This window comes from Rummeliibacillus sp. GQ308 (genome assembly GCF_059759115.1).
This window is the reverse complement of record NZ_JCAXDQ010000001.1, coordinates 1,902,507-2,017,849: the sequence shown is the minus strand read 5'-3', so window position 1 is coordinate 2,017,849 and position 115,343 is coordinate 1,902,507. Positions and strand designations below refer to the sequence as shown.

Annotated in this window: 113 protein-coding genes, 1 tRNA gene and 3 other annotated features (2 of these 117 cut by a window edge); of the genes, 100 read left to right on the top strand and 14 right to left on the bottom strand. The window is 38.3% G+C overall.

Annotated features, from left to right (window positions below):
* From hmpA to argF, 7 genes are all read left to right on the top strand, one after another.
* A protein-coding gene (hmpA, locus tag AC6CHJ_RS10055; protein WP_498288318.1) for an NO-inducible flavohemoprotein crosses the window boundary here: on the top strand, window positions 1-769 show its 3' portion. Its footprint begins 419 nt before the window's first position; only the last 769 of its 1,188 coding nucleotides appear in the window; its start codon lies off the left edge, out of view; its stop codon occupies window positions 767-769.
* Between the two features lie 166 nt (window positions 770-935).
* Window positions 936-1,175: a hypothetical protein gene (locus AC6CHJ_RS10050; protein WP_498288317.1), complete on the top strand. Its 240-nt coding sequence runs from the start codon at window positions 936-938 to the stop codon at window positions 1,173-1,175.
* A gap of 413 nt (window positions 1,176-1,588) precedes the next feature.
* On the top strand, window positions 1,589-3,229 hold the full coding sequence (locus tag AC6CHJ_RS10045) for a DUF5776 domain-containing protein (RefSeq protein WP_498288315.1): 1,641 nt from the start codon (window positions 1,589-1,591) through the stop codon (window positions 3,227-3,229).
* 80 nt (window positions 3,230-3,309) lie between these two features.
* Window positions 3,310-3,576, top strand: a complete 267-nt coding sequence (locus AC6CHJ_RS10040) for a DUF1294 domain-containing protein (protein WP_244946679.1) — start codon at window positions 3,310-3,312, stop codon at window positions 3,574-3,576.
* Between the two features lie 54 nt (window positions 3,577-3,630).
* The gene (gene dut / locus AC6CHJ_RS10035) at window positions 3,631-4,074 is read left to right on the top strand and encodes a dUTP diphosphatase (RefSeq protein ID WP_147195929.1); all 444 of its coding nucleotides are present in this window, start codon (window positions 3,631-3,633) and stop codon (window positions 4,072-4,074) included.
* Between the two features lie 68 nt (window positions 4,075-4,142).
* Window positions 4,143-5,231, top strand: coding sequence for a M42 family metallopeptidase (locus AC6CHJ_RS10030; protein ID WP_498288313.1), 1,089 nt, complete (start codon window positions 4,143-4,145; stop codon window positions 5,229-5,231).
* Window positions 5,232-5,367: 136 nt separating this feature from the next.
* Window positions 5,368-6,336, top strand: coding sequence for an ornithine carbamoyltransferase (gene argF / locus AC6CHJ_RS10025; RefSeq protein ID WP_498288311.1), 969 nt, complete (start codon window positions 5,368-5,370; stop codon window positions 6,334-6,336).
* Window positions 6,337-6,409: 73 nt separating this feature from the next.
* Here the strand turns inward: argF and sspI are convergent, their stop codons facing one another.
* On the bottom strand, window positions 6,410-6,616 hold the full coding sequence (gene sspI, locus AC6CHJ_RS10020; protein ID WP_066788746.1) for a small acid-soluble spore protein SspI: 207 nt from the start codon (window positions 6,614-6,616) through the stop codon (window positions 6,410-6,412).
* A gap of 116 nt (window positions 6,617-6,732) precedes the next feature.
* On the opposite strand from sspI, the gene AC6CHJ_RS10015 reads away from it, so the two are divergent.
* From AC6CHJ_RS10015 to AC6CHJ_RS09980, 8 genes are all read left to right on the top strand, one after another.
* Window positions 6,733-7,494, top strand: coding sequence for a TrmH family RNA methyltransferase (locus AC6CHJ_RS10015; protein ID WP_498288310.1), 762 nt, complete (start codon window positions 6,733-6,735; stop codon window positions 7,492-7,494).
* Window positions 7,495-7,596: 102 nt separating this feature from the next.
* Window positions 7,597-7,840, top strand: a binding site (T-box leader).
* A 46-nt stretch (window positions 7,841-7,886) separates the two neighbouring features.
* Window positions 7,887-8,924: a phenylalanine--tRNA ligase subunit alpha gene (pheS, locus tag AC6CHJ_RS10010; protein ID WP_498288546.1), complete on the top strand. Its 1,038-nt coding sequence runs from the start codon at window positions 7,887-7,889 to the stop codon at window positions 8,922-8,924.
* A gap of 17 nt (window positions 8,925-8,941) precedes the next feature.
* Window positions 8,942-11,347 carry a phenylalanine--tRNA ligase subunit beta gene (pheT, locus tag AC6CHJ_RS10005; protein ID WP_498288308.1) on the top strand — a complete coding sequence of 802 codons (2,406 nt, stop codon included), beginning with the start codon at window positions 8,942-8,944 and terminating at the stop codon, window positions 11,345-11,347.
* Between the two features lie 510 nt (window positions 11,348-11,857).
* Window positions 11,858-12,886, top strand: a complete 1,029-nt coding sequence (locus AC6CHJ_RS10000; protein ID WP_498288307.1) for an ABC transporter ATP-binding protein — start codon at window positions 11,858-11,860, stop codon at window positions 12,884-12,886.
* Entirely contained in the window at window positions 12,867-13,814 is a 948-nt protein-coding gene (locus AC6CHJ_RS09995; protein WP_498288305.1) for an ATP-binding cassette domain-containing protein, read from the top strand. Before AC6CHJ_RS10000 ends, AC6CHJ_RS09995 begins: the two co-directional genes overlap by 20 nt.
* A gap of 1 nt (window position 13,815) precedes the next feature.
* Window positions 13,816-14,778 carry an oligopeptide ABC transporter permease gene (gene opp4B, locus AC6CHJ_RS09990; protein WP_066788732.1) on the top strand — a complete coding sequence of 321 codons (963 nt, stop codon included), beginning with the start codon at window positions 13,816-13,818 and terminating at the stop codon, window positions 14,776-14,778.
* 28 nt (window positions 14,779-14,806) lie between these two features.
* Entirely contained in the window at window positions 14,807-15,715 is a 909-nt protein-coding gene (locus tag AC6CHJ_RS09985; protein ID WP_498288303.1) for an ABC transporter permease, read from the top strand.
* 13 nt (window positions 15,716-15,728) lie between these two features.
* Window positions 15,729-17,543, top strand: coding sequence for an oligopeptide ABC transporter substrate-binding protein (locus AC6CHJ_RS09980; protein ID WP_498288301.1), 1,815 nt, complete (start codon window positions 15,729-15,731; stop codon window positions 17,541-17,543).
* A gap of 377 nt (window positions 17,544-17,920) precedes the next feature.
* Here the strand turns inward: AC6CHJ_RS09980 and rnhC are convergent, their stop codons facing one another.
* The gene (rnhC, locus tag AC6CHJ_RS09975; RefSeq protein ID WP_498288299.1) at window positions 17,921-18,865 is read right to left on the bottom strand and encodes a ribonuclease HIII; all 945 of its coding nucleotides are present in this window, start codon (window positions 18,863-18,865) and stop codon (window positions 17,921-17,923) included.
* A gap of 88 nt (window positions 18,866-18,953) precedes the next feature.
* On the opposite strand from rnhC, the gene zapA reads away from it, so the two are divergent.
* The 12 genes from zapA to uvrC all read left to right on the top strand — a co-directional run bounded on the left by zapA (window position 18,954) and on the right by uvrC (window position 32,011).
* Window positions 18,954-19,226: a cell division protein ZapA gene (zapA, locus tag AC6CHJ_RS09970; RefSeq protein WP_066788715.1), complete on the top strand. Its 273-nt coding sequence runs from the start codon at window positions 18,954-18,956 to the stop codon at window positions 19,224-19,226.
* Entirely contained in the window at window positions 19,219-19,758 is a 540-nt protein-coding gene (locus tag AC6CHJ_RS09965) for a CvpA family protein (protein ID WP_066788709.1), read from the top strand. Before zapA ends, AC6CHJ_RS09965 begins: the two co-directional genes overlap by 8 nt.
* Window positions 19,759-19,886: 128 nt before the next feature.
* Window positions 19,887-21,590, top strand: coding sequence for a DNA polymerase/3'-5' exonuclease PolX (polX, locus tag AC6CHJ_RS09960; RefSeq protein WP_498288297.1), 1,704 nt, complete (start codon window positions 19,887-19,889; stop codon window positions 21,588-21,590).
* A 14-nt stretch (window positions 21,591-21,604) separates the two neighbouring features.
* Window positions 21,605-23,971 carry an endonuclease MutS2 gene (locus tag AC6CHJ_RS09955; protein ID WP_147195913.1) on the top strand — a complete coding sequence of 789 codons (2,367 nt, stop codon included), beginning with the start codon at window positions 21,605-21,607 and terminating at the stop codon, window positions 23,969-23,971.
* A gap of 16 nt (window positions 23,972-23,987) precedes the next feature.
* Window positions 23,988-24,401, top strand: coding sequence for a DUF350 domain-containing protein (locus AC6CHJ_RS09950; protein ID WP_066788703.1), 414 nt, complete (start codon window positions 23,988-23,990; stop codon window positions 24,399-24,401).
* Window positions 24,402-24,673: 272 nt separating this feature from the next.
* The gene (locus AC6CHJ_RS09945; protein WP_147195911.1) at window positions 24,674-26,356 is read left to right on the top strand and encodes an AMP-binding protein; all 1,683 of its coding nucleotides are present in this window, start codon (window positions 24,674-24,676) and stop codon (window positions 26,354-26,356) included.
* 91 nt (window positions 26,357-26,447) lie between these two features.
* A complete protein-coding gene (gene fadR, locus AC6CHJ_RS09940; protein ID WP_066788700.1) occupies window positions 26,448-27,032 on the top strand; it encodes a fatty acid metabolism transcriptional regulator FadR in 585 nt (194 codons plus the stop codon).
* A gap of 60 nt (window positions 27,033-27,092) precedes the next feature.
* Window positions 27,093-27,866, top strand: coding sequence for an enoyl-CoA hydratase (locus AC6CHJ_RS09935; protein WP_249774552.1), 774 nt, complete (start codon window positions 27,093-27,095; stop codon window positions 27,864-27,866).
* A gap of 21 nt (window positions 27,867-27,887) precedes the next feature.
* Window positions 27,888-28,661, top strand: coding sequence for an electron transfer flavoprotein subunit beta/FixA family protein (locus AC6CHJ_RS09930; RefSeq protein ID WP_066788698.1), 774 nt, complete (start codon window positions 27,888-27,890; stop codon window positions 28,659-28,661).
* Between the two features lie 30 nt (window positions 28,662-28,691).
* A complete protein-coding gene (locus AC6CHJ_RS09925) occupies window positions 28,692-29,669 on the top strand; it encodes an electron transfer flavoprotein subunit alpha/FixB family protein (RefSeq protein WP_066788695.1) in 978 nt (325 codons plus the stop codon).
* Between the two features lie 160 nt (window positions 29,670-29,829).
* The gene (gene trxA, locus AC6CHJ_RS09920) at window positions 29,830-30,144 is read left to right on the top strand and encodes a thioredoxin (RefSeq protein WP_066788693.1); all 315 of its coding nucleotides are present in this window, start codon (window positions 29,830-29,832) and stop codon (window positions 30,142-30,144) included.
* A gap of 67 nt (window positions 30,145-30,211) precedes the next feature.
* Window positions 30,212-32,011, top strand: coding sequence for an excinuclease ABC subunit UvrC (uvrC, locus tag AC6CHJ_RS09915; protein ID WP_249774550.1), 1,800 nt, complete (start codon window positions 30,212-30,214; stop codon window positions 32,009-32,011).
* A gap of 55 nt (window positions 32,012-32,066) precedes the next feature.
* On the opposite strand, the gene AC6CHJ_RS09910 is transcribed toward uvrC, so the two are convergent.
* Complete coding sequence (locus AC6CHJ_RS09910) at window positions 32,067-32,489, bottom strand: DUF2507 domain-containing protein (RefSeq protein WP_066788683.1); 423 nt, start codon at window positions 32,487-32,489, stop codon at window positions 32,067-32,069.
* Between the two features lie 274 nt (window positions 32,490-32,763).
* Between AC6CHJ_RS09910 and AC6CHJ_RS09905 the strand changes: the two genes are divergently transcribed.
* The 10 genes from AC6CHJ_RS09905 (at window position 32,764) to AC6CHJ_RS09860 (ending at window position 39,574) form a co-directional block, all read left to right on the top strand.
* Window positions 32,764-33,372, top strand: coding sequence for a succinate dehydrogenase cytochrome b558 subunit (locus AC6CHJ_RS09905; protein ID WP_066788680.1), 609 nt, complete (start codon window positions 32,764-32,766; stop codon window positions 33,370-33,372).
* Between the two features lie 61 nt (window positions 33,373-33,433).
* A complete protein-coding gene (gene sdhA / locus AC6CHJ_RS09900) occupies window positions 33,434-35,185 on the top strand; it encodes a succinate dehydrogenase flavoprotein subunit (RefSeq protein ID WP_066788678.1) in 1,752 nt (583 codons plus the stop codon).
* Between the two features lie 2 nt (window positions 35,186-35,187).
* A complete protein-coding gene (gene sdhB, locus AC6CHJ_RS09895; protein WP_066788675.1) occupies window positions 35,188-35,961 on the top strand; it encodes a succinate dehydrogenase iron-sulfur subunit in 774 nt (257 codons plus the stop codon).
* Between the two features lie 188 nt (window positions 35,962-36,149).
* Window positions 36,150-36,590, top strand: a complete 441-nt coding sequence (locus tag AC6CHJ_RS09890) for an acyl-CoA thioesterase (protein ID WP_147195901.1) — start codon at window positions 36,150-36,152, stop codon at window positions 36,588-36,590.
* A gap of 84 nt (window positions 36,591-36,674) precedes the next feature.
* Window positions 36,675-36,893, top strand: coding sequence for a helix-turn-helix domain-containing protein (locus AC6CHJ_RS09885; protein WP_147195899.1), 219 nt, complete (start codon window positions 36,675-36,677; stop codon window positions 36,891-36,893).
* Between the two features lie 75 nt (window positions 36,894-36,968).
* Window positions 36,969-37,436, top strand: coding sequence for a MarR family winged helix-turn-helix transcriptional regulator (locus AC6CHJ_RS09880; protein WP_066788665.1), 468 nt, complete (start codon window positions 36,969-36,971; stop codon window positions 37,434-37,436).
* Between the two features lies 1 nt (window position 37,437).
* Window positions 37,438-38,232 (top strand): glutamate racemase, encoded by a 795-nt coding sequence (gene racE, locus AC6CHJ_RS09875; protein WP_392992981.1) that lies wholly within the window; start codon window positions 37,438-37,440, stop codon window positions 38,230-38,232.
* Between the two features lie 81 nt (window positions 38,233-38,313).
* A complete protein-coding gene (locus tag AC6CHJ_RS09870; RefSeq protein ID WP_150284757.1) occupies window positions 38,314-38,907 on the top strand; it encodes an XTP/dITP diphosphatase in 594 nt (197 codons plus the stop codon).
* Window positions 38,908-38,922: 15 nt separating this feature from the next.
* Window positions 38,923-39,423: a metallophosphoesterase gene (locus AC6CHJ_RS09865; protein ID WP_498288294.1), complete on the top strand. Its 501-nt coding sequence runs from the start codon at window positions 38,923-38,925 to the stop codon at window positions 39,421-39,423.
* A 77-nt stretch (window positions 39,424-39,500) separates the two neighbouring features.
* Window positions 39,501-39,574, top strand: a tRNA-Arg gene (locus AC6CHJ_RS09860).
* 595 nt (window positions 39,575-40,169) lie between these two features.
* Here AC6CHJ_RS09860 and AC6CHJ_RS09855 read toward each other — a convergent pair.
* On the bottom strand, window positions 40,170-40,328 hold the full coding sequence (locus AC6CHJ_RS09855; protein WP_498288292.1) for a hypothetical protein: 159 nt from the start codon (window positions 40,326-40,328) through the stop codon (window positions 40,170-40,172).
* Window positions 40,329-40,884: 556 nt separating this feature from the next.
* Here AC6CHJ_RS09855 and AC6CHJ_RS09850 point away from each other — a divergent pair.
* The 4 genes from AC6CHJ_RS09850 (at window position 40,885) to AC6CHJ_RS09835 (ending at window position 45,229) form a co-directional block, all read left to right on the top strand.
* The gene (locus AC6CHJ_RS09850) at window positions 40,885-41,871 is read left to right on the top strand and encodes a LacI family DNA-binding transcriptional regulator (protein WP_498288291.1); all 987 of its coding nucleotides are present in this window, start codon (window positions 40,885-40,887) and stop codon (window positions 41,869-41,871) included.
* Window positions 41,872-42,112: 241 nt separating this feature from the next.
* The gene (gene hisD / locus AC6CHJ_RS09845; protein WP_498288290.1) at window positions 42,113-43,396 is read left to right on the top strand and encodes a histidinol dehydrogenase; all 1,284 of its coding nucleotides are present in this window, start codon (window positions 42,113-42,115) and stop codon (window positions 43,394-43,396) included.
* A gap of 62 nt (window positions 43,397-43,458) precedes the next feature.
* The gene (locus AC6CHJ_RS09840) at window positions 43,459-44,781 is read left to right on the top strand and encodes a GntP family permease (protein WP_498288289.1); all 1,323 of its coding nucleotides are present in this window, start codon (window positions 43,459-43,461) and stop codon (window positions 44,779-44,781) included.
* 145 nt (window positions 44,782-44,926) lie between these two features.
* Window positions 44,927-45,229 carry a hypothetical protein gene (locus AC6CHJ_RS09835; protein WP_498288287.1) on the top strand — a complete coding sequence of 101 codons (303 nt, stop codon included), beginning with the start codon at window positions 44,927-44,929 and terminating at the stop codon, window positions 45,227-45,229.
* Window positions 45,230-45,304: 75 nt separating this feature from the next.
* Here AC6CHJ_RS09835 and AC6CHJ_RS09830 read toward each other — a convergent pair whose 3' ends face one another.
* Window positions 45,305-45,445 carry a hypothetical protein gene (locus AC6CHJ_RS09830; protein ID WP_190323435.1) on the bottom strand — a complete coding sequence of 47 codons (141 nt, stop codon included), beginning with the start codon at window positions 45,443-45,445 and terminating at the stop codon, window positions 45,305-45,307.
* Window positions 45,446-45,775: 330 nt separating this feature from the next.
* On the opposite strand from AC6CHJ_RS09830, the gene AC6CHJ_RS09825 reads away from it, so the two are divergent.
* Together AC6CHJ_RS09825 and AC6CHJ_RS09820 are read left to right on the top strand one after the other, a co-directional pair.
* Entirely contained in the window at window positions 45,776-46,594 is an 819-nt protein-coding gene (locus AC6CHJ_RS09825) for an MBL fold metallo-hydrolase (protein ID WP_498288285.1), read from the top strand.
* Window positions 46,595-46,626: 32 nt separating this feature from the next.
* Window positions 46,627-47,229 carry a nucleotidyltransferase family protein gene (locus AC6CHJ_RS09820; protein ID WP_498288283.1) on the top strand — a complete coding sequence of 201 codons (603 nt, stop codon included), beginning with the start codon at window positions 46,627-46,629 and terminating at the stop codon, window positions 47,227-47,229.
* 66 nt (window positions 47,230-47,295) lie between these two features.
* Here the strand turns inward: AC6CHJ_RS09820 and AC6CHJ_RS09815 are convergent, their stop codons facing one another.
* Entirely contained in the window at window positions 47,296-48,117 is an 822-nt protein-coding gene (locus AC6CHJ_RS09815) for a purine-nucleoside phosphorylase (RefSeq protein WP_498288282.1), read from the bottom strand.
* 345 nt (window positions 48,118-48,462) lie between these two features.
* Between AC6CHJ_RS09815 and AC6CHJ_RS09810 the strand changes: the two genes are divergently transcribed.
* From AC6CHJ_RS09810 to AC6CHJ_RS09750, 13 genes are all read left to right on the top strand, one after another.
* A complete protein-coding gene (locus AC6CHJ_RS09810; protein ID WP_370454662.1) occupies window positions 48,463-49,824 on the top strand; it encodes an amino acid permease in 1,362 nt (453 codons plus the stop codon).
* Between the two features lie 251 nt (window positions 49,825-50,075).
* Window positions 50,076-51,071, top strand: a complete 996-nt coding sequence (locus tag AC6CHJ_RS09805) for a tetratricopeptide repeat protein (protein WP_498288280.1) — start codon at window positions 50,076-50,078, stop codon at window positions 51,069-51,071.
* A 105-nt stretch (window positions 51,072-51,176) separates the two neighbouring features.
* The gene (gene tig, locus AC6CHJ_RS09800; protein WP_066788625.1) at window positions 51,177-52,469 is read left to right on the top strand and encodes a trigger factor; all 1,293 of its coding nucleotides are present in this window, start codon (window positions 51,177-51,179) and stop codon (window positions 52,467-52,469) included.
* 322 nt (window positions 52,470-52,791) lie between these two features.
* Window positions 52,792-54,057: an ATP-dependent protease ATP-binding subunit ClpX gene (gene clpX, locus AC6CHJ_RS09795; protein ID WP_066788621.1), complete on the top strand. Its 1,266-nt coding sequence runs from the start codon at window positions 52,792-52,794 to the stop codon at window positions 54,055-54,057.
* Window positions 54,058-54,229: 172 nt separating this feature from the next.
* Window positions 54,230-56,557 carry an endopeptidase La gene (lon, locus tag AC6CHJ_RS09790; protein WP_498288278.1) on the top strand — a complete coding sequence of 776 codons (2,328 nt, stop codon included), beginning with the start codon at window positions 54,230-54,232 and terminating at the stop codon, window positions 56,555-56,557.
* Window positions 56,554-57,135 (top strand): ribosome biogenesis GTP-binding protein YihA/YsxC, encoded by a 582-nt coding sequence (yihA, locus tag AC6CHJ_RS09785; RefSeq protein WP_066788617.1) that lies wholly within the window; start codon window positions 56,554-56,556, stop codon window positions 57,133-57,135. The genes lon and yihA overlap by 4 nt, the downstream gene beginning before the upstream one ends.
* 353 nt (window positions 57,136-57,488) lie before the next feature.
* Window positions 57,489-58,853: a glutamyl-tRNA reductase gene (hemA, locus tag AC6CHJ_RS09780; RefSeq protein WP_150284724.1), complete on the top strand. Its 1,365-nt coding sequence runs from the start codon at window positions 57,489-57,491 to the stop codon at window positions 58,851-58,853.
* 91 nt (window positions 58,854-58,944) lie between these two features.
* The gene (gene ccsA, locus AC6CHJ_RS09775) at window positions 58,945-59,775 is read left to right on the top strand and encodes a cytochrome c biogenesis protein CcsA (protein ID WP_066788609.1); all 831 of its coding nucleotides are present in this window, start codon (window positions 58,945-58,947) and stop codon (window positions 59,773-59,775) included.
* Between the two features lie 18 nt (window positions 59,776-59,793).
* Window positions 59,794-60,726 (top strand): hydroxymethylbilane synthase, encoded by a 933-nt coding sequence (gene hemC / locus AC6CHJ_RS09770; RefSeq protein WP_147195858.1) that lies wholly within the window; start codon window positions 59,794-59,796, stop codon window positions 60,724-60,726.
* A complete protein-coding gene (locus AC6CHJ_RS09765) occupies window positions 60,716-61,480 on the top strand; it encodes a uroporphyrinogen-III synthase (protein ID WP_498288276.1) in 765 nt (254 codons plus the stop codon). Before hemC ends, AC6CHJ_RS09765 begins: the two co-directional genes overlap by 11 nt.
* A complete protein-coding gene (gene hemB / locus AC6CHJ_RS09760) occupies window positions 61,477-62,460 on the top strand; it encodes a porphobilinogen synthase (protein WP_066788596.1) in 984 nt (327 codons plus the stop codon). The genes AC6CHJ_RS09765 and hemB overlap by 4 nt, the downstream gene beginning before the upstream one ends.
* Window positions 62,460-63,752, top strand: a complete 1,293-nt coding sequence (gene hemL / locus AC6CHJ_RS09755) for a glutamate-1-semialdehyde 2,1-aminomutase (protein ID WP_498288274.1) — start codon at window positions 62,460-62,462, stop codon at window positions 63,750-63,752. The genes hemB and hemL overlap by 1 nt, the downstream gene beginning before the upstream one ends.
* Before the next feature lie 135 nt (window positions 63,753-63,887).
* Window positions 63,888-64,535: a hypothetical protein gene (locus AC6CHJ_RS09750; RefSeq protein WP_498288272.1), complete on the top strand. Its 648-nt coding sequence runs from the start codon at window positions 63,888-63,890 to the stop codon at window positions 64,533-64,535.
* Here AC6CHJ_RS09750 and AC6CHJ_RS09745 read toward each other — a convergent pair.
* Window positions 64,515-64,706 (bottom strand): YszA family small membrane protein, encoded by a 192-nt coding sequence (locus AC6CHJ_RS09745; protein ID WP_147195848.1) that lies wholly within the window; start codon window positions 64,704-64,706, stop codon window positions 64,515-64,517. The two genes, AC6CHJ_RS09750 and AC6CHJ_RS09745, sit on opposite strands and share 21 nt — an antisense overlap.
* Window positions 64,707-64,855: 149 nt before the next feature.
* Window positions 64,856-65,069: a binding site (T-box leader), on the top strand.
* A gap of 48 nt (window positions 65,070-65,117) precedes the next feature.
* On the opposite strand from AC6CHJ_RS09745, the gene AC6CHJ_RS09740 reads away from it, so the two are divergent.
* Window positions 65,118-67,766: a valine--tRNA ligase gene (locus AC6CHJ_RS09740; protein WP_498288270.1), complete on the top strand. Its 2,649-nt coding sequence runs from the start codon at window positions 65,118-65,120 to the stop codon at window positions 67,764-67,766.
* Between the two features lie 69 nt (window positions 67,767-67,835).
* Here the strand turns inward: AC6CHJ_RS09740 and AC6CHJ_RS09735 are convergent, their stop codons facing one another.
* Complete coding sequence (locus AC6CHJ_RS09735; RefSeq protein ID WP_498288268.1) at window positions 67,836-68,630, bottom strand: ATP-grasp domain-containing protein; 795 nt, start codon at window positions 68,628-68,630, stop codon at window positions 67,836-67,838.
* A 4-nt stretch (window positions 68,631-68,634) separates the two neighbouring features.
* On the bottom strand, window positions 68,635-69,501 hold the full coding sequence (locus AC6CHJ_RS09730) for an ATP-grasp domain-containing protein (protein WP_150284958.1): 867 nt from the start codon (window positions 69,499-69,501) through the stop codon (window positions 68,635-68,637).
* Window positions 69,502-69,586: 85 nt separating this feature from the next.
* Here AC6CHJ_RS09730 and AC6CHJ_RS09725 point away from each other — a divergent pair, with 85 nt between their 5' ends.
* On the top strand, window positions 69,587-70,831 hold the full coding sequence (locus AC6CHJ_RS09725) for a bifunctional folylpolyglutamate synthase/dihydrofolate synthase (protein ID WP_498288266.1): 1,245 nt from the start codon (window positions 69,587-69,589) through the stop codon (window positions 70,829-70,831).
* 84 nt (window positions 70,832-70,915) lie between these two features.
* Window positions 70,916-72,622, top strand: coding sequence for a sensor domain-containing diguanylate cyclase (locus AC6CHJ_RS09720; protein WP_498288264.1), 1,707 nt, complete (start codon window positions 70,916-70,918; stop codon window positions 72,620-72,622).
* 64 nt (window positions 72,623-72,686) lie between these two features.
* Here AC6CHJ_RS09720 and AC6CHJ_RS09715 read toward each other — a convergent pair whose 3' ends face one another.
* The 3 genes from AC6CHJ_RS09715 to AC6CHJ_RS09705 are packed head-to-tail and all read right to left on the bottom strand — an operon-like array spanning window position 72,687 to window position 75,090.
* Entirely contained in the window at window positions 72,687-74,138 is a 1,452-nt protein-coding gene (locus tag AC6CHJ_RS09715; RefSeq protein WP_498288262.1) for a pilus assembly PilX N-terminal domain-containing protein, read from the bottom strand.
* 3 nt (window positions 74,139-74,141) lie between these two features.
* Window positions 74,142-74,603: a PulJ/GspJ family protein gene (locus tag AC6CHJ_RS09710; protein ID WP_392993057.1), complete on the bottom strand. Its 462-nt coding sequence runs from the start codon at window positions 74,601-74,603 to the stop codon at window positions 74,142-74,144.
* Window position 74,604: 1 nt separating this feature from the next.
* Window positions 74,605-75,090: a type IV pilus modification PilV family protein gene (locus AC6CHJ_RS09705; protein ID WP_392993059.1), complete on the bottom strand. Its 486-nt coding sequence runs from the start codon at window positions 75,088-75,090 to the stop codon at window positions 74,605-74,607.
* Window positions 75,091-75,508: 418 nt separating this feature from the next.
* Between AC6CHJ_RS09705 and AC6CHJ_RS09700 the strand changes: the two genes are divergently transcribed.
* From AC6CHJ_RS09700 to pheA, 26 genes are all read left to right on the top strand, one after another.
* Window positions 75,509-76,909: a VanW family protein gene (locus AC6CHJ_RS09700; RefSeq protein ID WP_498288260.1), complete on the top strand. Its 1,401-nt coding sequence runs from the start codon at window positions 75,509-75,511 to the stop codon at window positions 76,907-76,909.
* Window positions 76,910-76,920: 11 nt separating this feature from the next.
* Window positions 76,921-78,585, top strand: a complete 1,665-nt coding sequence (locus tag AC6CHJ_RS09695) for a GspE/PulE family protein (protein ID WP_392993063.1) — start codon at window positions 76,921-76,923, stop codon at window positions 78,583-78,585.
* A gap of 11 nt (window positions 78,586-78,596) precedes the next feature.
* Complete coding sequence (locus AC6CHJ_RS09690; RefSeq protein WP_392993066.1) at window positions 78,597-79,640, top strand: type IV pilus twitching motility protein PilT; 1,044 nt, start codon at window positions 78,597-78,599, stop codon at window positions 79,638-79,640.
* A complete protein-coding gene (locus tag AC6CHJ_RS09685; protein ID WP_392993068.1) occupies window positions 79,637-80,845 on the top strand; it encodes a type II secretion system F family protein in 1,209 nt (402 codons plus the stop codon). Before AC6CHJ_RS09690 ends, AC6CHJ_RS09685 begins: the two co-directional genes overlap by 4 nt.
* A 124-nt stretch (window positions 80,846-80,969) precedes the next feature.
* The gene (locus AC6CHJ_RS09680; protein WP_455677407.1) at window positions 80,970-81,422 is read left to right on the top strand and encodes a prepilin-type N-terminal cleavage/methylation domain-containing protein; all 453 of its coding nucleotides are present in this window, start codon (window positions 80,970-80,972) and stop codon (window positions 81,420-81,422) included.
* 150 nt (window positions 81,423-81,572) lie between these two features.
* Window positions 81,573-82,553 (top strand): type IV pilus biogenesis protein PilM, encoded by a 981-nt coding sequence (gene pilM, locus AC6CHJ_RS09675; RefSeq protein WP_498288258.1) that lies wholly within the window; start codon window positions 81,573-81,575, stop codon window positions 82,551-82,553.
* Entirely contained in the window at window positions 82,550-83,137 is a 588-nt protein-coding gene (locus AC6CHJ_RS09670) for a hypothetical protein (RefSeq protein ID WP_498288256.1), read from the top strand. Before pilM ends, AC6CHJ_RS09670 begins: the two co-directional genes overlap by 4 nt.
* On the top strand, window positions 83,134-83,991 hold the full coding sequence (locus tag AC6CHJ_RS09665; RefSeq protein WP_498288254.1) for a hypothetical protein: 858 nt from the start codon (window positions 83,134-83,136) through the stop codon (window positions 83,989-83,991). Before AC6CHJ_RS09670 ends, AC6CHJ_RS09665 begins: the two co-directional genes overlap by 4 nt.
* Window positions 83,992-84,003: 12 nt before the next feature.
* Window positions 84,004-84,759 (top strand): prepilin peptidase, encoded by a 756-nt coding sequence (locus AC6CHJ_RS09660; protein WP_498288252.1) that lies wholly within the window; start codon window positions 84,004-84,006, stop codon window positions 84,757-84,759.
* 84 nt (window positions 84,760-84,843) lie between these two features.
* The gene (locus tag AC6CHJ_RS09655; protein WP_249774511.1) at window positions 84,844-85,473 is read left to right on the top strand and encodes a hypothetical protein; all 630 of its coding nucleotides are present in this window, start codon (window positions 84,844-84,846) and stop codon (window positions 85,471-85,473) included.
* A 94-nt stretch (window positions 85,474-85,567) separates the two neighbouring features.
* Window positions 85,568-86,179, top strand: a complete 612-nt coding sequence (locus tag AC6CHJ_RS09650; protein ID WP_249774510.1) for a Maf family protein — start codon at window positions 85,568-85,570, stop codon at window positions 86,177-86,179.
* Window positions 86,169-86,867 carry a RadC family protein gene (gene radC / locus AC6CHJ_RS09645; RefSeq protein WP_304621415.1) on the top strand — a complete coding sequence of 233 codons (699 nt, stop codon included), beginning with the start codon at window positions 86,169-86,171 and terminating at the stop codon, window positions 86,865-86,867. The genes AC6CHJ_RS09650 and radC overlap by 11 nt, the downstream gene beginning before the upstream one ends.
* Before the next feature lie 95 nt (window positions 86,868-86,962).
* Window positions 86,963-87,979 carry a rod shape-determining protein gene (locus AC6CHJ_RS09640; protein WP_147195809.1) on the top strand — a complete coding sequence of 339 codons (1,017 nt, stop codon included), beginning with the start codon at window positions 86,963-86,965 and terminating at the stop codon, window positions 87,977-87,979.
* Between the two features lie 14 nt (window positions 87,980-87,993).
* The gene (mreC, locus tag AC6CHJ_RS09635; RefSeq protein ID WP_147195807.1) at window positions 87,994-88,896 is read left to right on the top strand and encodes a rod shape-determining protein MreC; all 903 of its coding nucleotides are present in this window, start codon (window positions 87,994-87,996) and stop codon (window positions 88,894-88,896) included.
* Window positions 88,896-89,423, top strand: coding sequence for a rod shape-determining protein MreD (gene mreD, locus AC6CHJ_RS09630; RefSeq protein ID WP_066788529.1), 528 nt, complete (start codon window positions 88,896-88,898; stop codon window positions 89,421-89,423). Before mreC ends, mreD begins: the two co-directional genes overlap by 1 nt.
* A gap of 23 nt (window positions 89,424-89,446) precedes the next feature.
* Window positions 89,447-90,118: a septum site-determining protein MinC gene (gene minC, locus AC6CHJ_RS09625; protein ID WP_066788527.1), complete on the top strand. Its 672-nt coding sequence runs from the start codon at window positions 89,447-89,449 to the stop codon at window positions 90,116-90,118.
* 1 nt (window position 90,119) lies between these two features.
* Window positions 90,120-90,917 (top strand): septum site-determining protein MinD, encoded by a 798-nt coding sequence (minD, locus tag AC6CHJ_RS09620; RefSeq protein ID WP_066788525.1) that lies wholly within the window; start codon window positions 90,120-90,122, stop codon window positions 90,915-90,917.
* A gap of 186 nt (window positions 90,918-91,103) precedes the next feature.
* Window positions 91,104-91,625, top strand: a complete 522-nt coding sequence (locus AC6CHJ_RS09615; RefSeq protein WP_066788522.1) for a peptidoglycan DD-metalloendopeptidase family protein — start codon at window positions 91,104-91,106, stop codon at window positions 91,623-91,625.
* Window positions 91,625-92,245 (top strand): M50 family metallopeptidase, encoded by a 621-nt coding sequence (locus tag AC6CHJ_RS09610; RefSeq protein ID WP_498288250.1) that lies wholly within the window; start codon window positions 91,625-91,627, stop codon window positions 92,243-92,245. Before AC6CHJ_RS09615 ends, AC6CHJ_RS09610 begins: the two co-directional genes overlap by 1 nt.
* A 35-nt stretch (window positions 92,246-92,280) precedes the next feature.
* Window positions 92,281-92,355 (top strand) — a sequence feature (ribosomal protein L21 leader region).
* Between the two features lie 13 nt (window positions 92,356-92,368).
* Entirely contained in the window at window positions 92,369-92,677 is a 309-nt protein-coding gene (rplU, locus tag AC6CHJ_RS09605) for a 50S ribosomal protein L21 (RefSeq protein ID WP_066788515.1), read from the top strand.
* 15 nt (window positions 92,678-92,692) lie between these two features.
* Window positions 92,693-93,034: a ribosomal-processing cysteine protease Prp gene (locus AC6CHJ_RS09600; RefSeq protein ID WP_066788512.1), complete on the top strand. Its 342-nt coding sequence runs from the start codon at window positions 92,693-92,695 to the stop codon at window positions 93,032-93,034.
* Window positions 93,035-93,046: 12 nt separating this feature from the next.
* A complete protein-coding gene (gene rpmA / locus AC6CHJ_RS09595; RefSeq protein WP_066788509.1) occupies window positions 93,047-93,343 on the top strand; it encodes a 50S ribosomal protein L27 in 297 nt (98 codons plus the stop codon).
* 198 nt (window positions 93,344-93,541) lie between these two features.
* Complete coding sequence (locus AC6CHJ_RS09590) at window positions 93,542-94,078, top strand: Spo0B domain-containing protein (protein ID WP_249774509.1); 537 nt, start codon at window positions 93,542-93,544, stop codon at window positions 94,076-94,078.
* The gene (gene obgE / locus AC6CHJ_RS09585) at window positions 94,078-95,367 is read left to right on the top strand and encodes a GTPase ObgE (RefSeq protein ID WP_392993095.1); all 1,290 of its coding nucleotides are present in this window, start codon (window positions 94,078-94,080) and stop codon (window positions 95,365-95,367) included. Before AC6CHJ_RS09590 ends, obgE begins: the two co-directional genes overlap by 1 nt.
* 18 nt (window positions 95,368-95,385) lie before the next feature.
* Window positions 95,386-95,841: a transcriptional regulator ThrR gene (gene thrR / locus AC6CHJ_RS09580; RefSeq protein WP_066788500.1), complete on the top strand. Its 456-nt coding sequence runs from the start codon at window positions 95,386-95,388 to the stop codon at window positions 95,839-95,841.
* Window positions 95,842-95,852: 11 nt separating this feature from the next.
* Window positions 95,853-96,710: a prephenate dehydratase gene (gene pheA, locus AC6CHJ_RS09575; RefSeq protein WP_392993098.1), complete on the top strand. Its 858-nt coding sequence runs from the start codon at window positions 95,853-95,855 to the stop codon at window positions 96,708-96,710.
* A 41-nt stretch (window positions 96,711-96,751) separates the two neighbouring features.
* On the opposite strand, the gene AC6CHJ_RS09570 is transcribed toward pheA, so the two are convergent.
* Entirely contained in the window at window positions 96,752-97,285 is a 534-nt protein-coding gene (locus AC6CHJ_RS09570) for a transcription repressor NadR (RefSeq protein WP_392993101.1), read from the bottom strand.
* A 204-nt stretch (window positions 97,286-97,489) separates the two neighbouring features.
* Between AC6CHJ_RS09570 and AC6CHJ_RS09565 the strand changes: the two genes are divergently transcribed.
* The 10 genes from AC6CHJ_RS09565 (at window position 97,490) to AC6CHJ_RS09520 (ending at window position 106,379) form a co-directional block, all read left to right on the top strand.
* On the top strand, window positions 97,490-98,644 hold the full coding sequence (locus AC6CHJ_RS09565; protein WP_392993103.1) for a pyridoxal-phosphate-dependent aminotransferase family protein: 1,155 nt from the start codon (window positions 97,490-97,492) through the stop codon (window positions 98,642-98,644).
* Between the two features lie 213 nt (window positions 98,645-98,857).
* The gene (locus AC6CHJ_RS09560; RefSeq protein WP_498288247.1) at window positions 98,858-100,171 is read left to right on the top strand and encodes a LysM peptidoglycan-binding domain-containing protein; all 1,314 of its coding nucleotides are present in this window, start codon (window positions 98,858-98,860) and stop codon (window positions 100,169-100,171) included.
* Window positions 100,172-101,032: a phosphotransferase gene (locus AC6CHJ_RS09555; protein WP_392993108.1), complete on the top strand. Its 861-nt coding sequence runs from the start codon at window positions 100,172-100,174 to the stop codon at window positions 101,030-101,032. It abuts the gene before it with no gap.
* A gap of 125 nt (window positions 101,033-101,157) precedes the next feature.
* Window positions 101,158-101,778: a Holliday junction branch migration protein RuvA gene (gene ruvA / locus AC6CHJ_RS09550; protein WP_066788483.1), complete on the top strand. Its 621-nt coding sequence runs from the start codon at window positions 101,158-101,160 to the stop codon at window positions 101,776-101,778.
* Window positions 101,779-101,797: 19 nt separating this feature from the next.
* Entirely contained in the window at window positions 101,798-102,802 is a 1,005-nt protein-coding gene (ruvB, locus tag AC6CHJ_RS09545) for a Holliday junction branch migration DNA helicase RuvB (RefSeq protein ID WP_147195788.1), read from the top strand.
* 19 nt (window positions 102,803-102,821) lie between these two features.
* The gene (gene queA / locus AC6CHJ_RS09540; protein WP_150284695.1) at window positions 102,822-103,871 is read left to right on the top strand and encodes a tRNA preQ1(34) S-adenosylmethionine ribosyltransferase-isomerase QueA; all 1,050 of its coding nucleotides are present in this window, start codon (window positions 102,822-102,824) and stop codon (window positions 103,869-103,871) included.
* Between the two features lie 3 nt (window positions 103,872-103,874).
* Complete coding sequence (gene tgt, locus AC6CHJ_RS09535; protein WP_147195784.1) at window positions 103,875-105,017, top strand: tRNA guanosine(34) transglycosylase Tgt; 1,143 nt, start codon at window positions 103,875-103,877, stop codon at window positions 105,015-105,017.
* 44 nt (window positions 105,018-105,061) lie between these two features.
* Window positions 105,062-105,334, top strand: a complete 273-nt coding sequence (gene yajC, locus AC6CHJ_RS09530; RefSeq protein ID WP_066788467.1) for a preprotein translocase subunit YajC — start codon at window positions 105,062-105,064, stop codon at window positions 105,332-105,334.
* 136 nt (window positions 105,335-105,470) lie between these two features.
* Window positions 105,471-105,701: a hypothetical protein gene (locus AC6CHJ_RS09525; RefSeq protein ID WP_147195782.1), complete on the top strand. Its 231-nt coding sequence runs from the start codon at window positions 105,471-105,473 to the stop codon at window positions 105,699-105,701.
* Window positions 105,702-105,746: 45 nt separating this feature from the next.
* Window positions 105,747-106,379 (top strand): DUF421 domain-containing protein, encoded by a 633-nt coding sequence (locus AC6CHJ_RS09520; protein WP_066788463.1) that lies wholly within the window; start codon window positions 105,747-105,749, stop codon window positions 106,377-106,379.
* On the opposite strand, the gene AC6CHJ_RS09515 is transcribed toward AC6CHJ_RS09520, so the two are convergent.
* Window positions 106,374-107,891: a putative polysaccharide biosynthesis protein gene (locus tag AC6CHJ_RS09515; RefSeq protein WP_147195780.1), complete on the bottom strand. Its 1,518-nt coding sequence runs from the start codon at window positions 107,889-107,891 to the stop codon at window positions 106,374-106,376. The genes AC6CHJ_RS09520 and AC6CHJ_RS09515 overlap by 6 nt on opposite strands.
* Before the next feature lie 83 nt (window positions 107,892-107,974).
* On the opposite strand from AC6CHJ_RS09515, the gene AC6CHJ_RS09510 reads away from it, so the two are divergent.
* The 5 genes from AC6CHJ_RS09510 to AC6CHJ_RS09490 all read left to right on the top strand — a co-directional run.
* Window positions 107,975-108,274, top strand: a complete 300-nt coding sequence (locus AC6CHJ_RS09510; protein ID WP_066788457.1) for a post-transcriptional regulator — start codon at window positions 107,975-107,977, stop codon at window positions 108,272-108,274.
* 539 nt (window positions 108,275-108,813) lie between these two features.
* A complete protein-coding gene (secDF, locus tag AC6CHJ_RS09505; RefSeq protein ID WP_498288244.1) occupies window positions 108,814-111,081 on the top strand; it encodes a protein translocase subunit SecDF in 2,268 nt (755 codons plus the stop codon).
* Between the two features lie 132 nt (window positions 111,082-111,213).
* Window positions 111,214-112,629 (top strand): S8 family serine peptidase, encoded by a 1,416-nt coding sequence (locus AC6CHJ_RS09500; RefSeq protein ID WP_498288242.1) that lies wholly within the window; start codon window positions 111,214-111,216, stop codon window positions 112,627-112,629.
* A gap of 120 nt (window positions 112,630-112,749) precedes the next feature.
* Window positions 112,750-115,107 carry a single-stranded-DNA-specific exonuclease RecJ gene (gene recJ, locus AC6CHJ_RS09495; RefSeq protein WP_498288240.1) on the top strand — a complete coding sequence of 786 codons (2,358 nt, stop codon included), beginning with the start codon at window positions 112,750-112,752 and terminating at the stop codon, window positions 115,105-115,107.
* Window positions 115,098-115,343, top strand: partial view of an adenine phosphoribosyltransferase gene (locus AC6CHJ_RS09490; RefSeq protein ID WP_066788449.1) — the beginning only. Its footprint extends 267 nt past the window's final position; 246 of the gene's 513 nt are visible here — the first part of the coding sequence; it begins with the start codon at window positions 115,098-115,100; its stop codon lies off the right edge, out of view. The genes recJ and AC6CHJ_RS09490 overlap by 10 nt, the downstream gene beginning before the upstream one ends.

Here is a 115,343-nt window from a genome sequence, read left to right as displayed (position 1 = left end):
GTACCAAGAAGCTGAAAAACAACAAGGTGGTTGGAGATTCTTTAAAGAATTCGAAATCGCTGATAAAGTAGTAGAGAATGAAGAAATTACATCATTCTACCTAAAACCAATAGATGGTAAAGTATTGCCAGAATATCAACCAGGTCAATATATCACAGTCCAAGTAACAATTCCTGGTGATGAATTTACTCACAATCGTCAATATAGCTTATCTAGAGCTGCAAATAACGAAGCATTCCGTATCTCAGTAAAACGTGAAGACATTAATGACCCAGAAGGTAAAGTGTCTCTATACTTACACAACCAAGCTAAAGTAGGAGACCGCATTCAAGTAAGCGCACCAGCTGGCGACTTCCAATTAGATTTAGCTTCTAAAGCGCCAGTAACATTTATCGCAGGCGGCGTGGGTATTACACCGCTAATGGCAATGTTCGACACATTAGCAGCACTTGACGCAAACAGAACAACAACATTGATTCATAGCGCTCGTACTTCTAAGTTGCATGTATTTGATAACGAGATCCAAGAAAATATTGCGAAAATGTCAAATGCAAGTTATATCGCATTAAATACAGATGAAGTAGGCTATATCACAAAAGAATTCTTACAAAAAAATGTGAGTCTTGAAAATGATGTATATGTGTGTGGTCCAGCTGTATTTATGGAAGCTATTATCAACCAGTTGTATGCATTAGGCTTCAAGGAATCACAAATTCACTTTGAATTCTTCGGACCTGCACAACAATTGAACGTTGCTGTTAAGGCATAATTAAATGCTATTCAATCAAGGGCTGATGCTTCGGTCCTTGATTTTTTAGTTTGAACAGTAAAGCTACTAACTGTTAAACAAACAAGTATTCCCCTGTTGGGTTTGATGATATAATGGAAGAAGATCATTTAAGGTCTGAAAATTAGCTTTATTAAGGAGAGTTAAGATGGATAAACAAGGTCAAGAAATGTTTTTGCGCTTTATTTTACAACGAGTTCAAGAGGGTAAAGAAGAGGAAGCAAGAGAAATTCTTTTAGAAAATATCAAAAAGCAAGATGAGGGAACGTTTTCACAAGAAGATATTCAAGAATTCATACCGAAAATGATTGCTCTATTAAAACCTGAAAAACTAGAAGAAGTTAAAGCTGCGGTAAAACAATTTTCAGGGAGCTTTGGCAAAAAATAAACTATAGCTATCTTAATAACGCCATGTAAAAGGCAAGATTTCGTTCTACGATATCTCGCTTTTTTATATTAAGAAATCATTCCTAATTTAAAATGAACGAAATATCGAACGATAGCATCATACATATGTAACACAACAACTACTAGATGAGATGTCCTATAATTGCAAAGTACTATTGTAAAAAAATATTGTAAACAAACATCCAGGTTAAATTTATCTAAAAAAAATACTATTACTAGTTCAAATTGTATTCTTATTTTACAAGATAAGCATAATTTTTATATTTAAATGAGACGTAATTGTAAGTTTTGTAACAATATTGATAAAAATATTACCTGTTAATTCTACTAAAATTTTGCTATCCTTAGTAAGGTCAATATTTAGTAATATTACTAATACTAGGAGGAATAGGAATGAGGAGTCTTAAAAATATAGTTATGCTAATGGCAGTAGCTATATTTTGTTTAGTAGGTACAAATGTCGCATTAGCTAAAGAACCTGTCATCGCAGATATATCGAAATGGCAAGGAAATATTAATTGGAGTCAAGCAAGTAAGGATTTGGATTTTGTCATTATCCGTACTCAAGACGGTAGTTTAGAAGATTCATATCATAAGAGCTATGAAAAGTCAGCACAAGAACACGGAATACCATTCGGCGTATATGGTTATGCGCGTTACACAAATAAAGCGCAAGCTGAAGAAGAAGCCGTTAATTTTTATACAAGAGCTAGCAAGCAAACAAAATTCTATGTAGTTGATGTAGAAGCTACTGATAGTGGTTTCACAAGAAGCGATATTGTCGCAAATACAACAGCTTTCATAAACAAACTAAAAGCTATTAGCAATAAACCTGTAGGTCTTTATACAGGTGACGCTTACTATAAACAATATGGATTGCAAAACGTAAAAAACAGAGATTTTCTATGGATTGCACGCTACGGTAACAATGATGATGTAGCTGAGAATTGGGAAAAGCCAACAGTGGAAGATTATGATCTTTGGCAGTATACTAGCCAAGGGAATGTTTTAGGTATTGCTGGAAATGTAGATTTGAATAAGCTAAAAGATGGTAAGACGCTAGAAACTTTCTTCAAACCTGATATCACTTTAGCAGGAACTTCAAGCTATTATCGTACAAACCCTAAAAAAATTGTAGTGAAAAAAAGCTCTGCAACCCTTTATAACAGTGTGAACTTTTCTTCATCTACAAAAGTTAAAACAGTAAAAGCAAACACAATTCTATCTACTAAAGCTGTAAAATATACGAAGGGTGGAACACCTCGCCTTCAAACAACAGATGGCAAGTATATTACTGCAAATCGAAAATATGTGTCAAAAGTAGTTTCAAATATTAGTGATTTTTATACAACTCCACCGGCAAAAATTGTTGTTTCTAAAGCTAGTGGCGCTAGTACTTATAGTACCACAAACTTTACTTCTTTAAACAAGTTGAGAACATTACCTAAAAATTCATTGCTTGATATTACAGGTGTTGAATATACAGCAGGCGGCACACCAAGATTAAGAACAGCTAATGATACGTATATTACAGCGAACAAACAGTATGTTAAAAAGGTTATATCTTCAATTGACAATTACTATACAGAAGCACCAGAAAAAGTAGTTATCCAAAAAGATAATGTAACAAACTATAATAGCACGACATTTAACAGTGACACAAAAACAGGTAGCTATGATAAAGGTGATGTTGTAAACATTACAGATGTTGAATATACAGCAGGCGGCACACCTAGATTAAAAACTAGCAAAGGCACATATATCACTGCAAATAAAGCATATGTGATAAAAACAATCTCAACAGTTGACAATTATTTCACTAAAGCACCTGAGAAAGTGATTGTAACAAAAGCCTCTGCAAGTTTATACAACAGTACAGTTTTCTCATCAGCTACAACTGTTAAAACTATCAAAAAAGGCACGGTCCTTGATATTGCCGGAATCGCATTTGATAAAAATGGTACACCACGATTGAAAACTACTTCAGGCCAATACTTAACAGCCAATAAATCGTATGTACAGGAAACAAAATAATTGATTCCAAAACACGCCATTCAGCAAAAGATTGAATGGCGTTTTTATTTTTATAAATATCACATAAGGAGAACTCTATTTTGAAATCTACCTATTATATAATCTATTTTATTATTATCTCATTCATTGGTTTTGTCACAATGGGGGTGGATAAAAGAAAGGCAATTTATAAACGATGGCGTATCCCTGAAAAAAGGTTATGGTTTATTGCCTTGATAGGTGGTGCTGTTGGAACATGGCTAGGCATGATGGTGTTTCATCACAAATCTAGAAGAATTCATTTTGTTATCGGTTTTACAGTGTTAGCAATTATCGATATTAGTATAATGTTATTTCTTTTCAATTGATTTCTTTTTCGATACGATGGAGAAGAAATATTTATAAAAGGCAGGTTAAAAAAGATGGATTATTCATTAACATTAAAAATACAACGCATACATAAAGATGCCAAAATACCATATCGCGCTAATCCGGGGGACGCAGGTTTAGATTTATTTGCTGTGGAAGATACCGTGATCAAAGCGGGTGAATCTGCGTTAATCCCAACTGGTATTATCATTGAATTGCCTATGGGGACAGAAGCACAAATCCGCCCTAGAAGCGGCTTAGCATTAAAGCATTCCGTAACGGTGCTAAATAGCCCTGGTACAATCGATGAAGGATATAGAGGGGAAATCAAAATTATATTAATTAATCATGGACAAGAAGATTTCTTGGTAGAAAAACATATGCGAATCGCTCAAATGGTAATTGCACCAGTATTAGCCGTGAACCTTGAAGAGGTAAACGAAGTTTCTCAGTCAGATCGTTCCCAAAAAGGATTTGGTTCTTCAGGTAAGTTTTAATTTTATTTTGAAAATTACCATTGTTAGCATTATAATGAATAAGTATTGATACTTAGGGGGGCGAAATAGTGGTTGTATTAGATGAAACTTTAACGATGTTTAAAGAATTAACAGATGCACGCGGTATTGCGGGTAACGAAAAAGAAGCACGCGATGTTATGACAAAGTACTTGAAGCCATATGCAGATAAAGTGGAGAATGACAATCTTGGCAGCGTGATTGGAGAAAAAGTCGGTAATCCAGATGGACCGAAAATTATGCTTGCAGGGCATTTAGATGAAATCGGCTTTATGATAACGCAAATTGATGACAAGGGATTTTTGAAATTCCAAACGGTTGGCGGCTGGTGGTCGCAAGTAATGCTTGCTCAGCGTGTCCAAATCGTAACGCGTAAAGGTGAAACAATTGTGGGTGTTATCGGTTCAAAACCTCCGCATATCTTGCCGGCATCAGCACGTAAGCAACCTTATGAAATTAAAGATATGTTTATTGATATTGGAGCAACTTCTAAGGAAGAAGCGGAATCATGGGGAGTACGTCCAGGTGATATGGTAACGCCATACTTTGAATTTACTGTCATGAAAAATGAAAAGCACTTACTTGCAAAAGCATGGGATAACCGCATTGGTTGTGCGATTGCCATTGAGGTATTAAAAGGATTAAAAGATGAACAACATCCAAACATCGTCTACAGCTGTGGCGTAGTGCAAGAAGAAGTAGGACTACGTGGTGCAAAAACAGCTACACATAAAATTAACCCGGATATCGGTTTTGCAGTTGATGTTGGCATTGCAGGAGATACACCAGGAGTAACGCCAAAAGAATCAAACAGCAAAATGGGTGACGGACCACAAATCATTATTTATGATGCATCTATGGTTGCTCATAGAGGTTTAAGAGACTTGGTTGTAGATACAGCGGAAGAAAATAATATTCCTTATCAATATGAAGCAATTCCTGGTGGAGGTACAGATGCAGGTTCTATACATTTAACAGCAAATGGTGTGCCTGCTTTATCTATTGGAATTGCTACACGCTATATCCACTCGCATGCAGGAATCTTACACCGTGATGATTTTGACAACACAGTAAAATTAATCATAGAAGTCATCAAAAAGCTAGATCGTGAGACTGTGAATAACATTATTTTTGAATAGTAATTCTGAAAAGGGAAGTCAAAACTTATTGGCTTCCCTTTTTTGTATGTTTAAAATATTATAAAAATACACTTAAATTTATAATTATACATATATACAATAGACAATAACCAAATAGTTGGAAGGGGATGTACAGATGAAATTGCTGGATAAGAGTCAATTGAGAACAGACACGTCGTTGAAAGGTAAAGATTTATTGGAGTTAGGGGAGTGCACAAGTTTAGAAGTAAGCCAGCTTATAGAGCTGGCCATTAAGCTGAAAAAGATAACAAAAGAAGGCGCTTGTCCTCCGTTATTAGAAGGCAAAACGCTAGGGATGATTTTCGAAAAAAGCTCGACGCGTACCCGTGTTTCCTTTGAAGTAGCAATGAATCAGCTTGGCGGAAAAAGTATGTATATGAATGCAAACGATCTTCAACTAGGTCGTGGTGAGTCGATTTTAGATACTGGTCATGTTCTCTCAGGATATTTAGAAGGCATCATGATTCGGGCAAATTCTCATGAGAAAGTAGTTGAACTTGCAAAACATGCATCCATTCCTGTTATTAATGGACTTACAGACCTAGCTCATCCTTGCCAAGCATTAGCTGATTTGGAGACAATTTATGAAGTGAAAGGGACATTCAAAGGACTTAAACTTGCCTACATAGGCGATGGCAATAATGTTGTCCACTCATTAATGAATGCCTGCGCACATGTTGGGATGGATTTAGCTATTGCTACACCAAAAGGATATGAACCTAACCAAGATATCATGAACGAGGCCAAAAACATTGCATCAGCAAATGATAGTACCATTCTGCATACGTTTGATCCGGTTGAAGCGGCATCAAATGCTGATATCATCTATACCGATGTTTGGACTTCGATGGGGCAAGAAGATGAATGCGAAAAACGCCTGCAAGATTTTAAGGAATTCCAAATAAATGATGCACTTGTCGCACATGCTAAATCCGATTATATATTTATGCATTGTTTGCCTGCACATCGCGAAGAAGAAGTGACTTCGTCTATTATTGATAGCAGCCATTCTGTTATCTACCAGCAAGCAGAAAATCGTCTTCATGCTCAAAAAGCACTGCTTGTCTCTATATTAGCCGATTAAGCAATAATAGAAAATCTTTCTCGTATGATAGAAAAAGTAGCAGCTTCTTATGGAAGAAGTGCTACTTTTTGGTTTAAGCGAAAGCTCTTGAAAGTTCGTTCATGAAAGAATCTTGTTCTTTTTTATCAGCTTGCTGCCACCATGTTTCAAAGAATACGCCAAGACCTGGAAGTAAATGTTCTTCACCGCGTTTAATCGCATCTTCCACAATATTTTTTAATTCGTCTGGGCTGTTTCCTGTCACATTATGCTTAATGGCATCGCGTATTTGAAAATTCATTCGGCATCCCTCCTGACAATATTTTTGCCATTTACTCGATTGTTATACATACTTTTGTTAAACTGAAAGAGAGTAATGATTACGAAGTATTAACAGAGGTAAAGGCGGAAAGAATGATGAAAAGAATAGAATCTCCCCAAAATTCACTTGTGAAGTATTGGAAGAAGCTAACGACAACACGTAAAGAGCGTGATCGTTCAGGTGAATTTATAATAGAAGGTTTCCATTTGATTGAAGAAGCTTTGAAAAGTAAAGTAGATATATTAAACCTAATCATCCGAGAAGATGTTGAAATTCCTTCCCATTGGAATCTGGATCAGCTTTTTATTGTGGAAGTAACTCCGCAGGTAGCAGCAGAATTTTCGGAAACGGAACATTCCCAAGGTATCTTCGCTCATCTGAAAAAACCGAGTACGCAAGATTCAGAAAAAGCTAGCTGTACCAAATTGTTGCTAATTGATGCCGTGCAAGATCCAGGCAATGTGGGCACTATGATCCGTACTGCGGACGCTGCTGGCATTGATGCTGTAATTTTAGGCAAGGGTACAGCAGATCCTTATAATCCAAAGACTGTCCGCTCTACACAAGGCTCCATTTTTCATATCCCTGTTATCACTGGTGATTTAACAGAATGGATTGATACCTCGAAAGAGAAAGGAATTCCGGTTTATGGAACTGCTTTACAAAATGCTGTTTTATATCATGAGGTAAAAAAAGAAGGCAAATTTGCTTTAATTATGGGCAATGAAGGTGCAGGCATACATGAAGATTTGTTGGCTAAAACAGATAAAAATGTCATAATCCCTATACTGGGTCAAGCTGAATCTTTAAATGTAGCTGTTGCGACGGGTATCGTCCTGTATTATTTCGCTACCTAAACGAATGGAAAATCCATAAATATGTGTGTGATTGTTCGCATAAAAAGAATTTCTTGATGTCATGTAGATGATTGATTATAATGAATTTGTATAAGGATTATAAAAAATGCAAAGATCGGGAAGAGTACATTTTACAAGCATTTTAGGGAGTGCATGCCTGTGACTGGAAGCATGTGCAATGCAAGTTAAATGGAAGTTCACCCCGTTAGCAGCCGCCAGGACCAGCAATATGCTGTAAAGGTGAGCCGGTGAATAACCGTTAAATCAATGAAGTGGTTGCATGGTGTCCCAACTGGCACATCTGCAATAACTAGGGTGGTATCGCGAAGTATTCCTCGTCCCTTTTTAGGGGCGGGGTTTTTTTATTTTTGGAAGGAGGAATTAATTTGGCAATGCTAGAACAATTAACTCAGCTAAAAGAAGAAGTATTAAGCAAGGTTTCGGCTGCTGAGGACATGAAACAATTAAATGAAGTGCGTGTAGCATTTCTAGGGAAAAAAGGTCCCATCACAGAGTTATCAAAAGGGATGGGGAAACTTCCTGCAGATGAACGTCCAAAAATGGGCGCTTTAGTCAATGAGGTGCATGCAGAAGTGCAGCAAGCGCTAGATGCTCGTAAAGTAGAACTAGAAGAAGTGGCAATCAATGAGCAGTTAGCGAAGGAAGCAATTGATATTACATTGCCAGGACGCCCAGTTAAAGTGGGTGGAGCTCATCCTTTAACACGTGTGATTGAAGAAATTGAAGATCTATTTATCTCTATGGGATATGAAGTGGCAGAAGGGCCAGAAGTAGAGAAAGACTACTATAACTTTGAAGCGCTCAACTTGCCAAAAGGACATCCAGCTAGAGATATGCAAGATACTTTCTATATATCTGAAGAAATCCTTCTTCGGACACATACATCACCTGTGCAAGCTCGTACAATGGAAGCGAAAAAAGGTGAATCGATTAAAATCATTTGTCCAGGGAAGGTTTTCCGACGCGATAATGATGATGCAACACATTCACACCAGTTTACTCAGATCGAAGGCCTAGTGGTTGGCGAAAATATACGGATGAGCGATTTAAAAGGTACATTAGATCTTTTCGCGAAGAAAATGTTTGGTGACGACCGTGAGATTCGTTTGCGTCCAAGTTTCTTCCCGTTCACAGAGCCGTCAGTTGAGATGGATATCTCTTGCTTCAAATGCGGAGGAGAAGGCTGTAATGTCTGCAAACATACGGGCTGGATTGAAATCCTTGGAGCAGGTATGGTCCATCCTAATGTATTAACTATGGCAGGTTATGATCCGAAAAAAGTATCTGGATTTGCTTTTGGTATGGGACCGGAGCGTATTGCCATGCTGAAATACGGTGTAGATGATATACGCCATTTCTATACAAATGATGTACGCTTTTTATCACAATTCCATCGCGTGGAAGAGTAAGGAGGAAGACGAGAGAGATGTATGTATCACTAAAATGGCTATCACAATATGTGAATCTTCAAGAGTTAAGTCCAGAAGAAATAGCAGAGAAAATTACCCGTTCAGGGATTGAAGTAGAAGGTGTCCACCATTTATCAGAGGGCTTAAAGAAACTGATGGTGGGAGAAATTAAAGAGAAAGTAAAACACCCAGATTCTGACCATTTGAATATTTGCCAAGTAGACTTCGGTGAGATTGAATTATCACAGATTGTCTGCGGGGCACCTAATGTAGAAGAAGGACAAAAAATTGTAGCAGTTCGTCCAAATGGCTATGTCGGCGGCAAGAAAATCAAAAAAGGTAAGCTTCGCGGTGAAGTGTCCAACGGCATGATTTGCTCATTGCAAGAGTTAGGGATGGACAGCAAAGTAGTACCGAAAAAATACGCAGATGGAATATTTGTATTGCCTGAAGACACGCCAGTTGGAATGGATGCAATCGAAGCGTTAAGCCTGGATGATGTCGTACTAGAATTAGGTCTTACACCAAACCGTTCTGATGCCATGAGCATGCTTGGGGTTGCTTATGAAGTGGCTGCTATCCTATCAGAAGAAATCAATCTGCCGGAGCCGACATACACAGCTTCTAATGAAAAAGCTTCTGATGTTTTAAAGGTAAGCGTTGAAGCGAAAGAACAAAATCCTATGTATACTGCAAAAGTAGTGAAGAACGTCAAAGTTGGTGAATCGCCATTATGGCTTCAAGAACGTTTAATGGCAGCAGGCGTACGTCCGTTAAATAATGTAGTGGATATTACAAACTATGTGTTAATGGAATATGGCCAACCACTTCACGCATTCGACTATGACGCACTTGGTACAGGTGAAATACTTGTTCGCTTAGCAAACGATGGTGAAAAAATTACAACACTTGATGGCCAAGAACGCGAATTAACAAAAGAGAACTTAGTCATTACAAATGGTAAAGAAGCTGTAGCAGTTGCAGGTGTTATGGGCGGTTTAGATTCTGAAGTAACCGATACTACAACAACTGTTGTTATTGAATCTGCATATTTTGAAGGTCAATCAATCCGTCAAACAGCAAAATCACTTGGATTAAGAAGTGAAGCAAGTGCTCGATATGAAAAAGGCATTGATCCAAATCGTGTCATCCCAGCAGCTGAACGTGCGGCACAATTGTTAGCAGAGCTAGCAGGTGGAGAGGTATTGGAAGGCACTGTAATGGTAGATGAATTAGAAAAAGAACCAACACGTGTCGTGGTGTCTCCTGACTTTGTGAATGCACGCTTAGGAATGAAAATTTCACTAAACGAAATGGTTTCTATTTTAAAACGTTTAAAATTCACTGTTGAAACAGCAAATGGACTTCTATTTATTGATGTGCCGACACGCCGTCAAGACGTTAAAATTGAAGAAGATGTTGTGGAAGAAATCGCTCGGTTATATGGGTACGATGAAATTCCAGCTACTCTTCCAGTTGATGAAGGAAAATCTGGCGGATTAACGCATTATCAAGCGAAAAGACGAATTGTCCACCATCTAATGCAAGGTATTGGCCTTGAGCAAGCATTAACTTATTCGTTAACATCTGATGATCTTTCACAAAAATATGCAATAGAAACGGCGCAAACTACACGTTTATTAATGCCAATGAGTGAGGAAAGAAGCACGCTGCGACAAAGTATCTTACCACATCTTATTGAGGCTGTGACGTATAATGTGTCGCGTCAACAAGATACCGTAGCATTGTATGAAATTGGTTCAGTCTTTTTAGGGCAAACGGAAGAAGGCCTGCCACATGAAGAGGAACATATCGCCATTGCTTTAACAGGCGATTGGCTTAACCATAAATGGCAAGGCGAAAACAAAAAAGTAGATTTCTTTGTACTAAAAGGAATTTTAGAAGCGATGTTTGTGAAATTGGATATTGAAGGAAGAATTTCTTTAGAAACTGCTGTTATCGATGGAATGCATCCTGGACGTACAGCAAAAGTGCTTTTAGATAACAAGTCTATCGGTTTCCTTGGACAAATGCATCCATCTGAGCAAAAAGCACAAGGCATTAAAGAAACTTATGTAGCTGAATTGAATATAGAGGCTCTTCTCCATACAATCATTGAGCCGTTAAAATATGTGCCAGTTCCACGTTTCCCATCCGTTTCACGCGACATTGCACTAGTTGTTAATTCAGCTGCAAAAGCGGGAGATTTGGAAGAGATTATTCGACGTGCAGGAGGAGATCTGTTAAAAGATATCCATGTGTTTGACTTGTACGAAGGAGATAAAATGGAGGCGGGTAAAAAATCACTTGCCTTTACATTGACGTACCAAACTCCTGAGCGTACATTAACAGACGAAGAAGTGGTAGGCGCACATGACCAAGTATTGAAAGAGCTAACTGAAGCAGGTGCAGAAATCCGCTAATTATTTAAACACAAGCAAAGTATTTCTTTGCTTGTGTTTTTTTAAAAAAGAAAATTTATCACTTTAAAGTAGAAGAGAGTATGGAAGAATTTTTAAAAAGTAGTTTTTAAAATAAAATCCCTATGCTATAATATTAAAAAAGTTATCTGACTAAATAAAAATTTTGGACTATTCAATTATAAGGGATATATGATTCTTGAATACATATTGAATTTCTGATTTTAGTTAGTTGTATTAAATAATATAGTTATATAAATCGGAGTGATGTTTGGACGAACTGAATTGAAAAGAAGTTGTTAGCATATGAATGTAATACGGGATAAATTTAACTTAAATTTAAAAAGTGTAAACGAATTGTAAAAATATATAGACAAATTAGAAATATATGATATATTAGTAAAAATAAGAAATTTAGAGTGTCGAAATATCTGAGTAGAAACCTAACGTTTTTTTAAATTAAATTATTAGAATTTTCATTCCTTACTTACTATTTAGAAAGGAGTATATATTATGAAATCGAAGAATGATATTTTAAATATAAAAAATTTACATACTAGTTTTAGAATCAAAGATCATTATTATCATGCGGTAGAAGATATATCGCTTACACTAAAGGAGAATGAAGTGTTAGCCATTGTAGGAGAATCAGGTTGCGGGAAAAGTACACTCGCTACTTCAATCGTTGGCCTTCACCCACCAGGTAATACAAAAGTGACTGGTGAAATTCTCTATAAAGGAAAAAACTTAGTAGAGTTTAAGGAAGATGAGCTTAATAAAATTAGAGGAAATGATATCGGTTTTATCTTCCAAGATCCTTTGGCAGCTTTAAATCCTTTAATGAAAATCGGTGAACAAATTGCTGAAACATTAAAATATCATACGAAGCTTGATGAAAATAAACGCAAAGAGCGTGTATTAGAATTGTTAGATCAGGTTGGTATTGTCAATCCAGCACGCGTAGCGAATCAATTTCCTCATCAGCTTTCAGGAGGAATGAGACAGCGTGTGGTAATTGCCATTGCGATTGCTTGCAAACCGAAAATTATGGTTGCGGATGAACCTACAACTGCATTAGATGTAACGATTCAAGCTCAGATTCTCGATTTGCTGAATGATTTACAAGAAGAGACAGATGCAGGGATTGTCCTCATCACGCATGACTTAGGGGTAGTCGCAGAGGTGGCAGATCGAGTAGCTGTTATGTATGCTGGCCAGATTGTTGAATTAGCAACAGTAACCGAGTTATTTAGAAATCCACTACATCCTTATACAAGGTCATTATTAAACTCGATACCGCAAGCAGACAGTGACAACGATCGTTTAGAAGTAATCCAAGGCATGGTGCCAACATTGACGAAAATGCCGCGTAAGGGTTGCCGATTTGCACCCCGTGTACCATGGATTGATGAAACAAAGCATGAAGAGAACCCAGCATTGCACGAAATTTCTAAGGATCACTTTGTAAGGTGCACTTGCTGGAAGGACTTCCATTTTGAACATCAAGAAGGAGGACTGCAACATGAGCTTCATGCAAATTAAAGATTTAAATGTACATTATCCAATTCGCGGAGGTTTTTTCAATACAGTGGTTGACCATGTATACGCGGTGGACGGTGTATCAATGGAATTTGAAAAGGGTAAAACATACGGCCTTGTTGGCGAATCTGGTTCTGGGAAATCGACAACAGGAAAGGCAATCATTGGTCTTGAAAAAATTACATCTGGTCAAATTATTTACGAGGGCCAAAATGTGACCAATCAACGTCGCAAAAGGAATAGCGCATACAATCGCGATATCCAGATGATTTTCCAAGATTCCACTTCTGCCATGAATCCGAGAAAAAGAATTCAAGAGATTTTGGCAGAGCCTATCCGGAATTTTATGAAAGTATCTCCACAAGAAGAAAAGCGCCGTATTATTGAATTGCTTGAAATTGTCGGCATGTCTGAAGAGGCCTTGCTTAAATATCCACATGAATTCTCAGGTGGTCAAAAACAACGTCTAGGCATTGCGCGAGCTGTCGCTTGCAATCCCAAAATGATAATTGCTGATGAACCGGTATCAGCACTGGACTTATCTGTACAAGCCCAAGTACTAAACTTTATGAAAGATATTCAAAATGAATTCGGGCTTAGCTACTTATTTATCTCTCATGATTTAGGTGTTGTCCGCCATATGTGCGACCATATCTCAATTATGTATAAAGGTAGATTCGTAGAAAGCGGCACGAGAAAAGAGATTTACTCTAACCCGCAACACGTCTATACAAATCGTCTACTTTCCGCTATTCCGAACATAGAACCAGAAACAAGAGACGAACGTAAAGTAAAACGCCGAGCAGTCGAAGCAGCTTATAAAGCAGATTCACATAAATATTTTGATGAAAACGGTAAAGTGTACCCATTAAAGGACCTCTCACAAACGCATAAGGTTGCCATGATGGGTGCAGAGAGAGGAGGAATGTAGTATGTGGAAAACAATTGTACGTCGCGTACTTGTCATGATTCCTCAACTATTTGTATTAAGTCTACTTATTTTTGGTTTAGCAAAATTAATGCCGGGTGATCCGTTCACTGGTATGATTACTCCGCAAACCGACCCTAATGTTATAGAAGAATTAAGAGAAAAGGCAGGGTTGAACGATCCCTGGTATGTTCAATATTATCATTGGATTGTCAATGCTTTCCACGGTGATTTTGGTGATAGTTACGCATTCAAAGATAGTGTATCAAGCTTAATTGGCGAACGTGCACTAAATACATTTTGGCTTTCATTATTTACTGTTCTCTTGGTGTATTTGATTGCAATTCCACTTGGTATTTATGCAGGACGCTTTCAAAATTCGCTTTTTGATAAAGGAACAGTCTTATACAGCTTTGTAACGTATGCGATTCCAACATTTGTGCTTGGATTGCTCATTCTTTTCTTCTTCGGGTACAAACTGGATTGGTTCCCAACAAGTGGATCAGTTGATGTGAAATATGACGCTGGCACATGGGGTTATTTCATGAGCAAGTTGTATCATCTCATCTTACCGGGCTTTACCGGAGCTATTTTAGGAACGACAAGTGTTATTCAATATCTCCGTTCAGAGGTCATTGATGCGAAAACACAAGATTATGTAAAAACAGCCCGTAGTAAAGGTGTGCCAATGAAGAAAATTTATTCAAAACATATTTTCCGAAACTCACTTTTACCGATTGCAGCATTTCTTGGCTTTACAATAACTGGTTTATTGGGTGGCTCTATCTTTATTGAAACAATTTTTGGTTATCCAGGTATGGGACAGCTCTTTATAGAATCGTTGGGACAACGTGATTACTCTGTAATTACAGCATTGGTTATGTTATTTGGTTTCCTTTCATTGTTAGGGAGTCTTTTATCGGACATTATTATGAGTATTGTTGATCCTCGAATTCGTATTGAGTAAAAAATTGTTGGAAGATAGGTGAAAAGATATGGTAAATGTACAAGACCACACAATAACTGAGGCTAAAGAAAGTATGCCTGCAACAGGTTTTCAAGTCGTATTTCGTGAGTTTTTAAAAGATAAACTAGCTACGATTTCTTTAGTATTTTTACTTATTATTATTTTCGGTGCATTTATTTGGGCACCATTTGTTGATAAAGAAGCATTAATGCAAATTAATTTAAGAACGATCTTTATGGAACCGGGCGAGGGAGGCTTCTTTCTTGGTACCGACCAAGGTGGAAGTGATGTTCTGGGACAATTGGTAATTGGGACTCGAAACTCATTATTTATCGCGTTTTCCATTACAGCTATTACAATGGTAATCGGTGTATTACTAGGACTGATAGCAGGATATTATGGTGGTTTAATCGATAATATTATCATGCGTGTTACAGACTTCGTTATCACATTGCCAATGCTAATGTTGATTATTGTTTTCGTTACAATTGTGCCAAAATACAATCAATTTACATTTGTACTTATACTGAGTGCCTTCTATTGGGTAGGTACTGCGAGGCTGATTCGGAGTAAGGTGCTTTCTGAAGCACGAAGAGACTATGTCAACGCATCAAAAACAATGGGTACGAGAGATTTTTCAATCATGCTCAAAGGGATATTGCCTAATATAAGCTCCCTTTTAATCGTTGAACTAGTCTTAAACTTAGCTGGAAATGTAGGGATTGAAACAGGTCTATCTTATTTAGGCTTTGGTTTGCCTCCAAATGTGCCGAGTTTAGGTACGCTAGTGGGGTATGCAAGTAATCCAGATGTCATTTCCAATAGATGGTGGGTATGGTTACCCGCATCATTATTAATTTTAATACTGATGCTGGCAATAAATTATGTTGGACAGGCATTCCGCCGTGCAGCAGATTCAAAACAAAGATTAGGTTAAGGGAGGAAATTAGATGAAGAAGAGAAGTAGATTGTTACTCACTGTTCTTGCAGCATTAATGCTTGTTTTAGCAGCGTGTAGCGGCAACGGTGACACGAGCAAAGACAATGGCAAGGATTCAGGTGGCAAAACACCAGAAAAAGTGGATACAAGCAAGTTCCCGCTTGCTCCTGAGAACAACGATGAAGCAATCAAAGGTGGTACATTAAAGGTTGGTTTACAATCTGATGGTCCGTTTAAAGGTATGTTCCTTTATGAATTATATGAAGATGCTTATGACGATGAAATCCTAAGATATACTTCCAATACTTTGTTCCCAACAAAAGAAGACTTTTTACTTGATGACGATGGTCTTGGAAAATTATCCGTTGATGAAAAAGCAAAAAAAGCAACGATTACAATCCAGAAGGATGTAAAATGGTCTGATGGTGAGCCATTCACTGCAGATGATGTCATTTATCCGTATTTAATTATCGGGAATAAAGATTATACTGGTGTACGTTATGATGCTAACTTCCAAAACATTGTAGGTGCAAAAGAATACCATGCTGGCAAAGCAAAAGATATCTCTGGTATCAAAAAAGTTGATGATCACACTGTTGAGATTTCATTCAACAAAATTTCTCCGGCAATCTACTCTGGTGGAGACGGACTATGGGGCTATGCAGCACCTAAGCACCAATTAAAAGATATAGCTATTAAAGATTTGCAAAAATCTGATGCTGTACGTAAAAACCCAGTTACACTAGGTGCATTTGTTATCAACAAAATCGTTAAAGGCGAATCTGTTGAGATGGTTGCGAATAAGAACTACTGGAAAGGTCAACCGAAGATTGACAAAGTAGTTATTTCTACTGTTTCTTCAGCAACTGCTGCTGAAGCACTTAAAACAGGTAAATTCGACGTGTTAGCGCCAAACTACCCTGCAAATGACTACAGTGCAATTAAGGATTTAAACAACATCACAGTATTAGGTCGTCCAGAGCTAGCATACTCTTACATTGGTTTTAAACAAGGTAAATGGGATTCTAAAAAAGGTGAAGTTGTAGTAGATGAAAACGCGAAACTTTCAGATCCTAACTTGCGTAAAGCAATCGCTTACGGCATGGACGTTGAAACAGTAGCAGATCAATATTATGAAGGCTTGCGTTCACGCGGAAACTCTTTAATTCCGCCAGTATTCTCAGCATACTATGATGATACTTTAGAAGGGTATAAATACGATCCTGAAAAAGCGAAAAAAATCTTAGATGATGCTGGCTACAAAGATAAGGATAATGACGGTTACCGCGAAGATAAAGACGGTAAACCATTAACAATCAACTTAGCAGGGATGGCTGGTTCTGATAAAGATAACAAAATCGTTCAGTACTATATTCAAAACTGGAAAGAAGTCGGCCTGAAAGTAGAATTAACAACTGGTCGTCTAATCGAATTCAACGCATTCTACGATAAAGTAAAAGCAGATGATAAAGATATCGATATGTATATGGCTGCATGGGGTACAGGTACAGATCCATCTCCAATCGGTCTTTACTCTAAAAAAGCTTCATTTAACTATGCTCGCTGGACTACACCTGAGCTAGAAAAACAATTAGAAGCAATCGATTCAAAAGAAGCATTGGATAATGATTATCGTGCAAAAGCATTCCGTAAATGGCAAGAAACAATGTATGAAGACGCTGTAACAGTACCAACTTACTTCAGAACTGAGCTAATTCCAGTAAATAAACGTGTGAAAAACTGGTCAATTGATTACTTGGATGATTATACTGATCGTTTAGCAGAAATTGAGTTAACTGCTGACGAACCAATTAAAAACCAATAATAAAAAAGAATGACCAGTCATTTAATGGCTGGTCATTCCTTTGTTTAAGACGAAGATATATTTACATTTTATATGGTTCATCCTTTAAATTTTCAATACTCGCAAAGTAGGTTGTAACTCCTGTTTTGTGAGCATTTCCTTACTATAGCCTTTTATAAATGGTTATTCAGTTATCACTTCAAAATATTGAATTCAATATTGTTCTATTTGTTGGTGAAACGTTCCATATCTATACGAAAGGTGTTTAAGAAGAATGAGATGAAGAAAGGTAAGAAAAGAATGTGGACCATAGATAAACCCAACGAATGATTATGTTTGGTCGACTTAATCATTCGCGGAGATTTATGTATGGTTTTTATTTGACTTTTGACCTTAATTTAAAGAGGACGCGATTTTGATGCAATTCGAGAGGCCTTGCCAGTATTAGCAAAATGCCATTTTGTAATATTATTCAGTGCTTCCTCACCTTGCGCGAGCAAAATTTGTGCTGCTACTTCATCAACCTTAGGTCCAGCACCTTTTGGTAAAGTAGTACCTACTAGCTTGCTCAATTTGTCCATTTCATTTAAAAAAGCACATCTAGCGAGAATAGAGGCGGCTGCTACTGCTACGTGTAGCTGTTCCGCTTTTGTGGCAAATAAAACCTGGTCTCTAACAACTTCTTTATCGCCATTTAAGTAATTATAGTAGGTATTTCTCTCTGCGAATTGGTCTATTAAAATATGATCTGGTTTATCAGGTGCTATTTTTTGAAGTAGCTTCAATAATGCTTGATTATGAAGTTTTGCCTTCATCTTTCCTTGAGACATGCCTGAAGCTTGCATGGCATTGTATTTTGGATTTCGAAGAATTAGGACGTGATGGTGCAGGCTTGCTTTTAAATCCGGCGCGATTTTTCGCATGTAGTCATCCGTCAGCATTTTGGAATCTTTTACACCAAGTTCTTTGACAAGTTGGATGCGTTCTTTTGGTACATACACAGCAGCCACAGTTATAGGTCCAAAATAGTCCCCTGTACCTGTTTCATCTGATCCTACTACCGATAAATCGGCAAAATTTGGAGGCAACAAATCACCTTTTGATGTCGTCTTCTTTACAGATGAGGCTGGATCTATGCCACCCTGGCTCCATTTTTCTGCTTCACGATCTCCGCCGTTGCCCTGAAACATTACTTTACCTGAGCGATAGACAGTAATCGCACAATCTGGCATCTTGGCTGCGAAAATAACGCCAGGGGCCTTTCGTTCGACCATATGGCGAGAGTAAGTGCTCATGACTTCTTTCTGTACTGTAGCGTTGAGGTTTAATACAATAGTAGACATTTTATCAAATTCCCTTCTTCTCTATGAATTCACAACATAGACACTTCATGGTATTATAAGAAATAGGACTAAAAAGGAGGTTTCGGCTTTGTCAGAGCAAAGTAAAAATCGAGTTTCAGTTGAAATATATGGCCATATCTATCACATGGCTGGAACAGAAACAAAAGAACATATGCGCTCTGTAGCGGATACTGTTGACCAAAAAATGCGCGAAATAAAGCAGGCAAACATCAGCCTCGACAGTGCCAAATTAGCCGTCCTCACTGCTTGCAATGCAGTCAATGATTATTTAAAATTAAAAAATCAAGTGGAATTGCTTGAAACAGAATTGAAAAAATTAAAGGATGACGTGAATGGTTGATTTAATCATAATTATATTATTGCTTGCTGGATTAATAAATGGAGCTAGAAAAGGCTTTGTGCTTCAGCTAATCCAAATGGCGGGCTTTTTGGTTGCTGTACTCGTTGCATACTTTTATTATAAACCGCTTGCGGAGAAATTGGTGCTATGGATTCCATATCCTTCCGTTAGTGAAAATAGTACATTAAAGTTTGCGGTAGAGCAATTAAACATAAGCCAAACTTTCTATCAGTTGTTAGCATTCGCCTTGATTTTCTTCGTGGTGAAATTTGCTATACAAATCATTGCATCACTGTTTGATTTCTTGCGATACATACCAGTACTTGGCGGATTGAATCGGTTATTAGGTGGTGTATTAGGCTTTATAGAAGCATATTTGCTAATCTTTATCGTGCTATATGTATTTGCATTGCTGCCACTCGACCGTATACAGAACTACATCGAAAAATCTATCTTAACAAAGTTAATCCTTGAGTACACACCGATCATATCGAAGGCATTTCAGCATATGTGGTTCGTTTATATGAAATAAAGGGTAGGAACTTTCCATGGGGAGCGCTCTTTATCCAACTGAATGTGAGTGTATCCATCGGGATAAATCAAATAAGGCTTCTCTCTGCAGCAAGGGAGAGGTCTTTTGTATATATCAGGAGGGATTATATGAATAAAAAAAATATTATCTATACATTAGAACAAATTGCGCTTTATCTTGAATTAAAAGGTGAAAATCCATTTAAAATTGCAGCATTTCGTAAAGCTGCACAAGCATTAGAGACCGATACAAGAAGTATGAGTGAGATCGATGACATAACTGCTATCAAGGGAATCGGCAAAGGAACTGCGGCTGTCATTACAGATTTGCTTGAAAATGGACGTTCCGCAGTACTGCTAGAATTGCAAAATGAAATTCCTAAAGGGTTGCCACCATTATTAAAGCTACCTGGGCTTGGTGGGAAAAAGATAGCGAAGTTATACAAAGAGCTTGGTGTTGATTCTGCGGAAAGTTTGCGGGTAGCATGTGAAGAAGGAAAAGTAGCTGCTCTTTCTGGCTTTGGTAAAAAAACGCAAGATAAAATAATGAAAGAACTAGAAAGTTTTGGCGAAAAAGCAGAAACGCATCCTATTTGGCTTTTGGATGAGCTAGTTACACAACTCAATGTATTGCTGGAGGAAATACAAGAAATTGATGAATTTTCTGTTGCAGGCAGTTTTCGTCGTGTGAAGGAACAAAGTAAAGATATTGATTTCATTATCGCTACTGAGAATCCGGCCGCTGTGAAAGAAGCGTTGCTTTCAAAGTTAAGCTATCAAGAAATCATAGCTTCTGGAGACACAAAAATCTCGGTAGAGCTACAAACTGAAGGAATACAAGTGGATTTCCGCCTTGTTTCCAATGAAGAATATGCAACAGCTCTTCATCATTTTACAGGATCCAAAGACCATAATGTTCGCATGCGCCAAATCGCCAAAGAGCATGGGGAGAAAATCAGTGAATACGGAATTGAACAGCAAGACGGGAGAGTCTTGACATTTGATTCCGAAACGGCGTTTTTCGCTCATTATAATCTTCCTTTTATTCCGCCAACAGTGCGTATGGGCGGCAAGGAATTTGACCGATTAGATCAAATACCTGATTTAATAAAGCTTAGTGATATACAAGCAGATTTGCATATGCATACAACTTGGTCAGACGGCGCTTATGCAGTTCATGAAATGGGACAAGCGTTGATTGATAAAGGCTACCAATATGGTGTGATAACAGACCATTCTCAATATTTAAAAGTGGCGAATGGTCTGACGCCAGAACGACTAAAATTGCAACGTAAAGAAATTCAACAATTCAATAGAGAACACCCTGAATTTACCCTATTAGCTGGGACGGAGATGGACATTTTGCCTGACGGGTCACTTGATTTTGATGACGAAGTAATGTCAGATCTTGATTTTGTGATAGCTTCCATCCACTCAAGCTTCAGCCAACCACAGGAAAAAATTATGGAGCGTCTTCATGCTGCGTTAAAAAATCCGCACGTCGATATGATTGCTCATCCTACAGGGCGAATCATCGGCAAAAGAGACGGTTATAACCCAGATGTGCCCCAATTGATTGCGTGGGCGAAAGAATATGGTAAAATTTTAGAGTTAAATGCTAATCCGTATCGATTGGATTTATGCATGGAGCATTTAGAAATGGCAGCTCGTGCTGGTGTACCGATTGCCATTAATACAGATGCTCATGCAATTGACCAATTACGCTTTATGGAAGTTGGCACAAAATACGCCCAAAAAGCTTGGCTGAAAAAAGAAAACATTGTTAATACATGGTCACTGAAAGACTTTATGACTTATTTACAGAAAAAATAGGAGGTGTACTTTTAGTGATAGGAACACGAGCACTAAAAACACTAGAGTTTGATAAAGTGCGGGCTCAAGTTGCGACTTACTGCACGTCATCTCTTGGAAATCATGCTATTAGCGAGCTGGCTCCAGAAACAGAGTTTGATCGTGTTAAAGCACTTTTAGATGAAATGGATGAGGGACTTTCCATTTTGCGTATCAAAGCGAACGTACCGCTTGGCGGCATTTTTGATATCCGTCCTCATGCTAAACGCGCTCAAATAGGCGGCATGCTGAGCCCTCAAGAATTAATGGAAATCTCAAGTACTATTCGTGCGAGCCGCATTTTCCGAGAATTTATTGAAGATATAGAGGAAGAGGGGGATATTCAAATCCCCCATTTTAGCCAAAAGAAAAGTGAAATTCCAATTTTGACTGGACTTCAACATGAAATCAATTCATGTATTGATGACAATGCGGCAGTCATGGATTCTGCAAGTTCTGAGCTTCGCAGCATTCGTCAACAGCTTCGTGCCCAAGAAGGCAGAGTTAGAGAAAAATTGGCAAGCTTGACGCGCGGGAGCAATGCATCAAAAATGCTGTCTGACTCGATCGTGACAATTCGAAACGATAGATTCGTTCTTCCTGTTAAGCAAGAATATCGCTCACATTATGGCGGCATTGTCCATGACCAATCTGCATCAGGGCAAACATTATATATCGAGCCAGAAGCAGTTGTTCAAGCCAATAATGAGATCCATCGCTTAAAAGCAAAAGAAAAAGTGGAAATTCAAAAAATCTTAATCCATCTTTCTGCTCTTGTACAAGAGGTAGCACATGAACTTTTCGGATTGGTTCGCCTTCTCGGCGAGATTGATGCTATCTTAGCTAAGGCAAAGTATGGACAAGCGAACAAATGTACCATGCCAGTGATGAATAATGATGGTTATATCAAATTAACAAAAGCTCGGCATCCTCTATTGCCAATCGAAAGTGCTGTTGCCAATGATATCGAATTTGGCAGTGATATAACAGCTATTGTTATAACAGGCCCAAATACAGGTGGTAAAACGGTTACATTAAAAACTGTGGGCTTATGCACATTAATGGCTCAAGCGGGTATCCCGGTCCCTGCTCTTGATGGTTCAGAGCTCGCTGTGTTTACACAATTATTTGCAGACATTGGTGATGAGCAATCAATTGAACAAAGTTTATCTACTTTTTCGAGTCATATGGTCAATATAGTTGAAATCTTAAAAGAGTTTGACGATCAATCGCTTGTACTATTTGACGAATTAGGAGCAGGAACAGATCCTCAAGAAGGAGCTGCCCTGGCTATTTCCATTTTAGATGAAGTTCATGGAAGAGGTGCTCGCGTTATGGCCACCACTCACTATCCTGAATTAAAGGCGTATGGTTACAATCGTCCTGGGGTTGTGAATGCTAGCGTCGAATTTAATGTAGAAACGCTTAGCCCAACATATAAATTGTTGATTGGTGTGCCTGGTCGTAGTAATGCCTTCGAAATTTCTACTAGGCTTGGTTTGCCTGAAAACATTATAGAGAACGCAAAAGCATATACAGGCACAGACCGCCATGAAGTGGATGCCATGATCGCCTCGTTGGAAGAAAGCCGTCGCAAAGCAGAGGCTGACGCTGAACGCTCTCACCACTTGATGGTAGAAGCGGAAGCATTGCAAAAAGATCTCGACGAAAAGCTAAGAGAGTATGAAGAAACAAAAGAAGAGCTAGTTAAAAAGGCGAAAGAAAAAGCACGCAAATTAGTAGAAGAGGCTAAAAGGGAAGCGGAAGAAGTCATCGGTGAGCTTCACAAAATGCAAATTAACGCGAATAAAGCGATTAAAGAGCATGAAATCATTGATGCCAGAAAACGCCTTGAAGAAGCAGCTCCTAAGGAAAACCGTGTCTTAAAGAAACAGCGTCAAGTAAATGCGCGCGCAGTTAATTTGCAAAAAGGTGATGAAGTAAAAGTAATTAGCTATGGCCAAAAAGGGACATTAATTGAACAGGTGTCAGACCATCAATGGATAGTCCAATTGGGTATTCTGAAGATGAAGATTGACACATCCGATTTAGAATATGTAAAACCTGAAAAAACGAAGGAATCCGTAAACGTATCTGCAGTCCGTAATCGAGATTCCAATGTCAAATTAGAACTTGACTTGCGTGGTGAGCGCTATGAAGACGCAATGATGCGCACTGAAAAATATTTAGATGATGCCATGTTGTCAAACTATCCTAGGGTATCTATCATTCATGGCAAGGGAACAGGGGCTTTACGGCAAGGGATCCAAGCTCTTTTAAAACGTCATAGAGGCGTCAAAAGCTACCGTTTTGGTGAAGCTGGCGAGGGTGGTTATGGCGTCACGGTTGTCGAATTAAAATAGCAAATGAGGGGAATTCATGCTACTGAATAGTTTTTGGCACCACCCAATGGTCCAAACTGCGGGTTACTTTAGTCTTGTTGTACTGTGCCTTGTCATCGCAATGGCCATTTTTGAACTTGTGACAAAATATAAGAATTGGCAAGAAATCAAAAACGGCAATATGGCGGTGGCATTAGCTACAGGAGGGAAAATATTGGGGGTTTGCAATATTTTCCGCTATTCCATCGAGCGGCACACATCGCTCCTTGCCATGATTGGCTGGGGAATGTTTGGTTTTGTTTTATTGATTTTCGCATATATTCTTTATGAATTTCTTACGCCTACGTTTAAAATCGACCATGAGATCGAACAGGACAATCGCTCAGTTGGCTTTATATCCTTTACCATCTCAGTAGGTTTATCATTCGTTATAGGCGCAAGCATTTCATAGTAGTTTAGGAGTCTGGAATGGAAAAATTAGCAAAAGTCTTAATGGTAGTCTGCCTATTATTTATTCTTACAGGGATTATTTATCTTTTCTTGCATTAAACGAAGTAGAACCAAGTATACAGAGCTTGGTTCTTTTTTTATAAACTATGTTCGATTTATATAATAATCTTCTATTCTCTAAAGAAAAAATGAATAATAATTGAAAGCGCTCTCGCATTAAATTATAATTAAAGTTAGAAATATTCTAATTAATAAGAATAGGGGGCATTTCGTGTGACGGAAAAGATTTGGCTAAAGAATTATCCTCCTGACATACCTGCAAGATTAGCGTATGAAGAAATTCCTTTACAAGAATATTTAACAAGAGCAGCTGAGAAATCGCCAACGAAGATTGCCATACATTTCTTAGGAAAAGAATTAACGTATCAAGAACTGTACGAATCATCCTTAAAATTTGCGAATTATTTACGAAAGATTGGCATTGAAAAAGGGGATAGGGTAGCAGTAATGCTCCCAAATTGCCCGCAAAACGTCATTTCTTATTTTGGTATTTTGTATGCAGGGGGTATTGTGGTACAGACGAATCCGCTCTATACAGAAAGAGAAATAGAATATCAATTAAAAGATTCAGGTGCCAAGGCTATTGTTTCACTGGATATCCTTTATCCACGCATTATGAAAGTGTGGAAAGAAACGGATTTAGAAAATATGATTATTACCGCTGTAAAAGACTATTTGCCGTTTCCTAAAAACATGATCTATCCATTTATTCAAAAAAGGGATACTGGCTTTACCGTGTCAGTACAGCATAGCGGCTCCAACCATCTTTTCGCTGAAATCATAAAAATCGGTGAATTGAATCCCGTTAAGTTGGATTTTGACTTTACAGAAGATGTAGCATTATTGCAATATACTGGGGGGACTACAGGATTTCCGAAAGGCGTGATGTTAACGCATCAGAATCTTGCATCAAATGTCCAAATGTGTAGGGCATGGATGACGAAAACTGTTCCGGGAGAAGAAATCATTATGGGTGTTTTGCCATTCTTCCATGTTTACGGTATGACAACTGTCTTGCTTTTAACAGTCATGAATGGCGATCGAATGGTCTTAATGCCAAAGTTTAATGCGAAAGATACATTGAAAACAATACAAAAACAAAAACCAACGCTCTTCCCAGGTGCGCCTACTCTCTATATTGGTTTGCTCAATCATCCTGAGCTAACCAAATTTGATTTATCATCCATTAAAGCTTGTATTAGCGGCTCTGCACCGCTGCCTGTAGAAGTTCAAGAAAAGTTTGAACATATAACGGGCGGCAAATTAGTGGAAGGCTATGGTTTAACCGAATCCTCACCGGTTACTCATGCTAATTTTATTTGGGGTGGCAAACGTGTAAAAGGATCGATCGGTGTACCTTGGCCAGATACAGATGCCATGATCTTTAAAATGGGAACGACAGAAGCTGCAGAAATAAGAGAAGTGGGTGAAATTGCAGTTAAAGGTCCTCAAGTAATGAAGGGCTATTGGAATCGGCCGGAAGATACTGATATGACGCTTATTGATGGATGGCTTCTTACGGGAGATATAGGCTATATGGATGAAGAAGGCTATTTCTATGTAGTAGACCGCAAGAAAGACATCATTATTGCTGGCGGCTTTAATATCTATCCTCGGGAAGTTGAGGAAGTACTATATGAGCATGAAGCTGTGCAAGAATGTGTGGTTCTTGGAGTACCGGATCCTTATCGTGGAGAGACGGTAAAGGCTTTTATTGTATTAAAGGATGGCTACAAAGCAACAGAAGAAGAGCTTAATAAGTATTGTCGAGCGAAGTTAGCTTCATTTAAGGTTCCAAGAATATATGAATTCCGTTCAGAATTGCCTAAAACAGCTGTAGGGAAAATTTTAAGAAGAACACTTTTGGATGAAGAAAAAACACAAGTTACGCAATGACTCTTTCTTGACAATCCGCGCGATTGAATATAATATGAAAATATGAATGAATAGTCATTCATATTTTTATAATTACGCGGTGGTGATTGATTTGAAGAAAGACAAACCAAAATACAGACAAATTATTGATGCTGCTGTCATAGTGATTGCGGAAAACGGTTATCACCAAGCGCAAGTTTCCAAGATTGCTAAGCAGGCAGGCGTTGCAGATGGAACAATTTATTTATACTTTAAGAACAAAGAAGATATCCTCATTTCTGTTTTCAGTGAAAAGATGTCTGTCTTTGTGGAAAATTTAAAAGTAATTATTCAAGAAAGCATAACAGCCCAGGAAATGTTGGCAAGGATGATAGAAGGGCATTTTAAGGTTTTATCGGAAGATCATCATTTGGCAGTAGTTACGCAATTAGAGCTACGCCAATCCAACAAAGACTTACGCCTCAAAATTAACCACATATTAAAAGAGTATCTAGACTTGCTGGATGATATATTGCAAAGGGGTATCCAAGCAGGTGAATTTATAGAAGATATGGATTTGCGGTTAGTTAGGCAAGTAATTTTCGGTACAGTTGATGAGGTGTCCACAACATGGGTCATGAAAGATCAAAAATATGACCTTGTTGAAATGGCGCCACGGGTACATGAAATTTTGTTAAAGGGCATTCAGACACAATAAACAGAGGCAAAATACACTATTTTGCCACATACATAGGGAAAACAAAGGAGGATTTGGAGAATGCAATATCTAAGTTATAAGGTGGAAGAAGGCGTTGCGGTTACCGCAATTAATCGACCGCCAGCAAACGCGCTCTCCCGGGGGTTAATTGAAGAGGTAGACGAGCTTCTCAATGCAGTTGAAAATGATGCAAGTGTACGTGTCATCTTGCTGCATGGAGAAGGTAGATTCTTTTCGGCTGGAGCTGATATTAAGGAATTTACAGAAGTATCTTCCGGCGAAGAATTTCAAACGATGTCAGCGAGAGGGCAAGAAGTCTTTGAAAGACTTGAAAATTTCTCGAAGCCTGTGATTGCAGCAATACATGGTGCAGCACTAGGCGGTGGTTTAGAGCTTGCGATGAGCTGTCATTTCCGCTATGTGAGCGATACGGCTAAGCTAGGATTGCCAGAGCTACAACTTGGGTTAATTCCTGGTTTTGGTGGTACGCAACGCTTGCCTAGATATGTAGGGGCAGCAAAAGCAGCTGAAATGATGTTCACTAGCAATCCAATTACTGGAGAAGAAGCAGTGAAATGGGGCTTAGCGAATCTGGCATTTTCAGAAGAGCAATTACTAGAAGAGTCGCTTAAAACTGCAAAGAAAATAGCGAAGAAGAGCCCAATTGCTTTAAAAGTGGCCATTGAAATGTTGCAATTTTCTAAAACCGCTCAATTTTATGAAGGCGTCCAAAAAGAGGCGGAAGGGTTTGCGCATATCTTCACCACACAAGACGCTAAAGAGGGAATCGCTGCATTCATCGAAAAAAGGGAACCTGTTTTTAAGGGACAATAAAAGTATTAGGGGGTAAGTACTATGAATATTTATGTATTAGTAAAAAGAACTTTTGACACAGAGGAAAAGATTGTTTTAAATGGTGGAGCAATTCAAGAAGATGGGGCAGAATTCATCATCAATCCGTATGATGAATATGCAATTGAAGAAGCAATCCAAGTACGCGATGCACAAGGCGGAGAAGTTACAGTCGTAACAATTGGTGGAGAAGATGCTGAAAAACAACTTCGTACAGCTCTTGCAATGGGTGCAGATAAAGCTGTGTTAATTAATACAGAGGATGACGTAGAAGATTTAGATCAATATTCTGTCGCACATATTTTAGCTGAATACTTAAAAGACAAAGACGCTGACCTTATTTTAGGTGGTAATGTAGCAATTGATGGTGGATCAGGACAAGTAGGGCCACGTCTAGCTGAACTTCTTGGCATTAACTATGTAACTACTATTACAAATCTTGAGATTGATAGCGACACAGTCAAAATTGTACGTGATGTTGAAGGAGATTCAGAAGTCATCGAAACATCATTGCCATTATTAGTTACAGCGCAACAAGGTTTGAACGAACCACGCTATCCTTCTTTGCCTGGAATTATGAAGGCAAAGAAAAAACCTCTAGAAGAATTAGAATTAGATGATTTAGATATTGATGAAGATGATGTAGAAGCAAAAACAGAAACAGTCGAAATCTTCTTACCTGCCGAAAAAGAAGCGGGTCGTGTCTTGCAAGGTGAATTAAAAGACCAAGTAAAAGAACTAGTTCAACTACTTCATACAGAAGCAAAAGTAATCTAAGCTACGATTTATTGCGGAGGAGGAAAACATATGTCAAAAAAAGTATTAGTATTAGGCGAAGTACGTGAAGGATCTTTAAGAAATGTTTCATTTGAAGCGATTGCAGCAGGGAAAACAATTGCGGATGGTGGAGAAGTTGTAGGCGTTTTAATCGGCGACTCAGTAGAAAACGTGAGTGCTGAAATGATTCAGTATGGCGCTGATCGTGTTATTACTGTGGAACACCCTCATCTAAAACAATATACTTCAGATGGTTTCAGCCAAGCGTTTATGGCTTGTGTAGATGCTGAACAACCGGAAGCGATTGTTTTTGGCCATACGGCACTAGGTAAGGATTTATCGCCAAAAATTGCAAGTAAATTACAAAGCGGCTTAATCTCTGATGTAACTAAAATCGAAGGAGAAGGCGAAGACGCTGTATTTATCCGCCCGATCTACTCTGGTAAAGCATTTGAGAAAGTAAAAGTTAAAGAAGGCGTCCTATTTATAACAATTCGTCCAAACAATATTGCTCCATTAGAAAAAGATGAATCTCGCACTGGGGAAGTTTCAAGCCAAGCAGTAGATATCACAAATTTGCGTACAGTAATCAAAGAAGTGGTACGCAAAGCATCTGAGGGCGTAGACTTATCGGAAGCGAAAGTCATTATTGCAGGCGGACGCGGTGTAAAGAGTGAAGAAGGCTTTAAGCCATTGCAGGAGCTTGCTACACTATTAGGAGGAGCAGTTGGTGCTTCACGTGGTGCTTGTGATGCTGATTACTGTGATTATTCATTGCAAATCGGCCAAACAGGTAAGGTTGTAACACCAGATTTATATATTGCATGCGGTATCTCAGGTGCAATTCAACATCTTGCTGGGATGTCAAACTCTAAAATTATCGTAGCAATCAATAAAGATCCAGAAGCAAATATCTTCAAAGTAGCAGATTACGGTATTGTAGGCGACTTGTTCGAAGTGGTGCCAATGCTAATTGAAGAATTTAAAACGATTTTAGTGAATGCATAATAAGTTGAAAGCTCTGCCACGAAGCAGAGCTTTTCTTTTAAAATGGAAGTGTAACAGAAATTAAATAAAGACCAAGTGAAATAAATGAGCAGAATTTTCGCTTTGTCTAGTTTCTTTATGCTACACTACCGATACATACCATTTAAGGAGGAAATGTAACATGGCAATTGTACATTCAACAGACGCAACATTCTCAAATGATATTTCAAAAGGTTTAGTTTTAGTAGACTTCTGGGCAACATGGTGCGGACCTTGTAAAATGATCGCTCCTGTTTTAGAAGAATTGGACCAAGAATTAAATGACAAAGCAACAATTGTAAAAGTGGATGTTGACCAAAACCAAGAAACTGCTAGCCAATTTGGTATTATGTCAATCCCAACACTTGTTTTATTTAAAGACGGTCAACCGGTTGATAAAACTGTTGGGTTCCAACCAAAAGAAGCATTAGCGGAATTAATCAACAAACACGCTTAATTCTTCTGTTCTATAAACAAACCCGGGTCCTACTCTTAGGCACCCGGTTTTTTTTAGAGGTGATACAATGAATGATTTAATTAAACAAAAACTAGCTATTTTACCTGACCAGCCAGGCTGTTATTTAATGAAGGACAGGCAAGGGACCATAATCTATGTAGGTAAGGCAAAAGTATTGAAAAATCGAGTTCGTTCGTACTTTACAGGTTCTCATAATGGTAAAACGCAACGACTTGTAAGTGAGATTGAAGACTTTGAGTATATTGTTACTTCCTCCAATAAAGAAGCTTTTATTTTAGAGTTAAATCTAATTAAATTGCACGATCCTAAATATAACATTATGTTAAAGGACGATAAAACCTATCCATATATTAAAATAACCAATGAAAAAAATCCGCGCTTGCTAATCGTAAGAAAGGTGAAAAAGGACAAGGGTAAGTATTTTGGCCCCTATCCTAATGCTTATGCAGCTACTGAGACAAAGAAGCTGCTGGATCGTCTTTATCCCTATCGAAAGTGCCAAAATATGCCTAACCGTGTTTGTCTGTACTATCACTTAGGACAATGCCTAGCACCTTGTGTAAAGGATATCGAAAAAGAGACATATCGGCAGATGACTGCTGAAATCACTAATTTTTTGAACGGTGGGCATAATGCAGTAAAAAAAGACCTAGAGCAAAAAATGATTGCTGCTTCTGAGAAATTGGATTTTGAGCGTGCGAAAGAATATCGAGATCAAATCGCCCATATTGAAGCGGTAATGGAAAAACAAAAAATCACAACTAATGATTTTACAAACCGTGATGTTTTTGGCTTTGCTGTTGATAAAGGCTGGATCTGTGTTCAAGTCTTCTTTGTAAGACAGGGCAAGCTGATAGAAAGAGATGTTTCCCTTTTTCCGACATATGGAGAGCCTGAGGAAGAATTCTTAACATTTGTAGGTCAATTCTATGAAAAGAATGAGCATATTCAACCGAAAGAAGTCTTACTGCCTAAGGGTGTGGATGGAGATATACTTCAAGAAGTGCTAGAGGCAAAAGTACTGATTCCTCAAAAAGGAAAGAAAAAAGAGTTGGTTGATTTGGCATCTAAGAATGCGCAAATTGCTATCAGTGAAAAATTCCAGCTGATTGAAAGGCAAGAACAACGAACAATTGGTGCATGTGAGGAACTTGGCAATGCAATGAATATCACAATCCCATTACGCATTGAAGCATTTGATAACTCTCATATTTTTGGAGCCGATACTGTATCCGCCATGGTTGTGTTTATTGATGGTAAGCCGAATAAAAAAGAATACCGCAAATTCAAGATTCAAAGTGCAAACGCCCATGATGATTATGGTGCAATGAAAGAAGTAATCCGTAGACGATACTCACGTGTTTTGAAAGAGGGTTTGCCGCTGCCGGATTTGCTTGTTACAGACGGAGGCAAAGGGCAAATGGAGATAGCCAGAAGCATATTAGAGGATGAGCTAGGTTTAGATATTCCAATTGCAGGTCTTGCAAAGGATGATAAACACCAAACTTCCCAATTGCTTTACGGCAATCCGCCTGAAATCATTCCGCTAAAGCGTACAAGCGAGGCTTTCTATCTATTGCAGCGTATCCAAGATGAAGTACACCGATTCGCTATTACCTTCCATCGGTCATTGCATGAGAAAAATGCCATTACTTCTATCTTAGATGAAATTCCTGGTGTCGGGCCCAAAAGGAAACAACAATTATTGAAACACTTTGGCTCGATTAAAAAGATTAAAGAAGCTGATATTGAAGCTTTTCGGGAAGCAAAGGTACCTGAGAAACTAGCACAGGTGATCGTAGACTTTTTTGCTGAGAAAGAGAAATCCTTAAATAACAAAAAGTAGATAAGCGAGCTTATCTACTTTTTTAATAGTACTTATTAATGTTAGAGATCTGTAATCATCCCTCAATAGGATCTTTTAAATCCCATTTAATGTGAAATTTAACATGGCTTTGTTTGGGTTTGATTTCTTCCGCACATTCTGTAAGGAAGCCACATGCTTGTTGTTGGCTTTGGGCTAAGAATCCTGCTTCAAGACGGAAACAACGTTGGTTGAACTTTAAGTGTTCATCTGTGCCTGCCAATGTACAAAATGCTTCATCCTTTGACAGCTTGTCGATTGTCAAGTCACCCCAGCCTGCTTCTTTAAAAAAGACCGGAACTTGGTCTAAATCTGTCGCTGGGAACTTACGGGCCAACTCTTTTCCGCACCAGTAAAGAATATCTTCTTCATTTTTCCCCAAAATAGAGGAAAGTACATGGTCACGGATGAGTTCATAGCCAAACTGAGTGACTTCTTCTTTATTTGTTTCGGTAGGCATGGCAATTCCTTCTTTCTTATATTTTTTAACGGTTTTTTGATTAAAAAGAAGCCTTGGTTATAGAAGAGAAATTATGTATCTTTTCTAGAATAATATGTCTTATCGCAACATTTGAAAATAGCTTTGTTACCTTGACGCTTATGAGGGATGAGAGTACAATAAACTTGTCATAATATTGTACCATTATGAAACAAGCAGTCAATAGAATGTCCGTTACAATCTAGTGGCGAAAAATTGACAGTCTTCGTTTCCAGTACTGAGGGGGGTAACAGTCTTGTCGAAAGATCGAGAGTTTTATTGGCGTCGTCTGCATTCTCTTCTTGGAATCATTCCAGTAGGGATTTTTGTGACGCAACACTTGTTAGTAAACTTCCAAGCTACAAACGGTGAAGAATCATTCAACAAAGCTAGTGATTTCATGGGGAATCTTCCATTCTTATGGTTCCTAGAGTGGTTCATAATTTACATTCCATTAATGTTCCATGCATTCTATGGTGTGTACATTGCGTTCACTGCTAAACCAAATAACCAACGTTTTGGCACATTCCGTAACTGGATGTTCATGTTACAACGTATTACAGGGGTTATCCTAGTAATCTTTATTGCATGGCATATCTTCCAAACACGTATTCAAAAGGCGCTTGGCACAGAAGTAGACTATGATATGATGGTAAAAGTACTATCTAACCCATTCATGGTAGCATTCTATGCATTAGGTATTATTTCAGCTACATTCCACTTAGCGAATGGTATTTGGTCATTCTTAGTAAGCTGGGGAATTACACAGTCTCCAAGATCTCAACGAATTGCAACTTATATCACAATGATTTTCTTTGTAGTGTTATCTGTAATCGGCATTTCAGCTCTATTTGCATTTGCATAAGATGATAGACTGATAGACGTGAAAGCGCTTGATTACTATTTGAACGAGGAGTGAGAAAAACATGGCTAAAAGCAAATTGATCGTCGTTGGTGGCGGTTTGGCCGGCTTAATGGCTACTATGAAAGCTGCCGAAATGGGCACTGAAGTTGAATTATTCTCGTTAGTTCCGGTAAAACGCTCACACTCTGTTTGTGCGCAAGGCGGAATTAATGGTGCCGTTAATACAAAAGGTGAAGGTGACTCACCTTGGATTCACTTTGATGATACAGTGTATGGTGGGGACTTCTTAGCAAACCAACCACCTGTAAAAGCAATGTGTGACGCTGCACCTGGCATTATCCACTTATTTGACCGTATGGGCGTTATGTTTAACCGTACCCCAGAAGGTTTACTAGATTTCCGACGTTTCGGCGGTACACAACATCACCGTACAGCATTTGCTGGTGCGACTACTGGTCAACAACTTCTTTACGCACTTGATGAACAAGTTCGTCGTTGGGAAGTAGAAGGACTAGTGACTAAGTATGAAGGCTGGGAATTCCTTGGCTTAGTTCTTGATGATGAAGGAGTTTGTAAAGGTATTAAAGCACAAGACCTTACTACACACGAAATCAGAGCATTCCGTTCTGACGCTGTAATCATGGCTAGTGGTGGTCCTGGTATCATCTTCGGTAAATCAACAAACTCAATGATCAACACAGGTTCTGCTGCATCTATCGTTTACCAACAAGGCGCAAAATACGCTAACGGTGAAATGATTCAAATTCACCCAACAGCAATCCCAGGCGATGACAAATTACGTCTAATGTCTGAATCTGCTCGTGGTGAAGGCGGTCGTATCTGGACTTATAAAGACGGTAAACCTTGGTACTTCTTAGAAGAAAAATATCCTGCATACGGAAACTTAGTACCACGTGATATTGCAACACGTGAAATCTTCGACGTATGTATTAATCAAAAATTAGGTGTTAACGGAGAAAATGTTGTATACCTTGACCTTTCTCACAAAGACCCTCATGAATTAGATGTTAAACTTGGCGGCATCATCGAAATTTATCAAAAATTCGTTGGTGATGACCCACATAAAGTACCGATGAAAATTTTCCCTGCTGTTCACTATTCAATGGGCGGATTATGGGTAGATTACGATCAACATACAACTATTCCTGGCGTATTTGCAGCTGGTGAATGTGATTACTCTCAACACGGTGCAAACCGTCTTGGCGCGAACTCACTATTATCTGCTATTTATGGCGGTAGCGTAGCTGGTCCAAATGCAGTTGAGTACATCCGTGGACTTGACAAACATGTTGAAGACCTACCATCTTCTCTATTTGATAGCGCAGTAAAAGAAGAACAAGAGAAATGGGATGAAGTACTTCGTCTAGATGGTACTGAAAATGCTTACTTACTTCACAAAGAACTTGGAGAAGTAATGACAGAAAACGTAACAGTTGTTCGTTACAACGACAAGCTTGAAAAAACTCTTGTGAAATTGCAAGAACTAAAAGAACGTTATAACAACATTAATATTAACGATACATCTAAATGGTCAAACCAAGGTGTTCAATTCACTCGCCAATTGAAAAACATGCTTGCACTTGCAAATGTTATTACAAAAGGTGCTTTGCTTCGTGACGAATCACGTGGGGCTCACTATAAACCTGATTTCCCTACTCGTGATGATGCAAACTTCCTTAAAACAACAATTGCTGAATTCACGCCTTCATTTGATCCAAAAATTAGCTACGAAGAAGTTGATGTTTCACTAATCAAACCTCGCGAACGTAACTATGCGAAAGGAAGTCACTAATAATGGGTAACGAAGCGCAAAAATTTGTTGAAGTTGAAGTTCAACGACAAGACAATGCGGACTCTAACCCTTACTGGGAAAAATTCCGTGTTCCTTATCGTCCAAACATGAATGTAATCTCTGTATTGATGGCAATTCGGGAAAATCCTGTAACGACTGACGGCAAACAAACAACACCTGTTTCTTGGGACATGAACTGTCTTGAAGAAGTATGTGGCGCTTGTTCAATGGTAATTAATGGACGTCCACGTCAATCATGTTCATCATTGGTTGATCAATTGACACAACCAATTAAATTACAACCAATGAGTACTTTCCCTATCATCCGCGACTTGCAAATTGACCGTAGCCGCATGTTTGATTCATTGAAAAAAGTCAAAGCATGGGTTCCAATTGATGGTTCTTATGATTTAGGCGAAGGTCCTCGTATGCCAGAACGTAAACGTGAATGGGCATATGAATTGTCTAAATGTATGACTTGCGGTGTCTGCTTAGAGTCTTGTCCGAATGTAAATAGCCATTCAGACTTTATCGGCCCTGCACCACTATCTCAAGTTCGTTTATTCAACTCACACCCAACTGGTGCGATGAATAAAGACGAACGCCTAAACGCAATCATGGGCGATGGTGGACTTGCTAGCTGTGGTAATGCTCAAAACTGTGTAGTTGCATGTCCAAAAGGTATTCCTTTGACTACATCAATTGCAGCACTTAACCGTGACACTACAGTTCAAATGTTCAGAAACTTCTTTGGTTCTGACCACATGGTGGACTAGTTTTTAAGAATGATAGAAGCTCCGTACAATATTCATTGTGCGGAGTTTTTTATCTTTATTTTGAGATTCATAATGCTACGCTATTTACTAAAAAGTTTACAACTATGGATAGTAATAGATTTTGAGTTACATGTTCTGTATAATTAATGAATAGCTATTCATTTTTTCTTTACAGAGGGGGAATTGCCATGTTAAAAAGCTACATAAACAATATCGAAAATTGGAAAGAAGATTTTACTTTTTATGTACCGATTGAGGTACGTTTTTCAGAGACAGATTTATATGGCCATATGAATAACACTGTCCCGTTCGTTTATTTCGAGCAAGCGAGGATTGATTACCTAAAATCGTTAGGGTTAATGCAAGAATGGTTAAATAATGGTGAAACGATACCTGTGGTAGCAGATTTGCAATGCGATTTTGTAAAGCAAGTTTATTTCGGAGAACAGTTGAAAGTCTATGCCAAAATTGCAGACATGGGCGCGTCTTCAATGGATATCCACTATTTAGCGGTAAATGAAAAAGACGAGATTTGTTTTGGGGGCCGCGGGGCAATGGTACAAATAAGTGCTAAAACAGGTAAATCTGTCCGTTGGCAGGAAGAACAATTGGCAAAGCTAACACGATAAAGTCAAATAGCCCCTGAAATGCCGTCACAGCTAACCATGTCCCTACATAAGTTACAATGTGAGGGGATTGGAGGGGCGCCCGGAATGAGTCGTTTTAATCATTCAATATTAACGAAAAGAGAACACGAAATTTTTCTTCTATTAATGAAGGACTATGCTACAAAGGAAATTGCCAAAGAGCTGGGCATCAGCGAGAAAACAGTACGAAACCATATTTCCAATACAATCCAAAAATTGGGTGTATCTAGTCGTGCTCAAGCAATGCTTGAACTCATAAGATTAGGAGAGTTTTCGCTAGACTAAAAAGGATACTTGCCATTTTCCTAAAAAAACTTCACAATAGGAATAAGTAATCCTTTTGAGGAGTGGATAAACTACATGTCGAACCAAGAGCCACAACAATTTCAAACAAACGAACAGATTGCATTATTAGAAAAGAATCTGCGCCACATTGCTGCTCTAATTAAGCAAAGAGGCAGAGAAATATTAAGTAATTATACAATTACCCCACCACAGTTTATCGCTCTACAATGGCTTCATGAGTTAGGTGACATGACAATCGGAGATCTTTCGAATAAAATGTATTTAGCGTTCAGTACAACGACCGATTTAGTAGATCGTATGGAAAAAAATGCGCTTGTGCAGCGTATTCGAGATACTCAAGATCGTCGTGTCGTTTGTATCCATTTGCTTGAAGAAGGAGAGCGCATTATTGAAGAAGTAATTGAACAACGCCAAAATTATTTGGCAGACCTAGTAAAAGACTTTTCTAGTGACCAGGTTCAATCTCTATCAATATTGTTAAGTAAATTATACGAAGAAATGAACCAGGATAGAGGCGGTTAAAGTGAATGCTCCCATCGGAGTTATTGATTCAGGAGTAGGTGGGCTAACCGTTGTCAAAGAAATGCTGCGCTATTTGCCAAATGAGTCGATTATTTATTTAGGCGACACTGCGCGCTGTCCTTATGGAACAAGATCTAAAGAGCAAGTCATCGAATTTACAAACCAAATTGTCGAGAAGCTTTCGAAAATGGATATCAAAATGCTTGTCATTGCTTGTAATACGATTACAGCTGTTGCTTTAGAAGGCTTACAAAAGCGTTGTCCCTTCCCTGTCATTGGTGTCATCAATGCAGGAGCTAAGGCGGCGATTAAAGCGACAAAGACACGCAGTATCGCGGTTATTGCTACACCTGGCACAGTAAAAAGTGGAGCATACGAAAATGCAATATATTCGTTGAATTCTTCTAGCTCTATCACAGCGCTTGCTTGTCCAAGGCTTGTGCCGCTTGTCGAAAGCGGCCAATATCAGGGTGAGTTTGCACGGAATCTAGTAGAAGAAACACTAGCTCCATTGAAAAATAGTAGGTTTGATACAATGATTTTAGGCTGTACACATTATCCAATTATTCAAGAATTGATTGAAGAAGTAGTTGGAGAAGAAGTGCATGTGGTATCTTCTGCAGAAGAAACTGCAAAGCATGTGAAAGAAACACTTGAGTTTCTGCATATTGAAAGAATGGATGAACACCCACCTAAGCATCTTTTCTATACAACAGGTTCGGTACCTATTTTTCAGTCCATCGCAAGCAGTTGGTTACCCTTAAAAGATTTGCAAGTCAAACGAATACAACTATAGTGCGAAGCCCGAGACATCATGTTTCGGGCTTTTCAATTGGAAACATGCTAAAATAACCTAGAGAAGAAAGGGGCGTACATAATGAAACAAATTATTATTGCAACGAAAAACAAAGGAAAAGCAAAAGACTTTGAAGCCATTTTTGAGCCATTAGGATTTGAAGTACTAACATTATTCGATGTGGCACCTGACATGGAAATCGAAGAAACAGGAAGTACATTCGAAGAAAACGCCGTATTAAAAGCTGAGACAGTCGCTAATCGATTACATACCTATGTTATAGCAGATGATAGCGGCCTTGAAATAGACGCTCTACATGGCGAACCAGGCGTTTATTCAGCACGTTATGCAGGAGACCATGATGACGAAGCAAATATGGATAAGGCCCTTCGGAATTTAGAAGGCGTTCCTACAGAAGATCGCACAGCCCGTTTTACATGCTGCCTAGCTATCGCAGGTCCAGATGTTCCGACAGAAACAGTGAAAGGTACATGTGAGGGCGTGATTTTGACTGAAAGACGAGGCGACCAAGGCTTTGGCTATGACCCTATTTTTTATGTGCCAGAAAAAGAAAAGACAATGGCAGAAATGACGCCGGCAGAAAAAGGTAGTTTATCACATCGCGGCAATGCAATCCGCAAGCTTGCAAGTGATTTGCCTACTTGGCTCCAATAGGGGAGGGAAGCACCTATGAAAATATTGGTTATGAGCGATACACATGGCGATGCAGCGATAATACAAGAAGTGAAGAAACAAAACTTAGATGTTGATGCCATCTTTCATTGCGGCGACAGTGAGCTTCCGTTTGATGCGTCAGAGCTGAAGGATGTGTATAAAGTCAGAGGCAACTGTGATTATGATATGAACTTTCCGACTGAAGTCATCAAGGAAATAAACGGTGAGACTATTTTTACGACACATGGCCATTTGTTTGGCGTCAAATCGAATTTAAACGCATTGTCATTCCGAGCGAGAGAAGTTGGAGCAGATGTAGTGCTGTTCGGTCATTCCCATATCCTAGGTGTAGAACTGGTTGATGAGATCCTTTATGTCAATCCAGGAAGCCTTTTACTGCCAAGAGGCCGTAAAGAAAAAAGCTATGCGATAATCGAAAAGACTGGCAATAGTTGGTCTGTTTCCTTTTATACAGAAGAAAAACAAATTATTGCAGAAAAAAATTTAGTAATTTAGCAAATTAACGTTGACTTATTCTCTAAACCTGCTATAATAAATATTGTCCTCATGATAATACTTCATGAAGACAACTTGTCCCAGTAGCTCAGCTGGATAGAGCATACGCCTTCTAAGCGTACGGTCGGGAGTTCGAATCTCTCCTGGGACGTAATTTAAGAATTATCGTCTGTAAAAGAATAATATTAAAAGCGTTCAAAGTGTTGATATATTAACACTTTGGGCGTTTTTTCTTTTTATTGAGATTCGAGTGAAAAAGATAGAAATATTTATTTTGGTATACAAAAGGTTTACGAGGTGATTTATTTTTTGTGTCAGTTTGGGTGGAGTAGTATCAATTCATAAGTGTATTAATATTGGTTTATAACCTACTTGCGCTTGGAATTTCGTTTATCTTGTTTTTTTATTTTGTAGATTTTAAGACACCTAGTACTTTAGATTCTGTCAATATGGCTGTTTATTCGGTCTGTGTCCTAGTTTGCTAAGAAGGTGTTTTTTATGCCACGTATTCAGATACTCTGTGAACTAAAATTTTTTAGAAGAGAAGAAAGAGCATAAGGGAAAAATGCCCTAATGCATTGTGGGGTTAGGCAAAGCCTAACTTTTTTACATGGGTACACGATTTTTCAATTGCTGTACAATTGCCATACCCTTTATCCAACAAAAAAGAAAATAAATATTGTTACAATGCATTTAAATTGTTTATCTTATCAAATTTAAAGATAAGAAACATAAAACGTGAATTTTTATTTTTTTAATTTTTTATTTTTTTTATCAATGATTAAGGCTAATATCAATAGGATTGTTATTAATATAAATTTATATATTGTATTACTCATAAAAGAAAAAATTAGTGCACTTATTCCACCTATAATGAAATAAATTAACATACTTTTTAAATTCATTTAAAAACCTCCTTTTGTTCAATGTATTAAAATGAATTATTCATAAAAACAAAAAAGATAGCTTATGCTGTCTTTCTTATATATACATTAGTACTTAACTATTTTTAACAATAATAGCTATTAAACTTATTGCAAAAATGCCTATTAATATGATTGTTGTTCCTACGACTGATTCGAATTGCATATTAAAATCTCTGAGTCCTAAATCTATATTGTCTGCCATATCTTCCAGATTATCTTTCACATCTATTAGATAGCCATTTCATCACCTTCGGTTTATAAAACGTAATTATACTTTATTATAAATGTAAAATTAGAATAAATTAGTGAAAAATAATTTTTGTGAGGAAAAAAATCTCCATAACTATAAAAAGGTTGAGGGGAAATTACCACTTCCTTAAAAACTGTATGTAGATTATTTAGGTCTTGCTTTCCACCCAACTTCTAAGGTAGTTTGTTTATGAGAATAATTTATCTATGGGTCAGTACAAGAGAGATATTCAGCTTACGCTAATTTGGTGAGATGAAATTTGGATTGAAAGAGGTTATGTACATCATGAAACAAGGAGTTACTGCCAAGGATGTAGCAAAGTTGGCTGGTGTTTCACAATCTTCAGTATCAAGAGTTTATTTTGAAGGTGCGTCAGTATCTGCAAAAACTAAAGAAAAGGTTTTAGCAGCAGCAGAAGAGCTTGGCTATAGACCAAATGAATTTGCACGAAGTTTGATTACAAACCAATCCAAAATAATTGGATTAGTGATGAAAGGCGTTCAAAATCCTTTCTATCCGCAGGTCTTGAAATTATTTACAACTTCCCTAAAAAAACATGGCTACAGTGTACTATTTGTTTATACCAATAATGATGAAATTCAAAAAGAAGATATTGAAATATTATTCAATTATAACGTGGCGGGTGTAGTCATAACTGATGCCTCTCTTTCTTTGTCGGTTACAGAAGATTTCATCAAGTATCAAATACCATTAGTGTTATTTAATCGAAAAATAGATAACAATAAATTTTATTCAGTATGCTGCAACAACTATGAGGCAAGTAAAAGGATTGCAGAATTTCTTTTAAGTATAGGTTGTACAAAGATGATTTATATTTCAGGGAATGAAAATACATCTACAAGTAGAGAACGTGAAAAAGGATTTAGTGCTATGTTAAAGGGAAGTAAAGTACACTATCAGAAGTACAGTTCTGATTATACGTATGAAGGCGGGTATAACATAGCCTGTGAAATTATTGAAGAAAAGCAATTGCCAGATGCGTTTTTTGTGGCCAATGATATTATGGCATTAGGGGTAGTAGATGCATTAAAGGATCATCAAATTGCTATTCCAAATGAAACGAAAGTGATTGGCTTTGATAATATTGAGATGGCAGCTTGGCCTACATACAATCTAACGACATGGGAGCAACCAATTACAGAAATGGTAGAAGAGACTGTAAAATACTTGCTTAATGAACTAGAAGAATATTCAGGTGAAGCTAAAAATCTCGAAATTGACGGATCTCTTATTTTACGAAAAACAACTTAATACTAGAAAATTGTAAAAAGGATTTTTTACTTAAGCATCTTGCTATTTGAAAGGCTTCATACAACGTTTTGTATGAGGGTCTTATGAGAATAGAAGGATGCTTTTATTATTGCTTAAAGCGTGAAGGTAAACTAGTAAAAATAAATACTTGTTGACAACCATTTGTTTTTAGAATAATCTTACTTATATATTTTCTGCATACGTATGCAAAAATGAATTTTAAACAAAAGGGGATATAAAAATGGTTAAAGTACTGAAAGAAGGAAAATCAAAAGAAGAAGTAATCATAAATGACTCAAAGGTATCTCAAATTGTATCGGAAGCCATTCAAGATATAGAAAAACGAGGAGATCAAGCAGTTTTTGAACTATCGGAAAAATTCGATAAGTGGACTCCTGAATCGTTTCGTTTAACTGATAAACAAATAAATGAAATCGTTTCCAAAGTTCCTAGTGATGTAATTGAGGATATTAAATTTGCTCAAAAAAATATCCGTGAATTTGCAGAAGCACAATTAGCTTCTTTAAATGATGTGGAAGTAGAAAATATCCCGGGTGTAATTTTGGGTCACAAAAATATTCCAGTTAACAGCGTTGGATGTTACATACCTGGTGGTCGCTATCCAATGGTTGCATCAGCACATATGAGTGTTTTAACAGCTAAAGTAGCAGGTGTAAAACGTGTAATTGCATGTACGCCACCTATTAACGGGGAAATCCCGCATGCTACCATTGCAGCGATGTCTTTAGCAGGTGCTGATGAGATCTACCTTCTAGGAGGTATTCAAGCAATGGCAGCAATGGCAATTGGTACAGAAACGATCCAATCAGTAGACATGATTGTTGGACCGGGGAATGCTTTCGTTGCTGAAGCAAAAAGACAGTTGTATGGTCGTGTAGGGATTGACTTATTTGCGGGTCCAACAGAAACATTAGTGGTTGCTGACCATACTGCTGATGCAGAAATGATAGCAACGGACCTTTTAGGACAAGGTGAGCATGGGCCTACTTCTCCTGGAGCGCTTATTACAACTTCTGAAGTATTAGCTGAAGAAACTGTTAAAGAAATTGAACGTCAATTGAAAACATTGCCTACTGCTGATGTTGCGCGTGTATCTTGGGAAGATTACGGTCAGATTCTTCTAGTAGATTCTATTGAGGAAGCTAGAATTGAAGCAGATCGTCTTGCTTTTGAGCATGTAGAGATATTAACTGAAGATCCAAATTACTTCCTTGAAAATATGACGAACTATGGTTGCTTGTTCTTAGGACCAGAGACAAACGTTGCTTATGGCGACAAAGTAATTGGTACTAATCATACATTACCGACTAAAGGTGCTGCTCGTTATACAGGTGGCTTATGGGTAGGAAAATTCATTAAGACTGTTACCTATCAAAAAGTAACACAAGAGGCAAGTGCTTATATTGGAGAATATGCAGCGCGTCTTTGTCAGTTAGAGAACTTTGCAGGACATGCAGAGCAAGCCCTTCTACGTGTGAGAAGATATGGAAATAAGAATGATTAACACTAAGCCTGACGGAAAGTGAGTGAAAACAAAAAAGCACAAAGGGGAATTGAGGGGAAAATATGTTAGGGATGATTGGATTATTTGGCGGATTGGCACTTTTAATATTTTTAACAATGAAGGGTATGAATTTACTCATTGTTGCACCTATAACTGCATTGATTGTAGGACTATTAAATGGGCTTCCGCTATTCCCACAGCTTACAGAGAATGAGGGGGCAAACTTTTTAACAAATTATATGTCAGGTTTCACAGGCTTTATTGCATCTTGGTATTTAATGTTCTTGACCGGTGCTATATTTGGTAAAGTCATGGAAGATAGTGGAGCAGCGGATAGTGTTTCGCAGTGGATTGTCAATATAATAGGCATGAAACAAGCAGCATTGGCAATTGTCGTTGCCTGTGCGGTTTTAACCTACGGTGGCGTGAGCTTGTTTGTTGTAGCCTTTTCCGTTTACCCTATGGCACTTAGCCTATTTAAACAGGCAGATTTGCCAAGGCGTTTTATTCCAGCGGCTCTTGGTTTTGGTTCAACAACATTTACTATGACATCTGCAGGCTCACCTGAAATTCAAAACTGGATTCCAATTCAATTTTTAGGGACGACTCCATACGCAGGGTGGGAAGTCAGTTTTATCGTAGCTGTGTTTATGATGGTATTCGGTTATTGGTGGCTTAAAAAGATGATCAACAAGGCTTTGGCGAATGGTGAACGATTCGTTAGCAGAGAGACGGATATACTTACAGAAACTCGGACAGATTTACCCAATCCTATTTTAAGTATTGTCCCACTACTGGTTGTATTGATTATTTCTTTTGCTTTCCATAAATCATTAGGAACGTCAGCTTTGATTATCGCATTAACTGGCGGTATTTTAGCAAGTTATCTTATCAACAGAAAGTTTTTCCGGAATTTTGGCGGGGCAGTAGGAGAAGGGGCAATGGGAGCTATTATTGCTATTGCAAATACAGCTGCAGTTGTCGGTTTCGGTGGTGTCGTCAAAGCAACTCCTGCTTTCGAATCAGCCGTGAAGATTATGACAGATATACCTGGAAGCCCACTAGTAGGTGGTGCTCTAGCAGTAGCTGTTATTGCAGGCTTAACGGGTTCTTCATCGGGTGGACAAGCTATTGCACTACCGTTATTAGCACCACATTATCTTGATTTAGGAGTCAATCCAGAGGCGTTACATCGAACAGTAGCTATTTCTTCTGGTTCACTTGACTCGCTTCCACAAGGTGGTTATGTTGTAACGACCATTCGTTCAATCTGTGGAGAAACTCATAAAGATGCTTATCCGGCATTTGGCGCACTAACTGTTATATTACCGATATTAGGAGTTATATTAGCCGTAATCTTATTCTCTTTCGGTATTGGCATTTAGAAATATATTAAAATAGATACCCAACAAATGATTGGAAAATTGTTTGTAGGGTATCTTTTTTTCTTGACCCAAATAGAGGACTACTTTATATAAAACGAGAATTTATGTAATAGAGGAAACTATTGTTTTGAGAGGAGAATGCATATTGAGTGAATGGAGGGAGCTTAATGAGGACTCAAAGACCATATGGGAACACAACGCAAAACATTGGGATGAGTACATGGGTAATGAAAGCAACAGATTTCACCAAGAACTTATTAGACCCTATACTGAAAAATTATTAAAAGTGAAAGATATTAATACAGGAAACATAAAATTTAATCCAATATTTTATACAGAGGTGAAGGAGTTACAACCCTTTATCGAAAATAATGAGACTACCAAAATAAAGCTGGGACTTAAAAGAAGAAATAGATCTTATAGACTCAGTAGATATAAATATTTTTAAATATCTATAATTAATGAGAAGCTAGTAAACAAAGAAACGTATTACTTTTTAAATAATACGTTTCTTTAATAATATCTAATTATTATTCTGTCTATTGCCAGCCTTGATTTTCACCTGATTATCATGCTGTTGAACCTTTAGTTGATGTTTTTTAGTTACCTGTGATTTGTTTATTGGAGTAATATTTCGTTTTCCGCCGCCACAGCCGCATCCCATAGTCATTTACCTCCTTGTTTAGAATTTCTCAAATGACTTTAGTGACATATTAAACACATGAAAACGCTACAGTGAAAGCAAAAGTCTGTACCGTAGCAAAACTAGGCATAGAATTTTTTGTTCATTTCAATATATACAAGAAGAAAAATTATGCTTGGTCAAATGTACTAATTATTTTAGATTTTGGTTAAGGAGTAAACGAAAATATTAAGGTATATACGACAATCATCTTTCAGTCAAAAGAATGATAGTCAGTAGAAGTACTGAATCATACAATAAAATTAGTCATTACCATTTTTATCTAAAATCAATGAAAGTGGAAGGTGAATTATGAGTTATTTTATTTGTAATACATGTGGCGTTCAGCATGATCAATCTACACAGGAACCGAACGAATGCAAGATTTGTACTGAAGCTAGACAATATGTAAGTGTGAATGGACAATCTTGGACTACTTTAGAACAACTTGTCCAATCTAAGCGATATATAAATGAATTTACTCCTGAAGAAAAAAGATTACATAGCATTAAGACAGCACCTTCTTTTGGAATTGGCCAAAATACTTACCTGATTCAACATGAGAAATTTAATGTACTTTGGGATTGCATTACATATATTGATAAGGAAACAATTACGAAAATTAATGAACTAGGTGGAATCCAAGCAATAGCCTTATCACATCCCCATTATTATTCTAGTCAAGTAGAATGGGCAGAAGTTTTTAATGCGCCCATTTATATTCATGAAGATGATAAAGAATGGGTAACGAGACCAAGTAAACAAATAGTCTTTTGGACAGGTGATCAATTAAAGCTGCGTGAAGGTATTGTGTTACATCGTTTAGGTGGCCATTTTAAAGGAGCTACCATTCTTGAATGGCAAAATAAAAAAGAAGGCGTTTTATTTGTTGGAGATATTGTCCGTGTAGTGGCAGATCGTCAATGGGTTACTTTCATGTATAGCTATCCAAATTTTATTCCGTTACCAGCAAACACTGTTGACCGTATGGCAAACCGTTTGAATTCTATTCAATTTAATAAGTTGTATGATGCATTCCATCGTGTTATTTCGGATGATGCACAAAATCGAGTTCAACTATCAGCAAAAAGATATATAGCAGCATTGGAAGGCAATCTATTCAACACTTAATAATAAAAAATTTTACTGTCAGGTGATAAGTAATGATATTAGAAGACGAAAAAGATATTGTAGAAGTTATAAAAAAGGATAGCTGGATGATGGATGTATTAAAGACTGCAAAAATATTAGATTTGCCTGATTGGTGGATTTGTGCAGGTTTTGTGAGATCAAAAGTATGGGATGTCTTACATAATTTTAATGCAAGAACCCCTTTACCTGATATAGATGTTATTTACTTTGATTCGTCTAATATAAATGAATTAGAGGAGAAGAATTTGGAAAGAAAGCTTAGATCTATCATGCCGAATATCCCTTGGTCTGTAAAAAATCAGGCAAGAATGCATGTTTTAAATAATATGAGCCCTTATACATCATCTATTGATGGTATTTCCAAATTCCCTGAAACTGCAACGGCATTAGGGGTTAAATTAGATGAAAAAGATAATGTACTTTTAGCGGCTCCATGGGGAGTTAAGGATGTAATCAATTTGAAGGTAAAACCTACTCCTTATTATTTAGAGACAGATGCGAGAATTAGCATTTATGAAAACAGGGTTACCAAGAAAGACTGGAAATCCATCTGGGGAAAAATAGAGGTTTTTGAAATTGGTATGATACTCCAAAATAAAGAGAATTCTCATTAACACAAAACACACGTCTTCTTTAGAGAAGTTGGCGTGTGTTTTTTATTCCCATGTTAACGCGTGTGATTATTTAATTTCTTCAAGTAAACCTTTAATCAACCCGACGAATTTTGTGTTGACTTGGCTAGCTACTTCAATTACTTCCTCGTGGTTTAATGGTTGGTCAAGAATGCCACATGCCATGTTTGTTAGACAAGAGATCCCAAGTACTTTCATACCAGCGTGTTTTGCAACAATTGCTTCTGGAACAGTAGACATGCCGACTGCATCAGCGCCAAGAGTTCGAATCATGCGAATTTCAGCAGGTGTTTCATAAGTTGGACCGCTCCACCAAGCATAGACACCTTGTTTAATTTTAACATCTTGTTTCTTAGACACGATGATTGCAAGTTTACGTAAATCTTTATCATACGCCTCGGATAGATCGGGGAAACGCGTGCCTAGCGTATCATTGTTTGGGCCGATTAACGGGTTAGTACCTGTCAAATTAATATGATCTGTTATTAGCATCAAATCACCAGGTGTGAAGCCCGTATTAACAGCTCCACAAGCATTTGTCACAATGATGCTTTCAATTCCAAGCGACTTCATTACGCGTACAGGGAAAGTGACTTCATCTAATGTAAAACCTTCATAATAATGGAATCGCCCTTTCATGGCTGCTACTATTTTGCCGCTTAGCTCTCCGACAACTAGCTCATTAGCATGGCCAATGGCTTCTGACTTCGCAAAATGTGGAATTTCACTGTATGGGATATGAACTGGATTTTCTATTTCATCAGCAAGATTTCCTAAGCCTGAGCCTAGAATCAAGCCGACTGTTGGTGTGCTGTTAATTTTATTTAAAATATAGTCTCTAGCTTCATTAATTGCGTCTAATTGATGCATTATATAGTCCTCCTTCAAATGAGCAACAGGCTCATTTGCACGTTATACTTTTAGCTTAAAGCAATAAAGGCTCAATGTACACTGAATCATTTCGCAAATTATCTCTTGAAATTTAAACTCAAAAGAGATCCTAACGGAAAAGATAAAAAACAAAAGAGTTTTACGGAAAAATTCTCTTTTCCGCAAAGTTACTTGATGACCGTCCTTGTTTTTTTGGGAAATACAATTGTATTTATAAGTGAAATTGAGTACACTTAGAGGGTGAAAATTATTTTAAGAAAGTTTGTTTTCTATGCTGAAATGCAGAGATAACTAGACATCTAGATGAACAGAGGGGGTAAAATTATGGCGAATGAAGAATTGAAAAGGGGACTTAAATCTCGGCACATACAAATGATTGCACTTGGTGGAACTATTGGTGTGGGGCTGTTTATGGGTTCATCAAGCACCATCGGTTGGACAGGTCCTTCTGTTATGCTTGCCTATGCGATTGCTGGTATATTCGTATTTTTTATTATGAGAGCTATGGGTGAGATGCTATATCTAGAGCCAATTACAGGTTCCTTTGCGACTTTCGCTCATCAATACATACATCCGCTTGCAGGCTATCTGACTGCATGGAGCAACTGGTTTCAATGGGTGATTGTAGGGATGTCAGAAGTAATTGCGGTCGGCTCATATATGCAGTATTGGTTTCCTAACTTGCCGCCGTGGATACCTGGCTTAATTGTCATTGTTATTTTAGGTTTGGCAAATTTAGTTTCAGTAAAGTCATTTGGCGAATTTGAATTTTGGTTTGCTCTAATTAAAATAGTAACGATCATATTAATGATAATAGCTGGATTTGGATTAATCTTCTTCGGTCTTGGCAATGGTGGACATGCAGTTGGGTTCTCAAATCTATGGTCAAATGGCGGGTTCTTTACAGGTGGATGGAAAGGTTTCTTCTTTGCCTTATCACTTGTGGTTGGTTCATACCAAGGTGTGGAATTAATCGGAATTACAGCTGGGGAAGCAGAAAATCCAAAGAAATCACTGACTAAAGCGATCAACTCTATAATATGGAGAATTCTAATTTTCTATATTGGTGCTATCTTTGTGATTGTAACAGTTTATCCATGGGATCAATTAAAAGAAGTGGGTAGCCCATTCGTTGTTACCTTTGCAAAAGTTGGTATTACAATGGCGGCTGGTTTCATTAACTTTGTGGTGATTACAGCAGCTATGTCAGGCTGTAATAGCGGGATTTTCAGTTCTGGCCGAATGATCTATACACTTGCAGAAAATGGTCAAGCACCAAAAATATTTGCTAAGGTTTCTAAAAATGGTGTGCCATACTGGAGTACAATCGCAGTATTAATCGGCTTAACAGTAGGGGTTGTGCTTAACTTTGTATCACAATCAAAAATATTCGTTTATGTATACAGTGCTAGTGTTCTACCTGGGATGATGCCGTGGTTTGCCTTATTGATTGCTCAAATTAGATTTAGAAAAGTGCATAGCGATCAAATGCCATCGCACCCATTCAAAATGCCATTTGCGCCAGTTTCTAACTACGTAACGATTTTATTCTTACTTACTGTATTGGTAGGTATGTGGTTCAATAAGGATACACAAATCTCCCTCATTGTCGGCATTATCTTCTTATGTATAATGACAGCATTATTCTTCTTATTAGGAATGAATAAAAAGCGTGTTAAAGAGTAATTTTCTGAAAAAATTAGACTGTAGACTAACTCATATGATTGGGTGTCTACAGTTTTTTTATTTTTTAAATCTTCCTCTCTCCTATTAGAGAGGTATTTATCTTTTATAACTCAAATTTGTTTATTTTATATCAAAAAAAAATATAGCTATAAAAACCTACATGAGCGAAATATAGACCAAATTGTCGAAGGAAATTATTTTGGGTCAAAATGTTTTTATGCTATGATGAATTTTAAGGGGAGTGAACACAATTGCGCAGAAAAAAAGGAAAACTTCAGAAGCATGAAAATGTTATTGTGTTCCCAGGAACGGTGGAGAGACTCGTTGCCGAGGGCCAGCAGTTCGCTGAAAAGTACCAATATGACCAGGCTGTTGAATGCTTAAAAGAAGCATTGCAATACACCGAGGGAGATGAGGCGTTACTCAGTGTTTATGCATTCTCTTTGTATGAAATAAGGAACTTTAAAGAAGCGAAAGCCGTTTGTGAAAAACTCCTCGCGATTGGGCCGCAATTATACATAGAAACGATGGAACTTTATTTAACTGTGCTAATGGAGTTGAAAGAATACAAACAAGTAGAAACCCTTATTGAGTCTTTACTTGAAGAAGATGTCATTCCGCCCGAATCGCAAGAACAATTTATCCGTATTAAAAACCTCAATGCTGCTATTGCAAAAGCAAAAATAGAAGACAGTCTAGATGATGTAGAGATAGAGCATGCCAGTGATGAGTTTGAAGTAGATACATTCTTTTCTAAAACAACAATTGAGCAGATGCAAAAGCTGCAAGCAGCTAAAGAAATGAATATACGACCGATTAAAGATTTATTAGTGGCGATTATTGAGGATGAAAGGTCTCATCCTTTGATCCAAAGCTTTATTCTCTACCTTCTTGTCGCACAAGAAATCCCTGCGATAGTAGAGGTAAAAAAATTGGGGCATTCAAAAGTAGTGAACACAGAGGAATTGCTGTTACCGGATGAATTACCAGTAGCAAAGAAAGTGTTTGAATTGGTAAGCGATGCGCTCGACCAAGAACCTTCTACTTTACAGATGGTCCAATATCTATTGGCCAGGCATATCTTTGCAGCCTATCCTTTTGAATGGTTTAATTATGGAGCAGAAGAGGTTGCAGAAGGGTATATTGACTTCGTACATGGTATGTTCGGCGTTGTCAAAGAGACAGATTATGACTTGATGGAGTTATTAAATACCCTTGAAGAGCAATCCGAATTGTTCGATACATGAAATCAGTTGAAAGTATAGCTATCTATGATATACTAAAAAAGTTGAGAAAGTCGTATTAACGAATAAATTGTCCAACATGTGAATTTAATTTTGGAGGTATTATACATGTCAGCAAAATGGGAAAAACAAGAAGGCAACACTGGAGTATTAACAGTAGAATTGCCTGCTGAAAAAGTAAACGCAGCTTTAGATAAAGCATTCAAAAAAGTTGTGAAACAAATTAACGTACCAGGCTTCCGTAAAGGTAAAATGCCTCGTCAAATGTTCGAAAAAAGATTCGGTGTAGAATCATTATACCAAGATGCACTAGAACTTTTAGTGAACGAAAACTATCCATTAGCAATCGATGAAACTGGTATTTCTCCAGTGGATCAACCAGAAATCGATTTCGAAATGGAAGACCTAGGCAAAAACAAAGACTTCAAATTTACAGCAACAGTTATTGTAAAACCAGAAGTTGAACTAGGTGATTACAAAGGCTTAGAAGTGAAAAAACAAGAAACAACTGTTACAGACGAAGAAATTGAACAACAATTGAAAGATCAACAAACTCGTCTTGCAGAACTTGTTGTTAAAGAAGATAGCGCTATCGAAAATGGCGATACAGCTGTAATCGACTTTGAAGGTTTCCAAGATGGCGAAGCTTTCGAAGGCGGCAAAGGCGACAACTACTCACTTGAAATCGGTTCAGGATCTTTCATTCCAGGATTCGAAGAACAATTAATTGGCGCAAAAGCTGGCGAAGAAAAAGAAGTAGTTGTAACTTTCCCAGAAGAGTACCACGCAGCAGAATTAGCTGGTAAAGAAGCTACTTTCAAAGTAAATGTTAAAGAAGTAAAAGGTAAAGAACTTCCTGAATTGGATGATGACTTTGCACAAGAAGTAGATTCAGAAGTGAAAACACTAGATGAACTACGCACAAAATTAAAAGAAAAAACAGCTACTGAAAAAGCTGCAGCAGCTGATACAGCACTACGTGATGAACTAGTAGAAAAAGCTGCTAATAACGCAAAAATCGATATTCCAAATGCAATGATTGAAACTGAAATCGATCGTATGATGCAAGAATATGATCAAAACTTGCAAATGCAAGGTTTAAACCTTGATCTTTTCTACCAATTCTCTGGTCAAGATGAAGCTGCATTGCGCGCTCAAATGAAAGAAGATGCAGAATCTCGCGTACGCGTAGCATTAGTTCTTGAAGCGATTGGCGAAGCAGAAAAAATCGAAGCAACAGAAGAAGACATCAATGCAGAATTAGAAAAAATGACTGAGCAATTCAAAATGGATGCAGATCAAATCAAATCAATCCTAGGTGGCACTTCCGTACTAGAACATGATGTGAAAATCCGCAAAACTGTAGAATTCTTAGTTGATAACGCAAAAGTAACTGAATAATACAGTTTCTATGTAAACTTGAACAAGGTACGGGTTCTGTATCCGTACCTTGTTTCTTCACATATATGAAATGTAACTTCAACCAGAACGGTACCCCACACTGATTGGTCATGTTCCAACTGGGCTTTTAGGGGTAAATACCCCCACATAAACTTCTCGCTTTTTCATTTCAAAAGTAGGGTTTTTACAACCCATCAAAGCGGAATAAATTTTATAAATCATAACGATACATACTATAAGTAATTTTTGTAGCAAGAATTCATTATATTTGATAATATAAATGGAATCTTGTAACATTGTTGCTTGAATAGGGGTGAAATAATTGTTCAAATTTAATGATGAAAAAGGCAATTTAAAATGCTCATTCTGTGGTAAACCACAAGAACAAGTTCGTAAACTTGTGGCAGGGCCAGGCGTCTATATTTGTGATGAATGTATTGACTTATGTTCTGAAATCGTTGTAGAGGAACTAGGCACTGAAGAAGAAGTAGAGCTTAAAGATATTCCAAAACCAAAAGAAATTCTTGAAACATTGGATGATTATGTCATCGGACAAGAACGTGCGAAAAAAGCATTATCTGTAGCTGTATATAATCATTACAAACGTATAAATACTCAAAGCAAAGTAGACGATGTTGAATTATCTAAATCAAATATCGTTTTAATCGGACCAACTGGTAGCGGTAAAACATTGCTTGCCCAAACGTTAGCACGTATTATTAATGTACCTTTCGCTATTGCCGATGCGACTTCATTAACTGAAGCAGGATATGTTGGGGAAGATGTAGAGAATATTCTTCTTAAATTAATCCAAGCTGCAGATTATGATGTAGAACGCGCTGAAAAAGGAATTATTTATATAGATGAGATTGATAAGGTAGCCCGCAAGTCGGAAAACCCATCAATCACTCGAGACGTATCTGGTGAAGGTGTTCAACAAGCATTGTTGAAAATCTTAGAAGGAACTACAGCTAGCGTACCACCACAAGGCGGCCGTAAACATCCGCACCAAGAGTTTATCCAAATCGATACAACTAATATCTTATTCATCGTAGGCGGAGCATTTGATGGAATTGAATCCATTATTAAACGCCGTATGGGTGAAAAGGTTATCGGTTTTGGCTCTAATCTTAAAAAAGATGCAGACGACAAAAATCTAATGAAACATTTAATTCCAGAGGATTTATTGAAATTTGGCTTGATCCCAGAATTTATTGGCCGTTTGCCTGTACTTGCGAGCCTAGAACTTTTAGATGAAGATGCACTTGTTCAAATTTTAACTGAGCCAAAGAACGCGTTAACAAAACAATATCAAAAAATGATGGAGTTAGATGACGTAGAACTTGAGTTTGAAAAAGATGCATTGTACGAAATCGCTAAAGAAGCAATCGAACGTAAAACAGGTGCACGTGGTTTGCGTTCCATTATTGAAAACATCATGCTAGATGTTATGTTTGAACTGCCATCACGTGATGATATAGCGAAATGTATCGTAACGAAAGAAACAATTACAGAAAAAGCAAGACCAAGACTTGTATTAAAAGACGGTACAGAGTTAGATCCAAATAACAAAAAAACGTCTGCGTAAGAACTGATCCAATAGCTGGTTCGATCAAGTGCCAATCAGCACTTGACCGACCAGTTTTTTGAGTTTTAGGCGAATTGACTAACTTGTAACAATATGAATGAAATAATTTAGATGAACCATACTTATAACGTGCTTTTATAGTTAGAACTTAAAGTCGGAGGTGATCGCTCGTATGGCAGAAGTAACTAGAACAAAAGACTTACCACTTTTACCGCTTAGAGGGTTGCTCGTGTATCCAACAATATTGTTACATATTGACGTAGGTCGCGTACGCTCAATTGAAGCATTGGAAAAAGCAATGGCGGATGATCATTTGATCTTCCTTGCTACCCAAAAAGCAATGGATATCGAAACACCAGAAGAAGAAGATTTATATAAAACAGGTACTGTAGCATATGTAAAGCAAATGCTTAAACTTCCTAATGGAACTTTACGTGTGTTGGTTGAAGGTCTTCATCGAGCAAAGATTGAAACAATAACTGACCATAAAAAATATATGACAGCGAATATTGAAAACTTTATTGATTCAAAGGAAGCAGATTTGGAAACTCAAGCACTAATGCGTACGCTACTTTCTTATTTTGAAAAGTATACGAAAGCATCAAGCAAGATTTCCCATGAGTCGTTTGCTACAGTTGCAGATATTGAAGAACCAGGTCGATTTGCTGATACTGTGGCATCTTATTTGCCGCTCAAAATGCACGGCAAACAAGAAATCCTCGATACAATTGATGTCAAGGAACGTTTAAGTATTTTGATTAATCGTTTGCATGATGAACAAGAAGTATTAAATTTAGAGCATAAGATTAACTCAAAAGTTAAGCGTGCCATGGAAAAAACTCAAAAAGAATTCTACTTGCGTGAGCAAATGAAAGCAATTCAAGAGGAACTTGGCGACCGTGAAGGGAAACAAGCAGAGGTAGCGGAGTTGCGTACGAAAATTGATGCAGCGAAAATGCCTGAAGAAATAAAATTGGTAGCTCTTAAAGAATTAAGCCGTTACGATAAGATCCCTGTAGCATCTGCTGAGAGTGGTGTAATTCGCAACTATTTAGATTGGCTTGTGGCCCTTCCTTGGAGTAAGGCTACAAAAGATAGAAGGGATATTCATGTCGCTGAAAAAATCCTTAATCGTGACCATGAAGGTCTAGAAGATGTTAAGGAAAGAATACTTGAGTATCTTTCAGTTCAACAGCTTACAAATTCATTGCGCGGACCGATCTTATGTTTAGCAGGTCCTCCAGGAGTCGGTAAAACGTCCTTGGCAAAATCAATTGCAGAGTCGTTAAATCGTAAATTTGTACGAATATCGCTTGGTGGAGTACGGGATGAATCAGAAATCCGCGGTCATAGAAGAACCTATGTCGGTGCTATGCCTGGACGTATAATTCAAGGTATGAAAAAAGCAGAAACAATCAATCCCGTATTTTTATTAGATGAGATCGATAAAATGTCTAATGATTTCCGTGGGGATCCATCAGCTGCATTGTTAGAAGTACTTGACCCAAATCAAAACAACACATTTAGTGACCACTATTTAGAAGAACCGTACGATTTATCGAATGTCATGTTCATTGCGACAGCTAATGACTTAAGTACAATACCTGGCCCGCTTCGGGATCGTATGGAAATAATCTCAATTGCAGGGTATACAGAGTTTGAGAAAGAGCAAATTGCTATTAACCACTTAATACCAAAGCAAATGAAAGAAAACGGCCTCTCTAAATCTCAGCTACAAATCCGTGATGATGCCATTCTTGACCTGATACGGTATTATACACGAGAAGCAGGTGTTCGAAGTCTTGAACGGGAAATTGCTTCTTTATGTAGGAAAGCTGCGAAACAAATCGTTTCAACAGAAAAGAAACGAGTTGTGATTACAGCGAAAAATTTAGAGGATATGCTTGGCAAACACCGCTTCCATCATGGTCAAGCGGAACAAGAGAACCAAGTCGGCGTTGCAACTGGGTTAGCATATACAGTAGTAGGCGGCGATACGCTTCAAATTGAGGTTTCGCTTACTCCAGGTAAAGGCAAAATTCAGCTTACTGGTAAACTTGGTGATGTAATGAAGGAATCAGCACAGACTGCATTGTCTTACGTGCGATCAAAAGCTGATCAACTCGGCATAGACCAAGATTTCTTCGATACACATGACCTTCATATTCATGTGCCAGAAGGAGCTGTTCCTAAGGATGGTCCTTCAGCTGGAGTAACAATGGTGACTGCAATTACATCTGCTATCACCAAAAAGCCGATTCGAAAAGAAGTAGGAATGACTGGGGAAGTCACTCTACGAGGAAGAGTATTGCCAATTGGGGGCTTAAAAGAAAAATCTCTTGGCGCCCACAGAGCAGGTTTAACAACCATCATTTTACCGAAAGATAATGAACGTGATATAGATGATATACCAGAAAGTGTGCGAAAAGGGCTTACGTTTAAGCTCGTGTCAAACGCGGATGAAGTATTAAACATCGCGCTCGACGGAGGGATTTCATGAAAGTCAATAATGTAGAAATGGTCATTAGTGCTGTAGGGCCAAAACAATATCCAGAGGATGGTCTGCCAGAGTTTGCTCTGGCAGGTCGTTCAAATGTTGGTAAATCTTCATTTATCAACAGAATGATTGGGCGCAAAAGTATGGCGCGCATATCATCTAAACCAGGTAAAACACAAACACTCAACTTTTATAAAATTGAAGAACAATTATTCTTTGTCGATGTTCCTGGCTATGGCTATGCCAAAGTTTCTAAAACAGAACGCGAAGCATGGGGCAAAATGATCGAGCAATATTTAACTGGACGAAGCATTCTGAAAGCAGTTGTCCAAATTATCGATATCCGCCATGAACCAACTGATGATGATTGTATGATGTACGACTTTTTAAAACACTACAACATTCCAACCATTGTTATTGCTACGAAAGCAGATAAGATTAAAAAGGGAAACTATGAAAAACATAAAAAAATTATAAAAGAAGTCCTAGACATGGATCCAAACGACCCGCTTATTTTATTCTCATCAGAAAAAGGAATGGGTATGGAACAAGCCTGGGCTGAAATTGAAAAAAGAATGTAATGATACATAATACGCTGCAATATGACAGTGTTGTCTATGTAATCGAAATTTGCTCTTGTAGAATCTACAGGAGCAAATTTTTTGTTTAGTTCTGTTTGTTTGAATTAATGAATTATGGGGATTATAAGTAATAGCAGGTTTTACACAGTGCAAAGGTATTAAAAAACTGAAAATTACGTTATAAAACAGGTTAATTGTACTTCGAAGTATAATTTGCTAAAATATAAATTATAATAATTCTAAACAACAAGATGTCAATACGTCATAGGGTGTTCACAATTTATAAACAAGAATGATGACGATTTATGATATAATAGACATCGTGAAAATGAACGTGTGAGGTGTAGAGATTCATGCATACCATCGTAGTAGGCTTGAATTATAAAACAGCGCCCGTCGAAATTCGGGAAAAATTTTCTTTTACTGAAAATGAAATACCAGAAGCGATGAGAGCATTACAAAGCCAAAAAAGCATATTAGAAAACGTGATTGTTTCTACATGTAACCGTACAGAGATTTATGCAGTAGTAGACCAGCTGCATACTGGCCGTTATTACGTCAAACAATTTCTTTCAACATGGTTTAAAGTTCCTGTTGAGTCGTTCGAAAGTCATTTATATATACGTGAAGAAGATGAAGCAATGATGCACTTATTCAAAGTTACTTCAGGTATAGACTCAATGGTTTTAGGTGAGACACAAATACTTGGACAGGTAAAGACAAGCTTTTTACAAGCGCAAGAACTTGGTGTAACAGGCACTGTTTATAATAAATTATTTAAACAAGCGGTTACATTTGCGAAACGTGCGCATGGCGAAACAGCCATCGGTGAAAATGCTGTGTCTGTATCGTATGCTGCAGTAGAACTGGCGAAAAAAATATTTGGTTCTCTTGAAAATAAACATGTAGCTATACTTGGTGCCGGCAAAATGGGTGAGCTTGCAGTCGAAAACCTTTATGGTAGCGGCGTAGGGAAAGTAACTGTTATAAATCGTACGTTCTCTAAAGCAGAAACTCTTGCAGAAAAATTCCATGGTACAGCTAAATCCATGCAAGAACTACAATGTGTATTGCTAGAGGCAGATATTCTAATTAGCTCGACAGGTGCAACAGAATATGTTATTGACCATGAATTAATGCAATTTGTTGAGAAACTTCGCAAAGGCAAACCTTTATTCATGGTAGATATTGCTGTGCCTCGTGATTTAGATCCGCGCATTGGTGATATTCCAAATGTATTCTTGTATGATATTGATGATTTGCATGGCATTGTTGAGGCAAACCTCGCAGAAAGAGAACGCGCAGCAAGCCAAATTGTTTCCATGATTGATACAGAAGTGAATGATTTTAAAGATTGGATGACAACTCTAGGCGTTGTGCCTGTTATTGCAGCCCTTCGTCAAAAAGCTGCTCGCATTCAATCTGAAACAATGCAAAGCATCGAAAATAAAATGCCAGATTTAACAGACCGTGAGAAAAAAGTATTAAATAAACATACAAAATCTATTATTAATCAATTGCTCAAGGATCCGATTCTACAAGCGAAAGAAATGGCCGGTTCACAAAAATCAAAAGAACAGTTAGCGCTGTTCCAACGTATTTTTGGTATTGAAGAGGATGTACAAGATGAAGTGAAAAAACAACAGCTTCAACAAAAAGAGCGAATGGATAAAACAGTATTAGAAGCACAAGCATCTGATGCAAAATGGTCATATTAAGAAACTTTAAGAAGAGCGTTTTCGTGTCTATGTGGTAAACTATAGGTGCGGAAACGCTTTTTTTAAGATTTATGTCGCAAAGGAGCATATTATGGCTGATTTGACGATGACAAGGCTGCATGAAGCAATGGTCGTCTTATATGCGATCAGTCTTGTCTTTTATTTTATCGATTATTTAAATAAAGACCCGAAAGCCCATCGCATTGCGTTTTGGTTAATTTCTGTAGTATGGGTACTTCAATCAGCATTTTTAGGACTTTATATTATACAGACGCATCGATTCCCAATACTTTCGCTATTTGAAGGAATTTACTTTTACGCGTGGCTTTTAATTACTATTTCGATTTTTTTACATTGTTTATACCGAGTCGATTTGCCTGTCTTCTTTTTAAATGTGATTGGTTTTATATTTATGACTATCCACACATTTGCACCAAATCAGTTGGCACTTTCGCCAGTCGGCAAGTCACTTATTTCTGAATTGCTCTTTTTCCATGTCACATTTGCCATCTTATCCTATGTAGCCTTTTCGCTATCCTTTGTTTTTTCAACATTGTATCTCATTCTTTACAATGTATTGAAGAAGAAAAAGTGGACAAAGCAATGGACGCGTTTACCATCATTAGATCAAGCACAAAAAGGCATGACGTGGGCTATATTGGTGGGTATTCCTATTTTGCTGATTAGTTTAATACTTGGACTTCAATGGGGTTATTCATCGTTAGAGCATTTCACTGTTTTAGATACAAAGATTATAGGGTCTTTTCTCTCTCTATTAATCTATTGTTTTATATTATATGGCTATCGAAAAGGAAAGCTTCATACGACGATGTATGCTTGGACAAATGTGTATGCCTTCCTTGTTATCATTGTAAATTTCTTTTTAGGAAGCCGTTTGTCAAGTTTTCATTTTTGGTATTAATAGAAAGGTTGGATGTACGTGCGTAAAATTACTGTTGGATCAAGACGAAGCAAACTAGCATTAACTCAAACAAATTGGTTTATTGACCAATTGAAGAAAGCTGGGGCGCCGTTTGAATTTGAAGTGAAAGAAATTGTGACAAAAGGCGATAAAATTGTGGATGTTCAATTGTCTAAAGTAGGCGGCAAAGGCTTATTTGTAAAAGAAATTGAGCAAGCTTTATTTGACAAAGAAATCGACTTTGCTGTCCACAGCATGAAAGATATGCCTGCAGTACTTCCAGAGGGGCTAGTTATTGGCTGCATTCCGAAACGTGAGGATCCACGCGATGCCTTCATTAGCAAAAATCATGTGAAATTTGCAGATTTACCAAAAGGAGCAGTTGTAGGTACGAGCAGTTTGCGCAGAAGCGCACAATTGTTGCTTGCACGTCCAGATTTGGAGATCAAATGGATTCGCGGTAATGTAGATACTCGTTTAGCAAAACTAGAAAACGATGAGTACGATGCGATTATCCTAGCAGCTGCAGGGTTGAAACGTTTAGGCTGGAGTGATGAGGTTGTTACAGAATACCTATCAACTGAAGTATGTCTGCCAGCAGTAGGGCAAGGTTCGCTTGGAATTGAGTGTCGTGCTGATGACGAAGAGCTACTATCTGAGCTGGCGAAGTTAACAGACAAAGCAACGTGGGAAGAAGCTCATGCAGAGCGCGCGTTCCTTGCTGCAATGGATGGCGGCTGCCAAGTACCAATTGCTGGCTTTGCACGTTTTGAAAATGATGGCGTGAATTTCAAAGGCCTAGTAGCTGCTCCTGATGCCTCTGTTTTTTATAAAGAATCAGTTGCTTCAAAAGATGCAAAAGCTGCAGGAGAAGAAGTGGCAGAAAAACTAACAAGCCAAGGCGCATATGAGTTAATTCAAAAAGTAAAGGCTGAGCAAAATGCCAACTAATCTGCCATTGAGTGGACAAAATATTGTCCTGACTGGCACGAAGATGACGCATTCAGTATCTTCACATATTTTAGAAAGGGGCGGCAATGTATATCATTTGCCGCTCATTGCTGTACAAGAAGCCACTTCTTCGAATGATGGTGAAAAGCTAGCAAAAGCCTTAAACAGCGAATGGCTAATCTTTACTAGTCAAAATGCTGTAGAAGCATTTTCACAAAAGCTTGCCCGCGCTTCATTAAGCATAGAAAAAAGCAGAGCCAAGATTGCTGCAGTGGGTGAGAAAACTGCAAGTGCATTAGAAAAAATAGGTTGTCAGATTGATTTTATGCCGTCTACATACAGTGCGGATAAATTTGTTGTCGAATTTCCTAAAGTTGCTGGGAAGGTTGAAAGTTGTCTATTCTTGAAAGGTAGTTTAGCAAAGGCTACTATAAAGGAAGGGCTGCCGTTTCCAGTCGATGAATGGACGGTCTATGAAACCATTCAAAGTACAGAGCATATCAGTGAATTAACGACATTAATCCAAAAATCAAAGGACGCAACAATTATATTTGCGAGTCCTTCTGCTGTGGATGTATTTAATAAATATGTCGTACCGCAAACAAGCTGGAGAGGTTATCAAATCGCAGCTATTGGACATGTTACTGAGCAAGCTCTCATAAATGCCGGAGCAATGGTAGATGTTAAACCAGAAAAATATACGATGTTGGCCATTATAGAAGAATTGGCTAAAAAGAAAGGACGATCATCATGACAGATTTACATTTCAAAAGACATAGACGTTTACGCCAATCTAGTGCGATGCGTGCGATGGTAAAAGAAACTTACTTACACAAAGAAGACTTTATTTATCCAATCTTTGTTATCGATGGCGAAAATATTAAAAATGAAGTGTCATCAATGCCAGGTGTATTTCAATTCTCACTTGATCGTTTAGGAGAAGAAATGGATGAAGTTGTTTCTCTTGGTATTCCATCTGTTATTCTTTTTGGACTTCCAGCAGAAAAAGATGAAGTAGGGTCACAAGCATATCATGATCATGGCATCGTCCAAGAAGCTACTCGTTTTATTAAGAAAAATTACCCTGAAATCGTGGTAGTTGCTGATACTTGTCTATGTGAATTTACTTCTCACGGTCATTGTGGCGTTGTATCAGAAGATGAAAAAATCTTAAATGATCCATCATTAGATTTATTGGCTAAAACAGCGGTTTCACAAGCAGAAGCGGGAGCAGATATTATCGCACCTTCTAATATGATGGACGGGTTTGTAGCTGCTATTCGTAAAGGATTAGATGAAGCGGGTTATGAAGATGTTCCGATTATGTCTTACGCAGTAAAATATGCATCTGCTTATTACGGTCCATTCCGTGACGCAGCAGATGGTGCACCACAATTCGGCGACCGCAAAACGTATCAAATGGATCCATCAAACCGTATGGAAGCAATGCGTGAAGCTGAATCTGACGTAGAAGAGGGAGCGGACTTCTTAATTGTAAAACCAGCGTTGTCTTATTTGGATATTATGCGAGATGTTCGCAATAACTTTGATTTACCTGTTGTTGCCTACAATGTAAGTGGTGAATATGCGATGGTCAAAGCAGCTGCAATTAATGGCTGGATCGATGAAAAACAAGTCGTATTAGAAACATTACTTGGCATGAAACGTGCAGGCGCTGATTTAATCATTACTTATCATGCAAAAGATGCAGTTCGTTGGATGGAGGAGAAATAATGACACGTTCACATGAAAAATCAAAAGCAGCTTTTCAGGAAGCAATTCACTTAATGCCGGGTGGCGTCAATAGCCCTGTTCGTGCATTTAATGCGGTAAATATGGATCCGATCGTAATGGAAAAAGGGAAAGGTGCAATCATTACAGACGTAGATGGCAATGATTATATCGACTACGTATTATCATGGGGTCCTCTTATCTTAGGTCATACACATCCTGATGTGGTAGCTGCGGTTCAACGTGTGGCTGAATCAGGTACAAGCTTTGGCGCTTCTACTGTGATTGAAAATGATTTGGCTAAAGAAGTAATCAAACGTGTACCATCTATTGAAATGATTCGTATGGTTTCTTCTGGTACAGAGGCGACAATGAGTGCTATACGTGTAGCGCGCGGTTATACAGGTCGCGACAAGATCTTGAAATTTGAAGGCTCTTATCATGGTCATGGTGACTCTTTACTTATTAAGGCAGGCTCAGGTGTGGCAACACTTGGTTTACCGGATAGCCCTGGGGTGCCGTTAAGTATTGCTCAAAATACGATAACTGTTCCTTACAATGATTTAGAGTCTGTAAAACAGGTCTTTGAGATGCATGGAGAAGATATCGCAGCGATTATTGTTGAACCTGTAGCGGGAAATATGGGTTGCGTGCCACCGCTTCCAGACTTTTTAGAAGGATTGCGAGATATCTCTACAAAAGCAGGTTCATTATTAATTTTTGATGAAGTTATGACAGGTTTCCGTGTTGGGTTCAACAGTGCTCAAGGATATCTTGGGGTTACACCAGATTTGACTTGTCTTGGGAAAGTAATTGGTGGTGGTCTACCAGTTGGAGCTTTCGGTGGTTCTCGTGAAATCATGGAACACATTGCACCAGCTGGACCAATTTATCAAGCAGGAACATTATCAGGCAATCCGCTTGCTATGACAGCTGGCCTTGAAACGTTGAATCATTTAACGCCAGAGTCGTATAACTACTTCAAAAAGTTAGGTGACCAATTAGAAGCAGGGTTCCGTGAGGCAGCTGAAACATACAATATTCCACACACAGTAAATCGTGCAGGATCTATGATTGGTTACTTCCTAACAAATGAAAATGTTATTGATTTTGAAACTGCTAAAACATCTGATCTGCAATTATTTGCAGAGTACTATACACTAATGACAGAAGAAGGGATTTTCTTACCGCCATCTCAATTTGAGGGTGTTTTCCTTTCAACGGCGCATACGGAAGAACATATTGCACAAACAGTGAAAGCCTTCCAAAAAGTATTTAAACAATTAGCACGTTAAGACATACAGCAGAGCGCATATGCTCTGCTGTTTTTTTATTTCTTAATTCTATTTTAATATATTAATTAGATAACTAGCTGGTTCTATAAACTCAAAAGTGTACATATAGATAAAGATAGAGGAGGGAATGTAAATATGAAAAAGATTACCTGGGAAATAAATGAATCATTCGTTTTTCCTGAAATATATGGTAAACCAACAAGCATAAACAAAGTGAAAATTACACCTCGATGGGAACAGCAAGAGGACGAATTATCCGTATCACTTACTGGTATTTACCACATTGCCGCTAATGTGGAATTCGATGACACTCAAGAGGTGCTGCAGCAGTTAGAAAACGAGAGTACGCTTGTAGATGAAGTGGATGTTGAAGGTAATGAAGGCTATTTTGAGTATGCTATTCCTCTAAATGTAAGCTTGCCAAATGATAAGATTGACCAATCAACCGTTGTCCTAAACACAAAAAATCTTCAAACCAAAGTGTCCGATAATGGGATTTGCGTGATTAGCTGCCAGGTAGATTGCGAATATAAAAATGTTGAAGAAAAAGAAGTGGTTGAAACGCCAAGAGTGGAAGCCCAGTCAGAAGTAGTTCAAAATGAAGAGGTCCAAGTGGCGGAGACGGAAAAAGTTGTACAACTTACAACGAATGAATCGCCAATGGACCTTCTAGAAAAGCCAATCGTAGTTGATCAAGATGAATCTATCTTAAGTCAAATACTGTGGGATTTAGAGGAACATTATTCGGTTGAGGAAATACCATTAAATAATGTCAGAATGTAGTAAGTACCAAAGACCTATAAAGAGCAGTAGGATGATAATATCCCAGGTTGTCGGAAAAATAATGATTCGCACGAATTGGAAGCATGTGAATGGGATAATAATCCCTTTACAGTAGAAACGTGTTTTCCGCAACCAAGGCGGCAGCAAGTATGGATTATATCGTCTTCTCATGAAGAAGCTCCTTTCTATTTTAATGAAAAACCCATTCCTAGTATTTTATGTAGCTAGGGATGGGTTTTTGTAGGTCATTTAGAGAAAAGTAGCTTTGCGAAAAAACTTGAAAAATTAGGGACTATTCGCTACAATGTATACAGCTATATATATATGCTTTGAAGGGGAGGAGTAGAACGCTCCTACTTGTTAGAGAGGGAACGGTTGGTGAAAGTTCCTCAAGTAGACGTTTGAATGTAGCCCTGGAGCAGTTTTTGTGAACATTGAAGTAGCAAAAACCGGTGAAAAGCCGTTATACAATGAAGAGTCAGTTTTTTTATGCTGAAATTAAGGTGGTACCGCGAATATTCCTTCGCCCTTTTATAGGGTGAGGGATTTTTTTGTATAACGAGCATTTAAGGAGGAGATCTAATGGAAGAACAAAACACATCCATGTCGACTAAATATGAACCACAGACGATTGAAAAAGGCCGCTATGAATGGTGGTTGAAGGGCGATTATTTTAAAGCGCAGCCTGACAGCGAGAAAAAACCTTACTCAATTGTTATTCCGCCACCAAATGTAACAGGGAAATTGCATCTAGGCCATGCATGGGATACAACATTGCAAGATATTTTAATTCGTATGAAACGTATGCAAGGGTATGATGCGCTTTGGCTACCTGGAATGGACCATGCAGGTATCGCTACACAAGCAAAGGTGGAAGCGAAGCTAAGAGAACAAAATATCTCTCGCTATGATTTAGGACGTGAAAAATTCCTTGAAAAAACATGGGAATGGAAAGAAGAATATGCTGGCACCATTCGTGAACAATGGTCAAAACTAGGTTTATCTCTAGACTATTCACGCGAACGTTTTACATTGGATGAAGGTCTTTCAGATGCAGTAAAAGAAGTATTTGTTAAATTATATGAAAAAGATTTAATCTACCGTGGTGAACGAATCATAAACTGGGATCCACAAGCAAAAACAGCATTGTCAGATATCGAAGTAATTTACAAGGATGTTCAAGGTGCTTTCTATCATATGGAATACCCACTAGCAGATGGCTCAGGTAAACTTGAGATTGCGACAACACGTCCTGAAACTATGCTAGGTGACTCTGGTATTGCTGTTAACCCGAACGATGAACGTTATGCACACTTAGTTGGCAAAACAGCTATTCTTCCGATTGTCGGCCGTGAACTTCCAATTGTAGCAGATGATTATGTTGATATGGAATTCGGTACAGGCGTTGTTAAAATGACACCAGCACATGATCCGAATGATTTCGAAGTCGGCAACCGTCACAATTTAGAACGCATTAAAGTAATGAATGAAGATGGTACGATGAATGAATTGGCTGGCAAATACCAAGGTATGGACCGCTTCCAATGCCGCAAGCAGCTCGTGAAAGACTTACAAGAGCAAGGCGTCCTTATCAAGATTGTTGACCATATGCATTCTGTTGGCCATTCTGAACGTACAGGAGTAGTAGTAGAGCCTTATCTTTCAAAACAATGGTTTGTAAAAATGGCACCTCTTGCAAAAGAAGCGCTAGAATTACAAGAAAAAGAAAACGAAAAAGTAAACTTTGTACCAAATCGTTTTGAAAACACCTACACACGCTGGATGGAAAATGTCCACGATTGGTGTATTTCACGCCAACTATGGTGGGGCCATCAAATTCCGGCTTGGTACCACAAAGAAACAGGCGAAGTGTACGTAGGTAAAACTGCTCCTGCGGATGAAGAAAATTGGACGCGTGATGAGGATGTCCTTGATACATGGTTCTCATCTGCTTTATGGCCTTTCTCCACAATGGGCTGGCCAGATGTAAATAGTGAAGATTTTAAACGCTATTATCCAACAAGCGCATTAGTTACAGGCTATGACATCATCTTCTTCTGGGTATCACGCATGATCTTCCAAGGGCTTGAGTTTACTGGTGAGCGTCCATTCAAAGACGTTTTAATCCATGGTTTAGTACGCGATGGGGAAGGACGTAAAATGTCCAAATCACTAGGTAACGGGGTTGATCCAATGGATGTAATCAGTCAATATGGTGCTGACTCACTTCGTTATTTCCTAGCAACAGGATCATCACCTGGCCAAGATCTTCGTTATACAACTGAAAAAGTTGAAGCTGTTTGGAACTTTTCCAATAAAATTTGGAATGCCTCACGTTTTGCTTTGATGAACATGGATGGCATGACATATGAAGAGATCGACCTAACTGGTGAAAAATCAGTTGCGGATAAATGGATTTTGACACGATTAAATGAAACCATCGAAGAAGTAACAAGACTTGCTGATAAATACGAATTCGGTGAAGTTGGCCGCCATTTACACAGCTTTATCTGGGATGATTTCTGTGACTGGTATATTGAAATGGCTAAATTACCGCTTTATGGTGAAGATGAAGCCGCGAAGAAAATGACACGTTCAGTTCTAGCTTATGTTCTCGACAATACAATGCGTTTGCTTCATCCTTTCATGCCTTTCATCACTGAAGAAATTTGGCAAAATCTACCGCATGAAGGCGAGTCCATTACTGTTGCTTCTTGGCCTACAGTAAAGGATGATCTTCACTTTGCTAAACAATCTCAGGATATGAAATTGTTGATGGACATTATTCGTGCTGTTCGTAACATCAGAGCAGAAGTTAATACACCAATGAGCAAAAAAGTACCGATGTATATTTCTGCAAAAGATGCCCAAACACTGGCTGTCCTAGAAGAAAACAAAGCATATATTGAAAAGTTCTGTAATCCAGAAACACTTTCACTAGGTGAAAATCTACAAGTCGACATGAAAACCATGTCAGCTGTCGTGTCAGGCGCTGAAATTTTCTTACCGCTTGAAGGTCTAATCGATGTGAAAGCAGAAATCGAACGACTTACAAACGAATTGAAAAAATGGGAACAAGAAGTCAAACGTGTTCAAGGTAAGCTAAACAATGAACGCTTTGTATCCAAAGCCCCTGAAGATGTAGTTGCTGCAGAGCGTGAAAAAGAAGCAGACTACCTAGAGAAATTTAATACAGTAGAAAAACGTATTGCTGAATTAAAGAATATGTAAAGAAAAAGCCGCCCTTTTGGATAGGGCGGTTTTCTAGTGTGAATAAAAAGTATTGCAGCCGCAAAGACTTTATATACTGTCAACCAAATAATTCACCAAAATCTCTGCCAAATCATCGTTAAACAATTCATAAAAAGATCTTGCTCCGACAGGGTCCTCGATTTCATTTAACATCCAATCACCGTTCGGAAGAAGTAAGAAGTCGATGCCGATATAGTCACTTTGCAGAGCTTTTTGCAGAAGCAAAATTTGTTGCGTTTGAGTCTCTGATAAAGAATATTTTTCAATTGATCCGCCACGTGTGTAATTCGAACGGAAATCATCATTGCCAACGCGTTTGACGCAGCCAATGATTTGATCACCAACAACCCATGCTCGAAGGTCTGTGGCATATGTTTCGATATAGGGTTGTAATAGTGTTGCTCTATTATGCCATTTCTTTTCATAATGCGAAAGTTGTTCAGCGTTCTGGCATAGTGCAACTTCATCGCCGCCATGCCCATCTACTGTTTTGATGACAACAGGGAAGTCACGCGCTTCGTCTAATATTGGAACAGTCGGAATACCGAGGGAATTAGCAAACTCTATTGTTTTTCTTTTATTATTTGCCAGGTCATTCACAAATGATTTATTTACTATTCTAATTCCTGCTGATTGTATTTTTGATGCAATAGATGCTGAGCGTGTGCGGTTCCATACAAATAGAGGATTATCCAAGCGAGCTAGAAAACTGTCGATATCTAAATCATCCACAAAGACTAACTTCAAATCCACATCTTTTCTCTTAGCAGCTTCAACTATATCTTTAATAAAAAATCTATTATTGAAGGCATCCTGCTCCTCATATAAGATATATGATTTCATATGATCACCCAATTTTCTTCAAAATATATTGAATAAATGGCACACCGACATTGATGCCAGTCACTTCATATAAGTTGCGAATATGCGCTGCTGCGTTCACTTCACATACGAGTGGCACTTCGTTGGGTCCAAATAGAAGGTCAACACCTGCAAATTCGGCGCCAACTGCTTTTGCCGCACGGAGCGCAATATCTTTTTGCTCCTTTGTTAATGCAATTTTTTCTGCAACGCCACCGTTTGTGATATTCGCCCTGAAATCTGTTTCCGAATGGCGATACATAGCAGCTGCTACCTCATCGCCGATTATATTGACGCGAATATCTCTGCCACGGCTAGAGGAAATAAACTCTTGAAAGACAAAATCAACGCCTCTCAATTCATCTACTTTTTCATAGAAGTCCTTTTCGGTTGAAATAAGATACACTTTCATGCCGAATGAGCCGTGGCCTTCTTTTATAATCATAGGTAAGCCCAACGTTTTAAGTACATTTTCAAAATAACCGCTATCTCTTATGGTGAATTTAGGATATACCTTTGGTGCAATGATAGTTGTTGGCATTGGTATTCCTTTACTAGCAAGCTGTATGTATTGTTTTGCTTTGTTATCGCATGTTTCAATTACTTCTGGGTCATTGAATATAGGGATTCCTTTATTTTTTAGGTAAGTGGCTAATAAAATATCTTTATCTAAGAAAATCACAAAGTCAGGCTTTTTCTCTAGTTCCTCGTCAAGCTTCATCATAATCTCATAGTTTTTATATATCACTGGTCTCACATCAAGAGCTTCCGCCGCTTCCGCCATCAACCTTGCTTGATCTAAAAACTTATCATTTATTAAGCTACCATTATATATAATCCAACATGTTTTCATCATCAAAACCCTCTCACACAAGTGCTATAATATATTTTAAAGTGTAGCATGAAAAATGTAGAATACATAGAATGGAGTTTTTACCTTGATACCTAAATTAGACTATTATAAGGAACGTTTCCATATATCGAGCGATTCAGCAATTAAACCGGGATTAACTGCAATTCAAGAAGCGCTAGAGTTAGTAGGGCACCCGGAAAAAAACTTGCCGGTTATTCATTTAGCAGGCACTAACGGTAAGGGGTCTACGCTTACAATGATTGAGCGAATAGCTCAAAGCCATGACTTAAAAACAGCCTCTTTCATGTCACCATGCATGAAGGACGTACATGACCAAATCAAATTAAACGGGGAGCCAATTGCGCCTGATGAATTAGCTGCCATTTTTAGTATCATGAGAGATGCAGATTTAGACGGAAAATGTACTGATTTTGAATTACTAACAGTTGCAGCCTTTCTAGCATTCCAGCGTTTTCAAGCGGATATTGTGTTAATTGAATGCGGAATGGGTGGACTTTATGACAGCACAAATGTTGTGATGCCCATCGTTTCAGTTGTGCCGAGCATTGCGTTAGAGCATACAAACTTTTTGGGTGATACACTAGCCAGTATCGCGGGCCATAAGGCAGGCATTATAAAACAAGGTAGACCAATAATTACAGGCAATCTGCCAGAAGATGCAATGGCAGTTTTTATAGAAGAAGCCAAGCATTGTGAAGCTCCGCTTTTTGTATATGGAAAAGATTTCTCTGTTGAGGGAGAAGAGAAATCAGAAACCTATATCGCACTAAATTTTCGAATTAATAATCTAGACCGTAGCATGCTAGGAATGCACCAGCGTAGCAATATGGCGCTAGCAATCACAGCATTCCTTCAAGTTGCACAGCATCTACATATACAAGTTCACCCAGAGGCTATTCAAAATGGGATTAGCCATGCGGAACTTGCAGGCCGCTTTGAGAAAATTTCCAGCAAATTATACATTGATGGAGCTCATAATCCCGCAAGTGCAAGAACACTAGTAGATACCGTTAAAGAACAGTTCAGAGGTCAAAAGATACACTTTATTGTAGGCATGTTGAGAGACAAGGATGTAAAAGGCGTTTTGCGTATTTTAGAAGAAGTAGGGACTGGTTTTACATTTGTTGATGTAGATAATGAGCGTGCGATGCCTGCTGAAAACTTATATAACTTATCTAACAGTCATGTTAAAGAGGTCTCAAAGAAAAATATTCGTCATATAATAGAGGAAAAAAATGATGAAATAGTCATTATAACCGGCTCTTTATATTTGCTTGCAAGTTGGCGAGAGGAACTATTAAATGGGTAAAAATGTCTATTTTTGATAATTGAAACTATTTTAACTTGTGGTATAATTTACATTATCTATTTGCTGAATGGGAGGAAAGCAGGAGTGAAAAAGTCGTTTGCATTTCAACTTGTGGTCTTCATGATATGGATCGTTTGCATACCTCTCAGCATCTATACGGTATATCAATATTATCCGCCGAATGAAGCTACTAATTGGCCATTGTTAGCAGGTTTTACGGCATTAAGCCTTTTAACCTCGGCGTTTCCAGCATTCATTAATGGAACTCCCTTTTTCTTAACACAATGGGTAAGTCTCGCTTTGTTTTTGCGTTTTGGATTATTTATTGAAATAGTAGTTTTTCAGATTTCATTAGTTCCTTTACTTTATAATTTAAAATTAAATCGCAATATGTTATATCGGATTCCATGGAATTCTATTATGTTTTTCCTTGTATCTCTTCTCAGCGGATTAGCTTTTTTGTGGCTTGGTGGAGATATACATTCCATGAACACAGTGGACATTGTAGGATATGGTTTGCTCTATATTGTTGTAAACATCACAGCAAATCATGCTCTTATCAAAATCAGTGGGATACTATTAGGACAACGGATAAGATTCTTTACAATTGATGATACTTGGGATTATCTTATTTGTGCGTTTGCACTTCCGATGGGTCTTAGTCTTTATCTGCTTGGTCAGTATGTAGGTGTACTTTCAATAATCCTTCTTGGTATTCCATTTTATATGGCTACACGACTATTGCAGCTTTATACCACTACGAGTAAAGTTAATAAAGAACTTTCAGAAGCAGCCCATTTTGGTCACCAATTAGCAGATCAACTGGATTCGGAAGAAACGCTAGACTTATTTATTGAACGCGTACCGAAAATGGTTTCTATAGATGGACTTTATTTGATTGATCGCCGCCAGCAGACGGGTACATTATCTGTACTACGAGCTTATGAAAATGGAAAACAAATCTTAAAGAATGCAACACATAAAGAATTAAGCCATAGTTTGTTATCTGAAACGATAGAAAGTGCAGATAAAACTGTATTTTGTAAACGTGAAGAATGGTTGCCATACAGTGGCTCTTTTTTACTTCCGAATACGCAAAGCGCTCTTGTTTTGCCGTTTTGTCGAAATCATCAATTGGAAGGTGTACTACTGCTAACATCACGTAAGAAGAATAATTTCCAAGACTATCAGGTGAAAATGCTTGAATTAATTAGCTCCTACTTTATTGTTTCATTAGAAAAGGCTCGGTATGTAGAAAAAGCAAAACATAGCAGTGAACGATGTGGTTTGACAGGCTTATATAATTATCGTTATTTTGAAGATTATCTAAATTCCAAGATGAATGAATTGAAGGAACACACCATTTCCAACCTGTCTCTTATTATGCTCGATATCGACTATTTCAAAGGTATAAACGATCGATATGGTCATGAGAGCGGTAACGAAATACTTCGTGGTTTAGCCGCAGTCTTGAAACGAGAAGTCGGGGAAAGGGGTACACTTGCACGCTATGGCGGCGAGGAATTCGTCATCCTCTTGCCAAACTATACAAAACAACAAGCATTGCTACTAGCTGAAAAGCTACGCGAGCGAATTGAAATGCAACCGTTTGAAATCGTGCCGGATCTACTTGAAAACGTCAAGCACCTTATTGTTCACATCACCGCAAGCATCGGCGTATCTTCAGCTTATGAAGATACCGACAATGCTACAAACCTTCTCCGTAACGCTGACCATGCGATGTATAAGGGAGCGAAAGAGCAGGGGAGGAATAGGGTGGCGGGGTTTTAGTGTGAATTGAAAAATAGCTGCCAACGATTATGTTGGCAGCTATAAATATACTATTATCTATTAGCTAAACATTTTTCTCTATTACTGGTTCGCTTTCTATAGGGGCAGTATTAGAAGGAGATGAAGTATAATTGCCTCTAAAGTCTATATTAGCTCCTCCACTCATTTCAAAGGTATTACATATAATAGATCCTTTTATACTAGCTCCACCGGTAACTGTAAAATAATAATTAGGAACTACAAATTTAACTGTATCATTAAAAATACCTCCAGAAAGTTTAACAGTCCCTGTTCCGTTAGAATAGAATTCTCCATTCAGTCCTCCGCCTCCTGAATAATCCATATTTGCTTGTTTTATAAAAAAATTAGCTTTGACATGCACATTGTTATCAAAAGATAATTGTTTATTGCCAGCATAATAAATGTCAAGGTTATTTGAATCTCCATTTGTATTTAAAAATGTATTTCCAAAAGTAATACTGTCTTTAACAAAAATTTTCAATTTACCTTTACCTTTTATGTTGATTGTACCATTTAATTTTAAATTGGTTACATAGAGTATTGTATCTGATTTCTGAACGTCGATGTTAAAAGTAGCTCCGCCATTATTAGCATAAAAATTAGCCAATTTTAAGTTATTTGTTAAAGTCAGAGTTTGCCCATTAATATCCCAATCTTGTTCTATACTACCATTTTTAATTAAAGGTGAACTGTTATTGAGATAAACTGCATCTTCAAATATTTTTTCGTTAAATGTAAGCTTCTCTTTATAAACATTATCTATTAAATTAGAAAAAGAAGAGGGATCGTAAACTATTGGCAAATCTCCTTCGGGAGCATCTATATACTTTTCTGTTTTTGAAGCCAAGATACCATTAACATTATTTATTATTCCCCATTGTTTAAAGATATACTTCCCTTTAGAATACACAGCATAATTATCAGCACTATTAGAGAAAGAGTTATCTAATTTCACTACAATTTTTTGCGAAACTTTACGTATCCCGGAATTCCCAGAGGTAGAATTTACTTTTGATCTATCAATAAAACCCGTCGAGCTAATTGTATAAATTAACTGATTGTTAAGAAAATATACCTTAATATCAGGCTTTGCAATTGGAGAGTTAGAGAACTGTTTATCAAAATCCGTGACAGGTTGTTTCAGAGATTCAATATCAATCAAATCAAGTTCTTGTTTGAATATATTAGCGAAAGAAACTGTTTGGTTATTATTTTTATTTGTGGAGATTAGCTGTTTATACTTTTCTATAGAATTAGCATAAGCTTTATTAATTTTTGCGGTAAGGTCTATTTTTGTCTTTGTAAGCCCTGATTCTGCTATATAATATGCTGATTGATCATTACGCTCGTTCACAGATCTTTTTAGGGAAGAAGAAGAATAAGTTAATATACTCAGACCCAAGATGCTTATTACTGTTATTGCTAAAACTACAATAATTAATGTATAACCTTTTTGATTGTTCATATGGCGAAGTTCATTAAATAATTTTTTCATTTGTCACCTTTCCCTTGATATTATTGTAGTTTCAATTGATTCTCTTTGCAATTTTGTATTGGTAGGTACAATTTTGATTCGCCATTCATTGATTGTGGTCTGTTTAACTTCAAATATTTTAATTTTTGTTGCTATCTTTTCTGTCTGATTGTTAGTTATATTGTATTTGAAAATGGTGTTGCTTTTTTCATCTAATTGAAAATAAGTCCCTGAATTATTAAATTGAATACCATTATTAATAACTTTGATATGAGAAGATTCTGTTTTTCTGATTTCTTTTGTAATAATTTTAAAAGCAAAGGAAATATCGCTCAATTGATAGTTTTCATTCATTTGATTATTATATTGACTATAACTTTTATTAATTACATTAAATACTAGAATAGAAACAATGCTCGCTATTACAACAGCTGCAAGAATTTCAACTAATGTGAATCCCTTTTGAGATTGATAATAATTTTTCACGTTACTTTCCTTTCCACTGAAGATAATTTTCCATCTGCGCTTTATAGTTTGTCTGTGCATTTATTTTGCAAGTATCAGTTGAATTGGAGATATCATTTTTGTTATAAACGCTAATTATAACTTTTGAAAGGTTATCTCCAACTGTATCCTTTCTCAAAATTATTATGTAGTTGGGATATACACTAACATTTTTATAAAATGTATATTTTTCACATTTCGTACTAATATAATTTAACTCATTTGTTAATACCACTTCTTGATCAGTGAACTTTTTATTAATAATAACAGCATAAAGTCTCTCCATCTCCGTTTGAGCAACATAAGTAGCATCCACAATCTTCTCAGAACTCTTGGTAGTCTTAGCGGTTTGAATGAACAAAGTAAAGAAAGAAAAAAGAATAATAACTAAGAGTACGAAAGAAGCAATGACTTCTACAAGGGTGACACCATTTTCATTCACTACTATTTTTTTAATTTGACTAGTCATATTTGCTATCCTTTCTGCTGTCCAACTATTGCCTTTGAGAGATAAGTAATCATTTTTTCCTCGAAATATGGATCAGCTAATTGTTTATTTTTGTTAATTTTAAGGTATGATTAATATGAGGACAGACTTTAATAAAATGAATTAATAGAAAAAAATAGTAAAGTATAAATATTCTATAACATTCCGAGAAATTTGTATTTATAATATAAAATTTGGGGTTTTTTAAAAAGTATTCTAAGCCTTTAGTATATTTTACATTTAATTTAATAGGATTACTATGAGTTTTATCTTAATTTATATGTTCAAAATCTATCAAAAAGAAATATTTGAGTGAAAAAAGTCATATCTTTTATTATAATAACCATCTATAATGAAAATATATTAGAAATTTAAATTAAGCAACGAGATAGGTGATGAGATGAAAGTCACTCCAATATATAAAATTATTACAGGTTTGTTCTTACTCTCTATAATACTAGCATCCGCGAGTTATGTGAATTTGCATGTTTTTGCTACTTCTAGTGGTTCGACAATCGGATCTGTCGCTGTAGAGGACTTATCAGATGGCGAAATTAAAAAGCAATTAAACCGTGCGATAAATAAATGGAAGAATTCAGAGCTTTCAGTCCTAGTAGGTGGGGAAAAAGTCCTTTTGGAAGCAGAAGATTTCCAATTTAATAGTGATGAATCCATCAGTACATATAAAAATCGCACTGCAAAACCTTGGTATGCGTTTTGGAGAAAGACCCCAATTGTACATGAACCATTACAGGTTAGTGCTACTGATTCCTTAGTGGAAAAAATAAGTGAACATACAAAACAAAATAGCGATGAGATTGCATCACAAGTACTCGAAGCAGCTTCTTATTTAAGGAAATTCCCACTTAAGATAAAGGATGCTGATTTTTCAATCGAAGATGGTGAACGAATTTCTTTCCAAGCTGTTCCAGTCAAGGATGCTGATTTAAGTAACATCGTTGCATTAGCGAAGCAATTAGATGGTTATATTTTTGAACCTAACAAACCTTTCTCTTTCAATTCATTCATAGAGCAAGCAGAAATTAACAATGATCGCTCATTAAGCCTCATGGCATCTGCTTTATATAGTAATGTTTTACAAAGTTCATTCGAAATTACAGAGCGCCATCAAGCTGAAGAAATACCGACATACGTTAAGCCAGGTTATGAAGCGATAGTTAGCCCATTTTTAAATAAGGATTTGAAATTTATTTCTAAAGGAACAGTTCCTGCCAAGATAGCTGCAACGGTCAGTGGCAATGAATTAAAGGTATCGCTTTATACACTGTCTGGAAGCCCTGAAGTCTTAGTTTACGAGAAAGATAGAAGAGCCATTGAACCACGTACCATATACCGCTATATGTCCAATTTAGCGGAAGGGGATAGTAGGACTGTAGAGAAAGCGAAACCAGGTTTACAAGTTTACATTTATCGAACGATAACAGACGAGAATGGTAAAACAGAAAATCAATTAATTAGTCAAAATTATTATCATCCAATAAATCAAGTTATTGAAACATCGGCAAAACAAACGGCACCAATAGATAATAGTTCTGAGCCTACTACAGATGGATATGTGGAGAATCAGCAGGGGACGGATCAGGGATTAGGTGAACCACAGCAAGAGGAGTCAACAAGCCAACAACCTATGCCTAGTAAGGACAAGAATTCAAAAGATGATTCAGAGTTGAATTCTTCAAAAGAGCCTCAAGCAACCACAAGTAAAAATGGAGGTAGTGTTCCAAAAGGAAGCCATTACAATAAAACAGGTGATATTGTTACTCCGAATGATTCCAAATAAGGGGGATTCTCATGGTACTTTCAAAAAGAAAAAGGCTTGGTGATTTATTAGTTGAAGCAGGCGCCATAACCTCACAGCAACTTGACTACGCCCTTCAAAATAAATCGAAAGATGAGAAACTGGGCGACTTTTTGATTCGGGAAAATTTGCTTACAGAGCAACAGCTGATTGAGGTGCTGGAGATTCAACTAGGTATACCTCAGATTAGTATTAGTCAATTTGTGATTGATCCTGAGCTTGTGCACTTATTGCCTAAAGAAATTGCAAAACGTTCGCTCATTATGCCTTTAACTCGAGAAAAAAATAAGCTGTTGATTGCAATGGCCGATCCAATGGATTATTTCTCGATTGAAGAAGTTCGTATGGCAACAGGCTGTCAAATTGAGACAGCAATCGCATCAAAAGATGAGTTAAATAAAGCCATTAGTAAGTACTATGATTTGCAGGAGACTATGGATGCAGCTCTTAATGATTTAGTTCCAACTGAAACATTTGAAGAGCCGGAAATGTTTGACGATGATTCACCGATAGTCAAATTAGTCAATCAAATCATCTCTAATGCAGTAGTACAAAGAGCAAGTGATATACATTTTGATCCCCAAGAAACGGAGCTGCGGATTCGATATCGAATTGACGGAGTTTTGAGAACAGAGCGGTCATTGCCACGCAATATGCAAAATATGATCATCGCCCGTATTAAAATTATGGGTAATTTGAATATTACAGAAAACCGATTGCCCCAAGATGGACGAATAAAAGCGAATATTAATCTTCATCCTGTCGATATTCGGCTTTCTACTCTGCCAACAGTATATGGCGAAAAAGTAGTTATGCGGGTGTTAGACTTGAACAACTCGCATGGGGATTTGCAAAAGCTCGGTTTTTCACCAATGAACTTGTTGCATTTTAAAGAAGTGATTAGTAAGCCAAATGGTATTGTCTTAATTACAGGTCCTACTGGTTCAGGGAAATCTTCTACACTATCTACTACACTTAACTATTTAAATAGTGAGGAAGTGAACATTATTACCGTAGAAGACCCAGTGGAATATCAAATTGAAGGTGTGAATCAAATACAAGTCCGTGAAGAAATTGGCTTGACCTTTGCTGCAGGTTTACGTTCCATTCTGAGACAAGACCCTGACATCATCATGATAGGTGAAATTCGAGATACCGAAACGGCCCAAATAGCTACACGTGCGTCTTTGACAGGTCATCTAGTACTGAGTACGTTACATACAAATAGTGCAGCAGAATCTATTTCACGCCTATTCGATATGGGTATTGAACCATTCTTGCTATCATCTTCAGTAGTTGGCGTCGTGGCGCAGCGTCTTGTACGCCGAGTATGCAGGGATTGCGGAAAGTACGAAGACGTTTCATCTGAAGAAAAAGATATTTTTTCAAATCATGACATAACCATTTCACATGTTAAGCGTGGGGGCGGCTGTCCATCTTGCAATAACACAGGGTATAGAGGGCGTTTTGCTATACATGAATTATTAATCGTAGACGAAAAAGTGAAAGAATTAATTTTGAACAGAGCTAGTCTAGCGGAAATCAAAAAACATATGGCAACACATGGTTATCGTACATTGCTTGAAGACGGGCTTATAAAAGTGGCGGATGGCCTAACAACAACCGAAGAGATTCTTCGAGTAGCAACTGATGAATAAGGTGTGATGAAATGACAAAATCAATCGTTGAATTACTAACATATGCAGATGAAGCCAATGCATCCGACCTGCATGCCACTGTCGGCGTGCCACCATATTACAGAATCAATGGAGCATTGCAGCCATATGGGGAACAAATACTAACGCCGGATGATTTAAATAAGATGATTTTAGAAGTTTTGCCACCTCATCGAATGGAAGAATTCGAGACAAAAGGTGAAGTAGACTTTAACTATTCACTTCCAGGGCGATGCCGTTTTCGAATGAATGCCTATCATCAGCGAAATAGCTCCACATTGGCAGCGAGGAAAATCACAGCGGAAATTCCTACAATCGATGATTTGGGCATGCCTGCTGTATTAAAAGAATTGTGTCAAAAACCTCAGGGACTCATTCTTGTGACAGGGCCAACAGGATCAGGTAAATCAACGACACTAGCAGCAATGATTGATTATATTAACAAGCATCAAGCGAAACACATCATTACATTAGAGGACCCTATTGAATATTTGCATAAGCATGGACAATCAATTGTTAATCAGCGAGAAGTAGGATCTGATACTAAGAGCTTTGCCAATGGACTGCGAGCAGCTCTTCGCCAAGATCCAGATATTATTCTAGTAGGTGAAATGCGAGATTTGGAGACGATTTCAACAGCTATCACGGCTGCTGAGACGGGGCATCTTGTTATGGCGACATTGCATACAAGCAGTGCGCCGACAACAATTGACCGTATTATTGACGTCTTCCCGCCGCACCAGCAAGGCCAAATTCGTATACAGCTTGCCAATGTGTTGCAAGGCATTATTTCTCAACGCCTGTTTAAACGGATAGACAAACCAGGGCGAGTAGCTGCGACCGAAATCTTAATTCAAACACCTTCTGTCGCCAATCTAATTCGCAATGATAAAGTGCATCAGCTGACTAACATTATGCAGACTAACCGCGCACTCGGTATGCATACAATTGATAGTTCAATTCAACAGTTGCTCGCTAAGCGCTTAATCGACTTCGAAACAGCAAAGGTATACATGAATGCGGGTGATTTTGCATGACGGTCTACCGCTTTACAGGACGGAATATACAAGGTGTCATGGAAAAAGGCACGATAGAAGCTGATTCAAAGCAAATAGCGATAAAAAAATTACGTGACCGTGGCATTAATCCTCGGCAAATAGAAGAATCGAAAAGTATTCTGCATAGGGATTTGACACTTGGTAAAGCGATGAAAAATGAAGATTTCGTTATTTATTGCCGCCAATTCGCCACATTAATTCGTGCCGGAATTTCCATTGTAGAGGCAACCCATATTCTAGCGGATCAAACGTCAAGTAAGGGCTTGAAGAAAGCGTTGAAGGGTGTAGAAGAAGACCTACGTTCAGGGATTGCCTTTTCTACCGCTGCTGCTAAGTATCCGAAAATCTTCCCTGTTCTTTTCGTAAATATGATGAAAGCGGGAGAAGCAACAGGGAATCTTGATGAAACGTTGGACCGTATGGCGTTTAGTTATGAGAAGTCATTTAAATTGAAGAAGAAAATCCAATCAGCAATGAGTTATCCGATTGTACTTGTTGTTTTGATTATTCTGGTGTCTGCGTTTATGCTGCTATGGCTTGTGCCCCAATTCACGGCAAACTTTGCTAGCTTTGGAGCGGAATTGCCGGCTATCACGTTGATGGTACTTGGTTTCAGTAATGCGTTAAAAGCGTATTGGTGGATATTCTTGCTCGTAGGGGGTGCTATCATTGGCTCTTTCCTATATCTCTATAAAAAAAATCCCAAGTTTAACTTTTATGCACATTACTTTTTATTAAAAATGCCGATTTTTGGGAAAGTGCTGCAAAAGTCAGCCATCGCTCGGATGACGCGGACGCTCGCTTCACTTTTCAGCAGCTCAGTCCCAATTCTAAATGCATTAAGTATAGTCGAGAAAATTATCGGCGATCCAGTGATTGAAGAGGTTGTACATAAATCACGTACCTCACTTGAAAAAGGGAGCTCGTTAGCAGACCCATTAAAAGAAAGCTGGGTCTTCCCGCCACTCGTGACACAAATGGTCTCAATTGGTGAACAGACAGGCTCCCTCGACTACATGCTTGAAAAAATAGCTGAGTTTTACGAAGACGATGTGGATCGCACTGTCGATTCATTAAAAGCGTTAATCGAACCAATTATGATTATCCTCTTAGCAGGCATTGTTGGTTTTATTATGGCAGCCGTACTGTTGCCGATGTATAGCTTGTATGAACAAGTTGGTTAAACATAATTGATATTGAGAGGGGGTGAAAAGGAAATTGATGCACGAAAAGAAAGCGAATTTCCTAGGTAAGGAATCTACATACAAAAAAGGAGGAACCGAAATGTTTAATAAAATGAAGTTGAAAATGAAGAAAGTCATGAAAAATGAGAAAGGTGTAACATTAATAGAGTTATTAGCGGTTATTGTTATTATTGCGATTATTGCGTTGATAGCAGTCCCAGCTATCGGGAACATTATTCAAAACTCAAAAGATAAGGCAATTTTGGCTAATGCACAAACAGTTTTATCAGGTTCAAAGATTGCTATTTCAGAGGGAGTTTGTGGAGATCCTGTTGAAGCTCAAGATAAAAAAAGCACGAGTATTACTTGTGATAAAGGTACTTTACAACCATATGTTGATGGTGTGTCATTAGGTGCAAATGACCAAGTGGTAAAAAAAGTAGATGATGCTGGTAAGACAACATATTCTATTACCTATGCAGAATTAGGGAAAATTAAAAACTCAAAATTTAGCAATGGGGTTACAAGTAATGTAATCACTGATGATCAACTAGGTAAAAACATGGGGAATAAATAATAGACAAATATTCAACAGCAGCCATGGCTGCTGTTCTCCATCTTTAATCTTTCGCTGAAGAAAGCAACCCAAGCAAACTACCAACCGTTGCTTTCTCCACCGAAGCATTAAAGCTATAAAGCTTTTTCTTTTCTCCTAGGGGGTACTGATATGTTGTTTAAAAAGAAAAGACGCCATGTGGCGCTCGTATATAATGATTTTATGTTAAAGGCACTGGCATCAAACAGTGATGATTTGTCTCAAGCTAGATACTTTTCCGTTGCACTTGAGGAAGGAATGGTCGTAGAAGGCATCATTGAGGATGAATTTGCCTTTTTTGAGTTGTTAAAAGTACAGGTGAAGAGTTGGGGCATTAAAGGATATGATGCCCGTTTTTATGTACCTGAGAGCACGGTCATGATGAAGAGCATTGACCATCCTTCTGACCTAAAGGGCAAAAGTGAAATAAGAGCATTTGTTGAGATGGAGATAGGGCGGTCGATTCATTTGCCCTTTGAAAATCCATTGATTGATGTATATGATGCAGATGAAAATGATGGTAAGGCTACTATTTTCGCTACGAATGCGGATGAAGTAAGGAAAATTACAGGACTCTTGGATGATGCAGGCCTTCATCCGTCTGTTGCTGATATTAAGGTGATCTCACTGCTTCGCCTTGTAAATGAAGCGATTGATGGTTTGATTGAATCGACGACACTTCTTATTGATTGGAGCATCAATGAATTGTCACTCGCTATTTATTCTGGAGGAGAAGTGGAATTTTTGCGTTTCCAAACAGTCGAGACAGAGCGTGCGAAATGGAGAACACGCATGACAGAAGAAGGCTTTGATTATGTTTATGAAGATGATGTCATGAACTACCATGCTGCGCTTATGGAGCCTTTAGCTGAAATCGAACGGATTATTAATTTTTATAGATACTCGTTAAATAAAGGGGAAAAGGGTGTGGATCGGCTGTTATTGACAGGAGATAACCCTGAAATAGCATATATTGCCGACATGCTTGAAAGCCAATTAAGTTTACATGTTGATGTGTTTGATGATGAGTTAATGGCAAAGGTCACGCCTGATTTCCATGCACAGCAAGCAGGTTTGGTTAGCCTTGCATTGAAGGAGGCTCCCACAGCATGATTCCAAATATTAACCTCCTTCCGAAAGTTGAGCGTAGGACGTCCAATAGATCGTTATTATGGCTCTCTGGCACGATTTTGTTTTTGATCTTCCTTGGTGTAGGGTCTTATTACTATTCATTGCACAGTGAAGTTCAATCACTCACTCAACAGCACCAAAACCTAGCAAGCCAGATAGAAGCCTCGCAAAAAGAAATGGCCAGTCTGCAAACAGCAGGGCAAGGCTCATTTGACCAATCTGTACAGTATGTCGAATCGGTATCCTATCCGGTAACGCCTATTATTGACAGTGTGAAAGGCTATTTGGCCTCTTATGAGAAGCTGACTTCACTTACATACGGTGAAACAGGTGTGACCGTCATTATTGATTTTGAAACGCTACATGGCATCTCTACATATGTCCAAAATGTTTTGACAGACCCATTATTTAGCGATGTACAAGTAACTAGTGTCGAGTCCTTCGACCCAGCAAAAAAAGAGTACGATGAAGCTGTAGAAAGCGATCATTTAATCCCACGTTACAAGGCGACGATGGTGCTTTCTATTAACAGAGCAAAATTACTGGCAGAAGGTGATACTCAATGAACTCACTCGGACAAAATAAAAAAGTGACAACCATTCTAGTTATTACGCTCGTCTCCTTAATAGCATTTGCGATATACTACTATCTTCTTATGCCGAAAATGGAAGAGAGAGATGCACTGAATGCGCAGATAAAAGATGCACAAGTAGAAGCAGTAACTCTAAATAATCAAATTAAAACAATGAAAGACAATCAGCAAGCAACGAAAAAAAGCCCAACAGAATTGATAGCTAAGGTACCAACATCAATTGGATTAAGTGATTTAATTAAATCGATAGAACAAGTCGAATTGGCGAGTGATACGCAGATAGTGGATATGGCGTTTAACAACTATGATGCATCAGTAAAGGAAACTCTACAAATAACAATTGAAGATAATAATTTGGATAACGGCCAATCAACTAATGCTAACAATGCAACTAATGGCCAGGCCCAAGCTACAGGCGATATAACTACAGATGAAAATGCAAATGCTCAGACAACAACTGATGCTGCAACGAATAATAATACAAGAACTGAAAATGCAAACGAAGTGGTAGCAGACAAACAAAATAATGAAGAGACATTGCCTGTTTCTCCGATTTCGCTTGATAGTCTACCAGATTCATTAAAGTTGGTTACGATGAATGTGACGGTCGCATCGAAAGGCGAAAAAGAAATTAAAGAGTTTTTAAAGGAAATTGAGATATTGCCGCGAATTATGCGTATAGATGCAGTGACGTATGAATCCCCGAATAAAGACGTTGAAGCATCAACAGATTCAGAAGAAAATACAAAGGACGAGTTATTGCAAGCGACCATTCAACTTACAACTTTCTATTATGTCGGTCAAGTGGATGATCAAAACGTGAAATAGGAAGTGACTAATTTGGTTATTGTGTATGCGATGGTATGTATGATTTTTGGCTTTGTTTTTGGTTCTTTTTACAATGTGGTGGGATTAAGGGTGCCTCGGCATGAGTCTATCGTGTCGCCTCCTTCTCATTGTGAAGGGTGCGGCAGGCGTTTGTCAGCTTTAGACTTAGTGCCCGTCTTGTCCTATCTTTTTCTGGGAGGGAAATGTCGAACTTGTGATGCGAAAATTGGCTTTTTCCATCCTTTTATGGAATTGTTGACAGGCCTTTTTTTCGGGCTTGCTTATTTGCATTTCGGACCTTCTCGAGAGCTAATTGTCGCTCTTCTCTTTATATCATTATTGGTGATTATCACCGTTTCTGATATCGTCTATATGTTAATTCCTGATAAAGTTTTATTGCCTTTTGCGCTTATATTGATCATTTTACGAGTGGTATCGCCACTTGAACCCTGGTGGGACGCATTTGCGGGAGCGGTCATTGGCTTTAGTATTTTATTTTTGATTGCACTTGTTTCAAAAGGAGGAATGGGTGGCGGAGATATAAAGTTATTCTTTGTCATTGGCCTTGTACTTGGTATTCAGCTTACAATGCTGGCACTCTTTCTATCAGCACTCATTGGGCTTGTAGTAGGCCTTTTCGGTATAGTATGGCAGAAAAAAGGACGCAAACAGCCAATCCCTTTTGGTCCTTGGATTGCGTTAGCAAGTGTAATCGTCTATTTTTACGGGGAGAACTTGCTCGAATGGTACAGTAATTTGTTTTTTTAAAGAGAAAAGTTTTTAGGACAAGGCGACAGCAGTCTTGTCTTTTTTTATGCCATTTCTGATAGGGTAATAGGGAGGAGTGATGACATGAAATTTAATCGTGGCAAGAAACGAGAAAAGACACATTTTATGATGGCTGCAGTAGTACATGGCATTTTGATTGGAGTAGCAGGGGTATTGCTCTTCTTTTTCATCCTAAATGCTGCTGAAAAACGGACAATCGCTGAGGAAAAGGAATTACCGAAAAGCAGCGCATTACAAAAAGTAAAAAATACGAGTAGCGAATCAAAGTTCTATGCCATGCAATACGGCGTGTATTCATCTGAACAAGCTGCAAATGATTTTCTAGCAGGTCATCCTGAATTAGTGAACGTCGCAATTGTGCCGGCAGGAAAACAATATTACTTATGGGGCGGGATTGACCATAGAGAAAAGAATATCAAAAAAATTGTCAATAAAGATTCCTTCATCAAACCTTTCGCATTGTCAGGAGCTAGTTGTGATGAACAAGGATTAAAAATGTTACCACAGATGCTTAGAGCCGACAACTTGTCGAAATTAAATTTTAATAATTCTAAAAAAGCAACAGTATTACCAATGAATTGGAATACGAATGTGAAGGCAGTTACTAAAGGATCCAAAGAATTAGAAAGTGTAAAATTGCAGTTATTGGCTCATTATGCAGCCCAAAACGACTGCCTTAATATTAAATTTTAAACTGTTAAAGCATACAAAAAATAAATTTCACCTATTTTCCGTAATTTCCCTTATTTGTACTGTTCGATTATGATAGCAAAAAGGGGGAGAGCACATGTCTATCGTTTTAAAGAAAAATATCATTCTATTGAATCCTGAGGGAAATTGTGAAGAACTTTTTGAAGAGCTTCAACTGCCTTTTTCAACCACACATCAACACATCCCGGTGGGTGATCATTTGCCGGAAAATCCTTTCGAATATGCTAATACAACCGTTGTCATCAAATTGCTTCGTATGAAAGCACCTCATGAGTCGCTTTGTTATTTGCATGTGAAGCGCGTTATTAGCATAGAGGGCATTCTTTTGCCATTGCCCCAATCCAAAAATGAAGCAAGAAACTTTCTAAAACGTTTATCTAATAGGCAACACCGCGTGACGACAGCTGTAGGGATCCGATATGATCAACAGCTCTCGTCTTTTGTTGTTGCATCAGATGTGACGATGAAATGCTTGTCAGAGAAAATAATCCAACAATACATTGAAACAGGGGAACCTTTCGAACAAGATATTGGTTATAATATTATGGGAGTCGGACAGAACTTAGTCAGTAGGATAGATGGCTGCAAATATAATGTTGCAGGCCTTCCTACCAAAATATTAAAAGACTTTTTGAGCGAAAAAGGGATTATGTCGGCATCAGAGGAGGCGGAAGTGCATGGCCACTAATATGGACCTTCCCTTGATGATCCGCGATGTGCATGTTGATGATAGACCAAGAGAACGTCTTAAAAGGCAAGGAGCCGAAAGTTTATCGAATCAAGAACTCATCGCTATATTGCTGCGGACAGGCACAAAAAAAGAATCGGTGCTTCATCTTTCTAATCGTATATTGACGCACTTTGAACAGCTGCATGAGCTGAAAAATGCAACAATTGAAGAAATCACCGCAATTAAGGGGATTGGTGAGGCAAAGGCGATTCAACTTTTAGCTTCCATAGAACTTGGCAAAAGACTACATAAGCAGAGGACAGACGAACGCTATACGATTCGTTCTCCAAAGGACGCAGCGAATTATTTAATGCCGGATATGACATCGCTTTTGCAAGAAAACTTTGTGACGCTCTTTTTAAATGTCAAAAATCAAATTATTCATCAGCAAACGATTTTTATCGGTAGTTTAAATGCAAGTATTGTGCACCCACGGGAAGTATTTCGTGAAGCGGTAAAACGTTCGGCTGCTTCTATCATTTGCGCACACAACCACCCAAGTGGTAACCCTGCTCCAAGTCCGGAAGATATAGACGTGACGAAGCGTTTGCAAGAAGCTGGTTTAATTATGGGGATTGAGCTTCTTGACCACGTAATTATAGGAGATCATCAATTTATAAGTTTAAAAGAGAAAGGTTATATGTAGTACTGTAATTTTTCCTACTTATCCGTTATAATGAAACGTATGATTTTCAAGACTTCTTAAAGTTTATGGCTAAAAATAGAAAGGAAGAACAAAACGTGTTTGGATTAGGTGGAAAAGATGTCGGGATTGACCTCGGCACAGCAAATACATTGGTATTTTTAAAAGGAAAAGGCATTGTGCTTCGTGAACCATCAGTAGTAGCGAAGAATACAAAAACAGGTGAAATTGTAGCAGTTGGTAATGATGCGAAAAATATGATCGGTCGTACACCAGGATCTATTGTAGCTATTCGTCCGATGAAAGACGGAGTTATTGCAGATTTCGACATTACTACAACAATGATTGAGTATTATATGAAAGAAGCAATGAAAGCTTCAGGCGGCAACTGGAAAAAACCAAATGTGATGATTTGTGTACCATATGGTATTACTTCAGTAGAACAGCGTGCTGTTATTGATGCCTCTCGCCAAGCTGGCGCAAAAGAAGCATACACAATTGAAGAACCATTTGCAGCTGCAATTGGCGCAAATCTACCAGTCTGGGAACCTACAGGTAGTATGGTAGTTGATATCGGTGGAGGTACATCTGAAGTAGCGGTAATTTCATTAGGTGGTATTGTAACAAGTGAATCTGTCCGTGTTGGCGGGGATGCGATGGATGCTGCTATAACAGCTTATATCCGTAAAACATACAACCTGACAATCGGTGAACGTACAGCTGAAACTATCAAGATGGAAATCGGTTCTGCTAGCCCAGAAGGTGAAGTAGAGACAATGGAAATTCGCGGTCGCGATCTTGTGACAGGACTTCCTAAAACTATTGAAATCACTTCTATTGAAATTGTAGATGCTTTAAAAGAGTCGATTGCGGCTATTATTGACGGCGTAAAGAAAACACTAGAACAAACGCCACCAGAATTATCTGCTGATGTAATGGAACGAGGAATTGTACTTACTGGCGGTGGCGCGCTGCTTAAAAACTTGGACAAAGTGATCAGCGACGAAACAAATATGCCTGTATTTATTGCAGAAAACCCATTAGACTGTGTAGCGATCGGAACTGGTATGGCACTTGACAATATCGATTTAATGCGTCGCCACCAATCAAAATAAGGGGGAAATAGGCAATGCCACAGTTTTTTTCGAATAAGCGATTAATATTGCTGCTTGTCGGCGTAATCCTCTTAGTGGCATTGATTAGCTTTACCTTACGTGATCGACAAGCCTCGCTTCCCGAGCAGATTATTAAAGATACGGTTGGTTTTGGACAATCGATTGTTGCTAAGCCTGCAAGCTATATTACAGGATTAGTCAATAATGTAGACGATTTAATGAATACGTATGAAGAGAATAAACGTTTAAAATCGCGCTTGGAGGAATTCGGCACATTACAAGCTAAAGTCAATGAATTAAAAGTAGAAAATGACAAGTTAAAAGATTTAGTTGATAAAAAAGATGATTTGCGCAACTTCAATCCGATTCAGGCTAATGTAATTGCGCGAAACCCCGACCAATGGGAAGAAAAGCTGATTTTAAATGAAGGTTCAATGAATGGCGTAAAAGTAAATATGGCAGTGCTTACATCTAAGGGATTGATTGGTAAGATAGTACAAACTACACCTTATACATCCCAAGTAGAACTTCTATCGACAAATAATACAAATTATCGTGTATCTGCTGTGATTGCGAATAAAAAAACAGAGGCATTTGGTTTAATAGAAGGGTTTGATCCGAAGCGCAGCGAATTAGTATTAAAACGGATTGATTCAAGCCTTGCTGTTAAAAAAGGTGATAAAGTAACGACATCCGGCCTTGGCGGTATATTTCCTAAAGGTATCTTAATTGGAGAGGTTACAAAGGTTTCTACAGATGACTATGGGTTGACAAAACTTGCTTATGTTAAACCGGCAGCTGATTTTTCTATGCTTGATCATGTGGTAATTGCCAAACGCCAGTCAATTGCTATTGACGGTTCAGATGGAGCTAATACAGACAAATCAACTAAAACAGACGGAGGAGATCAAAAGTAATGGCGCGATTTCTAATTCCGTTTGTTGCTGTTGTGCTCTTCTTTTTGGAACCTGGTTTTTCATTGTATTCACCCATCGAATGGCATGGCCATCTCTATTATTTAGTGCCGCGGTTTTTAATTCTGTATTTAATCTTTTTGTCAATTTATTATGATCGTAAGCGGGCAATGATGTATGGATTAATATTTGGGGTATTGTATGATATTTTCTATATTGATATTATTGGATTATATACATTCCTGTATCCGTTCATTTGTTTTGTGGCGGGTTCTACAGTGAAATATATACATCAACATCTTGCTATTACTACCATCCTTTCATTAGTGCTTGTAGCGCTTTTGGAAATTGTTTTGAACCAATTTTTCTTACTCATTTCTTTTACGTCTGTACCCTTTACAGAATTTTTAAATCAACGGTTGATTCCAACCATGATTGCCAATTCTATTTATCTCATCATGCTCGGATGGACGTTTAAGTATTTAATCGAAGCTCGTGTGTTATTAAAGGCAAATCAATCAACGTTATAGCAGAGAAGCGTGAGGTGAAGCATTTGACAACTAAGCAGCTAGTCTTAATTAAAGGAACGAAAGAAGGGCTCGTGCTTCAGCTAGATGATCAGTGCGCTTACTCTGATTTATTAGATGAATTAAAGCGCAAAGTCACAGAAGAAGGGCTCGAAGGACAAGCCGAAGTTACTATCCATGTAGGAAATCGATATTGCAACCAAGAGCAGCTGAAAGAAATTCTCCATATTGTTCAAGAATCAAAGTCATTAAAAGTGACAAAGATTAAGAGCGACGTAATTACGATGGAAGAATGCAATGAAAAGCTTTTGAGAAACCAATCATCTACTTACATAGGTATTGTACGTTCTGGACAAGAAATAAAGGCTGACGGTGACCTTGTTGTCATTGGGGATGTAAACCCGAATGGCAAAGTGGTTGCTGGCGGCAGTATTTATGTAATGGGTCGATTGAAGGGAATGGCGCATGCGGGGTTTAACGGCAATCGCGATAGTGTAATCGCAGCCTCATGGCTTGAAGCGACACACCTAATGATTGCTGATTTAATGGAATTAATGACCAATGAAATTACCATTCTCGCAAACAAACCTGAAATGGAATGTGCGTATATTCATACAAACGGCCGCATTGCGATTGATCGGTTGCAGGATTTACGAAATCTGAGACCAAATTTATCGACATTTAAGGGAGGAAGCTAATGTGGGTGAAGCTATTGTAATTACTTCGGGTAAAGGTGGAGTAGGTAAAACAACTACTACAGCTAATTTAGGTACTGCATTGGCACTTCAAAATAAAAAAGTTTGCTTGGTCGATACGGACATCGGTTTACGAAATCTAGATGTTATTCTAGGGTTAGAAAATCGGATTATTTACGACTTAGTAGATACGATTGAAGGACGTTGTAAGGTCCATCAAGCATTAGTGAAAGATAAGCGCTTTGATGAATTGCTTTATCTTTTGCCTGCTGCTCAAACGTCTGATAAAAACGCTGTGACGCCACAACAGATGAAAACGCTGATAGACGAATTAAAGCTTGAGTTCGACTATGTTTTAATAGACTGTCCAGCAGGGATTGAGCAAGGCTATAAAAACGCAATAGCAGGAGCTGATCGTGCAATTGTTGTGACAACTCCTGAAATTTCTGCTGTTCGTGATGCTGACCGCATTATTGGATTGCTTGAAAAAGAAGAGATTGAACCGCCGAAATTGATTATCAACCGAATTCGGCCGCAACTGATGAAAAGTGGTGATGCGCTAGATGTAAATGAAATCACTACACATCTTTCCATTGATTTACTTGGTATCATCCCAGATGATGAACATGTTATTCGTTCTTCTAACAAAGGTGAACCAATCGTTATGGAACCATCTACACAAGCAGCTATTGCTTACCGAAATATTGTTCGCCGTATTTTAGGTGAATCTGTGCCGCTTATGACATTAGAAAATGAACATAAAGGTGTCTTTGCCAAAATCAAAGCCTTGTTCTCAAGATAATTGTCTATAGCTACATAATGTAAAAGTCTTTTGGAAAAGAATTTCCGAAAGGCTTTTTATTTTATAGTCGTATGTCCTAGCCTAGTACAAGAAAATTAGTAATAGGTTTGATTGATTATAATTCTGTACTGTTTATTCATACTCCCTCATAAACTAATAGAAAAAGTCTTTTGGGGGTGTGGAGTTTTGAGAAAATGGAAGATTGCTGTATGGATTGCGATCATTTTATTTACCGTTCTTTTTTTAGAGAAAAAGCAAATAATAAAGAGTGATGTAACAGATTACGTTCTTTCAAATGATGACCTATTTATATTAACAAAGTGGACAAAGAGCGTATTCCATGAGGAGGAAAAGGTGCCTGTTATGGCTCCGGTGACAGATGCGTATATCAGTAACTATGATACAATGCAAACTTTTTCAAAGGGCGTTTTGCTCTCTTATGATAAACCAATGACTATTTACGCGAAGCATGACGGCTTTGTCACATTTACAGGCAACACAAAGTCTCTAGGCAAAACGATGACTGTTACATATGATACGGGAGAGAGGGTCACGTATGGCTTATTGAAGACATTAGATTATTTGCCGTATACCTCGCTTAGAGAAGGCGAAGCCCTATCATCAATGGAGCCAGGCACGTTTTACTTGCAGGTGGAACGCAAGGGTGCCGTTTTAGATCCTGGTTCATTAAAAGAATGGCTACAATAATGCTGAAAGTGAAGCTTCACCCAACACTTTTGCCTATCATCGTTTGGCTAGTTCTGACAGGACAGTTTGCAAACTATGCACTGTTATTTTTATCATTGTGCATTCATGAGTTAGGGCACCTGATAGTTGCATATCTTGTGGGGGCCAATATAAAATCCTGTGTGATCATGCCTTATGGAGGCGAAATACAATTCAGCAAGAGCTGGCAAATGACCAAACAGCAACAGTTGCTCATTACCATGGCAGGTCCGTTTGCCACTCTTCTCTTATTCCTCCTAGCACTCTTTTTTTTGCCACAAAATTTGAGCATGCCCTTGCAAACAATTCAGCTTTTATTACTCTTATTGAATTTATTGCCGATTTGGCCGTTAGATGGAGGACGGATCGTTGAAATCCTGTGGAGTGAAAAAAAATCAATTATCCAAACAAAAACGTCTTTTTTAGCTTTTTCTATGTCCTGTTGTTTCCTGTGCATGCTAATGGCATTATTATATATACCGGAATCTTTCTTTTTTATTTTGATACTTATTCTCTTATTCATTCAAAATATACAGGCATTTCGATACCGTCGATATGAACAAGCTTTCGAAAACATCGTATTAAATAGGTTGACGCCATAGTTTTGGTATGATAAAATTTCTAATGTTATGTAGCACCCGTGCTACAACCGCGCTGAAAAGGTTTAAGCATCAATTATGATCACCTATTGAAGGCGAGTCTGAGTTATCTAAGGAGGTGCAGTTATGTACGCAATTATTGAAACTGGTGGTAAACAAGTTAAAGTAGAAGCTGGCCAAGCAATCTACGTTGAAAAAATCAACGCACAAGCTGGTGAAACAGTTACTTTTGACAAAGTTCTTTTTGTTGGTGGCGATGACGTTAAAGTTGGTGCTCCATTCGTTGAAGGAGCAACAGTTACAGCTAAAGTTGAAAAACAAGGCCGTGCGAAAAAAATCGTTGTTTTCAAATTGAAAGCTAAAAAGAACTACCGTCGTAAACAAGGTCACCGTCAACCATACACAAAATTAGTTGTTGAAACAATCAACGCTTAATGATGGGGTGATATTGTGATCACTATTACAGTTCATAGCGATGAAAATCGAAAGTCATATGGCTTTGAAGTCTCAGGTCATGCCTATTCAGGCGATCCTGGTCATGATTTAGTATGCGCCGGCGTATCTGCCATTGCTTTCGGCAGTGTCAATGCGATTGGACAAATACTTCAATTACAACCGGGGATTGAGCAAGGCGAAAACGGGGGATATTTATCCTGTGTTATCGACCAAACGACTCTTGATGCTGAGCTTGATGCAAAACTGCAAATTATTCTCCAAACAATGGTAACGCAATTCTATACGATGGTTGCCAGTTACGGAGATTTTATCGAATTAAAATATAAGATGATCTAGGAGGTGGAACATATGTTACTAGTATCTTTAGATTTGCAATTCTTCGCTTCTAAAAAAGGTGTAGGTTCTACTAAGAACGGTCGTGACTCTGAGTCTAAACGTTTAGGCGCTAAACGTGCTGATGGTCAATTTGCTACTGCTGGTTCTATTTTATACCGTCAACGCGGTACTAAAATTTACCCAGGTGAAAACGTAGGTCGCGGTGGTGACGATACTTTATTCGCTAAAATCGATGGTGTTGTAAAATTCGAACGCCTAGGTCGCGATAAACGTAAAGTCAGCGTATACCCAGTTGCTCAAGAAGCTTAATAGCAGGGTATGAAGACTAGACGGCTGTCTCAAGAGTGTATCTGCACCTTGAGACAGCCTCTTTCTTTATAATAATCATACCTTATCAAAATCGGCTTTCGCTCTATTTTGCGAAAGTCGTTTTTTCAAATAGAAGAAAAATATTTCTGGAATTGGTATACTAATATTGCAATTGTTCAAGCAAAGGAGCGTGTAGTCTTGTCGAAGCATCAATCACTCAACGTAAATGAAGTGCTGCGCTTTGCGAACCATGATTTTATGAATCAACTTCAATTAATCAAAATGAACCTTGATTTGGGTCGCCTAGAAGAAGCGAAAAATGCTGTTGAACAAACAGCAGAGCAATGCAAAACCTTCTTTTCAATCAACAAAATGGGTTTGCCAAAGACAATCGACTGGATTCATACACTAGAATGGCGCTATCCAAGTATTCATGTGAACGTAGAAACTAACATTGATGAAAAGATTAACCAAGAAGCAGACAATGTGGTATGCGATTATTTAGAAGGCGCTATTTCACATATCTATGAAGCGCTTGATCCATTCGTAGACCAACAGCTATCGTTGCAAATATATGCTAGTAACCAACAATTTGAAATAGAATTTCATTTAATTGGCCATTGGAGCCAAAAAGAGCATTATCATATTCTAAAGCACCCATTCATCATGAATGAAGAAATTTCTTTTACACAAAATGAATGGCATATGATTATTACGAAAAAGGAGGGAATTTAATGTTTGTCGATCACGTAAAAGTTTATGTTAAAGGTGGAGATGGCGGCGATGGAATGGTAGCCTTCCGCCGTGAAAAATTTATTCCAAACGGTGGCCCGGCAGGCGGTGACGGAGGGAATGGCGGAGATGTTGTATTTATCGTAGATGAAGGTCTACGTACATTAATGGATTTCCGTTTTAAACGTCATTTTAAAGCAGACCGCGGCGAACATGGTATGAGCAAAAATATGCATGGCAAAAGGGCTGGAGCTATGTATGTATCTGTTCCTCCAGGAACTGTTGTGACGGACGAAGAGACAGGTCGCGTTATTGCAGATTTAGTAGAACATGGACAAAAAGCAGTCATTGCTAAAGGTGGCCGCGGTGGTCGCGGAAACTCTCGTTTTGCTACACCTGCAAATCCGGCTCCGGAACTTTCAGAAAAAGGTGAGCCTGGCCAAGAGCTAAATGTAGTTTTAGAACTAAAAGTATTAGCTGATGTTGGATTAGTTGGATTCCCAAGTGTGGGCAAGTCAACCTTATTATCTGTCGTGACCTCTGCTAAGCCTAAAATCGGCGCTTATCATTTTACTACAATAGTGCCTAACTTAGGAATGGTACGTGTAGAGGATGGACGAAGCTTCGCTATGGCAGATTTGCCAGGGTTAATTGAAGGCGCATCAGAAGGAGTTGGACTTGGACACCAATTTTTACGTCACATTGAGCGTACTCGTGTAATCGTCCATGTAATTGATATGTCTGGTATGGAAGGTCGAGATCCATATGAAGATTATTTGACAATCAACAAAGAGTTAGAACAATACAATATGCGATTGACTGAACGACCGCAAATTATTGTTGCCAATAAAATGGACATGCCGGAAGCGGAAGAAAACCTAGAAGAATTCCGTACTAAAGTAGGAAGCGATGCTAGAATATTCCCGATTTCTGCTGTTTCACGCCAAGGCTTGAAAGAAATGCTATTTGCTGTAGCAGATCTATTGGATGAAACGCCAGAATTCTCAATGAATGAAATCGAAGAGGAAGAAACAGAAGCAACGGTTCTTTACAAACATGAGGCAAAAGGCAAGGACTTTGTTATTACACGTGATGATGACGGAGCATTTGTGTTATCTGGGGATTCAATTGAACGCCTATTCAAGATGACAGACTTTAGCCGCGAAGAATCTGTTCGCCGCTTCTCACGCCAAATGCGAGGTATGGGTGTGGATGATGCTCTACGTGAACGTGGCGCGCAAAACGGCGATACGGTTCGTTTGTTGAAATTTGAATTTGATTTTGTTGAGTAGGATTCAGGGGGGAAAAGGATGAAAAATATAGCAGATCAACGCTATTATCTAGTACGCGAAGATGTGTTAACAGATGCCATGCAAAAAACATTGGAAGCCAAGCATTTATTGCAAACAGGTGCTGTTTCTTCCATATGGGATGCTGTGAAACAAGTCGATTTATCAAGAAGTGCGTTTTATAAGTATCGAGATGCTGTTTTCCCTTTTCACTCCATTGTACAAGAACGCATTTTAACTGTTTTTTTGCAGCTTGAAGACCGTAAAGGAACGTTAGCAAGGCTTTTAAACACTGTAACCGACGCGCATTGTAATATCTTAACAATCCATCAAACAATCCCTATCCAAGGCCGTGCAAATGTGACACTTTCACTTGATGTAACGGTAATGGAAGGGGAATTGGATGAGTTAATCCAACGTCTCAAAAAATTAGACTTTGTCGAATCGGCGGAGGTAATTAGCTCAGGCGCTTTATAGGAGGGAGTTTATTGTCACAGGATCAACGTGTAGCTTATTTAGGACCAGAAGGAACTTTTACACATTTAGCAGCACAGCAACTCTTTTTAGATGATCAGCTTTCTTCATTTCAAAGTATTCCTGCTTGTATCGAAGCAGTTGCGAGTAAGCGCGTGAGTTATGCAATCGTGCCGCTTGAAAATGCGCTAGAGGGTACTGTACCTCTAACAATAGATTACTTGTTTCATGAAGCGGAATTATATGTCGTAGGGGAAGTATTGACGCCGATTGAACAGCATCTTTTAGTGCATCCGCAGCAAGCTAAGAATTGGGAAACATTAACGGATATTTATTCGCACCCGCATGCACTAGCTCAGTGCCATAAATATTTGCACAACCATTTTCATGGAGTTCCGTTGCGTGAGACAGCTTCTACTGCTGCTGCAGCCAAGTATATTGCTGAGCATCCGAATGAGTGCATCGGAGCGATTGGCAACAAAGCGGCTGCTGAAACGTATAAGTTGAAAATTGTAGAACGTTATATTCATGATTTTCACTTTAACCATACACGATTTTTCATATTAGCGAATGAAAATCAACGCTTGTTGCAACAGGGCCATGAGGAACAGATAAAGACCACGTTAATGATTGAACTGCCTAGCGACCGTTCAGGAGCTTTACATCAAATATTATCTGTCTTCGCGTGGCGCCAAATTAATTTGAGCAAAATCGAATCACGTCCATTAAAAACAGGCTTAGGTGATTACTTCTTTACTTTAGATGTATTGGAAGACGAAAATGCGCCAATGATGAGAGGTGCAATGGAGGAACTGGCTGCGCTAGATTGCACTGTGAAAACTTTAGGCAGCTACTTTACATATAAAAAGTAACAAAAAAAGTGTCCAGACATGATGGACACTTTTTTGTATTTCTAATTATTACTTAGAAGATAATTTTTTTGTTGTAAAAGTCTTTCGGCCAGGTCTAATTGCTCTTCTGTAGGAGCAGATATTGTATGCAGATGTGAGCCGCCTGTTAATGCCGATAATGGTGTAGCATTGGTTTCACGTGATTTTTGAAGGAATTGTTGCACCTCAAAACGATTTTTAACCATTATAGCTGCAGTGATTTCTCCATATAATGGATGTTCAACTGTCACATCTTTCACAGTAATGCCTGCATCCACTAGCGTGTTCAACTCATCTTCTGTTTGGTCGGCTGTATGGTGAACTGCGATTTGGCGTTCAAATACTTGCTGCTTAGACTCTATGCTCATATAAAGATAGCCTTGGCTCGTAGCGATGATAGGCTCATTGCGGGCTTTTAATAAAGCAATGTCATTTACTATTACTTGCCGAGATACATTTGTTTTCTTGGCAAATTCTGTTCCAGTAATTGCTTGTCCGGTTGTTTTCAGTAAATCTAATAAATAAGCCCTGCGTTCTTCTCCTAATAATTTTTTCATACATAACACCTCAAAATAGCTTAAGTGTCTTTAGTGTACCATGAAATCAATTGTCGTATCTGTTTAATTGGCACTTGTTTGTAGCAAAACTTATGTCGTCTTGCTGTGCTAAGCTCTCCTAGACACGTACTATCATAATCTTTGGTATAATAAATTTAGGAAAAGATAAAATACCTTTATTAAACTGTTAAAGGAGAAAAATGTATGTATTCAAATATTCTAAGACATCCAGGTCCAACACCTATACCTAAGAAAGTGCAGCTTGCAATGAGCCAAGATATTATTAGCCATCGAAGCGAAGAATTCGTTAAGCTATTTCGTGAGACTACTAATCGCGTAAAACCTATCTTTGGAACAAAACAAGAAATCTTACTGCTCCCATCTGGTGGTACTGCCGCATTAGAAGCAGCTGTTGTTAACACTGTTTCCCCTGGTGAGGAAGTTGTCGTAGTTAGTATCGGTGCCTTTGGTGATTATTTCGTTTCTATTTGCGAAAAACATGGGTTCCATGCGCATGTATTAAGAAAACCTTGGGGCGAAGCATGTACCGCTGAAGATCTTGCTACATTTTTAGAACCTTTATCAAATATTAAAGCTGTATTTGTCACTTATAATGAAACTTCGACAGGTATCTTAAATCCGGTTAAAGAACTGGCGAAAGTTGTACGTGAGAAATCAGATGCATTGTTTATCGTAGACGGAGTAAGCTGTATTGGTGGGGTTCCTGTCAAAATGGATCAATGGGGCATTGATATATTGGTAACAGGATCACAAAAAGCAATGATGCTGCCGCCGGGTCTTGCCTTTGTTAGTGTCAGCGACAGAGCGTGGAAAGTAATTGAAGAGAATGAAACCTCTGCCTATTATTTGAATTTATTAAGCTACCGAGAATGGGCACAAAAAGGTATGACGCCAAATACACCAGCAATTACATTGATTTATGGTCTTTTTGCAGCATGCGATTTGATTGAAGCAGAAGGCTTTGATCAAACAGTTGCTCGCCACGAACTTATGAAGGATATGGTACGTGTAGCTATGAAAGCATTATCTATTGGGGTGTTAACTTCTGACGAATATGCTTCACCTACAATCACAGCTATTATGGCACCTGAAGGAATAAATCTTTCTCAATTCCTTGGACATTTAAAGAAACAATATCATCTTGATTTTGCTGGTGGACTAGGCGAACTACAAGGGAAAATCTTCCGTTTTGGTCATATGGGATACTGCTTCCCAAGTGATATTTTGCAAGCTATTTCTTTAATAGAAGCAGGTTTGCAAGATTTTAATTATTCTTTCGAACCGGCTGCAGGTATATCTGCAGCACAAAAGGTTTTTCTGGAAGCACAAAAAAAATAAAATAATCTTCAGCTATGAGATTATAAACCTGTTCCTGAATGTGGGAGCAGGTTTTTTTGTTGTACAGCTAATAACTAAACTCCCTTTTTTAAGAAATTTCTTCTAGTTTGTCGATTTGTTGCATAGTGTAACATGAAAGGCCAATCAAATGACGAATTAAGTGTCCAATTCCCGATGCTTTTCATATGGTAAGGAGACGGAAGGAGGAAAAACGTGCGCGTTCATACTGTCAAAAAGGGCGATACATTGTGGAAAATTGCGAGGCAATACGGCATTTCCTTTGAAGAATTAAAACGATTAAACGCCCATCTAGCGAATCCTGACTATATTGTTCCTGGTATGGAGCTATTCCTGCCTGAACCAAAAAAAGAGGTGCCAAAAGAGCACCACACACCGCCGGTGAAAGAAATGCCGAGAGTAAAAGAGGTGCCGCACCAACCAAAAGAGCTGCCGGTTGTCCCCCCGAAGGAGCAAACGGTGTTGCCGCCAAAAGAGCACCATGTACCAAGACCGAAGGAACAACCAAAAGAGCATCATGTTCCAAAGCCAAAAGAGCAACCGAAAGTAATGCCGCCAAAGCCGCCGATGCCTGTTAAAGAAAAAGAAGTTCCGGTTCCTATTCCAGTTCCGGTACCAGTACCTCCACCGGAGCCAGTGCCAATGCCTCATCCACACCCGTTTGAAGAAAGTCGACCTGTAAGAGCTAGAGTGGAGATCATTGAGCAACATGAAGAACAATTCATCATTCAACCGAAAAGAGAGGTAGTGGAGTACAAACCAAGCTTACCTCCAGTACCGCCTGTAATGCCATACTTACCTCAACCCCCACTGCCTCCAAAATATGAAGGATGTAAGGAAGAGGTATATCAACCTTGCTACCCTATAATGCCAATGCCAATGCCAAAACCGGTCCCACATTTCTGCAGCAGTTGTGGTTGCGGAGGTAGCCATCCAATGATGCCAATGCCGATACAGCCACTTTGGCATGCACCTGCACCCCATTGGATGGGCCCAATGCAGCCACAGTGGCAAATGCCGGAATCTACAAGAGAGTGTGAATCAACAACGTTTGATCAGCATGCAGTGCCACTGCCACCACAGAACATAAGTGGCTGTAGCAGCTGTGGCGGAGGACAACAAGTGATGCCATGGCCAATGCCTGCACCGCAGTGGGGACCGCCAATGGCACAACCAATGCCACAGTGGCAAATGCCTGAAAAAACTCAAGAATGTGAATCATCTTCATTAGATACACCAAAACACCATGACTTCCATGGGCATGATTATTATGGTCAATTCCCGCAGCAAATGGAGCAAAGTGGCATGCCGCAAAATATGGCTCCTCAATATGACCAGCAGTGGCAGTTCGATCCTTATGCTATGCCTCAAGCCATGCAGTATTATCCAATGCCACCTCACCAATGGCATGGAGCTTGCAACTGTCCAGCTTGCTTATCGGCTCAAGGATACTCCTACCATCCATACTATGCGCCACAATTCCCGCAAGCGGGTTATGAGACCTATTAGTTGAACAATTTTCAGATAAAAAAAAGAATCAAAAAAAATGTTTGGCAATGTCAAGCGGGCAATAAAGAAGTAATGGTCAAAAAATATGAGCATATACTGGTTGCGAAAAAAGTGAAAGCGGTTCATGATACGCTTGCTGACATGGAATTTCCACATACGTTACCTAATACAAAGTTAGAAAATAATATTCTGACTCAACCATGGGTGAAAAACGCACGGCGATTTAACTATAAATCAAAAATAGATCGCAAAAAATCTCTTGAGCTCATTCACCAATTGCACAAAACGGGGAAGAATAATAATTGGTCTAAGGCTGATTATTATTTGCCCGCTTATGATTTGCAATTGAAATGGCAAGAACGCCTTCAGAAATTCATTATGCATATTCCACAAATCTCAATATACTTAGGCAACGAAAAATGTGACCAACTTGTTCTTTATGCAAGAAAAGCGCTCAAAGAACTGCAAAATGTAGAGCCTTTGACAAGCAAAAAAACAATTTTGCATGGGGACGTCGTTCACCATAACTTTTTAAAAGATGCCAAAGGGAAAGACTACATGATCGATTTTGACCTTTGTGCGTACGGCCACCCAGAAGAAGAGCTCATCATGTGGATGCATCGCGTTTTGCCGCATGTCCAATACAATTTAAAATCGCTCCTAAAAGAGCAGCCGTTATTATCAGACTTTCCTAAAAGCAATTTGCAAGCATTGCGTTATCCGAATGAGTTGTTGCGTGAATGGTTGTATGTAAAAACAGTCGAAAATGAAAAGCAACAAACGTTTGTGGAGGATTTATTACGCTTTACGGAAGTGGCGCTCTCTTCTTGGCCAAAATTATGGTATGATTGTGGTAGGTAAAATAATGATATTATTATATTTTAAGATAGGTCTTTCATGGCCTATCTTTTTTAAGGCGAAGGCGAACATGCATCCGCCGTTTAAAAGTGCTATAATGAATATCGTTACGCAAAAAGGAGAATGTTATGTACGACTACATAATTGGCACGGCTACACGCATTACCCCCGAATATATTGTCGTTGAACAGCAAGGGATTGGCTGGCAGTTATTTACGCCGAATCCGTTTGCTTTTCAAATGGACAAGGCCGATGTAAAGTTCTATACACATTTGCATGTTCGGGAAGATGCGCAGCTATTATTTGCCTTTCAATCACTAGAGGAGCGAGAGTTATTTCGAAAGCTGATTCAAGTGTCCGGTATTGGACCAAAAGGAGCGCTTGCCATATTAGCTAGTGGCAATCCACAACAAGTTATTCAGGCGATAGAACAAGAGGATGAGAAGTTCCTTGTTAAATTCCCTGGCGTTGGGAAGAAAACTGCTCGCCAAATGATACTTGATCTAAAAGGAAAGCTTGGCAGCCTGCTTGATAATATAGAATTAGCAAGTGCCCAAGATGAACTGCCGCTATTTGGTGTTCATCATAATAAGGATGAGTTAGAGGATGCTTTGCTAGCACTTGCAGCATTAGGTTATTCTGAAAAAGAATTAGCCAAAATTCGCATACCGCTTGAAAATAATGAGGGCTTAAATACAACAGAAGATTATATGAAACAAGCTTTGAAGTTACTGTTAAAACAACAATAACGGATAGGAGGTAAATAAAATGGAAGAACGAGTCGTATCAAGCGAAGCTACTGCGTTTGATGAAGGTTTGGAGTTGTCATTGCGCCCACAAAATCTTGCGCAATATATTGGTCAGCAAAAGGTCAAAGACAACCTAAAAATCTTTATCGAAGCGGCAAAAATGCGAGAAGAAAGCTTAGACCATGTCTTGCTTTATGGACCTCCGGGGCTTGGGAAAACAACCTTAGCCGCTGTCATTGCGAATGAAATGGGTACAAATATCAAAATGACGAGCGGTCCAGCAATTGAACGTCCTGGCGACTTAGCAGCGATTTTGAGCTCCTTAGAACCTGGCGATGTGCTATTTATTGATGAGATTCATCGTTTGCCTCGAGCAATAGAAGAAGTTCTATATCCAGCAATGGAAGATTTTTGTTTGGATATTGTGGTCGGTAAAGGGCCAGAAGCAAGATCTATTAGGTTGGATTTGCCTCCTTTTACATTAGTTGGCGCTACCACTAGGGCAGGAGCGCTATCTGCTCCACTTAGAGACCGTTTTGGTGTATTATTACGATTAGACTACTATGATGAATATTCTTTAGCAGAAATAGTGTGCAGAAGTGCAGAGCTCTTCGATGTCGTGATTGACCAAAATGCTGCAGGTGAATTAGCAAGGCGCTCAAGGGGTACCCCGCGAATTGCCAATCGCTTGTTAAAAAGGGTACGCGATTATGCCCAAGTGATCGGAGACGGAGTAATCTCTCACTTCCTCTCACAAGATGCATTAGAACGTCTGCAAGTTGATCCACTGGGACTAGACCATATAGATCATAAATTGATTGTAACTATGATCGAACGATTCCGTGGCGGGCCGGTCGGATTAGATACGATTGCGGCAAGCATAGGTGAGGAATCAACGACCATTGAAGACGTTTATGAACCTTATTTAATGCAGATTGGTTTTATTCAGCGTACACCAAGAGGACGAATCGTTACAGCTCTAGCCTATAGTCATTTCGGTTACGAAAAAACACAAGAATCTTAATATAAAGAAGGAAAGACAAATGAAATTAGAAGACTTTGATTATGAATTACCAGAAGAATTAATTGCCCAAGTACCACTTGAAGACCGTACTTCTAGCCGGTTGATGGTATTAGATCGTGAAACAGGCGAGGTATCACATCATCATTTCAGAGATATTGTCAATGAACTCCAAGAAGGAGACTGCTTAATCTTAAATGATACACGCGTGCTTCCTGCCCGTTTGATTGGTGTGAAAGAAGAAACAGGTGCCCATATTGAGGTATTATTGTTAAAACAAACGAGCGATGATGAGTGGGAAACATTAGTCAAACCTGCAAAACGAGTAAAAGTAGGAACTGTTCTTACTTTTGGCGAGGGTCTGTTAAAAGCTACTTGTACTGGTGAGTTGGCGCATGGTGGTCGAATGTTTAAATTTGAATATGAAGGCATTTTTATTGAAATCTTAGAAAAACTAGGAACAATGCCACTGCCGCCGTATATCCATGAAAAATTAGAAGACCAAGAGCGCTACCAAACGGTTTATTCAAAAGAGCTTGGATCAGCAGCAGCACCAACAGCAGGACTTCACTTTACAGAGGAACTATTGGAGGAAATCCGACAAAAAGGTGTGAAAGTTGCATTTTTGACATTGCATGTCGGCATAGGAACATTCCGTCCAGTAAGCGTCGAGAATATTGAGGAACACGATATGCACGCTGAATTCTATCACTTAACTGAAGAAACAGCCAGCATTATTAAGGAAACACAGGCTAATGGTGGACGTGTAATCGCTGTGGGTACTACTTCTACTAGAACACTTGAAACAATCGCGCATCGCAATAATGGAAATATAGTCGCTGAGTCTGGCTGGACTACCATATTCATTTATCCAGGGTTTGAATATCTAGCTGTTGATGGTATGGTGACGAATTTTCATTTGCCAAAGTCTACATTGGTAATGATGATAAGTGCCCTTGCAGGGAGAGAAAATGTTCTGAACGCTTATAAAATTGCTGTAGAAAACAAATATCGTTTCTTCAGCTTTGGCGATGCCATGTTCATCCGACCTAAAAGAAAGAAAGGAAATTAAATTATGTCTCAAGCAATTCGATATGAGCTTATTAAAACAGATAAGCAAACAGGTGCACGTCTCGGCATCGTGCATACACCGCATGGTTCTTTTGAAACACCAGCATTTATGCCAGTAGGTACACAAGCGTCTGTCAAAACGATGGCGCCAGAAGAAGTAAAAGAAATGGGTGCCGGTATTATTTTGAGCAACACGTATCATTTATGGCTGCGTCCTGGCCATGAAATCATTCGTGAGGCTGGTGGCTTGCACAAATTTATGAATTGGGATCGCGCTATATTAACAGATTCTGGCGGCTTCCAAGTATTTAGCTTAAGCGATATCCGCCGCATTGAAGAAGAAGGCGTTCATTTCCGTAATCACTTAAATGGTGATAAGCTATTCCTAAGTCCAGAAAAAGCAATGGAAATCCAAAATGCTCTAGGTTCTGATATTATGATGGCATTTGATGAATGTCCTCCGTACCCTGCAACTTTTGAGTATATGAAGAAATCTGTTGAACGTACATCACGTTGGGCTGAAAGATGTTTAGAAGCGCATGCAAGACCACAAGATCAGGGTTTATTCGGTATTGTTCAAGGTGGGGAATTTGAAGAACTTCGTAAGCAGTCTGCAAAGGATCTTGTGTCGCTTGATTTCCCAGGCTATGCAATTGGTGGATTATCCGTTGGGGAGCCAAAGGATATTATGAACCGCATGTTGGAATATACAACTCCGCTCTTACCAACAAACAAGCCGCGTTACCTAATGGGCGTGGGTTCTCCTGACTCATTGATAGATGGAGCTATTCGTGGGATTGATATGTTTGACTGTGTACTGCCAACACGTATTGCCCGTAATGGTACATGCATGACAAGCCAAGGAAGACTGGTCATAAAAAATGCTAAATTTGCTCGTGATTTTGGACCGCTTGATCCTAACTGTGATTGCTATACTTGCAAAAACTACTCACGTGCATATATACGGCATCTAATTAAAGCGGATGAGACATTCGGCATTCGTTTGACAAGTTACCACAATCTGTATTTCTTGCAAGATTTAATGCGCCAAGTGCGCCAAGCAATCCGTGAAGATCGCTTAGGCGATTTCCGTGAAGAATTCTTCGAACAATATGGTTTTAATAAACCAAATGCGAAAAACTTCTAAACCTAGTATAATGAAACAGAGAGACAAAAGGGGGATTTTTGGACATGCAATTACAAGCTTTTCTACCAATGATTATCATCTTCGTGCTTATGTATTTAATGTTGATTCGTCCTGCTCAAAAGCAGCGTAAAAACACTCAAAACATGCAAAGCAACTTGGCAAAAGGAAACAAAGTTGTAACAATTGGTGGGCTTCATGGTATCGTTGAAGCCATCGATGATGCTTCAGTCGTTCTAAAAGTAGAGGATGGCACAAAAATGCGTTTTGAACGTGCGGCCATCGGCAAAGTTTTAGATGATGCAGCTGCTGTAAAGTAGTCTTGTGTATAAAACGCGTAGCTATTGGAATGCTAATAATGTAAAAAAAAAGCCTTTATTTCTTTAGAAATAAAGGCTTTTTTATTTTATACGTCGAATAATAAACATATTCATCTTTTTTAAAGGAAGCGATTATTTGCCTAAAAAACAATGGAATACTAAAAAGAAAGCACAGCAAATGGGCTATGATGATACAATTCACGAAAGATTAGCAGCTAAGCAACGAATGGCCCAAAATAGATTTGGCAATAGAAAGCCGAAAATGCCGACTAAGCCAAAGTGGGTTCGCTCTTTAGGATATATTATTTTTATTATCTTGATAGCCGCTCTCATAGTGATAGCCTTCTATATATTTTTGAATGAATAATTTTACGGGGAATGCAAAGTATAAAGAATAAAAGGGGTCATAAGATTGAACGATTTAATGGTTGTTTCTTTTCGTATGTTCCTTCTTTACTTTATTCTTATCATTATAATTAAGCTAATGGGAAAACGTGAAGTTGGCGAATTAAGTATGATTGATTTAGTCGTATTTATATTATTAACAGAAGTAGCTGCATTTGCAGTGGAGGATAAGAAGAGAAACTTTTTCGAGTCGTTGCTGCCTATGATCGTTTTGCTTGTGCTGCAGGTGGTCATTTCCTTTATCTCTCTGAAGTTTAAAAATGTCCGAGATATCATTGATGGAGATCCCACTCTCATTATTCGAGATGGGGTGCTTCAGGAAAAGGAAATGAAAAAGCAACGGTATAATTTAGATGATTTATTTCAGCAATTGCGAGAACAGCAAATAGGATCGATCCAGAGTGTGGCCTATGCCTTTTTAGAATCATCAGGAAATTTAGCTGTATTTAAAAAAGGTGAGATGCATCCTATATTGCCGCTCATCGTTGATGGCGAAATACAGACAAAGCACCTCATCCTTATACAGAAAGATAAATTATGGCTTATAAAAAAATTAGAGGAAGCTGGATATAAAAATCCAAAGGATATATTCTATTGCTGTTTTGAAGATGATTCCCTTCATGTTCAATTAAAATCATAGTCTTCTGCGTATTGTTTTTGTTAAGTAGCGGAAATCGTTGACGCGGATTTGGTCAGCGAGCATTAAGACAACAAAAACTAAGCCAAGCGTAATAGAACAATTCATCCAAAGATTCAATTGGTCTGTCGGCAGGATGTATTCTCGGAAAATAACTATCAACACAGATGCCCAATAAGGGATAATGACTAGCTTAAAACCTGTATCCACAAATTTCTTTTTTCGAATTGTTGCAATATGCAAAAATGAAGTAATGAGTACACCAAACCCAATGGCAATAATGGCGCCGGTTTCGGCTATTTGCGGCTGGGAAGCAAGCGCGAGCATGACAACCAGCTTTCCGATACCGCCATACACAGAGTTCATCATCGCTGCTTTAGCTTCATCTAAAGCCTGCAAGATAGAATTCAGTGGGCTTTGTATATAGTAAAAGAAAAAAATAGGTGCTAAAATTTTCATATAGCCTCTGTCTTCAGATAAATTAAAAAGTTTCACGGCTAAAGCATCTCCATAAAGATAAAAGAAAACAGCGCTAAAACAACCGACGATGGTCGACAACCTAAGCGCGATATGGACTCGTTCTCTCAATAGAGAATTCTTTCCTCTTGCTACAGCATCGCTGACAGCTGGAATCAGCACAACAGCTAAGGCTGCAGGAATAAAGGCAGGGAATAATAGTAAAGGTATATGAACACCTGAAATAATGCCATATTGCTTCGTGGCAGCAGCAGCTGTTAAACCAGCTATTGTAAGGGCCTTTAAAAAGACAATTGGTTCTAAAAACCAAGTAAATGAACCAAAAAGGCGACTGCCTGTAGAAGGCAATGCAATGCCAAGTATTGGTTTTGGAGAAGAGTAGCCTTTCGATCCAACAATAATTCCTTTTCTCTTCGCATGGAGGTATTTCCAGTATAAGTAAAGTAATGCTACCGCCTCAGCAAGTCCAGTAATGACCATTGCGTAAGTGGCTGTGAGCGCAGGAGATTCTTGGTTTACCCCGTAAGGCAAAAGCCATGTGATCATGGCGATGCGGATAATTTGCTCAAGTGTTTGGCTCCATGCAGTTTCACCTATGCGAGCAAGTCCTTGGAATAAACCTTTTAAAAGTGCAGACGCCATAGATAGCGGCACGGTAAATAAAGAGACATATAATAGCATGGCCACTTTTGGGTCATGCAATAAATCTTTAGCGATATAAGGTACTGCAAACATGATGATGGGGAAGAAAAGCAAAATAGATAAATAACTTAACAGCCTAGAAGTACGCATCAACTTGCTGATTTCCAAACGCTTTCCCTTTGCTTCTAATTCAGCGACAATTTTAGCGATGGCAATGGGGATGCCGAGCTGTACTAGGGATAAGAAAAAGATAAATGCGGGATAGGCGGTCATATAAACGCCGACAGCTTCTTCGCCTGCAACGCGCATAAATTGCATACGATACAAAAAACCTAATAGTTTAGATAGTAGTACGGCGCCCATCAATAAAAAGGTGCCATGAAAAAATGATGTCATAAGTTCCCTTCTTTCTATCAATACATTCTGCAAAATAGTAAATTTAAACTTGTACGTTCAAAACTTGAAAGGGCGTGAGTAGTTTGGTAGTTCAATATGAAAAACTATTTAATAAAGTAATGCCTGTGTTAGCTATGAGGAAAGCTGATTTTCGTATGGAAGGTTTAAAAAGTATTACAGAGCAAGATATATGGCGTTATTTAGTATTGAAAAAGTGGAAAAAATATAGCGAAGCAGATTTAGCTTTGCATAAGGTAATTGCAGATATTTTTTCTTTAACTGCTGCTCAGTATATGACCTTTAGCCAAGTGGAAGAACTAAAAACCTCAAATTGGTTTGCCCCAATTAATGAGGATGAATTAAAACTATTAATTGGAAGATAGATAAATGGGGTTTTATGGTTTTTATATTTCATTTTTAATGTAGAAACGAAAAATTTTATTGTTGATATTTTTCCTTTATCTGTATGTCAAAATAACATAGATATTGCTAAAACTCCTTCTAAAATGACAGAAAGTATCGAAGATTGATTTGACAGGTAGGCAATCGTGTTTCATAATAAACGTGTTATACATTCAAATTGAGAAAACGAAACAATAGAAGGAAAATTACAGAGAATGCTGCTTAAGTGGCGAATCAATCGCGTAATTGTGCATTTGTTTTGAACTAGGACAAACTTTTATACAAAGTAGTAATGAACAATTTACACAACCATACATAACTTATGATTCGTTTACTTTGGTCAGTAATTTTACTGCAAGTGTTTCCGCATGACTGGGTACTTTGTGCCTTTCTCAAAACAGTAAATATAAGAGTTTTGTCAAAGAAAGTGGCCCGCTCATGCCCGATTGGTTCAACTAATCAATCAGTAGAGATTAAACCTTTGCTGATTAAAGTTTCACTTTATTAGGAGGAAGTTTTAATGAAATTGAAAAGCCGAATCGTCGCGTTTCTACTGATTGTCGTTGTAATCGGCTCTCTTATGGGAACGACCGTAAAAGGCGTACTAAGTAACATTAACTTAGGCCTAGACTTGCAAGGTGGATTCGAGGTGCTTTATCAAGTTGAGCCGCTGAAAAAAGGACAAAAAATCACTGAAAGTGATGTAAAAGCAACTGCTGATGCGATCAGCAGACGTGTCAATGTCCTCGGCGTAAGTGAACCAAGCATCCAAATAGAAAGCGGCGACCGAATCCGCGTTCAATTAGCGGGCGTCAAGGACCAAGAGTCAGCGAGAGATGTTTTGTCAAATCAGGCAAATCTTACTTTCCGTGACGTGAATGACAAAGTATTGCTTGATGGGAATGACCTTCAACAAGGCGGAGCTAAGCCATCTTTTGATGAACAGGGCCGTCCAATGGTTACCCTAAAACTGAAAGATCCGGATAAATTCGGACAAGTGACAAGCAAAATTTCAGCAATGGGCACACCAAATAACTTATTAGTCATTTGGCTAGACTTTGAAGAAGGCAAATCTTCTTATAAGAAAGAAGCTGTCAAAGCAGATCCTCAATTCGTTTCTGCTCCACAAGTAACAAAGGAAATCAACTCTAAAGATGTCCAAATTACAGGGAGCTTTACTGTACAAGAAACGAAAGACTTAGCAGGTATTTTGAATGCCGGTGCTCTACCAGCGAAGCTGAAAGAAATGTACTCCACTTCTGTGGGAGCACAGTTCGGTGATGAAGCGCTAAAAAGCACGGTAATGGCTAGTATCATTGGTGTAGCAGTTATCTTTATCTTTATGCTATTAGTTTACCGTTTACCAGGTTTAGTAGCAGACATAACACTACTGATCTTTACATTTATCACATTAGTTATTTTTGATTGGATCAATGCTGTATTGACATTGCCGGGTATCGCAGCGTTAGTGCTCGGGATAGGTATGGCAGTTGATGCTAATATCCTTATGTATGAGCGGATTAAAGAAGAACTTCGTGTCGGCAAAACAGTCAAAGCCGCATTTAAATCAGGTTCTAAATCTTCGTTCACAGCTATTTTTGATGCCAATATTACGACATTGCTTGCGGCTGGTGTATTATTCGCCTTAGGTGTAAGCTCTGTAAAAGGTTTTGCGACAACATTAATCATTTCTATTCTAGTCAGCTTCTTGACTGCAGTGTGGGGCACACGTATCCTCTTAGGACTACTGGTGAATAGTGGCTACTTAGATGGAAAAGTTCGATGGTTCGGCGTTAATCCAAAACGCGTTCATAAAATTGAAGAAGGCGTGGATACACTTGATTTAACAACACGTTTTGACCGTTTCGATTTTGTACACAACCGCAATAAATTCTTTGCTTTGTCAGCGGTCTTGATCATTGCAGGAATGATTGTGTTAGGCATTTTTCGTTTGAATCTTGGTATTGACTTCTCTAGTGGTTCCCGTGTAGAAGTTCAATCAGAACATTCTCTCACAACGGAAGGTGTGGAGTCTTATCTTAAAAAAGCTGGTTTTGAATCAGACGATGTCGTAATTTCCGGTAACAAAGACCGGGCTGTCATCCGTTATAAAGATGACTTCACAAAAGATGAAGTGAAACAGATGAAAGCGGACTTCAAGAAAGAATTTGGCCATGAGCCAGCAATTAGTACCGTTTCGCCTACGATTGGACAAGAACTGATTAAAAATGCGATCAAAGCATTAATTTATGCAGCGATTGGCATAATAATCTACGTTGCATTCCGATTTGAATGGCGAATGGGTGTTGGTGCGATTGTCTCGCTATTGCATGATGTATTCTTTATGGTGGCGATCTTTAGTTTATTCCGTATAGAAGTAGATATTACATTTATCGCAGCTGTACTGACGATTGTCGGTTATTCGATTAATGACACCATCGTTACATTTGACCGGATTCGTGAAAACTTGCACCGTGTGAATAAAATTAAGAGTCCAGATGAGTTGGCGCATATTGTGAACAAATCACTTCGTCAAACATTAGGACGTTCTGTAAATACAGTATTAACGGTAATTATCGTTGTAGTTGCGTTAATGATTTTCGGCGCAAGCTCTATCACTACGTTCTCCATCGCTTTATTGATCGGTTTAATTACAGGTATCTACTCTTCCATCTACATCGCTGCACAAGTTTGGTATGTATTGAAAGTGCGTGAGATGAAGAAAAAAGGTAATGTAGATGTAGGCAAAAAGAAAAAACAATGGGGATCAGACGAGCCTGTTGTGTAAAATTTTAATCCATCCACTTGATGATGATCAGGTGGATGGATTTTTTTTATTTCTAAAAAATTTATATAACGTTTTTACTGGAGTTGATTTATAATCGAGCTTGACGCTATACCTAAAACAGGAGACTACATAATGAAGAATAATAGATTGCTCATCAGTTTATTGACTACAATTGCTCTTTTAATTCTATGCTTTCCTCATTTAGCAAAGGCAAGCAATCCTACAACTCAACAAGCTATGATTATTTATCGCAACTCTGTTGGAGAAAAACAGGTTTTAACTGCAGCAAAACATGTAGAACAAAATTATCATCACTTACAGACAATTGCTGGCACTTTTAATAAAGCAGATATTAGGAGACTCAAAAAGAGCTCCTCAATTGTAAAAGTTGAAACAATAAAAAAAGATACACATCTCTTTTCAATGCCTGAGAAAAAACAAGGCAGTGAGATACCATCAGCACTTAATTGGAATATGTCTTTAATCCATGCAAGCAATGCATGGACGAATGGGCTTAGTGGCAAAAGTGTAAAGGTTGCACTGATAGATACAGGAGTGACTTCCAAAGTCAATTGGCCAAATGTTTACCGCTATTCATTCGTTCAGGATGTACGTTCAACTTTAATAGACGAAAGTTCTCCTTATGATAACGATGGCCATGGTACCTTCATTGCAGGCATTCTATTAGGTAATGCAAGAAATAACTTATTAGGTGTTGCGCCGGATATGTCACTATACAGTTTAAAGGTTTTTAAACCTGATGGAGCGCCCATTCAGGCAATATTAAAAGCGCTTGATTGGTCAATTGCACATAAAATAGATATTGTAAATCTATCACTTGGTATGAAAATGGATGATGTTATTTTAAGGAATGCTATTGCAAAAACATCAAAAGCAGGTATCATCTTAGTGGCAGCAGCGGGGAATGATGGCAATGGGAAAAATGTTGAATATCCCGCTCGTTATAGCCAAGTTATTGCCGTCTCATCCATAGACAAGCAAAGCCTTATTTCATCTTTTTCGAACACGGGTACACAGATAGAATTTGCAGCACCTGGTAACAGTGTTTATTCTACTGATCTTCAAGGAAATAGAAGATTAGGTTCAGGCACATCATTTGCCACGCCACATGTGACTGGTTTTCTCGCATTACTGAAGCAACAATATCCCCGCGCGACCAGTAGTCAATTAAGGAAAGCTCTACGGGACTATACGATTGATTTGGGTGTAAAGGGGAAGGATCCTTTATATGGCTATGGATTGATTGATTTCAGTCATCCTCTGCCGAATGACGTACAGGATATACAGATAAGCAATATTACCAGCTCTTCTGCAGTAGCTGTAATTAAAGCACCTAAAAGTCTGAATAGCCAAAGTGGAAACTACCGTATTTACTTAAACGGAAGCTATGTAAAAACTATCAATACAGATCGCTATAAAATCACTAATTTAAAGAAAAAAACGACGTATAAAGTGGAAATCAAGACAAGAGGGAAAGATGGAAGGCTATCGCCTGGAGTTGAAAAGACATTCCGTACGCAATCCTAACAAGTAATTTTGGTATTGGTATAAGAGCGGTAACTCTAGCATATAGAGGTCTTATTTTGGCCATTCTGCTTTTAATCTATAAGCTTACTTCTGTATAATAGAATGATAGGGAGTGACGAAATGACAGCAACAGAGAAGAGATGGCGTATCAATCGCCCTGATGAACGACTTGTGGAAATGCTAGAAAAAGAGCTTCGCTTATCACCTATCTCAGCTAAAATATTAGTCGCACGCGGTTTTGACACTATTGAATCTGCGCGTGCTTTTTTAATGGTCGATGAACATTCAGTACACGATCCTTACGATTTGTATGGTATGCACGATGCAGTAGATCGTATAAAACAAGCGATACAAAATAAAGAAAAAGTTTTAATATACGGAGACTATGACGCCGATGGCATTACAAGCACTACTGTTCTAAAAACAGCTTTAGTAGATTTGGGAGCTGATGTCCATCACATTATTCCTAATCGTTTTATTGATGGATATGGACCAAGTGAGCGATTGTTTCGACAAGCATATGAAGATGGATTTCAGCTGATTATTACTGTCGATAATGGAATCGCTGGCAATCATGAAGTGCAAGTTGCTAAAGAGTTGGGGATGGATATCATAGTGACAGATCACCATGAGCCTGGTGAAGAGTTGCCTAATGCAGATGTGATTATCCATCCGAGACATCTGGATGGCCATTATCCTTTTGGAGAGCTTGCTGGTGTAGGGGTAGCATTTAAAGTAGCACATGCTCTCTACGGTGAGTTGCCGCAACATCTCCTACCCTTTGTCGCGATTGGTACAGTTGCCGATTTGGTGCCATTATTGGATGAAAATCGTTATTTAGTAAAAGCGGGAATAGAAGCGCTTCAACAATCTAAACAACCTGCTATTCAAGCACTTTGCCAAATTGCTGGTGTTAAAGCACAAGATATTGATGAAGAGACAATTGGTTTTGGTTTTGCACCACGGCTAAATGCATTAGGCAGACTCGGAGATGCTGCACCGGGGGTCGACTTCTTAATGACGCAGGATAAAGAAGAAGCGCAGTCTATGGCGAACTATTTAAATGAACAAAATAAAGAACGACAAGCAATCGTGGCGAACATTACCGAGCAGGCAATTGAAATGGTGGAGAATGATCCTGAGATTGGCGATGCAAAAGTACTAGTCCTAGCTGATGAAGGATGGAACCCAGGTGTTGTTGGTATAGTCGCATCAAGGCTTGTAGAAAGATACTATAAACCGGCAATCATACTCTCAATAGATCTCGAAAAAGGGACTGCTAAAGGTTCTGCCCGCAGTATTGAAGGCTTCCATATGTATAAGGAGCTTGCGAAAAATAGCGAAATATTGCTAGCATTTGGCGGTCATCCAATGGCAGCAGGAATGACACTTGCTGTAGAAGAAATTGACGAGCTCCGCATCCGCCTTGATGAACAAGCGAGGGCAGGTTTAACAGATGAAGACTTTACTCCAGTCCTAAATATTGATATTCCGCTTGCTGTAGAGGAAATTGACGTTACTTCTATTGAAGATGTACGTCGTTTGTCTCCATTTGGTACTAGTTTTGCAAAGCCTGTCTATGCGATTGAAAATGCGACAATCCAGTCAATGCGCAAAATTGGAGCAGACGAGAATCATATCAAACTCCAAATCGCATCCAGGAATGGCGATTTAGATGCAGTTGGTTTTCATAAAGGATATTTGGCCGATGAATTGACGTATGGCATTAAAATAAATTTTGCAGGCGATTTGCAGATCAACGAGTGGAACGGCCGGAAAAAACCCCAGCTTATGCTTGCAGATGTCCAAACAGATGAATGGCAATTATTTGATCTACGGGGCATCCGCCATGTTTCGAGATGGCTTCAAAGTATTCCTTTAGAAAAAGTTACATTTATCGCTTTTCAAAACAGAACCCTGCAGTATTTTGATTCCCTCATACCTGCTGAAATAATGATTTATGAAGAAAAAATGACTCCGCAGCAAATAGAAAGCTATGTTGTGCTGCTCGATTTACCAACAAACGCTTCACTGCTCGAAAAATTATTAGAAGAAGCAAATCCAAGACGTGTTTATGCCCATTTTTATATTCCAGAGTCACATTACTTTGATGCTATGCCAACAAGAGAACAATTTGTTTGGTACTATTCCTTCTTAAAGAAAAGGCGTACATTCCATCTGAGAGAGCATTTAATGGAATTGGCAAAACATAAAGGCTGGAGCCGTGATTCGTTAATTTTTATGACACAGGTGTTTTTTGAACTAGGATTTGTTACAATAGAAAATGGTCTCGCTCAAATTGTGGACAATCCACCGAAAAAGGATTTAACAAGCGCGAACATTTATCAAGAACGGCAGCAGCAAATGGAATTGGAACAAACTTTATTGTATGCGCCTTATAAGGATTTAAGAGAGTGGTTTGACTCGCGGATGAAGAGTCAAACAGTTTCTGAGGAGGAACATAGCAAATGGATTTAAAACAATATGTGACAATCGTAGAGAATTGGCCAAAAGAAGGCATCTCTTTTAAAGATATCACTACAATTATGGATAATGGTAAAGCATATAAATATGCAACTGACCAAATTGTCGACTATGCTAAAAAAGTGGGCGCTGAATTAATCGTAGGTCCAGAAGCTCGTGGCTTTATTACAGGATGCCCTGTTGCTTATGCACTTGAGATTGGTTTTGCTCCAGTTCGTAAACCGGGCAAA

Bases quoted from the DNA above. Each gene is read 5' to 3' on its own strand.
- AC6CHJ_RS09855 (WP_498288292.1), bottom strand. From the start codon at position 40,328: ATGAATTTAAAAAGTATGTTAATTTATTTCATTATAGGTGGAATAAGT.
- AC6CHJ_RS09740 (WP_498288270.1), top strand. From the start codon at position 65,118: ATGGAAGAACAAAACACATCCATGTCGACTAAATATGAACCACAGACG.
- dut (WP_147195929.1), top strand. From the start codon at position 3,631: ATGGATTATTCATTAACATTAAAAATACAACGCATACATAAAGATGCC.
- AC6CHJ_RS09995 (WP_498288305.1), top strand. From the start codon at position 12,867: ATGAGCTTCATGCAAATTAAAGATTTAAATGTACATTATCCAATTCGC.
- yajC (WP_066788467.1), top strand. From the start codon at position 105,062: ATGCAATTACAAGCTTTTCTACCAATGATTATCATCTTCGTGCTTATG.
- AC6CHJ_RS09700 (WP_498288260.1), top strand. From the start codon at position 75,509: ATGAAAGTCACTCCAATATATAAAATTATTACAGGTTTGTTCTTACTC.
- hisD (WP_498288290.1), top strand. From the start codon at position 42,113: ATGGTTAAAGTACTGAAAGAAGGAAAATCAAAAGAAGAAGTAATCATA.
- pheT (WP_498288308.1), top strand. From the start codon at position 8,942: ATGTATGTATCACTAAAATGGCTATCACAATATGTGAATCTTCAAGAG.
- AC6CHJ_RS10045 (WP_498288315.1), top strand. From the start codon at position 1,589: ATGAGGAGTCTTAAAAATATAGTTATGCTAATGGCAGTAGCTATATTT.
- mreD (WP_066788529.1), top strand. From the start codon at position 88,896: ATGGCGCGATTTCTAATTCCGTTTGTTGCTGTTGTGCTCTTCTTTTTG.
- AC6CHJ_RS09680 (WP_455677407.1), top strand. From the start codon at position 80,970: ATGAAGAAAGTCATGAAAAATGAGAAAGGTGTAACATTAATAGAGTTA.
- queA (WP_150284695.1), top strand. From the start codon at position 102,822: ATGAAATTAGAAGACTTTGATTATGAATTACCAGAAGAATTAATTGCC.
- AC6CHJ_RS09570 (WP_392993101.1), bottom strand. From the start codon at position 97,285: ATGAAAAAATTATTAGGAGAAGAACGCAGGGCTTATTTATTAGATTTA.
- rnhC (WP_498288299.1), bottom strand. From the start codon at position 18,865: ATGTCTACTATTGTATTAAACCTCAACGCTACAGTACAGAAAGAAGTC.
- AC6CHJ_RS09880 (WP_066788665.1), top strand. From the start codon at position 36,969: ATGTCGAACCAAGAGCCACAACAATTTCAAACAAACGAACAGATTGCA.
- uvrC (WP_249774550.1), top strand. From the start codon at position 30,212: ATGAATGATTTAATTAAACAAAAACTAGCTATTTTACCTGACCAGCCA.
- sdhB (WP_066788675.1), top strand. From the start codon at position 35,188: ATGGGTAACGAAGCGCAAAAATTTGTTGAAGTTGAAGTTCAACGACAA.
- AC6CHJ_RS09695 (WP_392993063.1), top strand. From the start codon at position 76,921: ATGGTACTTTCAAAAAGAAAAAGGCTTGGTGATTTATTAGTTGAAGCA.
- argF (WP_498288311.1), top strand. From the start codon at position 5,368: ATGAAATTGCTGGATAAGAGTCAATTGAGAACAGACACGTCGTTGAAA.
- pheS (WP_498288546.1), top strand. From the start codon at position 7,887: ATGCTAGAACAATTAACTCAGCTAAAAGAAGAAGTATTAAGCAAGGTT.
- AC6CHJ_RS09765 (WP_498288276.1), top strand. From the start codon at position 60,716: ATGCCAACTAATCTGCCATTGAGTGGACAAAATATTGTCCTGACTGGC.
- AC6CHJ_RS09850 (WP_498288291.1), top strand. From the start codon at position 40,885: ATGAAACAAGGAGTTACTGCCAAGGATGTAGCAAAGTTGGCTGGTGTT.
- AC6CHJ_RS09985 (WP_498288303.1), top strand. From the start codon at position 14,807: ATGGTAAATGTACAAGACCACACAATAACTGAGGCTAAAGAAAGTATG.
- AC6CHJ_RS09950 (WP_066788703.1), top strand. From the start codon at position 23,988: ATGCTACTGAATAGTTTTTGGCACCACCCAATGGTCCAAACTGCGGGT.
- ruvA (WP_066788483.1), top strand. From the start codon at position 101,158: ATGTACGACTACATAATTGGCACGGCTACACGCATTACCCCCGAATAT.
- AC6CHJ_RS09825 (WP_498288285.1), top strand. From the start codon at position 45,776: ATGAGTTATTTTATTTGTAATACATGTGGCGTTCAGCATGATCAATCT.
- AC6CHJ_RS09655 (WP_249774511.1), top strand. From the start codon at position 84,844: ATGAAATTTAATCGTGGCAAGAAACGAGAAAAGACACATTTTATGATG.
- mreC (WP_147195807.1), top strand. From the start codon at position 87,994: ATGCCACAGTTTTTTTCGAATAAGCGATTAATATTGCTGCTTGTCGGC.
- rpmA (WP_066788509.1), top strand. From the start codon at position 93,047: ATGTTACTAGTATCTTTAGATTTGCAATTCTTCGCTTCTAAAAAAGGT.
- yihA (WP_066788617.1), top strand. From the start codon at position 56,554: ATGAAAGTCAATAATGTAGAAATGGTCATTAGTGCTGTAGGGCCAAAA.
- recJ (WP_498288240.1), top strand. From the start codon at position 112,750: ATGACAGCAACAGAGAAGAGATGGCGTATCAATCGCCCTGATGAACGA.
- opp4B (WP_066788732.1), top strand. From the start codon at position 13,816: ATGTGGAAAACAATTGTACGTCGCGTACTTGTCATGATTCCTCAACTA.
- AC6CHJ_RS09650 (WP_249774510.1), top strand. From the start codon at position 85,568: ATGTCTATCGTTTTAAAGAAAAATATCATTCTATTGAATCCTGAGGGA.
- trxA (WP_066788693.1), top strand. From the start codon at position 29,830: ATGGCAATTGTACATTCAACAGACGCAACATTCTCAAATGATATTTCA.
- AC6CHJ_RS09685 (WP_392993068.1), top strand. From the start codon at position 79,637: ATGACGGTCTACCGCTTTACAGGACGGAATATACAAGGTGTCATGGAA.
- AC6CHJ_RS10050 (WP_498288317.1), top strand. From the start codon at position 936: ATGGATAAACAAGGTCAAGAAATGTTTTTGCGCTTTATTTTACAACGA.
- AC6CHJ_RS09750 (WP_498288272.1), top strand. From the start codon at position 63,888: ATGAAAAAGATTACCTGGGAAATAAATGAATCATTCGTTTTTCCTGAA.
- AC6CHJ_RS09815 (WP_498288282.1), bottom strand. From the start codon at position 48,117: ATGCATCAATTAGACGCAATTAATGAAGCTAGAGACTATATTTTAAAT.
- lon (WP_498288278.1), top strand. From the start codon at position 54,230: ATGGCAGAAGTAACTAGAACAAAAGACTTACCACTTTTACCGCTTAGA.
- sdhA (WP_066788678.1), top strand. From the start codon at position 33,434: ATGGCTAAAAGCAAATTGATCGTCGTTGGTGGCGGTTTGGCCGGCTTA.
- AC6CHJ_RS09935 (WP_249774552.1), top strand. From the start codon at position 27,093: ATGCAATATCTAAGTTATAAGGTGGAAGAAGGCGTTGCGGTTACCGCA.
- hemB (WP_066788596.1), top strand. From the start codon at position 61,477: ATGACAGATTTACATTTCAAAAGACATAGACGTTTACGCCAATCTAGT.
- AC6CHJ_RS09890 (WP_147195901.1), top strand. From the start codon at position 36,150: ATGTTAAAAAGCTACATAAACAATATCGAAAATTGGAAAGAAGATTTT.
- polX (WP_498288297.1), top strand. From the start codon at position 19,887: ATGAATAAAAAAAATATTATCTATACATTAGAACAAATTGCGCTTTAT.
- AC6CHJ_RS09735 (WP_498288268.1), bottom strand. From the start codon at position 68,630: ATGAAATCATATATCTTATATGAGGAGCAGGATGCCTTCAATAATAGA.
- AC6CHJ_RS09885 (WP_147195899.1), top strand. From the start codon at position 36,675: ATGAGTCGTTTTAATCATTCAATATTAACGAAAAGAGAACACGAAATT.
- AC6CHJ_RS09910 (WP_066788683.1), bottom strand. From the start codon at position 32,489: ATGCCTACCGAAACAAATAAAGAAGAAGTCACTCAGTTTGGCTATGAA.
- tig (WP_066788625.1), top strand. From the start codon at position 51,177: ATGTCAGCAAAATGGGAAAAACAAGAAGGCAACACTGGAGTATTAACA.
- AC6CHJ_RS09690 (WP_392993066.1), top strand. From the start codon at position 78,597: ATGACAAAATCAATCGTTGAATTACTAACATATGCAGATGAAGCCAAT.
- AC6CHJ_RS09705 (WP_392993059.1), bottom strand. From the start codon at position 75,090: ATGACTAGTCAAATTAAAAAAATAGTAGTGAATGAAAATGGTGTCACC.
- hemA (WP_150284724.1), top strand. From the start codon at position 57,489: ATGCATACCATCGTAGTAGGCTTGAATTATAAAACAGCGCCCGTCGAA.
- ruvB (WP_147195788.1), top strand. From the start codon at position 101,798: ATGGAAGAACGAGTCGTATCAAGCGAAGCTACTGCGTTTGATGAAGGT.
- AC6CHJ_RS09870 (WP_150284757.1), top strand. From the start codon at position 38,314: ATGAAACAAATTATTATTGCAACGAAAAACAAAGGAAAAGCAAAAGAC.
- AC6CHJ_RS09515 (WP_147195780.1), bottom strand. From the start codon at position 107,891: ATGACATCATTTTTTCATGGCACCTTTTTATTGATGGGCGCCGTACTA.
- AC6CHJ_RS09565 (WP_392993103.1), top strand. From the start codon at position 97,490: ATGTATTCAAATATTCTAAGACATCCAGGTCCAACACCTATACCTAAG.
- obgE (WP_392993095.1), top strand. From the start codon at position 94,078: ATGTTTGTCGATCACGTAAAAGTTTATGTTAAAGGTGGAGATGGCGGC.
- ccsA (WP_066788609.1), top strand. From the start codon at position 58,945: ATGGCTGATTTGACGATGACAAGGCTGCATGAAGCAATGGTCGTCTTA.
- secDF (WP_498288244.1), top strand. From the start codon at position 108,814: ATGAAATTGAAAAGCCGAATCGTCGCGTTTCTACTGATTGTCGTTGTA.
- sspI (WP_066788746.1), bottom strand. From the start codon at position 6,616: ATGAATTTTCAAATACGCGATGCCATTAAGCATAATGTGACAGGAAAC.
- AC6CHJ_RS09965 (WP_066788709.1), top strand. From the start codon at position 19,219: ATGGTTGATTTAATCATAATTATATTATTGCTTGCTGGATTAATAAAT.
- AC6CHJ_RS10015 (WP_498288310.1), top strand. From the start codon at position 6,733: ATGAAAAGAATAGAATCTCCCCAAAATTCACTTGTGAAGTATTGGAAG.
- AC6CHJ_RS09980 (WP_498288301.1), top strand. From the start codon at position 15,729: ATGAAGAAGAGAAGTAGATTGTTACTCACTGTTCTTGCAGCATTAATG.
- AC6CHJ_RS09925 (WP_066788695.1), top strand. From the start codon at position 28,692: ATGTCAAAAAAAGTATTAGTATTAGGCGAAGTACGTGAAGGATCTTTA.
- AC6CHJ_RS09840 (WP_498288289.1), top strand. From the start codon at position 43,459: ATGTTAGGGATGATTGGATTATTTGGCGGATTGGCACTTTTAATATTT.
- AC6CHJ_RS09715 (WP_498288262.1), bottom strand. From the start codon at position 74,138: ATGAAAAAATTATTTAATGAACTTCGCCATATGAACAATCAAAAAGGT.
- AC6CHJ_RS09745 (WP_147195848.1), bottom strand. From the start codon at position 64,706: ATGAGAAGACGATATAATCCATACTTGCTGCCGCCTTGGTTGCGGAAA.
- AC6CHJ_RS09665 (WP_498288254.1), top strand. From the start codon at position 83,134: ATGAACTCACTCGGACAAAATAAAAAAGTGACAACCATTCTAGTTATT.
- radC (WP_304621415.1), top strand. From the start codon at position 86,169: ATGGCCACTAATATGGACCTTCCCTTGATGATCCGCGATGTGCATGTT.
- AC6CHJ_RS09820 (WP_498288283.1), top strand. From the start codon at position 46,627: ATGATATTAGAAGACGAAAAAGATATTGTAGAAGTTATAAAAAAGGAT.
- pilM (WP_498288258.1), top strand. From the start codon at position 81,573: ATGTTGTTTAAAAAGAAAAGACGCCATGTGGCGCTCGTATATAATGAT.
- AC6CHJ_RS09730 (WP_150284958.1), bottom strand. From the start codon at position 69,501: ATGAAAACATGTTGGATTATATATAATGGTAGCTTAATAAATGATAAG.
- thrR (WP_066788500.1), top strand. From the start codon at position 95,386: ATGAAAAATATAGCAGATCAACGCTATTATCTAGTACGCGAAGATGTG.
- AC6CHJ_RS09500 (WP_498288242.1), top strand. From the start codon at position 111,214: ATGAAGAATAATAGATTGCTCATCAGTTTATTGACTACAATTGCTCTT.
- AC6CHJ_RS10000 (WP_498288307.1), top strand. From the start codon at position 11,858: ATGAAATCGAAGAATGATATTTTAAATATAAAAAATTTACATACTAGT.
- AC6CHJ_RS09930 (WP_066788698.1), top strand. From the start codon at position 27,888: ATGAATATTTATGTATTAGTAAAAAGAACTTTTGACACAGAGGAAAAG.
- AC6CHJ_RS09830 (WP_190323435.1), bottom strand. From the start codon at position 45,445: ATGGGATGCGGCTGTGGCGGCGGAAAACGAAATATTACTCCAATAAAC.
- AC6CHJ_RS09810 (WP_370454662.1), top strand. From the start codon at position 48,463: ATGGCGAATGAAGAATTGAAAAGGGGACTTAAATCTCGGCACATACAA.
- AC6CHJ_RS09610 (WP_498288250.1), top strand. From the start codon at position 91,625: ATGCTGAAAGTGAAGCTTCACCCAACACTTTTGCCTATCATCGTTTGG.
- AC6CHJ_RS09670 (WP_498288256.1), top strand. From the start codon at position 82,550: ATGATTCCAAATATTAACCTCCTTCCGAAAGTTGAGCGTAGGACGTCC.
- rplU (WP_066788515.1), top strand. From the start codon at position 92,369: ATGTACGCAATTATTGAAACTGGTGGTAAACAAGTTAAAGTAGAAGCT.
- AC6CHJ_RS09865 (WP_498288294.1), top strand. From the start codon at position 38,923: ATGAAAATATTGGTTATGAGCGATACACATGGCGATGCAGCGATAATA.
- tgt (WP_147195784.1), top strand. From the start codon at position 103,875: ATGTCTCAAGCAATTCGATATGAGCTTATTAAAACAGATAAGCAAACA.
- hemL (WP_498288274.1), top strand. From the start codon at position 62,460: ATGACACGTTCACATGAAAAATCAAAAGCAGCTTTTCAGGAAGCAATT.